The sequence below is a fragment of the Stenotrophomonas sp. Y-13 genome (genome assembly GCF_046267925.1).
GTDB classification, from domain to species: Bacteria; Pseudomonadota; Gammaproteobacteria; order Xanthomonadales; family Xanthomonadaceae; genus Stenotrophomonas; species Stenotrophomonas acidaminiphila_A.
The window spans coordinates 120172-232300 of record NZ_CP176501.1 but is presented as its reverse complement, the minus strand read 5'-3'; the positions used below and the strand labels follow the sequence as shown (position 1 = coordinate 232300).

Here is a 112129-nt window from a genome sequence, read left to right as displayed (position 1 = left end):
GGTGTTCCTGGCCGGGCTGATGACCGGGCGCACGCCCGAGCTGTTCGGCCGCAAGCTGGAAACGCCCCAGGTACGGCTGCTCGCCCTGCTGGTGCTGCTGCAGCCGATCACCCTGCTCGGCATGACCGCGCTGACCCTGGCCATTCCCGGCCTGGCCGGTATCTCCAACCCCGGCTTCCATGGCATCACCCAGGTGTTCTACGAGTTCACCTCGGCCTATGCCAACAACGGCTCGGGCTTTGAAGGGCTGGCCGACAACACGGTCTGGTGGAACCTCAGCTGCGCGCTGGTGCTGGCGCTGGGCCGGTTCCCGGTGCTGATCGTGCCGCTGGCCATCGCCGCGCAGCTGGCCGGCAAGCGGCAGGCGCCGCAGGGCGCCGGCAGCCTGCAGATAGAAACCCCGACCTTCGCCCTGACCCTGGTCTGCGTGATCGTCGTCCTCACCGTGCTGCAGTTCATGCCGGCACTGGTGCTCGGCCCGGTGGCCGACCACCTGGGCCTGGCGCTGCAGGGAGCCTGACATCCATGAGCGCTTCGATGAACTCCCCTGTTTCCCGCCCGGCCACGCGCCGCCCACCGCTGCTGGACGCCGCCGGCTGGCGCCAGGCGCTGCGCGAATCCGTGCGCAAGCTCGCGCCCGCGCACCTGCTGCACAACCCGGTGATGGCCGTGGTCATGGCCGGCACCGTGCTGGCGCTGCTGCTCACCCTCGGCGGCCAGGCGCCGCTGGGCTTCGGCCTGGCGGTCACCGCGATCCTGCTGCTGACGGTGCTGTTCGGCAACTTCGCCGAAGCCGTGGCCGAGGCGCGTGGGCGCGGCCAGGCATCGGCGCTGCGGCGCGCGCGCCAGGACCTGGTGGCACGCCGCCTGGCGGCACCGCGGTTCGGTGCGGCCGAAAGCGCGGTCGCCGCCGCGGCGCTGCGCCCGGGCGACCACGTGATCGTCGGCGCCGGCGAGTTCGTGCCGGCCGACGGCGAGATCGTGCAGGGCCTGGCCACCATCAACGAGGCCGCCGTCACCGGCGAGTCGGCACCGGTGCTGCGCGAGGCCGGCACCGACCGCTCCGGCGTGATCGGCGGCACCAAGGTGCTGTCCGACCAGATCGTGGTGCGCGTCACCGCCGAGCCCGGGCACAGCTTCCTGGACCGCATGATCGCGCTGGTGGAAGGCGCCAACCGGCAGAAGACGCCGAACGAGATCGCGCTGACCCTGCTGCTGGCGGCGATGTCGCTGACCTTCCTGGTGGTGGTGGCGACGCTGCCGGCGATCGCCGCCGCCGTCGGCGTGCGGCTCGATCCGCTGCTGCTGATCGCGCTGCTGGTGTGCCTGATCCCGACCACCATCGGCGGGCTGCTGCCGGCCATCGGCATCGCCGGCATGAACCGCGCGCTGCAGGCCAACGTGCTGGCCAAGTCGGGCAAGGCGGTGGAAGTGGCCGGCGACGTGGACGTGCTGCTGCTCGACAAGACCGGCACCATCACCTACGGCGACCGCCAGGCCAGCGCCTTCCACCCGCTGGCGGGTATCGAGGCCGGGCACCTGCGCGAGGCCGCGCTGCTGTCCTCGCTGGCCGACCCGACCCCGGAGGGCAGGTCGATCGTGCGCCTGGCGCGCGAGCAGGGCTGCACCACCGGCGAGCCGGGCCGGGCCGACTACCTGGCGTTCAGCGCGCAGACGCGCATGTCGGGCGTGGACCTGGCCGACGGACGGCGCATCCGCAAGGGCGCGGCCGACGCCATCACCGCGCACGTGTCGGCACTGGGCGGCAATGTCCCCAACGAACTGCAGGCGCGCGTGGGCCAGGTGGCGCGCGGCGGCGCCACCCCGCTGGTGGTATGCGAAGGCCGGCATGTGCTGGGCGTGGTCGAGCTGGCCGACGTGGTCAAGCAGGGCATGCGCGAGAAGTTCGCGCAGCTGCGGGCGATGGGCATCCGCACGGTGATGATCACCGGCGACAACCCGCTGACCGCCGCGGCCATCGCCGCCGAAGCCGGCGTGGACGACTACATCGCCCAGGCCCGGCCCGAGGACAAGCTGGCGCGGATCCGCAGCGAACAGGCGGGCGGGCGGCTGGTGGCGATGGTCGGCGACGGCACCAACGACGCCCCGGCGCTGGCCCAGGCCGACATCGGCCTGGCGATGAACTCCGGCACCCAGGCCGCCAAGGAGGCCGGCAACATGGTCGACCTGGACTCGGATCCGGCCAAGCTGCTGGCGGTGGTCGAGGTGGGCAAGCAGCAGCTGATCACCCGCGGCGCGCTGACCACCTTTTCGCTGGCCAACGACGTATCCAAGTACTTCGCGATCCTGCCGGCGCTGTTCGCCGCGGCGATCCCGTCGATGGCGGCGTTGAACGTGATGCAGCTGTCCAGCCCGCGCAACGCGGTGCTGGCGGCGCTGGTGTTCAACGCGCTGGTGATTCCGGCGCTGATCCCGCTGGCATTGCGCGGCGTGCGCTTCCGCCCGGCCACCGCCACCGCGCTGCTGCGCCGGAACATGCTGGTCTACGGCCTGGGCGGGGTACTGCTGCCGTTCGCGGCGATCAAGGCCATCGATCTTCTCCTCGTCCTGGTACTCGGCGCATGACCCCCAAGACCTCCATTGCCCTGTGGCGCCCGGCCATCGGCCTGACCCTGTTCGCCCTGCTCGGCACCGGCCTGGCCTATGCCACGCTCGCCACCGGCATCGCCGGCACCCTGTTCCCGGCCCAGGCCGACGGCAGCCTGGTCCGCGATGCGGAAGGCCGCGTGCGCGGTTCGCTGCTGCTGGCGCAGCCGTTCGCCGGCGACGGCTACTTCCAGGCGCGGCCATCGGCCAGCGGCTACGACCCGATGGCCGCCGCCGGCAGCAACCTGGCGCGCGGCAACCCGCAACTGGTGCAGCGCGTGGCCGCTGCCACCGCCGCGGTGGCGGCGCGCGAAGGGGTCGCGGCGGCGCAGGTGCCCGGCGACCTGGTCACCGCCTCCGCCAGCGGACTCGACCCGGAGCTGTCGCCGGCCGCCGCACGGCTGCAGGTGGCCCGCGTGGCGCGGGCGCGCGGCTGGCCGCAACAGCGCGTGCAGGCCCTGCTGGAGCGCCACGTGCAGGCGCCCGGGTGGGGCGTACTGGGGCAGCCGCGGGTGAATGTGATCGCGCTGAACCTGGCCCTGGATGCGGCCGCGCATGCGCCCTGATTCCGCCCTTGCCGGCGGCGGCGCACAATCGCGGCCATGAACGATACCCGCAGCCGCCAGGCCGATGCGCTGGCCGGAAGCCTGCAACGCGAAGCCGGCGGCAAGCTGACGGTCTTCCTCGGCGCCGCGCCCGGCGTCGGCAAGACCTTCGCCATGCTCACCCGCGCGCAGGAACAACTGCGCCGCGGCGTGGACGTGGTCGCGGCGGTGGTGGAAACCCACGGCCGCGACGACACCGCCGCGCTGCTGCACGGCCTGCCGGTGATCGCGCTGCGCGAGGTCGAGTACCGCGACCATCGCCTGCAGGAGATGGACCTGGACGCGGTGCTGGCGCGGCACCCGGCCCTGGTGCTGGTGGACGAACTGGCCCACCGCAACGCCCCCGGCAGCCGCCACGAACGGCGCTGGCAGGACGTGATGGAACTGCTCGACGCCGGCATCGACGTGTGGACGACCATCAATATCCAGCACCTGGAAAGCCTCAACGACGTGGTGATGCGCATCACCGGCGTACGCGTGGCCGAAACCGTGCCCGATGCGGTGTTCGACCGCCTGCACGACATCGTGCTGGTCGACCTGCCGCCGCGCGAACTGATCGAGCGCCTGCGCCAGGGCAAGGTGTACGTGCCCGAACAGGCGGCGCAGGCGCTGCAGGCGTTCTTCTCGCCGGCCAACCTCACCGCGCTGCGCGAGCTGGCCATGCAGGAAGCGGCCGACCGCGTCGACAGCAGCCTGCGCGAGACCCGCGCGGCGCGCGGCGAGGGCAACCTGCCGCTGCGGCGCCGGGTGCTGGTGGCGATCGACGGCGGTGGCCAGAGCGAATACCTGGTGCGCGTGGCCCGGCGCATCGCCGAGCGCCGCGACGCGCCGTGGACCGTGGTCACGGTGCAGCATGGCCGCCAGGACGAGGCGACCCGCCGCGAGATCGACGCCGCCTTCGCGCTGGCGCGCCGGCTCGGCGGCGACGCCGAACTGCTGCACGGGCCGGGCATCGCCGACGTGCTGCTGGACCATGCCGCGCACAACGCCGTCTCCACCCTGGTGCTGGGCCGCACACGCGAACGGCCGCTGGCGCGGCTGTTCAACCAGACCCTGACCCAGCAGCTGATCCAGCGCGGCGCGCACTACGAGATCACCATCATCAGCACGCCGCAGGCGCGGGCCAGCGCGCGCCGGGCGCGGTTGTCGCTGGACCCGGAGAACTGGCGCCGGGATGCCGGGCTGGCGCTGCTGGCCACCGCCGTGGCCTGCGGGGCGGCATGGCTGGGCGAACGCTGGATCGGGCTGAGCGACCTGGCGATGGTGTTCATCGTCGCGGTGGTGCTGGTGGCCGCGCGCACGCGCATGGGCGCGGCGGTGCTGGCGGCCACGCTGTGTTTCCTGGCCTACAACTTCTTCTTCATCGCGCCGCGCTTCACCTTCGCCATCAATGCGCGCCAGGGCGTGATCACCGTGTTCCTGTTCCTGGCCGCGGCGCTGGTGGCCGGGCGGCTGGCGTCGCGGCTGCGCATGCAGGTGGTGGCGCTGCGCGCGGCCAACCGCCATGCCAACGTGCGCCAGGCGCTGGGCCGGCAGCTGGCCAGCGCGGTGGACAACGCGCAGGTGGCGCATGCCGGCCGGGTCGCGCTGGAGCAGGCGCTGGACGCGCCGGCCTGGGTGCGGGTGGCGCACGACACCAGCACCGGCGGCAGCGCCGCGCCCGGCGACACAGACCTGGCCGCGGCCGACTGGGCGCTGCGCCACGGTCAGCCGTCGGGCCGCTTCACCGACACCCTGGCCGGCGCCGACTGGTGGTTCCTGCCCCTGCTCGACGGCGAAGGGCATGGCATCGGCGTGGCCGGCCTGCGCTTCGACCGCCAGCATCCGCGGCTGGCCCCGGAGCAGCGCCAGCTGGCCGAGGCGATGGTCGACGACATCGCCCAGGCGGCACTGCGCACGCGGCTGGTCGCCGACCTGGAAACCGCCCACCTGCACAACGAGACCGAACGCCTGCGTTCGGCGCTGCTGTCGTCGGTATCGCACGACCTGCGCTCGCCGCTGGCGGCGATGATCGGCTCGGCCGACAGCCTGTCCAGCTATGCCGAGGCGATGGATGCCGGCGACCGCCGCGCCCTGCTCGACACCATCGTGGTCGAGGGCGAGCGCCTGGACCGCTACATCCAGAACCTGCTTGACATGACCCGGCTGGGGCACGACGGGCTCAAGCTCAGCCGCGACTGGATCGGCGTCGACGAACTGATCGGCTCGGCGGCGCGGCGGCTGCAGCGCTACCAGCCCGAAGCGCTGCTGAAGCTGGACATCCCGCACGACCTGCCGCCGATCTGGGTGCACCCGGCGCTGGTCGAACAGGCGCTGTTCAACGTGATGGAGAACGCGGCCAAGTTCTCGCCGCCGGGGGTGGCGGTGGAAGTACGCGCGCGCGTGCGCGACGGCGAACTGTGCATCGAGGTGATCGACGAGGGACCGGGCATTCCCGACGCCGAGCGCCTGCGCATCTTCGACATGTTCTACAGCGTCGAGCGCGGCGACCGCGGCCGCCAGGGCACCGGCCTGGGCCTGACCATCTGCCAGGGCATGATCGGCGCGCATGGCGGCCATGTCGAAGCGCTGCCCGGCCGCGATGGACGCGGTACGCTGGTGCGCATGACCCTGCCCCTGCTCCAGCCCCACCCGGAAGGCCCGCGCGACGATGCCTGACACCCCGGCCATACCGCCAGCGCGGGTGCTGGTGATCGACGACGAGGTGCAGATCCGCCGCTTCCTCGATATCTCGCTGCGCGCCCAGGGCTATGCCACCGCGCAGGCCGCCAGCGGCGGCGAGGGGCTGCGTGCGCTGGCCGGCGAAGGCGCCGACCTGGTGATCCTGGACATCGGCCTGCCCGACATGGAAGGCCACGAGGTGCTGGCCGAACTGCGCCAGTGGAGCCAGGTGCCGGTGATCATGCTCAGCGTGCGCGGTGGCGAGGCGGAGAAAGTGCGGGCACTGGACAACGGCGCCAACGACTACGTGACCAAGCCGTTCGGCACGCAGGAACTGATGGCGCGGGTGCGGGCGCTGCTGCGCGGCCGCAGTACCGACGGCGACGGCCAGGTGCCGCTGTTCGACGATGGCCACCTGCGCATCGACCTGGCCCGCCGCGAGGTCCGCGTGGATGGTGCGGCGGTGGCGCTGACCCGCAAGGAATATGCATTGCTGGCGCTGCTGCTGCGCAACGCCGGGCGGGTGGTCACCCAGCCGCAGATCCTGCAGGAAGTCTGGGGCCCGAGCCATCGCCACGACACCCACTACCTGCGCATCCTGGTGGGCCGGCTGCGGCACAAGCTCGGCGACTCGGCGCTGCAGTCGCGCTACCTGTTCACCGAACCGGGCGTCGGCCTGCGCTTCCAGGCGCCCTAGGGCCACGCGCCACTGGGCGCGGGCGCGGGCCCTGTCCCTGCCTGCAACGGCGGAGCACCCCTGCGCGGCGCGGATGCGCCGGCTCAGAAATTCAGTTCGGTTCCCGCCGGCAGCACCCGCTGCAGCTGCTCGCGGAACAGGCCCTTGATCCGCTCCAGCGCCTCCGCGTCGTCCGCCTCGAACCGCAGCACCAGCACCGGGGTGGTGTTGGATGCGCGCACCAGTCCCCAGCCATCGCTGAAATCGGCGCGCAGGCCGTCGATGGTGGAGATGCGCGCGGCAGCGAACGGCGAATCCTCGGCCTGCGCGGCGGCCACCACCAGTGCCACCTGCGCATGCTGGGTGCCTTCGGCCACCGCCACTTTCAGCTCCGGCGTGGAGACCGCATCGGGCAGTTCGTCGAACACCGCCGACGGATCCTCCTCGCGCTGGGCCAGGATCTCCAGCAGGCGCGCGGCGGCATACAGGCCGTCGTCGAAGCCGTACCAGCGCTCCTTGAAGAAGAAGTGCCCGCTCATCTCGCCGGCCAGCTCGGCGTCGGTCTCGCGCATGCGCGCCTTGATCAGCGAATGCCCGGTCTTCCACATCATCGGGCTGCCGCCGTTGCGCAGGATGTAGTCGGCCAGGCGCCCGGTGCACTTGACGTCGTAGATCACCATCGCGCCGGGGTTGCGCGCCAGCACATCGGCGGCGAACAGCATCAGCAGGCGGTCGGCGAACACGATGCGGCCCTCGCGGGTGACCACCCCCAGGCGGTCGCCGTCGCCGTCGAAGGCGATGCCGAGGTCGGCGTCGAAACGCTGGACCATCTGCACCAGGTCCTCGAGGTTGTGCGGTTCGCTCGGGTCCGGGTGGTGGTTGGGGAACTGCCCGTCGACCTCGCAGTACAGCGGGATCACGTCGGCGCCGATGGCTTCCAGCAGCTGCGGCGCGACCGCGCCGGCGACGCCGTTGCCGGCGTCGGCCACCACCTTGAGCGGGCGGTCCAGCTGCACGTCGTCGGCGATGCGCTGCACGTAGTCGGCGATGACCTCGCGCTGCTGCAGGCCGCCCGGGGTGTCGGCCCGCTGCAGGCGGCCTTCGACGATGCGCCGGTACAGCTCGGTGATCGCCTCGCCGGACAGGGTTTCGCCGCCGATCACGATCTTGAAGCCGTTGTAGTCCGGCGGGTTGTGGCTGCCGGTCACCGCCACGCAGCTGCCGGCGCGCAGGTGGTACGCGGCGAAGTACACCACCGGGGTCGGCGCCATGCCGATGTCGATGACGTCGCAGCCGGCGCGGCGCAGGCCCTCGACCAGCCCGGCCACCAGCTCGGGGCCGGACAGGCGGCCGTCGCGCCCCACCACCACCTCGCGCAGACCCTGGGCCTGCATCTGGCTGCCGATGGCCTGGCCGATCAGGGTGGCCACCGCCGGCGTCAGCTCGCTGCCGACCACCCCGCGGATGTCATAGGCGCGGAAAATGCCGGCGGCCACGGTACCGATATCCGTCCCCGGCGACGGCGCATCGCCGGCCTCATCGGCCTCGCGCGCGCGCGCCGCCGCCACCGGCAGCGGTTCCTGCGCCAGCGCCTCGCTGAGGGTGACGCCATCGTCGGCATCCAGCGGCTCGCCACCGCGCCGCAGCACCGGCAGGCGCAGGCGCTTGCGGCCAACCAGCAACAGCACCGCCGTCGCCAGCATCAGCAGCGCCACCGTCGCACAGGCCAGGGCACCCAGGCCCAGCGGGCCTTCGCCCAGGTCGGGCATCTCCGCCACCACGCGCAGGCCGGCGTCGGCCACCGGCCGCGCCAGCGCATCGGCACCGCCGCCCAGCGCGGTATCGCCGCGCCGCACGATGGTGAATCCCCCCTGGCGCAGGCCGAGGAAGGCCGAATCCGGCGCGTCCAGCGCGTCGAACACGGCGGTCAGGCGGTTCAGTGGCTGGCGGACGTAGATCACCGCCGGCCGCTCCTGCAGGCGGACCGGCGCGGCCAGGCCCAGCCGCGGCGCATTGCCGTCGCGCACCACGCGCGCGACCGGCTTGCCTTCGCTCATCGCCAGTTCCAGGAGCGCCAACCGCGAGTAGCCGAACGCGGCCGGGTCGGCGTAGGCATCGGCCAGCGCGCCATCGAATACCTGCGCGTCGTCCACCCCGCTCCACTTTTCGCGCAGCGCCGCAGCGGCGGCGGCGGCGTCGCCATTGGCCAGGGCGGCCTTGACCGGCGCCAGTTCCAGCTGGCGCGCGAACTGGGTGGTCTGCGCGGCCAGGGTCGCGTGCAGCTGCTCCACCGCCTGGTCGCGCGCCTGTTCCAGCCGTGCGCCGGTACCGGCCTGCCGCCATTGCTCGAAGGCCCCCCAACCGAACCAGCCGGCCAGCAGCACCAGCAGCGCCGCCAGCAGCGGCGTCGAACGGCCGAGCGCCGGGCGCGGGCGCCGGCTTTGGTTCCCTTGGCTCATCGTGCGTTCCCCTGTCAGCGCACTCCGGTGTGGCCGAATCCACCCGTTCCACGCGCACTGTCGATGAAAGTATCCACCACCTGCAAGCTCACGCGGGCGATGGGCATGACCACCAGTTGGGCGATGCGGTCGCCCGGCTCGATGGTGAACGGCTCGCGGCCCCGGTTCCACACGCTGATCAGCAGCGGCCCTTGGTAATCGGCATCGATCAGCCCGGTGCCGTTGCCCAGCACGATGCCGTGGCGGTGGCCCAGCCCCGAGCGCGGCAGCACCACCGCGCACAGGCCCGGGTCGGCGATGTGAATGGCGATGCCGCTGGGCAGCAGCGCCGCGTCGCCGGGTTCCAGCGCCATCGGCGCCTCGATCGCGGCGCGCAGGTCCATGCCGGCGCTGGCCTCGGTGGCATAGGCCGGCAGCGGCCACGCGTCGCCGAAGCGGGGGTCCAGCAGCTTCACCTGCAGGGGGTGCGGGGTGGCGTTCGTGTTCATGCGTCCAGTCGCTCCGCGATCAGGTCCAGCAGTTGTTCGGCCAGCTGGGTCTTGGCGGTGCCCGGGAAGGCGCGCTGGCCATCGCTCCAGTAGGCGGTCGCCGCGTTCTGGTCGCTCTCGAAGCCGCCGCCGGCGATGCCGACCTGGTTGGCGATGATCAGGTCCAGGTGCTTGTCGGCGAGCTTGCCGCGCGCGTACTTCTCCACGTCGTGGGTCTCGGCGGCAAAGCCGACCACAAGCTTCAGCGCCTGCTCCTGCGTGGCCACCTCGGCCAGGATGTCGGGGGTGCGCACCAGCTCCAGGGTCAGGGTCTGGCTGCCCGCGGTCTTCTTCAGCTTCTGCTGCGCCACCTGGCGCGGGGTGTAGTCGGCCACGGCCGCGGCGCCGATGTAGATATCGGCGGGCAGGGCGGCCAGCACCGCCTCGCGCATCTGCGCGGCCGAACGCACGTCCACCCGCTGCACGCCGGGCGGCGTCGGCAGTTGCACCGGACCACTGACCAGCACCACCCGCGCGCCACGGCGTGCGGCCGCGGCCGCCAGTGCATAGCCCATCTTGCCGCTGGAGCGGTTGCCGACATAGCGCACCGGGTCCAGGTCTTCATACGTCGGCCCGGCGCTGATCAGCACCTGCATGCCCTGCAGCCGGTCCGGCGTGGCCGCCGCGGCGGGCGCGGCGTGGCCGGCGCCGGCAAGCGCGGCGACGATGGCCTCCGGTTCGCTCAGCCGCCCGGGGCCGGATTCGCCCTCGGCCAGCGGGCCGTCCTCGGGCCCGACCACCTGCGCGCCGCGCTCGCGCAGCAGCGCGATGTTGGCCTGGGTGGCCGGGTGCAGCCACATCCGGTGGTTCATCGCCGGGCACACCGTCAGTGGCGCGGTCGTGGCCAGGCACAGCGTGGTGACCAGGTCGTCGGCATGGCCATGCGCCAGCCGCGCCAGCAGGTCGGCGGTGGCCGGCGCGATGACGATGCGGTCGGCCCAGCGCGCCAGTTCGATATGGCCCATCGCCTGTTCGGCGGCACTGTCCCACAGGGTGGTACGCACCGGCTGCCCGGACAGGGCCTGGAAACTGAGCGGGGTGACGAACTGCTGGGCACCGTCGGTCATGGCCACCTGCACGCGGGCGCCGGCGTCGCGCAGCCGGCGCACCAGTTCCAGCGCTTTGTAGGCGGCGATGCCGCCGCCGACGCACAGCAGCAGCTTGTGTCCGTCCAGCGGCCGGGCGGGCGCATGGACACTGTGGGGAAAGCCGGTCACTTGAGGAAATCCTACCTACGCAAGAATCTTTAGCTTACCCGAAGGGTCCGTGACGACTTATTACCGTGCACGCCCCTGACACCCACCCTGTGGGCATGCACATCCGCCATTGGCCCGACACCGAACGCCCCCGCGAAAAGCTGCTGGCACACGGAGCCAGCATCCTGTCCGATGCGGAGCTGCTGGCCATCTTCCTGGGCTCGGGCCTGCCGGGCCAGGACGCGATACGCACCGCGCGCGAGATGCTGCAGGCGCATGGCACGCTGCGGGAGTTGATGGACCGCGGCGCGCGCGAGCTGATGCGGGTACCGGGCCTGGGCCCGGCCCGCGCCTGCCGGCTGGTGGCGGCACTGGAACTGGGCCAGCGCCACCTGGCCACGGACCTGGAGCGCGGCACCAGCCTGACCGACCCCGACTCCGCCGGCCGCTACTTCGTGCAGCGGCTGCGGCCGCGGCCGCACGAGGTCTTCGCTGCCCTGTTCCTGGACAACCGGCACCGGGCACTGGCCTTCGAGGAGCTGTTCCGCGGCAGCATCGACGGCGCCGAGGTGCACCCGCGCGAACTGGTGCGCCGGGCGCTGGCGCACAACGCCGCGGCGGTGATCGTGGGCCACAACCATCCTTCGGGCAACGCCGAACCCTCCACGGCCGACCGTGCGGTCACCCTGCGCCTGCGCGACGCGCTGGCCCTGGTACAGATACGGCTGCTGGACCACTTCGTCATCGGCGATGGCCCGCCGGTGTCGCTGGCCGCCCGCGGCTGGATGTAACCGATGGCGCGCGCCCCACCCTGGCGGCCCTGTCCGTCCCGCCGGCGCCGGCACCCCGGCGCCGGCCGCCGGACATGGCCAGGCCCGCCGCCACCCTCCGGGCCACGGCCTGCACCTGGCGTTGACGTCGCTGACCGTCCGCGCCGCCGCGGCAGCAGCGGTCCCGCCGCTCGGGTAAAATGCGCAGTTCCGCGCTCCAAGCAGACAGTCACGTGAAATCCCTACTCCGCGCCCTGATCGGCCAAGGCATCGAAGCCTTGCGCGCCAACGGTACCCTGCCTGCCGACACCCTGCCGCCGGATTTCGTGGTCGAACGACCCAAGACCCGCGAGCATGGCGATTTCGCCACCAACGCCGCCATGCTGCTGGCCAAGGCCGCGCGCAGCAACCCGCGGGCCGTGGCGCAGGCGCTGGTCGCCGCGCTGCCGCCCAGCGACGACGTCGCCAGCGTCGAGATCGCCGGCCCGGGCTTCATCAACTTCAAGCTGGCGCCGGTGGCGTTCCAGCGCGAGGTGGCGAGCGTGCTGCGCGAAGGCGCCGATTACGGGCGCAACCTGGGCGGCAACGGCCGCAACGTCGGCGTCGAGTACGTCTCGGCCAACCCGACCGGCCCGCTGCACGTCGGCCATGGCCGCGCCGGCGCCATCGGCGACTGCATCGCCCGCGTGCTGGAAGCCAACGGCTGGAACGCCAAGCGCGAGTTCTACTACAACGACGCCGGCGTGCAGATCGAGAACCTGGCCCGCTCGGTGCAGGCGCGCGCGCGCGGCTTCAAGCCGGGCGACGAACAGTGGCCGGCCGACGCGTACAACGGCGAATACATCGCCGACGTCGCCAAGGCCTACCTGCTCGGCCAGACCGTCGAACTGGAAGGCAGCCAGGTGGTCGGTGCCGGCGATGCCGAGGACATCGAAGCCATCCGCCGCTTCGCCGTGGCCTACCTGCGCAACGAACAGAACCAGGACCTGGCCGCGTTCGGGGTGGATTTCGACATCTACTTCCTGGAGAGCTCGCTGTACAAGGACGGCAAGGTCGCCGAGACGGTGGACCAGCTGGTCGCCTCCGGCCACACCTACGAGGAAGGCGGCGCGCTGTGGCTGCGCTCGACCGATTTCGGTGACGACAAGGACCGCGTGATGCGCAAGTCCGACGGCACCTACACCTACTTCCTGCCGGACGTGGCCTACCACCTGAGCAAGTGGCAGCGCGGCTACGAACGCGCCATCACCGAACTGGGCGCCGACCACCACGGCTCGCTGGCGCGCGTGCGCGCCGGCCTGCAGGCACTGGGCGTGGGCATTCCGCAGGGCTGGCCAGAGTACGTGCTGCACCAGATGGTGACGGTGATGCGCGGCGGCGAGGAAGTGAAACTGTCCAAGCGCGCCGGCAGCTACCTGACCCTGCGCGACCTGATCGACGAGGTCGGCAGCGATGCGGTGCGCTGGTTCCTGATCGCGCGCAAGCCCGACTCCCAGCTCACCTTCGACATCGACCTGGCACGCCAGCAGAGCAACGACAACCCGGTGTTCTACGTGCAGTACGCGCATGCCCGGGTCTGCTCGCTGCTGCGCCAGGCGCAGGAGAAGGGCCTGGACTACGACCAGGCGCAGGGCCTGGCCGCGCTGGCGCAGCTGGACGACGCCGCGTCGCTGGAGCTGATGAACGAAATCTCGCGTTACCCGGAAGTGGTCGAGGCCGCCGGCCTGGCGCTGGAGCCGCACCTGGTCGCGCAGTACCTGCGTGAATTGGCGCACGCCTTCCACACGTGGTATCACGGGACGCCGGTGCTGGTGGACGATGCCGCCCTCCGCAATGCCCGCCTCGCGCTCGCCGGCGCGGCGCGGCAGACGCTCGCCAACGGCCTGGGCCTGTTGGGCGTGAGCGCACCGGAAAAGATGTAAGCAAGGAGACGTTGCAGAAATGGCAGCACGACGCGGCAAGAGCCAGGCCCGGCGCAACAGCGGCAACGGGACGCCCGGCTGGGTATGGCTGGTCGCCGGCGCGGCGATCGCGGCCGTGGTGTTCCTGGCCGCCCCGAACCTGTTCAAGAAGGAAGGCGACGGCTTCCTGCGGGTGGGCCCGCAACCCAACCCGGACGCGCAGCCGGCGCCGGTCGCCGACGCCGACATCGACGCCGGCGCGGACCTGCCGCGTCCGGCCGCGCGCGATGGCGCGCAGCCGGCGGAAAAGCCGGCCGCGACCCAGTACGACTTCTACACCCTGCTGCCGGGCAAGGAAGTGCAGATGTCCGACGCCGAACTGGCAGCCAGCGCGCGCGCCGAGGAGCAGCGCCGGGCGCAGGCCGCACGCACGGCGGAGGCCAGCGAGGCCCAGCGCGCGCAGGCGGCCCTGGAAGGGCGCCCGGTACCGGCGGCCGCCGCACCGTTGCCGGCGCCGATCAGCGAGGCGCCGCGCCCGGCCGTGGCCACAGCCGGCACCGCGCCCGGCACCGCGGCCCCCACCGTGGCCGCGGCGGACAGCGCGGCGAAGCGCGCGGAACCGGCGACGCCGGCCGCGGCGGCAGGCAGCGACAACGTCCGCTACATCCTCCAGGCCGGCGCGTTCGGCGCGTCCGGCGACGCCGAGGCGACCAAGGCCAAGCTGGCGATGATGGGCCTGGCCGCCCGCGTCGAATCGGCGCAGATCAACGGCAACACGGTCTACCGCGTGCGCATGGGCCCCTATGGCAGCGCCAGTGAACTGGCCGAAGCCAAGGCCAAGCTCAACGGCAGCGGCCTGCAGGCGATGGCCATCAAGGCGCAGTGAAGTCGCCTACGGCGGCTTCACCCCAAAGTTTGTGAAGCAAACCTTGGGCCCCGTGCCCGCTTTTTCCAAAACCCCGCGCCTGTCGGCGCGCCCCCTTGACTCAAGGGGGCTGTGGCTCCGGTGGGAACGTCGTAGGTGCGGGGCTTGCCCCGCACCGAATCTGGCAGCGTGCGCCATTCGCGGCAGGCTCCGCGTCTACGGACCCCGTGTTGTGCGAGGTGCGGAAATCGCGGGCGCAGTGGCGTCGCTACGTAGGCTTCCCCCAACGTTCTTGAAACAGGGCCCAATGCGGGGCAAGCCCCGCATTTACGGGCATCCGCTTCCCAACGTGCGGGGATCGAAGGTGCAGCTGAATCGCCTGCGGCGGCTTCACCCCAATGTTCGTGAAACAAACTTTGGGCCCCGTACCCGCTTTTTCCACAACCCCGCGCCTGTCGGCGCGCCCCCTTGACTCAAGGGGGCTGTGGCTCCGGTGGGAACGTCGTAGGTGCGGGGCTTGCCCCGCACCGGATCTGGCGGCGTGCGCCATTCGCGGCAGGCTCCGCGTCTACGGGCCCCGTGTTCTGCGAGGTGCGGAAATCGCGGGCGCAGCGGCGTCGCTACGTAGGCTTCCCCCCGACGTTCTTGAAACAGGGCCCAATGCGGGGCAAGCCCCGCATCTACGGGCGTCCGCGTCCCAAGGTGCGGGGATCGAAGGTGCAGCTGAATCGCCTGCGGCGGCTTCACGCCGACGTTCTTGAAATGAATATTGGGCCCCGGGCCCGCCATCCCCACAAGCCCGTGCCTGGCGGCGCGCCCCCTTGACTCAAGGGGGCTGTGGCTCCGGTGGGAACGTCGTAGGTGCGGGGCTTGCCCCGCACCGGATCTGGCGGCGTGCGCCATTCGCGGCAGGCTCCGCGTCTACGGGCCCGTGTTACTTCATGTCTGCGCAGCGGAACATCGAGCCCCACAACGCTTTCTTCCACAGGCCCGCGCCTGGCAGCACACCCGCTCGATTCAAACGGGCTGGGTCTCCGCCGGGTGGGCGCTGTCGGCATGCGGGTTGGTGCGATCGACTGCCCGGGAGGCCGCGCCGCGCCAGCGCCGGTACGCCGCGAAGGTGCGAAAATCGAGGGCCCTTCCCCCTGGAAACCCGCCATGTCCAAGACCGTCCTGATCACCGGCGCCACGTCCGGTTTCGGTGCCGCCGCCGCCCGTCGCTTCGCCGCCGCCGGCTGGAAGGTGATCGCCACCGGCCGCCGTGCCGAGCGCCTGCAGCCGCTGGTGGACGCGTTCGGGGCGGACACGGTGCACGCGGCGGCGTTCGACATCCGCGACGCGGCGGCCATGGAGGCGGCGCTGGCGGCGTTGCCCGCGCCGTTCCGTGGCATCGACCTGCTGGTCAACAACGCCGGCCTGGCGCAGGGCACCGCCGCCGCCCAGCACGCCAGCCTGGAAGACTGGCGCACGATGATCGACACCAACGTCACCGCGCTGGTCACCCTCACCCACCACCTGCTGCCGCGGCTGATCGAACGCCGCGGGGCGATCATCAACATCAGCTCCACCGCCGCGATCTATCCGTATCCGGGCGGCAACGCCTATGGCGGCACCAAGGCGTTCGTCAGCCAGTTCTCGCTGGGCCTGCGTGCCGACCTGCACGGCACCGGCGTGCGCGTGACCGCGATCGAGCCGGGCATGGCCGAGACCGAGTTCACCCTGGTGCGCACCCATGGCAACCAGGCCGCCTCGGACCAGCTCTACAAGGGCGCCAACCCGATGACCGCGCAGGACATCGCCGAGCAGATCTTCTGGGTCGCCAGCCTGCCGCCGCACCTGAACGTCAACCGCCTGGAGCTGATGCCGGTGAGCCAGTCGTTCGCCGGTTTCCAGGTGGCGCGCGAAGGCTGACCCCGGCGCGGGCGGCGGTGACCCGCGGCGGTCGCGGTGCCACGCACGGGCCCCGCGCCCACCGCCGGTGAAGCCCCGCCGCCGGGCAGGGGCCGGGAAACGAAACGGGGGCGGACCTGGCCCGCCCCCGGTGTCACCCCGGCAATGCCGCGGGCGGGTGCCCCGCTCAGCCCAGCGGCTCGTCCGACAGGTAGGTGTAACCGGTCAGGCCCGCTTCCAGCGCGGCGTCCAGCTCGGCCGCGCGCGCGGCCGGCAGGTTGGCCGCGGCCACGCGCTGCCGGTAGGCCGCGCGCAGGTCGTCCAGGCGGTAGCCGACGTAGTCGAGCATCACGTCGGTGGTGTCGCCGCGGCGCTGCTGGGCGATGCGGTAGCCACTGCCATCGACCGTGACTTCCACCGCGTCGGTGTCGCCGAACAGGTTGTGGATGTCGCCGAGGATTTCCTGGTAGGCGCCGACCAGGAAGAAGCCGATGCGGTAGCGCTCGCCATGGCCCACCGAATGCAGCGGCAGCGAGCTGTCCAGGCTCTCGTTCTCGACGTAGGTCTTGACCATGCCGTCCGAATCGCAGGTCATGTCGGCGATCACGCCGCGGCGGTCCGGGCGCTCGTTCAGGCGCTCGATCGGCATGATCGGGAACACCTGGTCGATGGCCCAGGCATCGGGGATCGACTCGAACACGCTGAAATTGACGAAGTACTTGTCGACCAGGCGGTCGTTCAGCTCGTCCAGCGCGGGGCGATGGCTCTTCTCGTCGTAGCTCAGGCGCGCGCGCACGCCGTTGGCGATGGCGTAGAACAGATCGTCGATGCGCGCACGCTGCGGCAGGTCGATCTGGCCCAGCGCGTAGGCGCTCAGGCCTTCGGCGTGGAAGTGCTGCGCTTCCTGGAACAGTTCCACCGCCGGGCGCTGGTCCAGTTCGTCGTGGATCTCGCGCAGGTGGCGGATCGCGGCCGGCTCGTCGTCATGCGCCTCGGGAATGCGGCCATCGGCGGCCTGCTCCACTTCGGACACGTTGGCGATCAGCACCGCATGGTGCGCGGTCATCGCCCGGCCGCACTCGGTGACGATGCGCGGCGGCGGCAGCGCGTGCGCTTCGCAGGCCTCGGCCAGCGGCTGCACGATGTTGCTGGCGTAGGCGTTCAGGCCGTAGTTGATCGAGCAGTAGCTGCGCGAGCGGGTGCCTTCGTAGTCGATGCCCAGGCCGCCGCCGACGTCGACGTGGCTGATCTTCGCGCCCAGGCGCGAGAGCTCGACGAAGTAGCGGGTGGCCTCGCGCATGCCGTTGGCGATGTCGCGCACGTTGCTGATCTGGCTGCCCATGTGGAAGTGCAGCAGGTTCAGGCAGTCGGCGTACTCGGTGTCGCGCAGCGATTTCCACAGGTCCAGCAGCTGCCGCGGCGACAGCCCGAACTTGGCCTTGTCGCCGCCGCTGTTCTGCCACTTGCCGGCGCCCAGCGACGCCAGGCGCATGCGCACGCCCAGGCCCGGCTTCACCTCCAGCGCCCTGGATTCCTCCAGCACCAGCTTCAGCTCTGACGGCTTCTCGATGACGATGTAGGTCTGCAGGCCGAGCTTGCGGCCGATCAGCGCCAGGCGGATGTACTCGCGGTCCTTGTAGCCGTTGCAGACGATCAGCCCGCCCGGCCGGCTCAACGCCAGCACCGCCATCAGCTCCGGCTTGGAGCCGGCCTCCAGGCCGAAGCCCTCACCGTGGTGGCTGGCCAGGGTGCCGGCCACGCCACGGTGCTGGTTGACCTTGATCGGATACACGGCGGTGTAGCCGCCGTGGTAGTCCCAGTCGCGCTGGGCCTGGGCGAACGCCGCCTGCAGCTTGCCCAGGCGCTCGCCGAGGATGTCCGGGAAGCGCACCAGCAGCGGCAGCTTGGCGCCGGCGGCCCGTGCCGAATCGACGATTTCAGGCAGCGACACGGCCGGGCCCTGCGCGCCGGTGGGGCGCACCACGACATGCCCGGCGGCATCGACGTCGAAGTAACCGTCGGACCAGTGCGGGATCGAATAGGTCTTGCGGGCCTGGTCGAGGGACCAATCGCTCATCGGCGTAGCAACTCTCGGCTGTGGATAAAAAGGACGCGCATTCTAACGCCAGCGGGGCAGCGGTCCGTTACAATCCGCGCCCGCGCCTCCCCCCCTGCCCCCGCGGAGCCGGGTCCAGGGGCGGAAATACGGCGGAATCCCCGCCGTGCCGGGGCTCGCCGCCCCCTCATCCGCCCCTCCGGGGCCCCTTCTCCCGGCAGCGGGGGAAGGGAAATGTCCATCGCACCCAGGAATCCCCATGACCACCCACGACAACTGGTTCATCGAACACTTCCAGCCGACCGGCTCGGCCATCGGTTTCCGCGTCACCGGCAAGCTGGACGAAGTGCAGTCGCCGTTCCAGAAGATCGAGATCTACGACAGCACCGACTGGGGCAAGCTGATGGTCATCGACGGCGCCATGATGCTGACCAGCAAGGACAACTTCTTCTACCACGAGATGATCAGCCACCCGGTGCTGTTCACCCACCCGGCGCCCAAGCGCGTGGTGATCATCGGCGGTGGCGACTGCGGCACCCTGCGCGAGGTGCTCAAGCACCCGGGCGTTGAAAGTGCCACCCAGTGCGACATCGACGAGCAGGTCACGCGCATGGCCGAGAAGTACTTCCCGGAACTGTGCGAATCCAACGGCGACGCCCGTGCCGAGCTGCTGTTCGACGACGGCGTGGCCTACATGGCCAACTGCGCGCCGGGCAGCGTCGACGTGGTGATCGTGGACTCCACCGACCCGGTCGGCCCGGCCGAGGGCCTGTTCAACAAGGCGTTCTTCGAAAGCTGCTTCCGCGCGTTGAAGGACGACGGCCTGCTGGTGCAGCAGAGCGAATCGCCGCTGGCGCTGCTGGACCTGATCAAGGACATGCGCGCGGAAATGGGCAAGGCCGGCTTCCAGTCGTTCAAGACCCTGCCGTTCCCGCAGCCGTGCTACCCGACCGGCTGGTGGTCGGTGACCGTGGCCAGCAAGCAGGCCGGCTTCGGCTTCGGCTTCCGCGAGGAAGACGCCGCCGCCAAGCCGTTCGACACGCTGTACTACACCGCCCCGCTGCACACCGGCGTGCTGGTCAGCCCGCCGTTCGTGGCCAAGGCGCTGGGCGAGTAAGCCCGCGCCACACCGCAGCGACGTACCCCGACCCCGCGCCGGCCACCGGCGCGGGGTTTTCGTTGGTTCTCCAGGCGCCGCGCAGCACCCGGTCCACGCGGCTGCCGGACGCAGCCATCGCGCTGCCTGGCGCCCGAAGGGCGCTGGAACCATGCCGGACGCTCCGTTGACTACAACTGTAGTCAACCGCTAGCTTCGGGTGGATTCTCCAACGTAGGCCAATCGATGCGTCCCTTTGCCCGGGTATGTGGTTTCGTCCTGCTGATGTACAGCGCAGTCGCGTTGGCAAAGCAGCCTCCCACGGCCGATGAACTGCGCCGCCTGGTCGACAGCTACGCCGATCACCGTGGCTTCAACGGCACCGTTCTGGTGGCGCGGGGAGACCAGGTGCTGCTGCGCGCCGCTTACGGCCAGGCCAATGTTGAATGGGCAACGCCCAACCGGGTGGAAGGGCGCTATCGGGTCGGCTCGCTGAGCAAGCCGCTGGTCGCCACGCTCACCATGCAGCTGGTCCAGCAGGGCACGCTGCGGTTGGACGGGACACTGGGCGAATACCTCCCGGCGCTCTACGCCGGGACGCCTGCGGCGAAGGTGACGGTGGCCCAGCTGCTCAGCCACACCTCGGGGCTTGCCGACGTCCCCGGGCGCTACACCGACCCGTGGTGGCAGACCGCCGCGCGCCGCAGCTATGCGCCGATGGACTTCGCGCGCGAGTGGATCAAGCCGGCGCTGTTGGAGAGCCCGGGCCAGCAGTGGCGGTACAACAACAATGGCTTCTTCCTGCTTGGTCTGCTGATCGAACAGGCCACCGGGCGGCCTCTTGCGGACAACCTGCAGGAGCGGATCTTCGCCCCGGCAGGCATGGCCGCCAGTGGCGTTTTCAACGGCAGGTCGGTGCTGGAACGGCTCGCCGAAGGCTACACCCGCACCGCGGACGGCAGCCTGGTGCAGCCGCAGTGGATCGACCCGAGCGTGTCGTTCGCGGCCGCGGGCATCTACACCACGGTCGATGACCTCTACCGCTTCGACCGGGCGCTGTATGGCGAGCGCCTGCTGAGCCACGACACGCGGCGCCAGATGCTGACAGCGCAGGCGTCGCATTATGGGTTCGGGTGGAATGTGGATGACTGGACACTGCCCGATGGCGCCCGCCTGCGGGTCGTTTCCCACACCGGCAGCGTACCGGGCTACCAGAGCTATTACCTGCGGTCCGAGTCGCACGAGGACTGCGTCATCATCCTCGACAACTTCTGGCAGGGCGCGCTTGTGCTGACGATGGGCCAGGACCTCATGGAGGTGCTCAACGGCAAGCCGATGCAACCGGCAAAGCGGAGCCTGGACGACCTGCTGACCCCGATCGCCTATCACCTGGGACTCAAGGCCATGACGGCGGCCTATGAAGGGCTGGGGGTGCACCGCGACGACTACGACCACAGCGAGAGGGCGCTGAACGCGCTGGGCTACAAGTTCCTCCGCGCGGGCCGCAAGGACGAGGCGGTCAGCGTCTTTGAATGGGGCGTGGCGGCGTATCCCGGTTCGGCCAACACCCACGACAGTCTCGGGGAGGCGTATCGCGCGGCCGGGCGGCTGGATGAAGCGCGCGAAAGCTACCGCACCGCGTTGAAGCTCGATCCAGCCAGCCGCAGCGCCCGCGCGGCGCTGGACGCAATGGGGGCGGGCAAGCAACCCGGGGACAGCGGCGATTGAGGCATCGGTGCCGCCCTGTCCCCGCCAGGGCCGGGCGCTCTCCTTTCCCGCGCGGGCCCTGTCCCGCTGGATCGCCTTCGTGGCCCGGGCATCGGCGGAGCGCCCGGGGCTTCCGTCCGGAACGACCCCGCGTCGCGTCTTTCGCTTATCGCGCCCCGCGGCGCCCGCAGGCCCACCGGACCCAGTAGCTTCAGCGCCGGAGACGAGCTCGCGGATGCGCAGCGCTTGGTTCAGGACGGGGATCGGTCACCCGGTCGCCGCCTGTGAGCCCGCTGCACGGCGGTACCGACCAGTGACCGGCCTGCCCGGGCACGCATGCCACTGCTCGCGGCTCGCGCGCCGCGGTGGGCAACACCGGTTGCGGCCCGCCAGCCGCGCTCAGCCCTGGAAATCGCGCCAGAGCGGAATGCCGCGCCGGCGTGCATTCCAGCGCCCGTACAGCCCCATCGACAGGCCGAACAGCACGCCGGCCAGCACCGCGGCCAGCAGCACCATGCCCACCGGCATCTGCGAACGGCGCCACAGCATCAACCACATCAACAGGCCCCACACCGGCCCGAAGAAGCCCCCCATCAGCAAGGCATTCGGGACAAGCCCCATCATGAGCGGCGGCGGCACGCGGAAACCGAGCTTCCACAGCAGCCGGTACAGCAACGGCGCGGACGTGCCGCGCGGCAGGCCCTTGCCATCCAGCATCGCCAGCGCCCGCTGCAGGCGCTGGCCGAATTCACCGTCCAGGGTCGCCATGGTTCAGAGCGCGTCGGCGTCGAGCTCGCCGGTGCGGATGCGCACCACGCTGCCCAGGTCGTACACGAACACCTTGCCGTCGCCGATCTTGCCGGTGCCGGCGGCCTTGACGATGGCTTCCACCACCTCGTCGGCCTGGGCGTCGGTCACCGCGACCTCGATCTTCACCTTGGGCAGGAAATCGACCACGTACTCGGCGCCGCGGTACAGCTCGGTGTGGCCCTTCTGCCGGCCGAAGCCCTTGACCTCGGTGACGGTGATGCCGGCCACGCCGCGCTCGGCGAGCGCCTCGCGCACGTCGTCCAGCTTGAACGGCTTGACGATGGCCATGATCATTTTCATCGGTCGTATCCCTGTCTGTGTGCCGGGGAAAGCATAGCCTGCCCGGCGCTGACCCGGCAGGCGCGGGGCGTGCCGCACGCACGGCAAGGGATTATCCTGATGTCCCCACGCAACAGAGCCCGATGGCCGCGGTTGCCGGCGGCGCCTAACCTGCCAGCCTGCCCCGCGGAGACGCCCACATGATCGACCTCAACCACATCGATGCGCTGGCCCGTCGCCTGAGCGAGCTGGTGCCGCCGGGCCTGCGCGAATCGCGCGAGGAACTGCAGGCCACCTTCAAGAGTGCGCTGCAGGCCGGCCTGGCCAAACTGGACCTGGTCACCCGCGAGGAGTTCGAAGTGCAGCGCGCCGTGCTGCTGCGCACCCGCGAGAAGCTGGACGCCCTGGAACAGGCCGTCGCCGCACTGGAAAAGCGCCCCGCCGGCGACGCCTGAGCCACGCTCATGAGCCTGGCGCTGGTGCACAGCCGTGCCCGCGCCGGGGTGGATGCGCCGCCGGTACGGGTCGAAGTGCACCTGTCCGGCGGGCTGCCCTGCACCCAGATCGTGGGCCTGCCCGAAGCGGCGGTACGCGAATCGCGCGACCGGGTGCGCGCGGCCATTCTCTGCGCACAGTTCGAGTTCCCGGCCCGGCGCATCACCATCAACCTGGCCCCGGCCGACCTGCCCAAGGACGGCGGTCGCTTCGACCTGCCCATCGCACTGGGCATTCTCGCCGCCAGCGGCCAGATCGACCGCCAGTCGCTGGCCGCGCATGAGTTCATCGGCGAACTGGCGCTGACCGGCGAACTGCGCGGCGTGGACGGCGCGCTGCCGGCGGCCATCGCCGCGGCGCGTGAACGGCGCACGCTGGTGGTGGCGCCGGACAACGCCGACGAGGCCGCGCTGGCGCGGCAGGCGACGGTCAAGGTCGCGCGTACCCTGCTGGAGGTCTGCGCCGGCCTGGCTGGCGAGAAGACCCTGCCCGACGCGCAGGTCAGCACCTGCGACCCCGCGCCGCTGCCGGACCTGGCCGACGTGCGCGGCCATGCGCAGGCCCGCCGCGCACTGGAGATCGCCGCCGCCGGCGGCCACCATTTGCTGCTGGTCGGTTCGCCCGGCTGCGGCAAGACCCTGCTGGCCTCGCGGCTGCCTGGCATCCTGCCCGAGGCCAGCGAGGCCGAAGCGCTGGAAACGGCGGCTATCGCCTCGGCCGGGCGCCACGGCGTGGACCCGACACGCTGGCGACAACGGCCCTACCGCGCTCCGCACCACACCGCCAGCGCGGTCGCCCTGGTCGGCGGCGGCGCACTGCCGCGGCCCGGCGAGATATCGCGGGCGCACAACGGCGTGTTGTTCCTGGATGAATTGCCCGAATGGAAGCGGCAGACGCTCGAAGTGCTGCGCGAGCCGCTGGAATCGGGCGTGGTCACCATCGCGCGGGCCGCGCGCAGCACCGAGTTCCCGGCCCGCTTCCAGCTGGTGGCGGCGATGAACCCGTGCCCATGTGGCTGGGCCGGCGACCGCAGTGGCCGCTGCCGCTGCTCGGCCGACGCGATCGCCCGCTACCGCGCACGCATCTCCGGCCCGCTGCTGGACCGCATCGACCTGCAGCTGCAGGTGCCACGGCTGCCACCGACCGAACTGCGCGGCGATGCTCCGCCCGCCGAAACCAGCGCCGCCGTGCAGGCCCGCGTAGCGCAGGCACGTACCCGCCAGCTGCAACGTGCCGGCACCCCCAACGCCCGCCTCGACCCGGGACAGACCTTGCATCACTGCGTGCTGACCGCCGCCGACCAGGCCATGCTCGAACAGGCGATGGAACGCCTGCAGCTGTCCGCACGCTCGATGCACCGCATCCTGCGCGTGGCCCGCACCATCGCCGACCTGGCCGGTGGCGGCCCCATCGAACGCACGCACCTGGCCGAGGCCATCGGCTACCGCCAGCTGGATCGCGCCGCCGGCGATTGAGCGCGGCGCATTCGCGCCCGGCCCGGTACGTCGGCGCGGCCGCAGCTGCCGGCGCGCACGCCATTCAGCGACGCGATGCCCACGGGCCACGAAGCGGCGGATGCGCACCCGGCCCACGGCTGCATGCGGCAGGCCGTGCGCGCGTTCGCGTTCCAGTCGCCACCGATGCGACGACAATGGCCGACTATGGACCTTCCCTCCCGTGGAGCCGGACATGGACAGGATTGAGCGCCCTTTCTTCCCGATCATCTACGTGCGCGGCTATGCCATGACCCGCGCGGAGATCGTCGAGACCACCTCCACGCCGTTCATGGGGCTGGAGGCCGGTTCCACCAAGATCCGCCAGGCCCAGGACGGCTCGGTGGTGAAGTTCGTGTTCGAGTCGCCGCTGGTGCGGCTGATGAAGGACTACGGCTACCGCGACGTCTATGACGGCGGTGCCGAGCTGCGCAGTGGCATTTCGCCACGCAGCATCGTCATCCACCGGTATTACGATGTGGCCGACCCGGCGTTCGGCGACGGCAAGGCGCCGTCGATCACCGAGGCCGCGGCCAGTCTGGGCCGGCGCATCCTGGAGCTGCGCGACAGCGTGTGCGGCAACAACGCCAGCCAGCGTCGCGACTTCCGCGTGTACCTGGTGGCGCACTCGATGGGCGGGCTGATCTGCCGCTGCCTGCTGCAGAACCCGGAGGTGGCCAGCGCCGAGGCACGCACGCTGGTGGACAAGGTGTTCACCTACGCCACCCCGCACAACGGCATCGACATCGCCGGCATCAACGTGCCCGACCTGCTGTCGATCAACGACATGAACAACTTCAACCGCGGCAACATGGCGCGCTACCTGAAGGTGCCACGGGACAAGGTCAACACGCTGGGCGATTCCGGCTTCCCGCCCGAGCGCATGTTCTGCCTGATCGGCACCAACAGCCGCGACTACGCGGTGGCGCGCGGGCTGTCCTCGTTCGCGGTCGGCGCGCTCAGCGATGGCCTGGTGCGCATCGCCAATGCGTACGTCGAGGGCGCGCCGCGCGCCTTCGTCAACCGCAGCCACAGCGGCTACTTCGGCATCGTCAATTCCGAGGAGGGCTACCAGAACCTGTCGCGCTTCCTGTTCGGCGACATCTGCGCCACCGCGCAGCTGGACATCACCGCGCTGGCCCTGCCACCGGAGGTCGAGGCCGCGCGCCGGCGTGGCAGGCGGGTGCGTTCGTCGTATTACATCGAGGCCACGGTGGCGCCGCGCGGCGCCTATACCTACCAGCTCACCGCGCGCACCCAGGCCAACGAATCGGCGGTGCGCCGCGAGTACGACGACATCTTCGACGCCGACGGCAACGTGCGCCGCGACGCGCGCGCGCCGGTGCTGTTCTCGGTGTTCCTGGACAGCCGCCGCATCACCGCCGGCAGCGAGGTCGCCTTCTCCATCGAGCTGGCGGTGTGCAACGCCGGCTACGAGGTCGATGGCGCACTGTTCCTGAAGAACCACATTCCCGGCGAGTACCTGTTCCGCAACACGCTGGTGCTGTTCGCCCGGCCCGACGGCGACCGCTGGCGGCTGCGCTATGTCTGGGCCGACGACCACTGGGCTGGTGGCCCGAAGACCCAGGCCGAACTGGACGAAGCCAGCACGCGGGCCATCGGCATCGCCCAGCAGGCGCCGGACGTGTTCACGGTGCCGGTGGCCTCGGCCAAGGGCTTCGCCGCGGAACTGAAGATCGCGCTGTCGCAGTGGGTGTGAGGCGGTAACGGGTCGCTGGCGGCGGTGTTCTCCGGTTGCCGCAGCAACGCAGGCGGGACCCACGCCGGCGTTGCGGCGGCCTGCGCGGCACCGGCACGCATGACCACGCCGCGTCCGACCTGCAACGGTTTGAAGTGATTGCGGCGCCCTGTCGCCGATCTTCGCGCGCCAGGGCTTGGGCTTGCGCAAGCACACCCGGGCCAGCGCGGTGCGGCGCGCACGGGATCCGGGCGGCACCCGGCGCCGGCTCTGCCGGGCCCAGCGCGAAGGCGCATCCCTGCGCCGGCCTCGTCGGGGCGCGCCGTCGCGCTAGTGGAAATCCCGCGATTGGGTGCGCAGGTCGCCGAGCAGGTGGCTGAGGTCGTGCAGGTCGCGCGCGACCAGATGCTGCACGCCATCGACCTGCTCCCAGCGGCCGCGCACCGCCATCAGCCGCGCACCCAGCAGCACCTTGCGCCGGCGCGCGGCCAGGGCCTGCCAGACCACCACATTGAGCGGGCCATGCTCGTCCTCGAGGGTGACGAACACCGTGCCCTTGGCCGTGCCCGGGCGCTGCCGCTGCACCACGATGCCGGCCACATGGGCGCCGCGCCCGTGCGGCAGTTGCCGGACCTGGGCGATGTCGAGCACGCGCTCGCGCTGCAGCCGCGCGCGCAGCAGCGACAGCGGGTGTTCGCCGAGGGTGAGGCCGAGCACCCGGTAATCGGCCAGCACCTCCTCGCCGGCCGAAGGCGCCGGCAGCGACACCGCGTCCTCGTCGGGGCTGCCGGGCAGCAGCGGGCGCTGCCGCTCGATGCCGGCCACTTCCCAGCGGGCGGCGTGGCGGTGCCCGGCCAGCGCCTGCAGCGCGCCGGACTCGGCCAGCGCGCGCCGCGCCCGCTCGTCCAGGCCGGCGCGCAGGCACAGGTCGCGCACGTCGGTGAACGGGCGCCTGGCCCGCGCGGCGACGATCGCCAGCGCCGCGCCTTGCGGCAACCCGGCCACCTGGCGCAGGCCCAGGCGGATGCCTGGCTGGCCGTCGTCATCGCCCGGGCCGCGGCGCACGCGCCCGCCTTCCAGGGTGTTGTCCCAGTCGCTGCGGGTCACGTCCACCGGCAGCACCTCCACCGCGCGGCGTCCGCCGCGGCCGGCGCGGCGCGCGTCCTGGACGATCTCACTGGGCGAATAGAAGCCCATCGGCTGCGCGTTGAGCAGCGCACAGGCGAAGGCCGCCGGTTCATGCCGCTTGAGCCAGCTGCTGATGTAGACCAGCTTGGCGAACGAGGCGGCGTGGCTCTGCGGGAAGCCGTAGGAACCGAACCCTTTTATCTGCTCGAAGATCTGCTCGATGAATGCGTCCGAGTAGTGCTTCTGCTTCATCAACACGCGGATCTTCTCGCGGTGCGGCTCCATGTCGCCACCGCGGCCCCACGCCGCCATCGAGCGCCGCAGGTGGTCCGCTTCGTGCTCCTGGTAGCCGGCATGGATCACCAGCTCCATCACCTGTTCCTGGAACAGGGGAATGCCCAGCGTGGGCCTCAAAATGTTCCGGATGCCATCGGAGGGGTAGGTCACCTCCTCGCGGCCCTGCCGCCGCCGCAGGTACGGATGCACCATGTCGCCCTGGATCGGCCCCGGGCGCACGATCGCCACCTCGATCACCAGGTCGTAGAAGCACGCCGGCTTCAGCCGCGGCAGCATGCTCATCTGCGCGCGCGATTCGATCTGGAACACGCCCACGGTGTCGGCGGCCTGGATCATGGCGTAGGTCGGTTCGTCACCGGCCGGCAACCGCGCCAGGTCGATGCGCTGGCCGCGGTGCCGCTCCACCAGCTCCAGTGCCTTGCGGATGCAGGTGAGCATGCCCAGCGCCAGGCAGTCGACCTTGAGCAGCTTCATCGTCTCCAGGTCGTCCTTGTCCCACTGGATGATGGTGCGCCCGTCCATGGCCGCGTTCTCCACCGGCACCACGGTGGACAGCGGCGCATCGCTGATGACGAAACCGCCCACGTGCTGCGACAGGTGGCGCGGGTGGCCGTTCAACTGCGCGGTGATCGCCATCAGCCGCCGGATCAGCGGGTTGTCCGGGTCGAAGCCGGTCTCGCGCAGGCGCTGCGCCATCGGCACCTCGCCATTGCCCCAGCCGTGGCACCCGGCCAGCAGCGCGATCTGGTCCGGCGGCAGGCCGAAGGCGCGGGCCACGTCGCGCACCGCGCTCCTGCCGCGGTAGCGGATCACCGTGGCCGCCAGCGCGGCGCGGTGGCGGCCGTACTTGGCGTAGACGTACTGCAGCACTTCCTCGCGCCGCTCGTGCTCGAAGTCCACGTCGATGTCCGGCGGCTCGTCGCGCTCGCGCGACAGGAAGCGCGCCATCAGCAACCGGCTCTCGGCCGGGTCCACCACGGTGATGCCCAGCGCGAAGCACACCGCGGAATTGGCCGAGGAACCGCGCCCCTGGCACAGGATGCCGTTCTCCTTCGCGAAACGGACGATGTCCTGCACGGTCAGGAAGAACGCCTCGTACTGCTTGTAGGCGATCAGTTCCAGTTCGCTTTCGATCTGCCGGACCACATCGGGCGGCACGCCTTCCGGCCAGCGCTCGCGCATGCCGCGTTCGGTCAGTTCGCGCAGCCAGCTGCCGGGCGTGTGCCCGTCGGGCACCAGCTCGGTCGGGTAGCGGTACTGCAGCTGGCCCAGGTCGAAGCGGCAACGGCGCGCCAGCCGCACCGCGTTCTGCAGCAGCGCAGGCGGATGGATGTTGCCCAGCGCGCGGCGGGTGCGCAGGTGGCGCTCGCCATTGCGGAACAGGTGCGCGCCGCATTCGGCCAGCGGCAGGTTGTAGCGGATGGCGGTCATCGTGTCCTGCAGCATGCGCCGGCGGCGCACGTCCATGTGCACGTCACCGCTGGCCAGTGGCGTCATCGCCAGCGCATCGGCCAGCGCCAGCAGCTGCTGCAGGCGCGCGGCGTCGTCCTGCTCGCGGTGCAGTTCCACCGCCAGGTGCGCGCGTGCACCGAACAGCGCCCGCAGCCAGCGCCCCTGTTCCGCCTGCGGCTCGGCGCCCGGCAACCACAACGCGAACAGGCCCGAGGCCTCCGCATCGACGCCACCCAGCACCGCTTCCACGTCCGCCCGTGCCAGCCGGTACGTGCCCTTGCCGGCCGCCAGGCGGCCGCGGCTGATCAGCTCGCACAGGCGCGTGTAGCCGTCGGCGGTTTCCACCAGCAGCACGCAGCGCAGGCCGCAGGCCAGGGCGAACTCGCTGCCGACCACCAGCTTGACGCCGCTGGCGCGCGCCGCCTCCCAGGCGCGCACGATGCCGGCCAGCGAGCATTCGTCGGTGATCGCCAGCGCTTCGTAACCACAGTCGCGCGCACGCGTGAACAGTTCCTCGGCGCTGGCCGCGCCGCGCAGGAAGGAGAAATCCGACAGGCAATGCAGTTCGGCATAGGCCGGCAGGGCATCCTCGCCGGGCGCGCCGTCGTTGGCGGCCACGCGCCCCAGGCGCTGCGCCACTTCCCAGGCGCGCGGCACGCGGGTGCCGGCATGCGAATCGCGGGCTTCGCGGCGGCTCATGCGAACCACCCGTGCAGCATCCAGCCGCCCTGCTCGCCCGGCGGCGCGAACGCCCAGGCGCGCTGGCCCTGCGAGGTTTCCAGCACGTAGTAGTCGCGGCGCGCGTCGTCGCCGTCCCACCAGCCGCTTTCCAGCCGTTCCGGGCCGGACACGATGCGCAGGCGCGGATCGCGCAGCGGCACCGGCTGCGGCAGCAGCCAGCCCGGGCGCGGCGGCAGCCCCGGCGCGGCATCGCCGATGCGCGCCTCGTCGCCCTGCAGCGGCCGCCAGGCACGCTCCGGGCGCGGATCGCAGGTCGGCGTGATGCGATGCACCGCGCTGTCGCCCAGGCGCGCGCGCAGCCGCTCGCGCAGCTGCGGCCACGGTTGCTGCTGGCGCGTGCGCGGATCGAACAGGTCGCGCGCGGCCGGCACGAACGGCGGCAGTTCGCGGGCCAGCAGGCGCAGCGCCACCACCGGCCGCTCGAGCCGCACCTGCTCCAGGCGGTTGCGCACCAGTTCGAACAGCAGCGCCGGCTCGCGCTCGGCGGCCAGCAGCCCCACCGCCACGTCGCTGTGGCCTTGCTCGTGTTCCAGCCGCAGCACGAAACGCTGCACGCCGCCGTCGCGCACCGACAGGTAAGTGCACAGGTCGCCGACCAGGCGGCGCAGCGGGAACAGCAGCGCGGTGTGGCTCTCGACCTCGTAGCCCAGCTCCAGCCGCGCGTCGAAATGGTCCGGCGGCGCGTAGTACGCCAGCGGGTCGTCGGCGTGGCCATACAGGCGCTCCAGGTGTTCGAGCAGCGGCAGGCCGAAGCGGCGGCGCAGCGCATCGCGCGGCAGCGCGCGCAGCGTGCGCAGGTCGCCGATGCCCATGTGCCGCAGGCGCTCGCCGGTGTCCCCCGGCAACCGCGCGTGCGCCACCGGCACCCGGTCCAGCAGCGCCGTCATCGCCGCCGGCTGGGTGACCGCCAGGCCATCGCCCAGGCCGGCCAGCACCTGCGCCGCGCGCGGCGTCGGCGCCAGCCCGATGCGGTGGCTGAAACCCAGCAGCGCCAGTTCCTCGCGCAGCCGCGCCTCGATGCGCGGCCACGGACCGAGCAGGGCGAAGCTGGCACGCACTTCCAGCACGATGCAGCCGGGCCACTGCGCGCTGACCAGCGAACTGTGGCGGTAGGCCCAGGCGGCCAGGAAGCGCTGCCAGCGCGCCTCGGCCTGCGGATCGTGTTCGACCAGGGCCAGCCCGGGCAGCAGCGCATGCGCCGCGGTCAAGCGCATGCCGGCCTGGACCCCGGCGGCGGCCGCGGCGGCGTTGACCGCCTGCAGGGTGCGCAGCTGCGCCGGGCCGCCGACCAGCGCCAGCGGCGCCTGCGGGTCAGGACAACGGCGCAGGACGGCGTCCAGCGCCAGCTGCGGCAGCAGTACACAGGCCCAGAGCATGGCCGCGCCTCACCGCGTGGCCAGGGCGAAGGCGCGCGCCGGCGCCGGGCCGCCACGGCACTTGCGCACCTGCCAGGCGCTGCCGCCGTGCGCGTCGCGCACCGCTTCCAGGCGCAACGCGGCCGGCGAGGGATTGGCCGCATGGCGGCGGTCGCGCAGGGCGAACCCCAGGCACTGGCCGCTGTCGGCCGCCACCTGCAGCCGCCGCAGCGCCGGGGTGTCGGCCTGCCGCGGCCAGCCCAGCACCGCGGCGCAGGCGCCACTGCGCAGGCATTGCTCGAACGCCCACAGCGCATCGCGCGGGGTGGCCTGCACGATCTCCAGCCGCTCCAGCGCCACGCCCGCGGCCTGCCAGGCCGGGGCGTAGGGCACATACGGTGGCGCCACCACCGCCACCGTGGCGCCGGCCTGGCTCAGCCGCGCGAGCGTGGGCAGCAGCAGCGCCAGCTCGCCCACGCCATCGGCCGGCAACAGCAGTTCGGTCAGTGCATGCCGTGGCCAGCCGCCCTGCGGCAGCAGCGCATCGAGCGCGGCGTGGCCGGTGGGCTCGCCCAGCGCCGCGGCCGAGGCACGCCCGGCGTGCCACAGCGTCTGCGCCGCCAGCAGGCTGTCGAGGGCGACCACGGTGCCCATTCAACCCGGGCGTACCAGCCCGCAGTAGACGCCTTCGATGGCGAAATCCTGGCCCGGCCGCACCTCGATCGGCGCATGCGCGCGGTTGCGCGGCAGCAGGTGGATGCGCCGCGGCCCGCACTGCAGGCGCTTGATGGTCAGCTCGCCATCCACGCGCGCCACCACGGTCTGGCCGTCGCGCGCCTCGGGCGTGCGCTGCACCCCGACCAGGTCGCCGTCGAGGATGCCGTCGTCGATCATCGAATCACCCTGCACCCGCAGCAGGTAGTCCGGACGCAGCGCGAACAGCCGCCGGTCCAGCCAGAACTGCTGGTCCAGGCCGATGTCGGCACCGATCGGCTGGCCCGCGGCCACCCGCCCCAGTACCGGCAAGGGCAGCAGGTCGGCGTCGCCACCGGGCAGGCGCAGGCCGCGCTTGCGCCCGGGCAGCTGCTCCAGCAGGCCATCGGCCAGCAGCGCCTGCACGTGCTTCTGCGCGGCGTTGCGCGAGGCAAAGCCGAAGGCATCGGCGATTTCGGCCAGGCTGGGCGCGCGCCCGGCCGCCAGCTCCCCGCGCAGGAAGGCGAGGACGGCGGCGCGCTGCGGTGGCAGGTCGGCGGGGATCATGGGTGTACATTTGTACACCCATTGCGTGGCAGAGGCCAGTATTGGCCGCGCGACTCCTGCACCACGGAAGGCAGCGACAAAAAAGCAGGCGCCACTGCGGGCGTTCCGGCTTTTCTTCACTGCTCGGCGTATGCGGCGGGTGTCAGCCCGCCCAATGTCTTCTTTGGCCGCTCATCGTTGTATACCCTGCGCCGGTTTTCAATCTCGGTGCATGCGTGAAGCAGACTTGGGAACCAGTGTTCATTGAGGCACTCGTCGCGCAAGCGCGCCATTGAACGATTCGATGTAGGCGTTCTGGTTTGGCTTGCCCGATTCGATCAGGCGCAGTTGCACGCCACGCTCGTGGGCCCAGGTGACCACCTCCTTGCTACAGAACTCTTTGCGGTTGTCGCTACGGATCACCTTCGGAAGCCCGCGCCAGACGATCCATCACGCACATTACGCCCATGCTGGAGATCGTGCGTTCGACCTCAGTAACAAAGACCTCGTGCTTAGCGTCGTCGACGACCGTCCGGCACTTCATGACGCGGCCCTCCGCGGTGCGATCGAATACGAAGTCCATCGACCAGACCTCGTTGGGCGCCGTGCAGCGAAACAAGGGGTGCCGTTCGCCTGCCCCCTTTGCGCCTGCGGAGGCGTACCTGCAGCTTGGCGACCTGATACAACCGCTCTACACGCTTGTACTTCACGAGCATCCTTCTTGCCTAAGCTTCAGCCAGATCATTCAGACGCCATGGCACTTGTGCCGCTGCGCCAAGGCCACGATCCGCTACCGAAGTTCGCCGTTGCGGTCCCCGCGGTGCATAATGCAAAGCGCTGACGCTCATACGCAGCATCGTCAATGCACGGCGTTCGTTAATCCTTTGGCTCGTCATCTCCCGCGCCAGCAATCGTCGCACCGGTGCGATCATCACTTTGTTCGCAGTGCCTCGCGAGTAGCCTCGTTCTCCAACATCGACTCTGCCAGTAGCTTCTTCAGCTGGGCGTTCTCCGCCTCCAGCTCCTTAAGTCGCCTGGCCTCGGGCACCGTCATACCCCCGAACTTGCTGCGCCAAAGGTAGGTATGAGACTTCTCTGAAGCCATGCTTGGGCAATAGGCCCCTCACTGCCATGCCGGCTTCGGCCTCACGCAGGAAGTCGATGATCTGCTCTTCGGAAAATCGCTTCTTCACATCCATTCTCCATGAGCTGGATGATTGGACTCCTAATCGCTGTGCTACTCAAAACTGGGGGACCTCGATTTCCTGCTTGCGTTAGACTCCACGGTGATTCTATGAACGTCGACGGATCAGTGATGCGACTTAAGTTCCGGCATGGCCGTGCGGCTGAAGTGAAAATCGGGAGGCGGAGAATAAATAATCATCTCCTCAGTCCACTGCGGCGTTATGTAGATGAGAGTCTGCAGGAGAAATGAGGATCATAAGTTGTTCTGGATCTGGCTCGGGCAGGTCGCTGAGGGGCACAGCGACCACAGCGCCGACAAACTGCCAGCTGGCGTTACGCGCGACTGGTGGCCTACTGCATTAGTTGGGAGGGGGAAGATGAATTTTTTTTACCGAAAGTGGTGGATAGTCGTAGCGATTAATGTGGTCGTAGCAGGAGCTGTCGTTGGAGTTTGCTACTCCTTAGGCCCGGAGTCGAAGCTTGTCGCTCTGCTGACTGGGATCGCACGCCAATTTCCTTGGGTGACACATCTCTCCGGCAAGTCGCAAATGGGCGTGTTCGGCGAAATCTACTACATGATGACCCTGCCGGTTGTGCCCGCTTCTGCATTGGCCTTCTATAGATCAATGATCCATAGCGCGGACGGTGGTTACTCGGAATGGGCTTCTGATACGTTCAAGCCCGCTCAGCGTGTTGCCGCAGTTCCGCTGGGCCTGATTGTTGTGGCCTTCGCTATCGCGGCTTCATTTGGAATGGAAGGGCAAAATGTTAGGTACTTGAGGATTGGGGATTCCATGTTGGCTATGTCGACTCAGGGATGGATGCCCTTCTGTGCGGTCGGGTCGGCGATTGGTTTTGGAGTGGCGCTGATTAGAAAGTTCTTTCTTGACTAACTACCATCAGAAGGGGGCATGGAATGACGCGATTCATGAAGCTCAAGCCTGGGGCCAGTGTTACTGGTCGATCCGGTGACAGGAGAGGTCACCATAGAGAATCCTGATGGCACCACGCTGACACTTAGCTACGACGAATACTCCCGGATGTTCACGGCGTACGGTAACGGCAGCGTTGTCAACATAAGCCAATTCTCTCAAGGCCTACTGAGCGCGGCGCTTTTGACGTCCCAAGCTATCAACGACTATAAAGTTCCCAACTTGGTGATGTTCTACGCCGCTGTGCGGACCGGGGACCATGCCTACTCTGAACTCCTGAAGACCATTGCGGAACAATTCGATGCCGAATCATTAGCGCATAAGTCCGATGCCCTGAGGTTCGAGGGAGCGGCCGAGCAGTTCCGCAACACCGCTATCGGGATGAAGAGCTTTCTGTCCGGCCAAGCGCTTCACCTCGGCGAGACCGCACAGGCCAAGCTAAATCAGGCCATCGCATCATCAGAGAGGGCGGCAGCTCTCACAGAGAAGGCCAGTGCCGTACGAAGCACTAAGGCGATGGTCGACGCCAGGTACGCGCATGTAGGCGCTGCGATTGACATTGTGCAGCTGTTGGTGGCAATCCAGGATGGAGAGGTTAACGGGATACTCAAAACATCCAGTGGCATCCTGGGGGGCATCGTGCTGGCTGCAATCGGCACATTCTTCGGCGCACCATTGGCAGCCGGCATAGCGTTGGGGATAGGGGGAGGAATCCTTGCTGAGATATTCTATGACGCGTGGATTGCTGATGGCTTTGAAGACGCAGGGAACATATGGGACTACTTTAGCCAGAGGGCTTTCAGCCCAGAGGTTAATGAGAGCTTCGAAGATGCGAGGCGATTTGTTCCCAGGAGAGATCCACTTGTGTTGGATCTCGACGGTGATGGGATAGAAACGGTCGGTCCGGGTACTGTTCTCTTCGATCACGATGGTGATGGTGTGAAAAGTGGCAGCGGCTGGGCATCACCACATGACGGATTCCTAGTCTTGGATAGGAACGAAAACGGACTGATCGATAGCGGCAAGGAGCTTTTTGGAGCCGACACTGTGCTGAGCGACGGAACGCATGCCACGTCAGGATTCGCGGCACTCGCCGACCTAGATACGAATGGCAATGCGTTATTCGACGCCGGCGATACAGAGTTCGCCAATGTTCGCGTATGGCGCGACGTCAATCAGGATGGGGTATCACAGAGCGAAGAACTGTCATCGCTGAGCAGCCTTGGCGTTGTTTCTGTAAACTTGACACCCACTTCAAGTACAGACATCGATCTAGGAAACGGGAATTCTATAGATAATCTCGGTTACTTCACGCGCGCCAACGGATCGACGGGGGGCGCAGGCGATCTTCTGCTGGCGATTAACCACTTCTTCCGCGATTACTCGGGCGATTTGGATCCGGTTCCCGTCTCAGAAGAGGCGAGCGTCCTCACTGGGATCCGAGGTAGTGGCGTCGTGCGGGATCTGGCTGAGGCAGCTACGCTGTCACCAAGTCTAATGGCTGAGATCCAAACCCTGCAGCCGAGTGTCACGCGTAGTGAGATGCAGGGAAGCCTAGACTCTATCATCTCGCTCTGGGCGGATACGTCGCAAATGCTGAGCACGGAGGCGCTGCTGGAGGCTTCCGGTGGCGTGGCTAGGCGCGTCATCTATCACGGTCCAGTCCCCGCCAATGTGCAAGTACAGGGTCAATCAGCAGTCGAAGCATGGATGGAGACCCAACACTTAGAGCTATCGCCTCTGATTGCTGTCCTAGAGCGGTTCAATGGCTCCAGTCTCGTGAGCGTTTTTGAAGACCAAGTTTCCACGGCTGGCAGTACATTCTCGTGGATTCCTGTCAACACAGGGGCCGGCAGCGAGGAGGTGATGCGAATCGCGCTTCCGGCGGGCCAGATCGAAGTGTTGCGTAGGGCATATAGCGATCTTCGCGAGTCTGTCTACGCAGGCTTGGTCTCGGCAACGAGATTGAGGGGCTACCTCAGCGCCGTAACGGGAGAGTACATAAATGGGTCTTGGCAGTACGACTTGTCGGCGCTAAACCTGATGCTTGTTGCTAAGCATGGTGAAAATCTTACGGAGGCCCTCGAGGACCTGATAGACCTGCACAAGTATGCTGGGCAACTGCTGGAGAGAGCCGGCTGGGATGGAATGGCTTTGCTTGAGTCTTGGATTTCGGATGCAACTTCTCAGCCAGGTAATCTTGCTGCCCTGTCAGCTGCGGGGATTACTCTGGGCGTCTCCAGCGTCATGGCTGGCTCCGTCACCAATGATGTTTTGTGGGGCGGACAGGACCGGGAAACGATCCGCGGGAACATGGGGGCGGATCTGTTGGTCGGTAACGCGGGCGACGACACCCTCAACGGAGATCAGGGTGGGGATATCCTTTACGGCGGCTCCGGAAGCGATCATTTGTATGGTGGCGCGGGTATAGACAGCATGTTTGGTGGGGTAGGGGATGACAGGCTGTTTGGAGAGGCGGATGACGATATTCTCGATGGCGGTGCAGGCGACGACCAGCTGAGTGGTGGTGCAGGAAACGACACGTATGTGTTCGGGCGCGGCGATGGCCAGGACACGATCATCTATGACCATGATCTCTCGCCGTCCCGGATGAATGTCCTAGAGTTCAAGGCTGACATCCTGGTTGACGATGTGGTCGTGAAGCGTTCGAGTGACGACCTGATCCTGACCATTGCCGGAACCACCGACCAGGTGACGGTGCGGTCGTTCTTTACCAGTAACCTGGCCAACGGAGTTAACAACCCAGTCCAGATGGTGGCGTTCGCAGATGGGACGACATGGGATGCCAGTGAACTGGTACGAAGAGCATTTGTAGGTACTGCGGGTGCCGACTTTATTTACGGAACGCAGGATGCAGACGTCATCTACGGTCAGTCCGGAAACGATACGCTACGAGGCAATGGAGGTAATGATGTCCTGTATGGCGGTGATGGCATCGACACGCTGCATGGGGACGCTGGCGACGACATCCTGGAAGGCGGAGCCGGAAATGACTCGCTCATCGGTGGTCTCGGCAACGACACCTACCTCTTCGGCTTGGGAGATGGGCAGGACACAATTGTCATTGACAGTGAGATCACGCCAGGAAAGCTGAATGTCCTGCAATTCAAAGAGGGCATCTCGCCATCTGACGTGATTGCTGCACGCGTCAACTCAAACATTGTTCTGACTATCATCGGAACGAGCGACAAGGTCACCATAACCTCTTTCTTCTCCGGTGATCAGCCTGGCGGCACCAATAACCCAGTCCAAGAAGTGCGCTTCACGGATGGCACCATCTGGGATGCCGAGGCGTTGGCGGCGACAGTGGATGGAGCCTTGGTCGCTGCCATGCAGACGCACTTTGGATCTGTCTCAGGGGATCTGCTCGATCCAGTCAGTTCTATAGGATTGCCTAAGGATCATGTTGAGGAGGCTTGGCCATCTCCGCGCTACTCGGCAGAGCTTCTTCGTCTGATTGACGCGATAGCCTCCTACTCGGGGCCCGATCACAGTACCCTTCCCCTGGGAAGTGCGAATCCTTGGGACCATGCCAGATATATTGCCGGGGCTCTTGTGGCGGATCCCGGTACGCGGCAGGCCTCATTGACTCATTGAAGGAATTGGCCCGCGCATTACTTGCGCGGGCATCTTTCCCTTATCCTCGCGACGTCTCTTGAGGGGGCGCTGCGCAGCGATGCAGGACAGTTGGTTAGAGCATGGGAAAGGCTCACTCAGAGTCTTCCTTGCTTGCAAGTCGGGCGCGATCAATTCGCGCGGCCCGGGGAGCATCGTGATGTGCATTGACGTTATGTGACATCACGCCTTCAGTAGCGGGTCCGTTTGGAGTCCGGGTTCAATGTGGCCGGCTCTCGACCAGTTGTTTTGTATAAGCCGCAGGTGTCAGCCCGCCGAGGCTCTTCTTCGGTCTCTCCTCGTTGTATTCGTGATGCGAGGCACTGATCACGACGCAGGCGGGCGGCGCCCCATCGTGGATACCGCAGCATTGCTCAATGTAGGCCAGAAAAGCCAACACCTGGTCGGACGTGGACGGCCGCTTGCTCAACGTGGCCGCTTCGGTCAGTGGGTCGGCGGCTTCCAGTTCGGCGTGCTCAGCATCGTTGGCAATCGTCAACCTGATCTTGTTCAACTCCGACCAGTATTTCATGTCGAGTTTCCCGGCCAAGTGTTCCAAGGGCTCACCCAGGAACGTCCGGTAGTGCCAGTTATCTTCGTTGGCGGCGTCGATCACGTCGCGGATGGGGTACATCGTCCGGGAAGATAGCCCTGACGTGTTGTGCAGGCGGGCACGTTATTCCAACAGATCGGCCAGCACCCTCGCGTGACCCCTCGAGCTCCTGATTGATCTCCACCAATGCCTCTCGGTCGGCTCGGGCCTGGGCAATCTTCGCTGGGCTCCAGAACGCCTGAACCGACAGCAACATGCACATGAACTGCTTCACGGCATGAGCCCGGTGATGCAGTTTGTCATAGACCTCCTGACATGCCTCAGTCAGTCTTCACTTCGCTCCAGAAGGCGTTGGGCCACGGCGTTATCGCTGGGCAGGATCTCGTGTTCCAGGTTGTAACGGAGACCTTCCCAACTCCATGGTTACCTGATCTGAATTCGCGATGACGGAGGGCAGCTCCGTCGTCTTCAGGCCCAGAGATGCAGATGCAATCGACTGCCGCTGGAATGCAGGGGGAACAGCCATTCAAAGTCACAACGTCGCCTCACGGGGCGAGCCGCACGATGCGGCGCATCATGACCACCATGATCGTGCGTGGCGTTACACAGAGTACTGAAGCTGCAGAGCCACGGATGGGCGTCACGGAGGCTTCTGCTCAACCGCCCGAACGTGCCGTTCTGGAGCAGGTACTCACGTACCCATCGAGACAAATAACTCATTGATTTAATTGGCGCGCCCGGAGGGGTGAGAGGCCGCGCCTGCACGCCACTGGCGTGCGCGGCATCGAACGCCTTCGCGCGCTGCGCGAAGGCCGGCAATCGCGACGAAGCGACATCGAAAGATGGCGCGCCCGGAGGGATTCGAACCCCCGACCAATGGCTTCGGAAGCCACTACTCTATCCGGCTGAGCTACGGGCGCGTTGTGTGTCGCTGCGGGAGCCAGGTGGCTCCCCACCGTCCGGCGCTGCCGGGCGGACGCGCATTCTAACGGTAAATGCATGCGCAGGTCTGCCCCCATCACACCCACCCGGGGCAACGGACCGCCGGGCCCGGCTGGTAACCTGTGCGCATGGGTTACGAACGCTACCAACAACAGCCGGCGCCGGTGCCGTCGCGGCTGGCCAGCTACTGGAAACTGATGCGCGCCGACCGCCCGATCGGCACCCTGCTGCTGCTGTGGCCGACCTGGTGGGCGCTGTGGCTGGCGTCCGGTGGCATGCCGGCACCGTGGACGCTGTTCGTGTTCACCGCCGGCGTGTGGCTGACCCGCTCGGCCGGCTGCGTGATCAACGATTACGCCGACCGCTGGCTGGACCCGCACGTCAAGCGCACCCAGGACCGCCCGCTGGCCACCGGCGCGGTGTCCGGGCGCGAGGCGCTGGCGCTGTTCGCCGGGCTGATGCTGATCGCATTCGCGCTGGTGCTGACCCTCAACGCGTTGACCATCGGGCTGAGTTTCGTCGGCGTGTTCCTGGCCGCCACCTACCCCTACCTCAAGCGCTACACCCACCTGCCGCAGGTCTACCTGGGCATGGCCTTCGGCTGGGGCATCCCGATGGCCTTCGCCGCGGTGCAGGGCGAAGTGCCGCCGCTGGGCTGGGTGCTGTACGCGGCCAACATCCTGTGGTCCACCGCCTACGACACCTGGTATGCGATGGTCGACCGCGACGACGACCTCAAGGTCGGCTCGCACTCCACCGCCATCCTGTTCGGCGACCTGGACCTGGTGATCCAGGGCATCCTCTACGCGCTGTTCTTCGCAGCCATGGCACTGGCCGGCCAGCGTGCCGGGCTGGGCATGGCCTACTGGGCCGGCCTCGGCGTGGCGGTGGCGCTGGTGGCCTGGGAGTTCTGGATCTGCCGCACGCGCGAGCGCCAGGCCTGCTTCCGCGCGTTCCTGCACAACAACTGGGTCGGGGCGGTGCTGTTCGCCGGCATCGTCGCCAGCCAGTACCTGCACTGACCGGGCAGCGGCCCGCCACCGGACGGGCCGCTGCCGTCGCGGCGGTGCCTCAGGCCGCCGTCCTGCCCAGCCGCCGCAGGCGGAACGCCGCCACCACCTGCAGCACGCCGTAGACCAGCGCCATCGCGCCGATCCACAGCGACGTGACCATCAGCCCGCTCAGCGGGTTGAGCGCGAACAGCACGCCCAGCACCACCGCCAGCAGGCCGCTGAGGACCAGCAGCCATTCGCCACGGATGTGCTTGCGCACGCGGATGGCGAAGACGATGCGGTAGATGCCGCCGACCACCAGCCACGCCGCCAGGAACAGCAGCAGCACGCTCGCCGTGGCCAGCGGGTTGAGGATCGCCAGCACGCCGAAGGCAATGGACACCAGCGCGTAGAACACCGCCCAGCCCCGCGATACCGGCGCCGAACCGGCGATCGCCGCGGCCAGCGCCACCACGCCCTCGACGATCGCCACCACCCCCAGCCACAGCGCCAGCACCGCGGCGGTGCGTACCGGTGCCATCACCGCCAGCACGCCGAAAGCCACCGCGAACAGGCCGAACAGCAGGACCACCCACCAGTGGCGCGACATCGCGCCAAGCAGCGTGTCGGAAGGGAAATTCGGGTTGCCATTCATGTCATCGCTCCTTGCAGTCAGGGAATGCGTTGCAGGACAAGCATAGGCCGGGCGTGTCGCCCTGCCGTGTTCAGGGTACCCGCGCGCACACCCAGGCATCGACCCGCACCACCCCGGCCCGGCGCAGCGCGCGGGCGGCGGCCTGCACGGTGGTACCGGTGGTCATCACGTCGTCGACCAGCGCCACGTGCGCCGGCAGGCGCCCGCGGGCGGCGAAGGCCTGGCGCAGATTGCGCCGGCGCGCGGCCGCATCCAGCGCCGACTGCGGCGGGGTGGCGCGGGTGCGGTGCAGGCCGGCCAGCACGGGCAGCTGCAGCGCGCGGCCCAGCGGCCGCGCCAGCTCCAGCGCCTGGTCGTAGCCGCGCCGGCGCAGGCGCGACAGGTGCAGCGGCACCGGCACCAGCGCCTGCGGCCGCGCCACCGGCGCCAGCCGGGCGTGCATCAGCTGCGCCAGCAGGCGCCCGGCGGCCAGGTCGCCATGGAACTTGAAACGCCGCAGCAGCCCGTCCGCCGGCGCCGCGTACAGCAGCGCGGCATGCACCGCCGCCAGCGGCGAACGCGCGCCCTGGCAGGCGCCGCACAGCGCCCCGTCCGGTTCGGTGGCCGGCAGTGGCAGGGCGCAGCCACGGCAGGCGCGTTCCAGCCAGGGCAGCGCGGCCGCACAGGCGGCGCACAGGTCGCGGCCGGGCGTGCCCGGCTCGCCACAGACCAGGCACAGCGGCGGGAACACCAGCCCGGACAGCGCCGCGCCCACCCTGTAAACCAAAGCACTTAGCGATTTGTTGACAGCAGGCTGCATGCTCACCAGACTGCCCCGCTTCCGTTGCCCGATCTGTCAGGAAACACCGATGCCCGCCGTCATCCGCCACGACTGGAGCCGCGAGGAATTGCTGGCGCTGTTCGACCTGCCCTTCCCCGAACTGCTGTTCCGCGCCGCCAGCGTGCACCGCGAACATTTCGACCCGGCGCAGGTGCAGGTCTCCACCCTGCTGTCGGTCAAGACCGGCGGCTGCCCGGAAGACTGCGCCTACTGCCCGCAGGCGCAGCGCTACGACACCGGCGTGGACGCGCAGAAGCTGATGGACACCGACAGCGTGGTCGCCCGCGCCCGCGCCGCCAGGCAGGCCGGCGCCTCGCGCTTCTGCATGGGCGCGGCCTGGCGCTCGCCCAAGGACCGCGACATCCCCAAGGTGGCGGCGATGATCCGCGAAGTGAAGGCGCTGGGGCTGGAAACCTGCGCCACCCTGGGCATGCTCGAAGGCCACCAGGCGCAGGCGCTCAAGGACGCCGGGCTGGACTACTACAACCACAACCTCGACACCGCGCCGGACTATTACGACTCGATCATCCACACCCGCCAGTACCAGGACCGGCTGGACACGCTCGAACACGTGCGCAACGCCGGGCTGAAGACCTGCTGCGGCGGCATCGTCGGCATGGGCGAGACCCGCGAACACCGCGCCGGCCTGCTGCTGGCGCTGGCCAACCTGCCGGCGCACCCGGACTCGGTGCCGATCAACCGCCTGGTGCAGGTCGCCGGCACGCCGCTGCATGGCAGCGCCGAGCTGGATCCGTTCGAGTTCGTGCGCATGATCGCGGTGGCGCGCATCACCATGCCGCGCTCGATGGTGCGGCTGTCGGCCGGGCGCGAGAGCATGAGCGACGAACTGCAGGCGCTGTGCTTCGCCGCCGGCGCCAATTCCATCTTCTACGGCGAAAAGCTGCTGACCACCGGCAACCCGGACACCGCGCGCGACCAGGCGCTGTTCGCGCGGCTGGGCATTTCGCCGATGCAGGTCAACGTGGATGCCGACGACCACGACCACCCCGGCACCGTGCACCTGGACATCGCCCCGGCCTGCGCGGCGACCGCCTGAACCGGCCGCGGCAGGCAGCGGCGGCGGTGCCCGGCATCGCCGCGCCCCCCACGCCGCGCGGCCTGCCGCCGGGCCGCGCCGCAAGCGGCTGCAGCGGCGACCGGTTACGCTAGCCGCCCACCCGTCCATGAACTGACGCCATGGCCCGCCCCGACCTCCTCGCCCGCCTGCAGGACCAGCGCAAGCTCCGCCAAGCGCAGGGGCGCGTCCGCGTGCGCCGCAGCGTCGGCCGCCGCGACGGCGTGCGCCTGGAAGTCGGCGGCAGGTGGCTCACCGGCTTCTGCAGCAACGATTACCTGGGCCTGTCGCAGCAGTTCGAAGTGGTCGCCGCGCTGCAGGACGCCGCCGGCCGCGAAGGCGCCGGCAGCACCGCCTCGCACCTGGTCTGCGGCCACCACGCGCTGCACGAGCAGCTGGAACGGGAAATGGCCGACTGGCTCGGCTATCCGCGCGCGCTGCTGTTCGACAGCGGCTTCATGGCCAACCTCGCCGTGCAGCAGGCACTGCTGTCCGAAGAGAGCGACGTCTGCGTGCAGGACCGCCTCAACCACGCCAGCCTGCTCGACGCCACCCGCCTGGCCGGCTGCCGCCTGCGCCGCTACCCGCACCTGGACAGCGAAGGCGCCATGCGCCAGCTGAAGAACGCCGCCGACGGCGCCGCCATGCTCGCCACCGACGGCGTGTTCAGCATGGACGGCGACATCGCCCCGCTGCGCTCGTTGTCGCTGGTGGCGCGCATGCAGGAGGCGCTGTTCTACGTGGACGACGCGCACGGTATCGGCGTGGTCGGCGAACACGGCCGCGGCTGCGTGGCCGACGCCGGGCTCGGGGTCAACGAAGTACCGCTGCAGCTGGCCACCCTGGGCAAGGCGCTGGGCGGCCACGGCGCGGTGGTGCTGGGCGAGGAAAGCCTGATCCAGCACCTGGCCGAAACCGCGCGCCCGTACATCTACACCACCGCGCTGCCGCCGGCGCAGGCCGCCGCCTCGCTGGCCGCGGTGAAGCTGGCGCGGCGCGACCACTGGCGCCGCGAGAAGCTGGTCGAACTGATCGCCGCGTTCCGCGACGGCGCGCGCCGCAACGGCCTGGAACTGATGCCCTCGGAAACGCCGATCCAGCCGCTGCTGTGCGGCGACGAGGCCACGGTGATGGCGCTGGGCGCGGCATTGGAGCAGTCCGGGTTCATGGTCGGGGCGATCCGCCCGCCCACCGTGCCCGAAGGCAAGGCGCGGCTGCGCATCACCCTGTCGGCGCTGCACACCCTGGAACAGGTCAAGGCGCTGGTCGAAGCCACCGCCCGCGCCCGCGACCTGCTCGCCTACGAGCAGTCGCTGAACACCGCCAGCGCCTGAAGAACACCGTATACGCATGCATATCGACGTCACCGGCAGCGGCCCGGCACTGGTCCTGATCCACGGCTGGGCACTGCACGGCGGCATCTTCGCGCCGCTGGTGCAGCGCCTGTCGCCACACTTCCAGCTGCACGTGGTGGACCTGCCCGGCCACGGCTTCAGCCGCGACGACGACACCCCGCTGCGCCTGCCCTACCTGGTCAACGCCATTGCCGCGGCCACCCCGCCGGCGGTCTGGTGCGGCTGGTCGCTGGGCGGGCTGGTGGCGCTGCACGGCGCGGCCACCCTGCCGCAGGTGCGCGGGCTGGCGATGCTGGCCGCCACACCGCGCTTCGTGCGCGACGCCGACTGGCCCGACGCGGTGGAGCGCAGCGTGTTCGAACAGTTCGGCCAGGACCTGGAACAGGATTACCGCGGCACCCTGGAACGCTTCCTGGCGCTGGACGTGATGGGCTCGCAGCACGCGCGCAGCGAACTGCGCACCCTGCGCGAGGCGCTGGTCGCGCGCGGCGAACCGGCACCGCGCGCCCTGCACGAAGGCCTGGCCCTGCTGGACCGCAGCGACCTGCGCGGCGCCCTGCCCGGGCTGCGCGTGCCCGGCCTGTGGATCGGCGGCCAGCGCGACCGGCTGGTGCCGGCCAACGCCATGCACGGCGCCGCGGCGCTGGCCCCGGCCGGGCTGCACACCGCGCACACCATCGACGGCGGCGGCCACGCGCCGTTCCTGGGCCATGCCGACGACGTCGCCGGGCGGCTGCAACGCTTCGTTGCGGCCTGCGCGTGAGCCGCCAGCTGCGCGCATCGCCGATCATGTGCGGCCACGGGACACACCGGGAGTAACGCGATGGATCTGGGCATCGCCGGGCGCTGGGCACTGGTCTGCGGCGCCAGCAGGGGGCTGGGGCTGGGCTGCGCGCTCGCACTGGCCGGCGAAGGCGCCAACGTGGTCATCGTCGCCCGCGGCACCGACGCGCTGGAAGCGGCCGCGGCGCAACTGCGCGCGCTGCCCGGCGCCGGGCAGGTCATCGCCGTCGCCGCCGACATCACCACCGCCGCCGGCCGCGCGGCCGCGCTGTCCGCCTGCCCGCAGGTGGACATCCTGGTCACCAACGCCGGCGGCCCGCCGCCGGGCGACTTCCGCCACTGGGAGCGCGAACAGTGGCTGGCCGCGCTGGACGCCAACATGCTGACCCCGATCGAACTGATCCGCGCCACCGTCGACGGCATGGCCGCGCGCGGCTTCGGCCGCGTGGTCAACATCACCTCCAGCGCGGTAAAGGCGCCGATCGACATCCTCGGCCTGTCCAACGGCGCGCGCTCGGGGCTCACCGGCTTCGTCGCCGGCGTCGCCCGCACCCACCTGGCGCGCAACGTCACCCTCAACAACCTGCTGCCCGGCGCGTTCGACACCGACCGCCTGCGCGGCACCCTGGACGCCAGCGCGCGCCGCCAGCAGCTGCCGCTGGACGAGGTGGCCGCGCGCCGCCGCGCCGGCATTCCCGCCGGCCGCTTCGGCACGCCGGACGAGTTCGGCGCCGCCTGCGCCTTCCTGTGCAGCGTGCACGCCGGCTACATCACCGGGCAGAACCTGCTGATCGACGGCGGCGCCTACCCCGGTACCTTCTGACCCCGTAGCAACCACGTATTCCCATGCCTGCCCTGTTCGACTCCAAGCACGTCCGCCGCGCCTTCTCGCGCGCCGCCACCAGCTACCATGCCGCCGCCGTGCTGCAGCAGGAGGTCGGCAAACGCCTGCTGGAATCGCTGGATTACCTGGAAGCGCGGCAGCCGCAGGTGGTGCTGGACGTGGGCAGCGGCCCGGCGCATGCCACCGCGGCGATGAAGAAGCGCTGGCCCAAGGCGCAGGTGATCGCGCTGGACCTGGCCCTGCCGATGCTGGCCGAGGCCAGGAAGCAGGCCGGCTGGTGGCGCCCGTTCTCGCGCGTGTGCGCCGACGCGCGGGCGCTGCCACTGGCCGACAACAGCGTGGACGTGATCTTCAGCAACCTGTGCCTGCAGTGGGTGGAAGACCTGCCGTCGGTGTTCGCCGGCTTCCGCCGCGTGCTCAAGCCCGGCGGCCTGCTGGTGTGTTCCACCTTCGGCCCGGAGACGCTGGTGGAACTGCGCGAGGCGTTCGCCCAGGCCGACGACACCCCGCACGTGAGCCGCTTCGTGCAGATCGCGCAGTTCGGCGACGCGCTGATGATGGCCGGCTTCCGCGACCCGGTGCTGGACCGCGACCTGTTCACCCTCACCTACGACGACCTGCCGGCGCTGATGCGCGAGCTCAAGGCCATCGGCGCCACCAACGCGCTGAGCGGGCGCCGCCACACCCTCACCGGGCGCAGCCGCTTCAACGCCGCGCAGGCGGCCTACGAACCGCTGCGCCGTGCCGACGGCAAGCTGCCCAGCAGCTGGGAAGTCATCTACGCCCAAGCCTGGGCGCCGGAACCGGGCGCGCCGATCCGCGAACACGGCCACGACGTGGCCGCGGTGCCGCTGTCGGCCATTCCGATCCGGCGCCGGCCGCAGAACCCGTAACGGCGGGGCCTGCCGCGCACGCCGCCACGGCCGCGGCCGGGAAGGGTGCGCGGCGCATGCGCCGCGCTGCGTTCAACCGCCGACCTGGGCGATCCAGTCCTGCAGGTTGTAGTAATTGCTCACCCGCGCGATGCGCCCGCCGCGGATATCAAAGAACGCGCCGCCCGGCAGTACGTAGCGCTGGCCGTTGGCCGGCGGCAGGCCTTCATCGGTGTGGTGGTACTCGCCATGCACCACGTACTCGGCCGCGGCGCGGGTGCCGTCGGCGCTGGCCATCACCACCACCTCGCGCAGCTGCTCGCGGTAACTGGCCTCCATGCGCCGCAGAAACGCGGCAAACGCCTCGCGCCCGCTTTCGCGCGCGCCCTGGTTGAGGTCGTGCGCCACATCGTCGCTCAGCCGCTCCAGCATGCCGGCCCAGTCGCCGCGGTTGAAGGCATCGTAGTAACCGCGCACCAGGTCGATGGCCTGTTGCTGCGCGGGGGAAAGGTCGTGGCTCATGGGGTTCTCGCGGAAGGAACAGCGGCGCTCAGGCGCCGCGGGCGAACAGGTCGCGGTGGAAGAAATAGATTTCCTGCGCCAGGAAGCGCCAGCTGGTGTGGAAGCTGCGGAAGCGCGTGCTCGGCGTGGACGAGGCCAGCGCATCGATGCCCAGCTCCTGGGACAGGCGCAGCGCGCGCGCCATGTGCAGCGGGTCGCTGACCAGGATGGCGCGGCGCATGCCGTGCGCGTCCATCAGCCGCTTGGCCTCGACCAGGTTCTGGCGGGTGGTGCGCGACTGGCTTTCGATCAGGATGTCCTTGGCCGGAATCTGCTGTTTCAGCGCATAGCGGCGCGCCACCTGCGATTCGGAAAAACGCGCGCCGGCGCCACCGAAACCGCCGGTGAAGATCAGCTTCGGCGCGAACCCCTGGCGGTACAGGTCCAGGCCGTGGCGGATGCGCTCCTCGAACACCGGCGACGGCTTGGCGTCGTAGGCCGCCGCGCCCAGCACGATGATCGCGTCGGCCGGCGCGGCCTGGTCGCGGTCGCCCACCCAGATGATCCAGGCCGCCACGCCCAGCAGCCACAGCAGCAGCAGCACGCACAGGCGCCACAGCCAGTCGAACAGACGCGCGCGCCGGCGGCTCATGCGCCCATCCACGGCAGCGCGTCCAGGTCGACGTTGCCGCCGGACAGCACCAGGCCCACGTTGCGCCCGGCAAAGCGCTGCGGCTGCGCCAGCACCGCCGCCAGCACCGTGGCCGAGGACGGCTCCAGCACCTGCTTGAGCACCTGCCACAGCAGCCGCATCGCCGCCACGGTGGCGTCGTCGTCCACGGTCACGACCGTGGCGTTGCCGTGCAGCAGCGCGAAATTGGGTTCGCCCAGCGCGCCGCGCAGGCCGTCGCAGACGGTATCGGGCACGAAATCCACCTGCCGCCGGCCGGCGTCCAGCGACCGCGCGGTATCCGCCGCCCCGGCCGGCTCGGCCAGCACCAGCTCGCAGCCCGGCGCCGCCTGCTGCAGCGCCAGCAGGCTGCCGCAGGCCAGCCCGCCACCACCGACCGGCACCACCACCACGTCCAGCGCGGTGCCGGCCTGGCGCAGCAGTTCCAGCGCCGCCGTGCCCTGGCCGGCAATCACCTGCGCGTCGGCATACGGGTGCACCAGCACCGCGCCGGTGTCGCGCTGCACCCGCGCGCACTCGGCCTCGCGCGCGGCCTGGGTGGGCGCGCAGCGCCACAGGGTGGCGCCATGGCGGGCGATGTTGGCCAGCTTGGCCGCCACCGCGCCCTCGGGCACCACCACGTGGCAGGGAATGCCGCGCGAACGCGCCGCCAGCGCCAGCGCCGCGCCGTGGTTGCCGGACGAATGCGTCACCACGCCCTGCTGCGCGGTGTCCGCGTCCAGCGCCCACACCGCGTTGCAGGCGCCGCGGAACTTGAAAGCGCCGCCGCGCTGCAGGTGCTCGGCCTTGAAATGCAGGCGGGCGCCGGCCAGCGCATCCAGTTCGCGCGACCGCAGCACCGGGGTGACCGTGGCGTGGGCCGCGATGCGGGCCGCGGCGGCCAGCACGTCGGCCGGCCCTGGCAGGGTGAGTTCAACCATGGAGAAAGGTTAACGTAGGCCCCCGGTGCCGGACCATCTCATGCCATCACTGCACCTGCGTTCAGCCCTGCCGGCAGGGTTAAGGACCGATTCAATGCGCGGGCCCGAAGCTGGCCGCGCACCCAACGGGGGACTGTCATGAAAAAGCGCCTGATCCTTTCGGCCGGCCTGCTGCTCGGCCTGTCCGGCTGCGCCACCTACGACTACGTCGACGGCGGCGCGGGCGGCTATTACCGCGGCGCGACGTCGGTGCAGCGCACCTACCCGTACGGCTATCCCTACGGCGCCTATGGCTACGGCCCTTACGGCTATGGCAGCTACGGCTATTACGACTACCGCTACCCCTACCCGGTGTACCGCCCGCCGTACCGGCCGCGACCGCCGCACGGCCATGACGGTGGCCACCGCCCGCCGCCGGGGCATGGCAACGGCGATGGCGGCCACCGCCCGCCGCGGCCCGGTGACGGCGACGGACGCCCGCCGCGCCCCCGCCCGCCGGTGGACGGCGGCGGCAAGTCGCCCTGGCGCGACATGGACCGCCTGCAGCGCCCGCAACCGCGCCCGCAGGCGCAGGTGCCGCGGGCCATGCCCTCGCCCCAGGCCAACGGCGCACCCCGGCCGATGATGCACCGTCCCGCGCCACCCCGACCGCCGTCACAGTCCCGGCGCATGGAATCGGCACAGCAGCAGGAACCCTGAAACCGCTTGCATTTGTTGAAAAACCAGGCAATCTTGTCGGGCCGAGTGACCGACAGCGTCCATAACTGACGCGAACCGGCTTTCACACTCGACCGCTTCCATGTCGATGTCCGCACAGGAAATCTGGATCCCCCCTGTTCCGGCCCTGTCGGGCATCGGCGCCTACACATGACAAGCCCCGGCCATGCCGGGGCTTCGTCTTTTGTGGCTTCAGCGCATCGCGGCAGGCGCCCGCCGGCACCGCGCGGCGGCAGCCAGCGGCACCAGCGCTGGGCACCACGGCAACCTGCTGGCGGCAACGCAGGGCCGCTGCTTCGCGGCCGGGCCACCGGCCGCGGGCGCCGTGCAGGCCCTGGAAAGAACAAGGGCCGGCAGTCCCCCGACTGCCGGCCCCATGCTTCCCCGGTATGCGCTTCGGCTGGCCCCTGTTCCAATTCCAGCCACTGCGCCCATGTCGCATGCCACACCGGGTGCAATGACGTTAACTGCAGTTTGCGTGCCAACTTTAGGCCGCCGCCGGTACCCTCGGGGCATTGGCGGTAAAATCACCAGCCCGCCGCCGCGGCCGCAACCCAGCCCCGGCGATGGATTTCACATTTCAGGCACACCGCTTCCCATGACCGACTCCTTCCATCGTTACGACGTCATCGTCATCGGCGGCGGCCACGCCGGCACCGAGGCCGCACTGGCCGCGGCGCGCGGCGGCGCGCGCACCCTGCTGCTGACCCACAACGTGGAAACCGTGGGCGCGATGAGCTGCAACCCGGCCATCGGCGGCATCGGCAAGGGCCACCTGGTCAAGGAGATCGATGCGCTGGGCGGTGCCATGGCCCATGCCGCCGACCTGGCCGGCATCCAGTGGCGCACGCTCAACGCCTCCAAGGGCCCCGCGGTGCGTGCCACCCGCTGCCAGGCCGACCGCAACCTGTACCGCATGGCGATCCGCCGCATCGTCGAATCGCAGCCCAACCTGAGCGTATTCCAGGCCGCGGTGGACGACCTCATCATCGAAGGCGACGCCGTGCGCGGCGCCATCACCCAGACCGGGCTGGCCTTCCATGCGCCGGCCGTGGTGCTCACCGCCGGCACCTTCCTGGCCGGCAAGATCCACATCGGCGAAACCCAGTACACCGCCGGGCGCATGGGCGACCCGCCGGCCACCACCCTGGCCGCGCGCCTGCGCGAGCGCCCGTTCGCCATCGACCGGCTCAAGACCGGCACCCCGCCGCGCATCGACGGCCGCTCGCTCGACTACAGCGTCATGGAAGAACAACCCGGCGACGACCCGCTGCCGGTGATGTCCTACCTGGGCAACGTGGCCGAACACCCGCGGCAGGTGAGCTGCTGGATCACCCACACCAGCGAGCGCACCCACGAGGTGATCCGCAACGCGCTGCACCGCTCGCCGCTGTACAGCGGCCAGATCGAAGGCATCGGCCCGCGCTACTGCCCGTCCATCGAGGACAAGGTGGTGCGCTTCGCCGAAAAGGACAGCCACCAGATCTTCGTCGAACCCGAAGGCTTGGACGTGGTGGAGATCTACCCCAACGGCATTTCCACCTCGCTGCCGTTCGACGTGCAGCTGGAACTGGTGCGCAGCATCCGCGGCTTCGAGCACGCGCACATCACCCGCCCCGGCTACGCCATCGAATACGACTTCTTCGACCCGCGCGGGCTCAGGAACACGCTGGAAACCCGCCAGGTGGCCGGCCTGTTCTTCGCCGGCCAGATCAACGGCACCACCGGCTACGAGGAAGCCGGCGCGCAGGGCCTGCTGGCCGGCATCAACGCCGCGCGGTTCGTGCAGGGCCGCGAAGGCTGGTGCCCGCGCCGCGACGAGGCCTACATCGGCGTGCTGGTGGACGACCTGATCACCCACGGCACCAGCGAGCCCTACCGCATGTTCACCAGCCGCGCCGAATACCGGCTGCAACTGCGCGAGGACAACGCCGACGCGCGCCTGACCCCCACCGGCCGCGAGCTGGGCCTGGTCGACGACCGCCGCTGGCACGCCTTCGAAACCAAGCAGGCCGCCGTGGCCAGCGAAAGCGCGCGCCTGCGCGGCCTGTGGGCCACCCCCGCCAACGCGCTGGGCCGCGAAGTGCAGGCAACCACCGGCGTGGCGGTGAGCCGCGAAACCAACGTGCTCGACCTGATCAAGCGCCCGGAACTGGACTACGCCAAGCTGATGCAGGTGCCCTCGCTCGGCCCCGGCGTGAGTGACGCGCGCGTGGCCGAACAGGTGGAAATCAGCGTCAAGTACGCCGGCTACCTGGACCGCCAGCGCGAAGAGATCGAACGCCAGCAGCGCCACGAGAACACCGCCATTGCCGAAGGCTTCGACTTCGCCGCCGTGCGCGGCCTCTCCGCCGAAGTGCTGCAGAAGCTCGAACGCGTGCGCCCGCAGACCATCGGCCAGGCCCAGCGCATCCCCGGCATGACCCCGGCCGCGATCTCGCTGCTGCTGGTGCACCTGGAGCGGGCGCGGCGGGGGAAGGTGGCGTGAGATTACATCCGCTGCGCAGGGCAGTGGTTGAGCGGAAGGTGTTTGATCTCCTACGCAATGCCTTCGCGTCATGCACCTGACTGCGTTACCCAAGAAGAAGCCCGCGCAAGCGGGCTTCTTCTTTCATGACTGCGGAAAGCGCGCAGTGGCCACTGCTACCGACGAGCATCCAGCGTTGAACAGCCGCAGCCCGGCACCGCTCACTCGTCGTTCCGGCTGCGGCTGATCAACAACAGTCCATTGCCCACCGTCACCTGCAACGCATCGCCCACGGCAAAGCCGCAACGTTCCAGCCAACGGCCGGACAGGCGCAGCCTGGGCACGGCACGGCCCACGACCTGCTGGCCCCGGCGCTCGTCGTAATACAGGTAGCCCATCGTGCAGCGCCTGGGCATGCGCGCCCAGCCGCTGGACGCGGGTGGCGTGGAAGACGGGGGCGAGAACAGCACCTCGAGCGGCGCCGAATCGATCATCCGCGGCGCGGATGCCTCGTGCCTGGATGGGCTGCGGTTGGACGCAACGGCGGAAACGCGCGTGACTTCCTTGGAACGGCTCATGTCGGACTCCTTGTGCGATGAGGAATCCGCCGCTTCGCTGCTAACCGAAGGTGGCGGACGGCGCGCGGTTAGCAGACCGGTCACAAGGTACCGGCAGGCCTTTCGACCTCCGCGCACCGCCCGCCATGGAATCGGCATGTCCGCCCACGCCAACGGCCGGGCATGAAAAAGCGCCGGCATCGACGATGGGCGCTGGTGCGCCTTGTGCTTCGAGCTGCTAAACCCGGCTGCGGATTTTTCCGCAGCGGGTTGATGGTGCTATCCCGTCTCAGGGGAGTCAATCAGACTTTTCCGCTATCGAGCCGAAGCGGACGTCGTTGCACGGGAATAAGCGATATTGAACGAAGCAAGGCCCGCCCCGCCGGACACAACTCACGGATCTCCTCCCGGCGCTCTGACCTCGCTAGAGCGGCTGCTCTGACACGCTCCGGTGCTTGGCCTCGACTGCTTTCTCCTGCTTCCGACGGTTCTCCAAAGCCTTGATGAACTTGACGGTGCTGGCCACGTTGCTGGCGATTAGCAGTGCCTCATAATAGGAGAGGGCGGGATTATCGCGCGCGAGGGTGTGGTTATTCCGTACATGGTCGAACTTTCCGAAGATCGCCGTGGAAGAATTGAGGATGTGCTCTGCCATCTTCGAGGCGAGCAGTTCTTCCGCCTTCAATTGCTTCACATAGGCACCCATCAGGCCGCCAGCAGGGACCGATCGCTCACGCGGAATGCCATGCTCTTCGCACAGCCTGCGCAGGAACTTGATCAGGACGGTGTGGAGTCGATCCAGCCCCTACTCGGGTTCATTCTTCTCGAAGCATTCCCGCGCCGCCTTGGCGACCAGCTGGAAGTCCTCTGAGTCACCAGTAATCGCCTCGATGTCGGCCACGGGCTTAGCTTGGGCTACCCGCAGCTTCACTAGGTCGCAGTCGCAGAGCTTGGAATCTAGCGCCAAGCTGAACAGGGCGAGGTCACGGACCTTGTTGCCGAGTTGAAGCCTGATTCGGATGGCCCAGATGTCTTTCAGTTTGAGCGAGGCCTTCTGACCGATCAGCTTTCCCTTGATCCAAGGTTCGTGGACCTGTGATGTCCGAAAGATTGCCATGGCCAACTCCAGTTGAAGGGTTGGTCAGGTTTCTCCTTCGCCAAGAAGCAAGGCGTGATGCGACCCGAAGCGGACACTGTGATATTTGTAAGTGCGTACGCAACTACTTAGGATCAGGAATTCAGATGAATGCAACTCAGTGGTTGGTACCCTTCAAAGGCCGCAATGCATCCCTTTCCACGAAGCAGAATTTTCTGTGGAATTCGGGAAATGTCTACATCATGGACAACCATCGTGCTGCGATGTGGTGCTGGCTTCAGAAAGTTCCAAGCAATGAGACTTTGTCGTTGCTACATATCGACGAACACTTCGATACGCTCTACAGCAGGATGGAAGAGTGGCTCCCTCATCTGCCTGAGCTTCGCGAAATGAGCATTGATCAGTACTTGGCACTGACTTTTCCCGACGGGGATCGCACGCTCTTGCTTATCCAATGGGACAACTATCTTTCTTTGTTTCTAGAGCGTTACCACCAACAACTGCAGCGTGCCATTTTCATTACTCACAATAAAGGGGACAAACCCAAGTTCAAAGGTGCTTTGCACCCTCGACCTGAAGATGTGCCAGGGAACTTGGGCTTCTACTTGGACCACTCTGAACGAGCGATCGTCAACGTCGACCTCGACTACTTCTTCTGCGATGACGATCAAGGCCAAAGGCGACTGATGTTCTCGGACGACTACATCTCTGCCGTATTCCGATCTATCCGAGCGCACATGGATGCCGGTCGCGTGGCGTGCCTAACGCTTTGTCTGACCCCGGACGAGGGCTACACCGGCGGATGGGCCCAAGCCGAAGCACTGTGCGCACGTGCCTGCGCCATTCTTGGCATCGAATTTGTATTGCCGGGCGATGAGCCTAACGCGCGCTAGCGGCGGAGAGGTTTATCGGGTGACGCATGACCGCTTCTGGCCGAGAGCGGACATTTTAGGCAGTAATCTATTTCCTCACCACGTATCATTTTTCTTCTTCCATACCCGCACTTCCGTATGCCCTGCCTCCGCCCCTTCCTAGACAGATCCCCCACCATCGGCCAGCGCGTCTACATCGACCCCGCCTGCACCATCATCGGCGACGTGGTGCTGGGCGATGACGTGTCGGTCTGGCCGGGCACGGTGATCCGGGGCGATGTGAACCATGTGCGCATCGGCGCGCGCACCAATGTGCAGGACGGCACCATCATCCATGTCAGCCACGAGAGCCCGTACAACAAGGGCGGCTACCCCACGCTGATCGGCGAGGGGGTGACCGTGGGGCATGGCTGCATCATCCATGCGTGCCGCATTGGCGATTACTGCCTGATCGGCATGGGCGCGTGCGTGCTGGATGGCGCGGTGATCGAGGATGAGGCGTTCATCGGCGCCGGTGCGGTGGTGGGGCCGGGCAAGCGGGTGGCGCGCGGCGAGTTGTGGGTGGGCAACCCGGCGCGGCCGGTGCGCACGTTGAGCGCGAAGGACATTGAAGGGCTGCGCTATTCGGCGGACCACTACGTGCGGTTGAAGGACCAGTACCTGGGCATGGCGGGCTGAAGGAGCCTGCGGGGCAAGCCCCGCAGCTACAGGGCATCGGCGGCGCTGGCCGTTGCCCGCGGGCCGGGCTTGGCCCACACTGCCGGCCTCGGGCGTGGGGACGCCCTTTTTCCAGGGAAAGGAAATTTCATGTCGATCAGAACCATGGCGCTGGCCCTGCTGGCCGGTGCAACGCTGCTCTGCGCCGCTGCGCCGGCCGCCCACGCACAGGATGAGCAGGACGCTCCGGACCCGGCGGCGTTCGTGCAGTCGCTGCATTTCCGCTCCGGCACCATCGAAGTGCCCGCGGCCAAGGCGCGCTTCAACCTGGGCCCGGAGTTCCAGTACCTGGACCAGGCCGATGCGCGGCGCGTGCTGGAAGACCTGTGGGGCAACCCGCCCGACGCCGACGTGCTGGGGCTGGTGGTGCCGCGTTCGCCCAGCCTGGCCGATGACGACAGCTGGGCGGTGGTGGTGACCTATTCGGACGACGGCTACGTGTCCGACGAGGACGCGTCGAAGATGAATTACGCCAAGCTGCTGCGCGAAATGCAGGAGCAGACCGAAGCGGCCAACCCGGAGCGCGAGAAGGCCGGCTACGGCACGCTGCAGCTGGTGGGCTGGGCGGTGCCGCCGCGCTACGACGCCGGCAACAACAAGCTGTACTGGGCCAAGGAGCTGGCGTTCAACGGCCAGCCCAACCACGTGCTCAATTACGACATCCGCGTGCTGGGCCGCCACGGCTACCTGAGCCTCAACGCAGTGTCGGGCATGGGCGAGCTGGGGCTGGTGCGCAGCGGCATGGAGAAGCTGTTGCCGATGGCCGAGTTCGAGCCGGGCGCGCGCTATGCCGACCACAACCCCAAGACCGACAAGATCGCCGCCTACGGCGTGGCCACGCTGATCGGCGGCGGGCTGGCGGCCAAGGCCGGGCTGTTCGCCAAGCTGGGCCTGGTCTTTGCCAAGTTCTGGAAGCTGCTGCTGATCGGCGCCATCGCGCTGGGCGGGGTGGCGCGCAAGTTCTTCGGCGAGCGCAACAAGGGCACGGTGCGCTGAGCTGCGCGCACGCCGCCACGGTGCCCAGCGCAGGCTGGGCATCGGCGGCGGCGGCGGGTAAAGTCAGCCGCTGACAGGACGCCACCGAGACACGCATGCCCGCGGCAGCCGCCCGGTTCGGATACCGGGTTTGCGACAACCCACGACCCTGCGCGCGACCGGCGGCGCCCGGCCGTTGAGCACCGCGCCGCCCATGCTCGATACCTACCGCGAGGTGATCACGCCCGAAGGCGTGCCGCTGCAGTTGCCGGCGGCCGGCCCGGTGCCGCGCGCGCTGGCGTGGCTGATCGACCTGATGGTGCGGTTTGGCGTGCTGGGGTTGATGAGCCCGCTGCTGATGGCGCTGGGCGGGCTGGGCCAGGGCCTGTACCTGGGGCTGATGTTCCTGCTGTTCTGGGGCTACCCCATCGTGCTGGAGGTGTGGTTCGGGCAGACCCTGGGCAAGCGCGCGCTGGGCCTGCGGGTGGTGGCGCGCGACGGCGCGCCGCTGGGCTGGGTGCCGGCGATCGTGCGCAACCTGCTGCGCACCGTGGACATGCTGCCGTTCGGCTACGCGCTGGGCCTGCTGGCCTGCCTGTGGGATCCGCACGGGCGGCGGCTGGGCGACCTGGTGGCCGGCAGCCTGGTGGTGCACGTACCGGCGCCGGCAGCGGTGCCGCCGGCACGCATCGACAGCGTGCTGGCGCCGCCGCTGCCGCTGCAGCCGGCCGAACAGCAGGCGGTGATCGCCTTTGCCGACCGCGCACCGGCGCTGTCCGGGCCGCGCCAGAACGAGCTGGCCGACATTGCCAGCGGGCTGAGCGGGGCACGCGGGCAGACCGGCGTGCTGCGTTTGTATGCGATGGCCAACTGGTTGCTGGGGCGGCGATGAGGCAGGAACAGTTCGTCACCCGCCACGAACACGAATGGCGCCAGTTCGAGGACTGGCTGCAGCAGCGCGGCGGCAGTGCGCGCAAGGCGCGCAACACGCCGGCGCCGGACCTGCCCGGTGACGAGACCATTCCCGAGCGCTACCGGCGCCTGTGCCAGCAGCTGGCGCTGGCGCGCCGCCGCGGCTACAGCCCGCAGCTGGTCGAACGCCTGCAGCAGCTGATGCAGCGCGGCCACAACCTGCTGTACCGCGCGCCGCCGCCGCGCTGGCAGCGAGCGCTGGAATTCCTGTTCGCCGGGTTCCCACAGCTGGTGCGCAGCCAGGCCGCGGCCATGTGGGTGGCGTGCGCGCTGTTCGTGCTGCCGCTGGTGGGCGTGTTCGTGCTGCTGCAGTACAAGCCCGAACTGGTGCACCTGCTGCTGGACCCGCAGCAGATCGCGCACATGGAACAGTCGTACGACCCGTCCGCCGAGCACCTGGGCCGCACCCGCGACAGCGGCACCGACTGGGCGATGTTCGGCCACTACATCATGAACAACATCAGCATCGGCCTGCGCACCTTCGCCAGCGGGCTGCTGGCCGGCGTCGGCACGGTGCTGGTGCTGCTGTACAACGGGCTGACCATCGGCGCGGTGGCCGGCCACCTGCAGCACATGGGCTACGGCGACCCGTTCTGGCGTTTCGTCGCCGGGCACGCGCCGCTGGAGCTGACCGCCATTGTCATTGCCGGTGGCGCCGGCCTGCAGCTGGGGCTGCGGCTGATCGCGCCGGGCCGCAAGCGGCGCATCGACGCGCTGGTGGAAGGCGGCGTGATCGGCGCGCGGCTGTGCCTGGGGGTGGCGTTCATGCTGCTGCTGGCGGCGTTCGTCGAGGCGTTCTGGTCGTCCATCGCCACGGTGCCGGCGTGGGGCAAGTTCACCGTCTCCGGCGTGCTGTGGGCGCTGGTGTTCGGCTGGCTGTGGCGCGGCGGCCACGGGGGGCGCGATGCGCATTGACCAGCTCGACGTGGTGCTGCGCGCCCGCTCGCAGTGGGAGGCGATGGAGCTGGGCACCGCGCTGGTGCGGCGCCATGCCGCGGCCATCTGGACGCCGTGGCTGCTGCTCACCGCGCCGGTGTTCGTGCTGCTCAACCTGGGCGGGTGGTGGCTGGATGCCTTCTGGCTGCCGGCGCTGCTGCTGTGGTGGCTGAAGCCGGTGTTCGAGCGCATCCCGCTGTACGTCATATCGCGCGGCGCGTTCGGCGCGGTGCCCGGCACCGTCGACACGCTGCGCGCGCAGTGGCGCTGGGGGGTGCGCGCGCTGCCCGGTTACCTGCTGTGGCGGCGGCTGGGCCCGGCGCGCGCGCTGCTGATGCCGGTGGACCTGCTCGAAGGCGGCGACGCCGCGCAGCGGCGGCTGCGCCGGCGCGTGCTGGGCGGCGCAGCCTATGGCCATGCCGCGCTGCTGACGCTGGTGTGCTGGCATTTCGAAGTGATGCTGCAGGTGGCCGGCATCGCCCTGGTGTTCCTGTTCGTACCGCTGGATTCCCTGCCCGAGTCGCTGCGCGTGGCGGTATCGCTGATCGGCAGCGACACCCCGGCGTGGGTGTGGCTGGGCTTCAACCTGCTGGCGTGGGCGGCGATGACGCTGATCGGCCCGTTCTACAGCGGCGCCGGCTTCGGCCTGTACCTCAACCGCCGCACCCAGCTGGAAGCCTGGGACGTGGAAATCGCCTTCCGTCGCCTGCGCGCACGGCTGGCGCAGGCCGCGCCGCTGGTGCTGGTAATGGTGATGGGGCTGGCCATGCTGCCGCTGGCGGCGCCGGTGCATGCCCAGGATGCCGCCGCTCAGGCCCCGGCGGCACACGACAACCACAAGGCGGGTGGGTCGCAGGCCACGGCCGCCGCCACGCCCGCGGGCGTGTTCGGCGCCGCACCGGTCGATACCGCCGACTTCCGCCAGGCGGCCGCACGCGCCTATGACGACCCGCAGCTGGGCGCCCGGCATACCGTCTGCCGCTGGGAGCGCCGCGACGCGGAGGTGGAGAAGCCGGACCGCGACTGGAATTTCCCGGGGGGCTCGCTGTTCGCCGCGGCGGCCAGGCTGCTGGCGCTGCTCAGCGAAGCCGCCTTGTGGATCCTGGTCGGTGCGCTGTTGCTGGCGCTGGCGCTGACCGCGCGCTGGTGGCTGCCGTGGCTGCGGGGCAGCGGGCGCCGCCGCCGGCGCGGGGCCGGCTCGGAGGTCACCGCGCACGCGCTGCAGCTGCCCGACACCTTGCCGCCGGACATCCTCGCCAGCGCCCGCCGCCTGTGGCAGGACGGCAGGCCGCGGCATGCGCTGGCGCTGCTGTACCGCGCCAGCCTGGACGAACTGGCGCAGCGCGCCGACATCGTGCTGCCGCCAGGCAGCACCGAGGCACAGTGCCTGCGCGCATCCAGGCGCATGCCGCAGGACGCGGACCGGCGCCTGTTCGCGCGCATGGTGCGCACCTGGCAGTACGCCGCCTATGCCGGCCGGCTGCCGTCGGATGCCGAATTCCAGGCCCTGCTTGACGACCTGCGCCAGCAGTACGGGTGGGCCGCATGAGCGCACGCCTGCGCAATGCGCTGATCGCCCTGGCGGTGCTGCTGCTGGCCGCGCTGGCGGTGACGTGGTTCCTGCGCACCCACCAGCGCACATGCGAACCAGCCACGCTGCCGGCCTACGGCGAGCCCACCTTCAACCCGCTGTTCGCGCTGCGCGAAGCGCTGCGCCGCGACGGCGTGGACGCCGACACCCGGCGCACGCTCGACCTGGCCGGCATGCAGCTGCAGCCGCGCGACACCGTGCTGCTGTTGGACGACCCGCGCCAGCTCACGCCCGCGCAGGTGGCGCAGCTGGTGGACTGGGTGGAGTACGGCGGCCACCTGCTGCTGCGCATGCCCGCGGCCGACGAGGCGCTGGACGGCGAGCACACGCTGCTGGGCCGCTTCGGCATCGCACCGGGCAAGGTGGCGCCGCGCTGCCAGCCCTGGCATGTGCCGGGGCAGGAACAACACCAGGAGTTCTGCGCCGGCCCGCGCTTCACCGTGGGCGAGCACGCCCGCGTCGAACGCCGCTGGGGCGATGCCACCGACACCACCCTGGCCTACGCACGGCTGCGCTACGGCAGCGGCCGGGTGGACGTGCTGGCCGACATGGATTTCCTGCGCAACGGCCAGGGCGAACAGGACACCGGCCTGCGCGACCTGCCGCACCGCGACCTGGCGCGGCTGGTGCTGGCGCCCAACTACGGCAAGGGCCGCATGCACCTGGTCTACGCCGCCGAAGCGCCGTCGCTGTGGCGTACCGTGCTGCAACGCGGCTGGCCGATCTGGCTGCCGCTGCTGCTGGCGCTGCTGGCGTGGCTGTGGATGCGCGCCCAGCGCTTCGGCCCGCTGCAGCCGTCGCCGCGGCAGGAGCGCCGCTCGCTGCTGGAACACGTGCGCGCCAGCGGCGAACACCTGCACCGCTACGGCAAGGCGCCGCTGCTGTACGACGCGGTGCGCCAGTCGTTCCTGGCGCGCCTGCGGCGGCGCGCGCCGCTGGCCGCCGCGCTTGCCGGCGACGCCCAGCTGCAGGCCATCGCCGACCACCTGCGCTGGCCCACCGAACGGGTGCGGCTGGCGCTGCAACTGCCCCCGTCACGCGACGACACCGCGCTGCGCGAACGCATCGCCCTGCTCATCCAGATGAGAAACCAGCTATGACCGACCTGCCCGCTCCGCCCGCCCTGCCCGGCGATGCCCCGACCCCGGCGCCCGCCCCCGGCAACGTCGAACTGATCGAACGCGTCGAACGCCTGCGCGACGCCGTCGGCCAGGCTTTCATCGGCCAGGCCGAGGTGCTGGACCAGATTCTGGTGGCGCTGCTGGCCGGCGGCCACGTGCTGATCGAAGGCGTGCCCGGCCTCGGCAAGACCCTGCTGGTGCGCGCGCTGGCGCAGGCGCTGGAGCTGGATTACGCGCGCGTGCAGTTCACCCCCGACCTGATGCCCAGCGACGTCAGTGGCCACGCGGTGTACGACCCCAAGACCGAGAGCTTCAAGATCCGCCGCGGCCCGGTGTTCACCCACCTGCTGCTGGCCGACGAGATCAACCGCGCCCCGGCCAAGACCCAGTCGGCGCTGCTGGAGGTGATGCAGGAAGGCCAGGTCACCATCGAGGGCCGCGCATTCCCGCTCACCCCGCCGTTCCTGACCCTGGCCACGCAGAACCCGGTGGAGCAGGAAGGCACCTACCCGCTGCCGGAAGCGCAGCTGGACCGGTTCCTGCTCAAGGTGCTGATCGACTACCCGCAGCTGGAAGACGAGAAGCGCATGGTCGCGGCGATCACCGCCGGCCGCAGCGCCAGCGATTTCGACCTGTCGCAGGTGCCGCGGGTGATGAACGGCGCCGACGTGGTGGCCCTGCAGCAGGCGGTGGCGGCGATCACCGTGGACCCGCAGGTGATCGACTACGCGGTGCGGATCGTCGCCGCCACCCGCAAATGGCCGGGCATCGCGCTGGGCGCCGGCCCGCGTGGCAGCCTGGCGCTGGTACGCGCGGCGCGCGCGCAGGCGGTACTGGCCGGGCGCGATTTCGTCACTCCCGACGACGTGCGCGAGATCGCCAGGCCGGCGCTGCGGCACCGTATCGCGCTGGCGCCTGAGCTGCAGATCGAAGGCCAGTCGGCGGACGATGCGCTGACCGCGTTGCTGGCCAAGGTGGAGGCACCGCGCAAATGAGCCCGCGTGGCGGCCAGGCGGCTTCGGTTCGCGCTTCTTCGTACGTGGTGCGGGGGGTGGGGCCGGGGTGGGCTGCTATTGCCGTCATTGCCATGTATGCATTCACTGAGGTAACCGCACAGGCAGGAATTGCTGTTGCTGTTGCTGTTGCTGTTGCTGTTGCGGTTGCGGTTGCGGTTGCGGTTGCGGTTGCGGTTGCCCGTGATTTTGCTTTCCGGCTTTTGACCCACACCGCCGTAGAGCGAGCCGAGCACCGCAGCGGGCCGAGGGGTGAAGAGGCGCACGTGTCTGAGCGAAGCGAGTTGTGCGCCGTCCCCTCGGCACGCGAGGAGCGCAGGGGACCGATGCGGCTTCATCGCATCGGCTCGCGTCCGGCGCGTGTTTCTTTTGGCTATCTTTTCTTTGCACGAGCAAAGAAAAGTAGCTCGCACCCCGAAGGGGAGCGAAAGCCTTTGCTCTTGCCTGTGCCGTTGCCTGGGCTTTCCAGAAAGCAACAGCCAAAGCAGCCGCTTGAAAGCAGAGCTTTCACTCCTGCTTCGCAGGAGCGAGCCACCTTTCTTTGCTCGTGCAAAGAAACGTGGCCCAAAGAAAGCACGCCCTGCCTGCGCGCCCGACGCGCTGCGCGCGCCGGGTCCACTCCGCCGGCGGGATTTTTCTACGCGACATCCCTGTCGCGTAGAAAAACGACGCACATCCATGTGCGTCGCCCTTCGGGTTCTTCCCGTCGGCTCCGTCGCTGCGGAAGGGGACCCGAAAGTCCAAAGCAGGCGGCAACAGCCAGATCACAGGCAACCGCAACCGCAACCGCAACCGCAACCGCAACCGCAACCGCAAAGGATTTTGTGCTTTCGCGCTCGTCCGCAGGCATCGCATCCGACATGAGGCCCACCGCATGAGGCCTTCACCACTGTTGATTGCACTGCTGTCTGCATGGGGCCTGTTCGGCATTCCTGTTGCCCTGCACCTGCTGCCGGTCGAGATCTGGACGGCAACCGCCTGCGCGATCGCCCTGCCCGCCCTGGTCGACGCGCTGCGGCTGTGGCGCCGGCCCACGCCCACGGTGCGGCGCGAGCTGCCCGAAACCCTGGCGCTGGGCGTGGAGCGCGAGACCTGGCTGCAGCTGGACGCTGCCGTCCGGCAGCGGGTGGACGTGTTCGACCTGGTGCCCGGCGGCTGGGCGCTGCATGGCCTGCCACGCACGCTGCGCCTGGCGCGCGCCAGCGAGTCGCGCTTCAGTTACCACTTCACGCCCGGCGCGCGCGGTGCTTTCGTCTTTGACGGCGTGCAGCTGCGCCTGCACTCGCCGCTGCGGCTGTGGCGGCAATCGCGCGTCGCCGGGCCGGTGCAGGACGTGCGGGTCTACCCGAATTTCGTGCCGCTCACGCGGCTGGCGCTGCTCAGCGCGGAGATGGCCTCGCGCCTGGTCGGTGCGCACCTGAAGCGGCGCCGTGGCGAAGGCACGGATTTCCACCAGATGCGCGAGTACCGGGTCGGCGACAGCCTGCGCCAGATCGACTGGAAGGCCACGTCGCGCGCGCGCAAGCTGATCTCGCGCGAGTACCAGGACGAGAAGAACCAGCAGCTGGTGATGATGATCGATACCGGCCGGCGGATGCTGGCCGACGAGGGCGGGCTGTCGCATTTCGACCACGTGCTCAATGCGTCGCTGGTGGTGTCCTACCTGGCCCTGCGCCAGGGCGACGGCGTGGGCCTGTTCGCCAGTGGCGGCGAAAGCCGCTGGGTGGTGCCGCAGCGCGGGCTCGGCGCGATCGACACGCTGCTGCGCGCCAGTTTCGACCTGCAGCCGCAGCCGGTGGCCACCGACTACCTGGCCGCCGCCACCGGGCTGTCGCTGCGGCAGTCGCGGCGCTGCCTGGTGATGCTGGTGACCAACGTGCGCGACGAGGACATCGAGGACCTGCTGGCCGCCGTGCGCCTGCTGCAGAAGCGCCACCTGGTGTGCGTGGCCAGCCTGCGCGAGCGCGAGCTGGACGATGCCCTGGCGCGCGGCGCCGATACCCTGCCCGACGCGGTGCAGGCCGGCGCCATCGCCCGCTACCTGCAGCAGCGCGCCGCCGCGCACGAGGCGCTGCGCAGCCACCGGGTGATGGTGCTGGACGTCACCGCCGAGGAGCTGCCCGGCGCGCTGGTGGAACGCTACCTGGCGGTCAAGCGCGACGGCCTGCTGTAAGCGCGCGCGGGGCAGCGCTGGCAGGTCCTGGTGGACCCGCCAGCCGCGGCAATCACTCGTGGATCGTGTAGGAACCGAGCTTGCACAGGTCCTGGGTGTCTTCGGTGATGTCCAGCCCCGAATCCTCGTCGAACTCGAAACGCATGTCGTACACGCACTGGCTGCGGCCATCGGCAATGGTGATCTGCACGGACTCGCCCGGTCCCAGCACATCGGAGCCGAGCACGTCTTCTTCCCAGTCGTCCACCCCGGCCGGCGAGGTATGGAAGTAGGTCATCACCGCCGAGGTGCCGTTCTTCAGGGTGAAGACCAGGTCCTGGGCGTGGGCCGCCGGCGCAAACGCGAGGGCCGCCAGCAGCGCGCCGGCGAAAAGCTTCTTGTCGAACATCAGGGTTCCTTCATGCACAGAGGGGATGGGTGCCCTGGCACGCGGCGCCGTTCTCCCCAACGGCGCCGGTGTATTCATGAATTGGCAGCGGGATTTGAGCTTCGCGGGGGCGCGAAGTCAATCAATATATTTTTCGCGGATCCGCGTTTTTCATGAGGTTTTCCGCAGCTGGAATACGGTTGTACGCCACCCTGCCCGCGGCACCGCGCAGGGCACCGCGGCGCGCACGCGCGACACCCGGCCCCGCGCGGGCGGGACCGGGCCAGGCACTGGCTTTGGGCTCAGACGTAGATGCGGGTGCTGCCGGCCGGGGCGTCGTCGATGATGGCGTGCGGCAGGAAACGCGCGCTGTCGCGGGTGATGCGGCTGCCGTCCTCGCGCACGCCGATGCCGCAGGCACGGTCGCCCACCACCCAGCTGCCGACCAGCGGGTAGTTGCCGTCGAATGCCGGCAGCGGATGGAATGCCTGCACGATGCACGGCCCCGTATACGGGCCTTCGCTCTCCTGCCAGCGGCCATCGCTCATGTGCATGGCGATGTTGGCGCCTTCGCGCGAGTGCAGCGGCTTGCGCACCCAGCCCGCCGGCAGCGCGCTGCCGTCGTCGAAGTGCGCTTCCAGCAGGTTGGGGTGGCCGCGGTGGCGCTGCCACAGCAGCGGCAGGATGCCCTTGTTGCTCAGTACCGCCTTCCACGCCGGTTCCAGCAGGCGCACGCCGGAGCCGGGCAACGCCGCGCCGAATTCCTCGCGCATCAGGTCTTCCAGTGGATACAGCTTGAACAGGCTGCCGATCACCACGTCGTCCAGGTCGGTGAAGCGGCCGTCGGCCGACAGGCCGATGTCCTCGATGGCGATGGCCGCGCCGTGCAGGCCGGCCTGCGCCGCGCAGTCGCGCAGTCGCGCAGGTAGGCTACCGTGCCCTGGTCCTCCTCCGAGGCGCCCACCGCGCTGAAATACAGCGGCGGTGGCAGCTGCGCCGACAGCTCGGCGAAGCGCTCGACCAGAGCCTCGTGCAGCGAGTTGAACTGGTCGGCCTGCTGCGGCAGCGCGCCGCGGTTGCGCTGGTCTTCCAGCCATTGCCACTGGAAGAACGACGCCTCGTACAGCGAGGTCGGGGTGTCATAGTTCAGCTCGTACAGCCTGGCCGGGCCATTGCCGTCGTAGGCGAAGTCCAGGCGGCCGTACAGGTGCGGGTCGCGGCGCCGCCAGCTCTCGGCGACCCAGTCGTGGAACGGCGCCGGGATCGCCAGCCGCTCCATCAGTTCCTCGCTGGCGACCACGTCGCCGACCAGGTCCAGCGCCATCGCGTGCAGCTCGGCGCTGGGGTCTTCCAGGTCGTTCTCGATCTGGCGCAGGGTGAAGGCGTAGTACGCGGTTTCGTCCCAGTACGGCGCGCCGTCGATGGTGTGGAAACGGAACCCCGCCTCGGCCGCGCGCGCGCGCCAGTTGGAGCGTTCGGCAATGGCAACCCGCTTCACTGCATCAACCGCCGACGGTGGTGCGGCTGCCGCTGCGCGCGCCGAAGCCACCGCGGCTGGCGGTGACGGCACGGTTGGGCTCGCTGCTGACCGGCGCCAGCCCGGCCTTGCCGGCGCCGATGCCGCTGGCGGTGTTCATGCCGCCGGTGCCGGCCGGCTTGGCCCAGCCATTGGCGTTGTCCTTGAACGCCGGCTGCGCGGCCGGCGGCGCGGCCACCGCCCCGGCGCGGCCGCCGTTGAGCATCTGCGACATGAAGAAGCCCATCATCATCGGCCCGATGAACGAGGTGCCGGCGCTGGTGTGCTGCTGCACGCACTGCTCGGCCGGGTACTCCTTGGCGCACTCTTCCTTGCTGGCGTACTTGGGTGCGGCGTCGGCGGCCTGCTGCTGCGCGGCGGCGAACGCGGTGCGGCAGGCGGACGGATCACCGGTGGCTTCGCTGCAGGCTTCCACCGAGGTGTACAGCCCTTCCTGCACCTGCACGGATTGCTCCTTCTGGCAGGCGGTGAACAGCAGCGGCGCGGTGCTCATCAGCAGCAGCGCGGTGGTCCTGGATCGCTTCATCGTCGTAGCCCCATGAAAGTCGTCCCCGAATGATGCCCGATCCGCGCGCGCGGGCGGAAATCGGCCGCGCCACCAACCTGAACGTCGTTTCAGGTAACCCCCGGTCCCGCGACCCCTGCGCCGGGCATCGGCCAGGCAGCCGCGGCCCCGGTGGACGGCTTTTTCGCCGCGGCGTGGCGAGCGCGATGGTTGCAACAGCAACCGGGTTCTTCATGCAGAATCGATGGCACTGCGTTCCGTTGCCTTCCCCATGCCCGACTACCGCTCGAAAACCTCCACCGCCGGCCGCAACATGGCCGGCGCCCGCGCCCTGTGGCGCGCCACCGGCATGACCGATGGCGACTTCCACAAGCCGATCATCGCCGTGGCCAATTCCTTCACCCAGTTCGTGCCCGGGCACGTGCACCTGAAGGACCTTGGCCAGCTGGTGGCGCGCGAGATCGAAGCGGCCGGCGGCGTGGCCAAGGAGTTCGACACCATCGCCGTGGACGACGGCATCGCGATGGGCCACGACGGCATGCTGTACTCGCTGCCCAGCCGCGAGATCATCGCCGACTCGGTCGAGTACATGGTCAACGCGCACTGCGCCGACGCGCTGGTGTGCATCTCCAACTGCGACAAGATCACCCCCGGCATGCTGATGGCCGCGCTGCGGCTGAACATCCCGGTGGTGTTCGTCTCCGGCGGGCCGATGGAAGCCGGCAAGACCAAGCTGGCCGAGCACAAACTGGACCTGATCGACGCGATGGTCGCCGCCGGCAACGAGGCGGTAAGCGATGAACAGGTGGCTGCCATCGAGCGCAGCGCCTGCCCGACCTGCGGCTCGTGCAGCGGCATGTTCACCGCCAATTCGATGAACTGCCTGACCGAAGCGCTGGGCCTGTCGCTGCCGGGCAACGGCACCGTGGTGGCCACCCACAGCGACCGCGAGGCGCTGTTCAAGCGCGCCGGGCGGCTGGTGGTGGAGCTGTGCCACCGCTGGTACGGCGGCGAGGACCCCAGCGCGCTGCCGCGCGGCATCGCCACGTTCGAGGCGTTCGAGAACGCGATGACCCTGGACATCGCCATGGGTGGCTCGACCAACACCATCCTGCACCTGCTCGCCGCCGCGCAGGAAGCGGAGGTGGCGTTCGACCTGCGCGACATCGACCGCCTGTCGCGGCGCGTGCCGCAGCTGTGCAAGGTGGCGCCGAACACGCAGAAGTACCACATCGAGGACGTGCACCGCGCCGGCGGCATCATGGCCATCCTCGGCGAACTCGCGCGCGGCGGGCTGCTGCACACCGACGTGCCGACCGTGCACAGCCGCACCCTGGGCGACGCCATCGCGCGCTGGGACGTGACCCAGGTGCAGGACGCGGCGGTCCACCAGTTCTACAAGGCCGGACCGGCGGGCATTCCCACCCAGGTGGCCTTCAGCCAGAGCACGCGCTGGCCGTCGCTGGACACCGACCGTGCCGACGGCTGCATCCGCGACGTCGCCCATGCCTTCTCCAGCGAAGGCGGGCTGGCGGTGCTGTACGGCAACCTCGCCGCCGATGGCTGCGTGGTCAAGACCGCCGGCGTGGACGAATCCATCCACGTGTTCGAAGGCAGCGCCCGCGTCTACGAAAGCCAGGACGCCGCGGTGAAGGGCATCCTCGGCAACGAGGTGCAGGCCGGCGACGTGGTGGTGATCCGTTACGAAGGCCCCAAGGGCGGCCCCGGCATGCAGGAAATGCTCTACCCCACCAGCTACCTGAAGTCCAAGGGCCTGGGCAAGGCCTGCGCGCTGCTCACCGACGGCCGCTTCTCCGGCGGCACCTCGGGCCTGAGCATCGGCCACTGCTCGCCGGAAGCCGCCGCCGGCGGCACCATCGGCCTGGTCCGCGACGGCGACCGCATCCGTATCGACATTCCGCAGCGTGGCATCCACCTGCTGGTGGACGACGCCGAACTCGCCCGCCGCCGCGACGAGCAGGCCGCGCGCGGCTGGAAGCCGGCACAGCCACGCCCGCGCAAGGTCAGCACCGCGTTGAAGGCGTACGCGCTGCTGGCGACCAGCGCGGACAAGGGCGCCGTGCGCGACAAGGCATTGCTGGACGGCTGAACGCCCACAGGGGCCGCCCCTCCGCGGCTCGCACACGTCCTGTAGGTGCCGGGCCCGCCCGGCACATGCCATCAAACCGAACCCGACCCTGCCCCCGGCAAACGCGCCAGCGGACTCGGCAGACCGCCGGCGCCAGGGCCCGGCACATGCGTGTGGCTGTGCGTGATCACCATTTCCCTATTGCCCAGCCGCGACCGCACCGCGCACATGTCTTGGCCGGCCCCAGCAGGTGCATGGCGAACGGATGCCGCAATGCGGGGCAGGTGGCGGGCTTGGCGATGCCTGCCCGCACGCGCAACCTTTATGGCCCACTGCAGGGTTTGATCACGAACATGCTGGCGCCCGACACGGCATCGGAAACGCGGTCACATCCATCGCGTTCCTGCTTGTGGCAGTCGGGTTGGTGGCGGCAATCGCAAGTTGGCGGAGCCACAACAGCGGGTTCATCGGCGCGGATCGCATGCAGCTCACTGCCTCGCAATGGTCGGGTATAGCGCAGAGTGAGTCCGTCAACCGGGCGAGCCCCGGCGGATGGGGCCTCCTTCGCAAGAACGGCAGCGAGGCTGCTGCGGTTCTGGCATCACGCTTTCAGCACTCGACTTGCACCTGGCTTCGGTGGTTCAACGTGCACAGACTCGGCGGGCAAGCTCCGGGGATGTGGCTGTGGCATCATCGGTTCTGTTGGGTTGTTCACAGCAGCGGCATTGGCTTGGGCAAGCTCGTCGGCCAGGCCCGCATGACAGTTCATTCAAGCCAACGGCGCATCGCAGGCCGGCTTGACTCACGCGTCAGGCAGCAGGAGACAGGAATGGAGCTCTTCAAGAGAAGACCTGGTCATTCGAACGGCGCTTTGGCCAGGGGTGTGGGTGCCGGTCTTGGCTTTGGCGCCGTGATCGGCTTGATGGCCGGCACCGTGGCGCTTGGCATGATGGTTGGCGTCGTACTTGGCGCCGCAATCGGTGCTCATCGCCCCGGCAAGTAGGGCTTTGTGAGCCTGCCGCCCAACGGCTCCTTCAGGTCGAAGCCGCTTTGTGGATCGGCTTGATCCCGGTGTTTGGTGAGATGGAGGCGATACATCTCCGGTCAGCTGCATTCTTCATTGGCGCTCTTTCCTTTTACGTACTGTCTTCCGCAACGGCGACTTGAACTCTTGGCGGATTCGCCGTCGGGCTGGCGGTTACGGCCTGATTGATTGCGTTGTAATCGAAGCCATCGATCCTCGAGCAAAGAGAGAGAATTCAGCCTTGCCTTCACCGGCCGTACCGGTTTTCGCGCACGGCTCGGCAGCCAACCATTTCCTGGTTCTTACCCGCTTCGCGGGAGCAAAGCAGGCGCGACGGTTGCGGTGTGCATGGAGCGGCAAACCCCGGCTTCCTGTGCGGCCATGCCTTTACGGAGCGGGAGAAGGCGCCCGCGGTGCAGGGGGCGTTCGATACCCCGGATGATTCAAGGCTGCAGGGCCGGCGCATGACGTGCGAGGATGGGGCGCAGCAAGGCGGTGGCGGGAGCGCCGACCGATGCGGGCACAGTTATCCGGGCCGTGTGCGGATTCTGCTCCGCGAAGGTCCGCCGCATCCGGCGCATCACCACCTGGCAATCCACTGAATCTGGCGTCGCCTGGCACCGCAGCGCGGCCCAGGTGCCAGGGATATCGACAGGAGCGTGCCGCATGCCCACCAGAACCCCGCCGACCATGTTTTCCAGCCCGGTTTTCGTTGCCGCGGGCCGGGCGTTCTCGTTCGCCCGGGTTCCGCCCGAAGTGAGCAGGTCCCATCTCCGGCGCGGCAGGATGACGGCCCGCGTGTCCGTCGGCAAAAGTCATTTCGATGCGCTGATGGAGCCCGATGGCAAGCTCGGGCATTGGTTCGTTGTTCCGCCCGGCGTCATCGGCACGGAAGCGCTGGCGGCCGAGGGGAATGTGCTGTTCACCCTGGCCAGCCTAGATGAGCAGCCCGATCCGGCGCTTCCCGATTACTTCCAGACGCTCCTGGCCGGAAGTCCATCGGCACGGGCGACCTGGGCGGATACGACCACGCTGGCCAGGATCGACTGGGTTCATTGGATGGAGTCCGCCAAGCAGGAAGCGACCCGGCGCGAGCGGGCCGCCAATGCGATCGACATGCTGGAGAAGGGAAAGAAGCGCGTGTGCTGCTTTGATCCATCGGGCTTCTACAGCAAGGCGCTGGCCTGCCCTGCGGAAGAGAAGCGGTAGGCGGCCGCGCCGAGGCCGGCAGGTCGGCCCACGCGCGCGCCGCGTGCCATGGGCCGCCGCAGGCACTACGCGGAGCAGGAAAGCCATGCGGGGTGCCGGCCATCGCCCGGGCAGGCGTTTCTCGTGCTGTCTGTGCCCGGCAGCCCGATCGCATACGCGGTGCGTGCCCGTGAGCGGCCGTGCGCGGTGCCCGGTATCAGCGCAGCGCTGCTGCTCGTCGGCCTGCATCGCGTTGCCAGGCCAGGCTGTCCTTCCTCCGCCGCTGCGCGTGGCCGCCACCGTGGTGGGGTTACCATGCGCGGCCGTGGCATGGCATGCGCACCTGGGTTGCCCAGCATCCATGACGCGGCCTCACGCCGGCCGTCGCCCGCGTTCCATCCAGGCCGGTTTCCGGACGGCGACCGGCACAGGCGCCCGCAGGCCGGGCAAGACGTGCATTACAGGCAGTCCTTCATGACCAATTACTTCGACAGCCCGTTCAAGGGCAAGCTGCTCTCCGAGCAGGTGACGAACCCGAACATCAAGGTCGGGCGATACAGCTACTACTCCGGCTACTACCACGGCCATTCGTTCGACGATTGCGCGCGCTATCTCCTGCCGGACCGGGAGGATGTCGACCAGCTGGTCATCGGCAGCTTCTGCTCCATTGGCTCGGGGGCCAGCTTCATCATGGCCGGCAACCAGGGCCACCGGCACGACTGGGTGTCTTCCTTTCCGTTTTTCTACATGCAGGAAGAGCCCGCTTTCGCCAGCGCGCAGGATGCGTTCCAGCGCGCCGGCGACACGGTGCTGGGCAGCGACGTATGGGTCGGGTCCGAGGCGATGATCATGCCTGGCGTGCGGATCGGGCATGGCGCGGTGATCGGCAGCCGCGCCCTGGTCACGCGGGATGTGGAGCCGTATGCGATCGTGGGCGGCAACCCCGGCAGACCAATCAGGAAGCGCTTCTCCGATGCGCAGATCGCGTTGCTGCTGGAGATGGCGTGGTGGGATTGGCCGATCGACTGGATCGAGGCCGCCATGCCGCTGTTGTGCACGTCCGACATTGCCGGCCTGCACGCGTACTGGCGCGGGCGTGCCGTCTGAATTCCAGGCCGGTGCGGGTTGGTTGAGGCCCGGGTAACCGGACGACTGCGAACGTGCCGCGGGCTGCGCATCCGCCGCACCCCGGTGCAGGGTGATCCGGGCGGCCCCCCCGGGGTCCGGGGTCCGGGGTCCGGGGTCCGGGGTCCGGGCAGCCTGGCTCGATGTCCGGGGTGGCGCACCACCCGGTGGATGAGCGGGTGCGGCAACGCCATGCAGCACAGCCGCGGGCGCTGGGTTTTCCCGATTCGCAAGGCGTTTGCCAGCGGCCATACTCGCCCGATTGCCGCGGGCCCGCGGCGCGACACCCGTTGCACACCCGAGGATCGACATGGCCAGACCCGAGAACCGCTCGCAGCTGATGGACCGGCTGGGTGCCGTGCAGTTGAACACCGTGTGGAGCTGGTGCGCGGTCAATGATTCCGAGCGCAGGGTGTATTTCAGCATCTGGACCGACAACAGCTGCACGCACGATGGCGCGAAGGCGTACATCGTCCAGGGGCCGGAGTGGGGCATCAACGAGAACGGCAGCAAGTCGCCGGCCAGGAACGACCAGGATGCGAAGCTGGCGCTGGTGTTCGAGCAGGGCTACGAGCCGTGGTGCTACTTCATCGAGGCCAAGGACCGCACGGCGCACCCGCGCGAGATCGGCAGCACGCTGACTTCGTTCGTGCTGCTGCTCAAGCTGGACCGGCGTGCGGACGGAAGCATCGTCGGCACCCCGCTCAAGCGGGTCGAAATCCGCTAGCGCACAGCACGCCTGCATGCGGCGCGCCTTTCCGCGCCTGCTACCCAAGGAGAAACACGCAATGGCAGAAACCGCCGCAATCCTGGCATGGACCCTGGTGTCCGAATGCCCGGTTCCGAATGACGTGCATGAGCTGTTGGTCGCCGGCGAAACCGCAATCGCCGCATACAAGACCTTCCGCGACGCGGCCATCTTCACCAACAAGCGCCTGATCGTCAGGGATGCCCAGGGCTTCACCGGCAAGAAGGTGGAGATCTATTCGCTGCCGTACTCGTCCATCTACATGTGGTCGTCCGAGAACGGGCACGGCATCTTCAACTTCAACTCGGAGATCGAGCTGTGGACCAAGGCCGGCCACATCAAGGTCAACCTCAACAAGGGCATCGACGTGCGCCGGCTCGACCGGCTGATCGCCGAGGCCGTGCTCCTGGCCTGACAGCGCTGATGCGCCATGCTGGCCGGTGCCGTTGTCCACGCCACCGGCGCCGCCATCCGACCCTACGGACTGCCCGCCATGTCGCTCCTCGTCCGCCCCGATGACCTGTCCTCGCCGCAGGTCCAGGCGCTGGTCGGCGAGCACCTTGCCGGCATGCACGGCAATACCCCCGCAGGCCATGTCCATGCGCTGGCGCTTGATGACCTGCGCGCACCGGGGGTCAGCTTCTGGTCGGCGTGGCTGGACGGCCAGCTGTGTGGCTGCGGTGCGCTGAAGGCGCTGGGCGACGGTGCCGGCGAGATCAAATCCATGCGCACGCGGCCGCCGTTCCTGCGCCGCGGCGTCGGCCAGGCGGTGCTGGACGAGATCGTGCGCGCAGCGCTCGACAACGGCTACACCCGGCTGTATCTGGAGACCGGAACCGGGGCGCCGTTCGCCGCCGCGCACGCGCTGTACCTGCGCAATGGCTTTGCCTGGTGTGGGCCGTTCGGCGGGTACACGGCCACGGCGTTCAATGTCTTCATGACCAAGCGCCTGCCGGCGCGGGACAACGCCGGCTGACGCTGCGCCGGCCACGCCACGGCGGCCTTCGTTGCATCCACCGGCAATGTCGATGCGCACGGCCCGCAATCGATCAACCGGCAACCAACGCCATCCTGCGCGGGCAGGACGCGGGCGGCACGGCAGTGCGCGAGGGCCGCAGATCGTCCGCACGCACGGCTCACCTGCGGATCACCGGACCCGCGGCGCGCCGCGGCGCACCGGCAACGGCATCCACTGGCTCCACGGCGCCCCCCGTGCCGGAACGGCGTCACGCCGCCGTGCGATGCCGATATCATGCAGGTGCACCCGGCCACCACGACCCCCACAGGAGACACGCATGAGCGTATCGAAAGCGTTTTCCCTGTTCATGCGCGAGGCGCCCGCCGTCGCCGGCGCCTGGGGCCAGGTGGCGGATGCACTGGGGCGTGGCGCGCTGGACGGGAAGACCGCCGAGCTGGCCTATATCGCGGTGCTGGCCGCCACCGGCAACAATGCCGGCATCCCGTTCCACGTGCTGTCGGCAAAGGCGCACGGTGCGTCGCGCGAGGAAGTGCTCGGCGCCGTGCTTGTCGGCCTGCCCGCCGCCGGCGCGGTCGTGATCGGCGCGCTTCCGGCCGCCCTGGAGGCATACGATGGGAACGACCAACAAAGCCTGGCATGAGCACAACCGCATGCCGCGCAATCCCACGTTCCAGCAGCGCGTGGCCTGGCACGTGGCGCACGCCGCGGCCTGCGGCTGCCGCCCGATGCCACCGGCAATCGTCGAGTTCCTGAAGCAGCACGGGCCACGCGACGGCGCCTGACCCACCGCCCCGGCCCTGTGGCAGCGGCGGCGGCCACCGGCGCGGGTGCCCGTGGATTGGAACATCGCCGCCGGGTCGGTGAAAATGGGCCTTCAGCCCGCCGCCACGCCGTCGCCGGCCCCAGCCAAGAGTCCCCGCATGAATATTGAAGCCTCCTCCGCCCTCCCGCCGCGCGAAGCGATGGAATTCGACGTGGTGATCGTCGGCGCCGGCCCCGCCGGGCTGGCCACGGCCATCCGCCTGCGCCAGCTGGCGGTGGAAAAGGGCCAGGAGCTGTCGGTGTGCGTGCTGGAGAAGGGCTCCGAGCCGGGCGCGCACATCCTGTCCGGCGCGGTGATGGACCCGCGTGCGCTGAGCGAGCTGTTCCCGGACTGGAAGGACATGGGCGCGCCGCTGAAGCAGGCGGTGACCCGCGACGAGTTCCTGTTCCTGGATGCCACCGGCGCCAAGGCCACGCCCAACTGGCTGCTGCCGGAGTGCTTCCAGAACCACGGCAACTACATCGTCAGCCTGGGCGAGGTGACCCGCTGGCTGGCGCAGCAGGCCGAGGCGCTGGAAGTGGCGATCTTCCCGGGCTTCGCCGCCGCCGAGGTGCTGTACGACGACAACGGCGCGGTGATGGGCGTGGCCACCGGCGACATGGGCATCCACAAGGACGGCACCCCGGGCCCGAACTTCGAGCGCGGCATGGAGCTGCATGCGCGCTACACGATCTTCGCCGAAGGCGCGCGCGGCCACCTTGGCCGCCAGCTGATCAGCCGCTTCAAGCTCGATGCGGGCAAGGACCCGCAGAGCTATGGCATCGGCATCAAGGAGCTGTGGCAGATCGACCCGGCCAGGCACGAGCCCGGCCTGGTGGTGCATGCGGCCGGCTGGCCGCTGGACGACGACACCTACGGCGGCGCGTTCCTGTACCACGCCGACGGCGGCAAGGTCTCGATCGGCTACGTGGTCGGGCTGGACTACCGCAACCCGTGGCTGAGCCCGTTCGAGGAATTCCAGCGCTTCAAGACCCACCCGGCGATCCGCAAGCACCTGGAAGGCGGCAAGCGCATCGCCTACGGCGCGCGCGCGATCACCGCCGGCGGCATCCTGTCGCTGCCGAAGACGGTGTTCCCGGGCGGTGCGCTGGTCGGCTGCGAGGCCGGCTATCTCAACGTCAGCCGCATCAAGGGCAGCCACGCCGCGATCAAGACCGGCATGCTGGCCGCCGAGGCGGCGTTCGAGGCGCTGGCGGCCGGGCGTTCGCGCGACGAGCTGGCCGCCTACCCGGAGGCGTTCGAGAACAGCTGGCTCAAGACCGAGCTGCTGCAGTCCAAGAACTTCAAGCAGTGGTTCAAGAAGGGCCGCACCCTGGCCACGCTGATGACCGGCATCGAGCAGTGGCTGCTGCCCAAGCTGGGCGTGCGCAACGCGCCGTGGACGATCCACCGCACCAAGGCCGACCACGAATGCCTGGAGCCGGCGGCCAGGCACACGAAGATCGAGTACCCGAAGCCGGACAACGTGCTGACCTTCGACCGCCTGAGCTCGGTGTTCCTGTCCTCGACCAACCACGAGGAAGACCAGCCCAGCCACCTGACCCTGAAGGACCCGACGGTGCCGGTGCGCATCAACCTGGCCGAGTACGCCGGGCCGGAAGCGCGCTACTGCCCGGCGGGCGTGTACGAGTTCGTCGGCGAAGGCGCCGACACGCGCCTGCAGATAAACGCGCAGAACTGCGTGCACTGCAAGACCTGCGACATCAAGGACCCGACCCAGAACATCGTGTGGGTGACCCCGCAGGGCGGCGGCGGGCCCAACTACCCGGCGATGTGATGGCCCGACCGCGCGTGTTTGCCGGCAAGGGAATGGAAACCGCGCCGCTTTCCGCCGGGCAGGCCCGGCCGCTGCGGAAGCAGTGCCGGGGGAACGCCGTGCGGCGCTGCCTGTTGCTGCTCGGGATGGCGGCAGTGCTGTGCGCCTGCGGCCAGCGCGACGTGTTCAACCATGCCAGCGACGCCACCCCGCACCAGCGCGAGCTGGAGCGGGCGTTCGCCATCTGCGCCGGCTGCCACGACACCCGCGCCGACCTGGGTCACCGCGTCGGCCCCAACCTGCACGGCGTGATCGGCCGCCGGGCCGGCACCGCGCCGGGCTATGCCTATTCCGAGGCGATGCGCGACAGCGGCATCGTCTAGGACGCGCGGACCCTGGACGCGTTCCTGGCCTCGCCGCAGAAGCAGGTGCCCGGCACCCGCATGCCCAACGCGACGTCCGACCCGCAGCGCCGCAGGGCGGTGATCGAGTACCTGTCGGCACCCCCGCGCTAGCCGGGCCGGCGCGGCCACGCCGGAGGCGGACGGCCGCGGTCGCGACCGCGCTCAGCTCCCGATGTGCTCGCGCAGGAACGCTTCCAGCGCGCGGTAGAACGCGATGCTGTTGTCGTCGTTGTAGAAGCCGTGGCCCTCGCCCGCGACTGCCATCCAGCGTGGCGCGTTGCCCGCCGCGACCAGCGCGGCGCGCATGGCGTTGGCCTGCGCGATCGGCGTGCGCTCATCGCGTTCGCCATGTACCAGCAGCACCGGCGCCTTGATGCGGGCCGCCAGGTTCGCCGGCGAGTTCGCCAGCAGCTCGTCGTCGCTGCGGCCGATCACCCGCTCCAGGTAGTTGCGCCCGTAGGCGCTGTCCTTGATGTCGCCCTTCCTGTACATCATCTTCAGGTCGTAGACGCCGGCCAGGCCCACCGCGCAACGGATCCGCTCCGGCGCGCGCGCGGCCAGCATCATCGCCGAGTAGGCGCCGAAGCTCGCGCCGTACGCGCAGACTCGCTGCGGATCGGCCAGCCCGGCGGCCACCGCGTGGTCCAGCCCGTCCAGCAGGTCCTGCTGGATGCGCGTGCCCCACTGCAGGTAACCCAGGCGCTCGAACGCGCGCCCGCGTCCACCGCTGCCGCGGTAGTTGACCTGGACCACCAGGTAGCCACGGTTGGCCAGGAACTGCGCATCGGTGTCGTAGAACCAGTCGTCGCTGACCCCGTGCGGGCCGCCATGCGGCAGCACCACGACCGGATGACGGCGCCCGTCGCCGTCGCGCGGGATCGTGAGCACCGCTTCCAGTTCGACCCCGTCGCTGGCCTTGAAGCGCAGCGGGCGCCGCTCGGCCATCAGCGCCGGGTCGATCCCCTCGCGCGCGACGAGTACTTTCTCCAGCTTGTTGGTCGAGCGCTTCAACACATACCAGCTGCCGGGGTCGCGATCGCTGGCAATGTGCACCAGCACCACCTGGCCGTTGCGGCTGACATCGACGAAGCTGACGTGCTGCTGCGGCAGCAGGCCCGCCAGCGTCCGGTGCAGCTCGGCCTCCGGGCGGCCCGGGTCGAAGTAGACCAGCTGCGGGCGGCCGCCCTGCGGCGCCGCCGCGAACGGCACCGAGGGGTAGCCGGTCCACTGCGTCAGGCCGACGCTCGAAAAGCCGTCGCCGACCAGCACTTCGGCATTGCCGCCATCCAGGTCGCTCAACACCAGCTGCGATGGGCCTTCGGCCCGGCTGAGCGCGCCGTACACGTGGGTGTTGTCGGCCGAGAACGACAGCGGCGTCCACACGCTCCCGGCCTGCGGCGGCGGCAGTGGCTGCCAGCGCCTGCCGTCATCGGACCGGTACAGCAGATGGGCGTCGGCCTCGTCGCGCCCCCATGCGTAGCGCGCGACGCCGTTGCGGTCGATCACGAACTCCAGCTGCGGGACGTTGATGTCGGCGATGAGCTTGAACGTCGGTCGCTGCGTGTCGACCACGTAGAGCATGGACGAGGTCGGATCGCGCTTGAGCTGGCGCATGTAGAAGCGGCCATCGTTGCTCTCGGCCACGCCTTCGATGTAGCCGAAGCCACGATCCAGGCCGGCCGAGGCGTTCTGCTGCTCGTAGCCGTAGATGTAGCGCTGGTTCTGGCCATCGAAATCGCTGGCGATGATCTCGCCGGTGGGCAGCGGCTTCTCCAGCGAGCCGTACTTGCGGCCCTTGGCCACGACCAGGCGCCCGTCGCCCACCCACACGATCTGGAACGGGCTCTCGTAACGCGGCAGGCGCAGTACCGCCATCCGCTTCATGTCCGACAGGCGCAGCACCTGCACGGCGTGGTTGCCCTGGCCGAAGTCGGTGGAAAGCGCCAGGTAGTCGCCGCCCGGCGACAGCCGCGGCATCGAGAACGGGCTGGCCTTGGCGAACGCCTCCACCGGCAATGCCTGGGCCTGTGCCGACGGCACCGCCGCCATGCCTGCCAACGTCCCTGCCAACAGCAACACGAGCCCGCGCCATCCCCTTCCCATGACAACACTCCAGAAGCCACGTAGTGCGCGCAGCGTAGGGCATTGACCGGTTCCCGGGAAGGGCACGCCGCCGCTCAGGGCGGCGGCATGTCGCCGGTGCCGTAGGTGGCCTGGCAACGGGCGCAGAAGAACGTGCGGCGCCGCGTCCTGCCCAGGTAGAGCTTGCTGACCGGTCCACCACAGGCCGGGCAGGTGCGGCGCGTATGTACCTGCCAGTGCTTCTTGAGCACGAACGCACGCTTCCAGGCCAGGAACTCGAAGCTGTACCCGCGTGCCTGCGCGATCAGCTGGCCCAGCTTGCGGGGCGGCAGGTCGCCGACGCGGGTGGCCGGATGCACGCGGATGCGGAACAGCACCTCGTTCTTGATGATGTTGCCCACGCCCGCGAAGATCTGCTGGTCCAGCAACGCATCGCAGGCCAGCATGCCGGGCGAGGCCTTGAGCTTGCGGCGCGCCAGGGCCGGATCCCAGCAATCGCTCATCACGTCCGCGCGCCAGTCGTACACCTGGTCCAGCGGCTGCTCGATGAACATCACCGAGCAGGCGTAGAAGTTGAGCTCGCCGTTGTCGAAGCGCAACGCCACTCTCGGGGTGGCCGGCTTGCGCTGGTCGATCAGCCAGCTGCCGAACATCATCAGGTGGATGCGCAGGCTGAAGTCGTCGAATTCCAACAGGAAGTGCTTGCCCCAGCTGCGCACCGCCCGCACCTGGCGACCGTGCATGCGCGCCAGCGGCTGGCGCGAGTTGCCGCCGACCTCGCGCACGCTGCGGCCGGCGAAGCGCCCGGCCGCCTCGCGCAGCAGCACGATCGACGGCCCCTCAGGCATGGCGCCCAGCGCGTGCGCCGGCCGCGGCGCCGGGTGCGGACGCGAAGCACCCACGACGGTGGGACAGCAACAGACGGCGGAAAGTGCGTGGCGACATGGGCGCTCCCGATGCGGAGCGGCCACCGTCCCATCGCGTTCGTCATGCGCCGGTGAACCGGCGTAGGTGCGGGCGTGAAGCCGGTCCCTCCGACCGCGGCCAGCAGCGCCGGGGGCGTGGGCAACGGATGCCGGCCGCGGACCGCCGCGCGCCGCGGCGTGGGACTCAGCTGTGCTTGACCAGCCGGCGCCGGCCGGTGGCCGCCTGCGCCTTGGGGGTCAGCCGGGCCACGCCCGGGATCAGGAAGTCGGCCACGCTGCGGCCATGCTTCGTCTTCGCCGCAAGCCAGCGCGGCATGCGGCCACGACCGGTCCAGGTGTTGCGGCGGTTCTCCGGGTCGCGGTACTTCGGCTCGACCTTGCCACGCTTGCGCTTGGCGCGCCCCTTGGGTTCCGGGGGCACCATGGCGGCGTCGGTCCCGAAGATTTCCTCGATCGTATAACCGGCAGTGCGTGCCTGGGCCGCCAGCAGGCGCCTGACCTGGGCCGCGGGCGGGCGCTCGGTGAGGGTAGTGTGCCGCGCGCGGGCAGCACGGATCAGCGCGTCCAGCTCGCGGACGCTCAGCGGGGTCAGGTCGATAGGCATGGCGTTAGCGTCAGTTCGCGCCATCGCGCTGTCAAGGAATGATTCCAGCGGCATGCAGGACTCCGCCGGGTTCGCGCACGCGGTGCCCCCGGCCGGGCCAGCATCGGCCCGGGCGGCGCCTCCCCGTGAGGCGACGCCCGGCAGCGGCGCCGTGTGCGGCGCGCGCCGCGGATGCCTTGCCGCAATCCCTTCCGCCAGGCAGCGGACGCCCCCCGGATGGCCAACGCCCGGCGGCGCGCGGCGGCAGGGGCGCGATCCACTCCCCGTGACCGCTGCCGGGGGCGATCCGCGCCGGCAGTCGCGCGGCTTCAATCCAGGGTCTGCACGCCGCCGCCGTTGACGAACAGGATCTGCCCGCTGACCCAGCTGGAGATCGGCGCGGCGAAGTACAGCACCGCCCCGGCGATGTCGTCCGGCTCGCCCAGGCGCCTGATAGGCGTGTGCGAGAGCATCCGCTGCTCGATCTCCGGGGTCAGCACCGTGGCCAGCGCGGCGGTGCGCACCGCACCGGGGCCCACGGCGTTGATGCGGATGTTGTCCGGGCCGTAGTCATGGGCCAGATTGGCGGTCATGTGGTTGATCGCGGCCTTGGACGCCGCATACGCGCTGATGGCCGGGCTCTTGTTGATCGAACTCATCGAGGACATGTTGATGATCGAGCCGTAGCCGCCCTTCTTCATGTGCGGGGCGCACAGCTGGGCCAGCCGCCACGCACTGAACACATTGATCTGGAACGGCCGCTCGAACTGCTGCACGGTGATCTCGAACGGGCTCTCGCGCCCGGCGCCACCGCCGCCGGCGTTGTTGACCAGGATGTGGATGCCGCCCAGCTCGGTGGCGGTGCGCTCCACGGTGCGCACCAGGTGCTCGTCCTTGAGTACGTTGCATTCCAGCGCCAGCGCCCGGCCACCGTTGGCGGTGATCTCCGCGGCCACGGCGTCGGCATCGGCCAGCTTCAGGTCGGCGATCGCCACCGCCGCGCCGTGGGCGGCCAGCATCAACGCACTCGCGCGGCCGATGCCGTTGCCGCCGCCGGTGACGATGGCGACCTTTCCACTGAGATCGAAAAGCGGGTTCGGGTTCATGGGCGTCTCCTTCCGGGTGAGGGCACGCGCCCGGTCATGCCGGGCACGCCCCGGTCGGCCGACGCGATGCCCGGCCCGGGACGGTTGCCGGGCGTGAAGCCGCACTGTGCCGGTGGCGGAGGAAATCCGGGGTGAAAGCACCCCGACAAGTGTGGGCGGGTCCATTGCCACCCGCCCGCGCCGCGCGCGGACGGCCCCTCTGGCCCAGGGGAGTCGGCAGGGTGACGCTCCGGCAGTCCGTTGCGGCTGCCGCGGCAGTGCCCGTCGGCAGCCAACGCGGAAGTTCCCGTGGACGCCACCTAATTTATGTACTGGTCAGTTTGATATTCAGGGGCGATTCCGCTGGCTAACGGATAATTCACACCTGTCGACCGGCAAGCCGCATCCGCCGGATCGATCAAACCAAAATAAAAAAGGTAATCCGTAATGAAGACTTCCCTGATCGCTCTGGGCCTGCTGGCCGCCCTGCCGTTCGCTGCATCGGCGACCGATGGCCTGTCCTACAACTACGTGGAAGGTGGTTACGTGAACACCGATGCCAAGGGCGGCGACGCCGATGGCTGGAAGGTGAAGGGTTCGGTGGCGGTGCACCCGAACTTCCATGTCTTCGGCGACTACAGCGCCCAGGAGACCGACAAGAACAAGTTCGACGTCGACCAGTGGCGCGTCGGCGTGGGCTACAACTACGGCGTGGCACCGAACACCGACCTGCTGGCCCGCGTGGCCTACCAGCGCTTCGACCGCCAGCACCTGCCGACCTACAACGGCTACAGCGCCGAAGTCGGCGTGCGTACCGCCTTCACCCCGATGATCGAGGGCTATGCCCTGGCCGGTTACGAGGACTACAGCAAGAAGGCCGGCTACAACCCGGACGGCGAGTTCTACGGCCGCGTCGGCGCCGCTGCCAAGTTCAACGCCAACTGGGGCGTGAGCGGCGAAGTGAAGCTGGGCAAGGGCGGCGACAAGGAGTGGTTCGTCGGCCCGCGCTTCACCTGGTAAGCGCTCGCTACCTCGTTTCAAAGGCGCGCGCTCTCTCTCCCCCGCGCCTCCGGAGCCCGGTCTTCCCCGACCGGGCTCTTTCTTTTGCGCCCCCGCCAGCCGGCGCGCCAACCCGGCGAGGCCCACGGCAACGCGGCCCGCGGCCGCCGCCGGGCCAGCGGAGCGTCCGGTGCAGGGCAACAAAAAGCCCGGCATCGCCGGGCTTTTTGTCTCATCTTCGCCGATTACTACTTGAACAGCGTTTCCGGATACTCCGGCTTCTGTTCGCGTGCCAGCAGCTGCTTGAGGCCCTCGGAAGGACTCAGTTCACCGTGCAGCACCGACTGCACCGCCTTGGAAATCGGCAGGTCGATGCCGTGGCGGCCCGCCTGGCGCATGACCTCGTCGGCGGTCTGCACCGACTCGACCACCTGGCCGATCTCCTTCACCGCCTCGGCCAGGCTCTGCCCACGGCCCAGCGCCAGCCCCAGCCGCCGGTTGCGCGACAGATCGCCGGTGCTGGTCAGCACCAGGTCGCCCAGCCCGGCCAGGCCCATCAGGGTCTCGGGCTTGCCGCCGATGGCCGCGGCCAGCCGCAGCATCTCGTTCAGGCCACGGGTGATCAGGCCGGCGCGGGCATTCAGGCCCAGCTGCATGCCGTCGGCCACGCCGGTGGCCACCGCCAGCACGTTCTTCATGGCCCCGCCCAGTTCGGCGCCGACCATGTCCTCGCCGGTGTAGGCACGGAACGCCGGGCCGTGCATGGCATCGGCCACCTGCTGGGTGAACCCGGCATCGTCGCCATGGACGGTGATCGCCGTGGGCAGGCCCAGGGTCACTTCCTTGGCGAAGGACGGGCCGGTGACCACCGCCAGCGGCACGTCCGGGCCCAGCACCTCGCGCGCGACCTCGTGCAGGAAACGGCCGGAACCGGGCTCGAAGCCCTTGGTCGCCCAGGCCACGCCGGCACCGGCGGGCAGCAGCGGCGCCAGCGCGCGCACGGTTTCGCCGAAGGCGTGCGACGGCACCACCACCAGGATCCAGCGGGCACCGGCGACGCTACCGGCCAGGTCGGTGCTGGCACGCAGGGAATCAGGCAGCGGAATCCCCGGCAGGTACCGGGGATTCTCGTGACAACGGTCGATCGCCTCGACCACGTTCGCGTCGCGTCCCCACAGCACGGTCGGGTGACCATGCCGTGCCAGCAGGCTGGCCAGCGCGGTGCCCCAGGAGCCCGCGCCGAGGACGGCGATCTTTTCCGCGTCGTTGGTACTCATCCGCAGGGATGGGCGCCGGTCAGGCGTTGCCGGCCGGCTCGGAGTCGGCCAGCGACGCGCCGTCGGCCTGCTGCTGGCGCTGGCGCAGGGTTTCGGCGTACAGGCCTTCGAAGTTGATCGGCTGCAGGTAGAACGGCGGGAAGCCGCCGGCCTGGATCAGGTCCGACACCATCGAGCGCACGTACGGGAACAGGATGTTCGGGCACTGGGTGCCGAGCAGCACGTCGATCGCCTGCGGCTCCAGGCCGATCAGGCCGAACACGCCGGCCTGCTCCACTTCGGCCACGTAGGCGGTCTTGTCGCCGGCCTTGCAGGTCAGGGTCACGCCCAGCACCACCTCGAAGGCGTTCTCGGACAGGCGCTGCACCTTCTGGTTCAGGTTCAGCTGCAGGTCCGGCTGCACGTTCTCGTTGAAGATGGTCGGCGAATTCGGGGATTCGAAGGAAACGTCCTTGACGTAGATCTTCTCGACGGTGAACGCCGGGCCGTTGTTGGCTTCGGCGGCGACGGCGTTGTTGTGCTCTTCGGACATTTCTCTAGGACTCCAGAACGGTTCGTTCGTTGAATGGGATTGTTACCAGACCTGCGATGGGGGCGCTGCGGCCCCCACACAAGGGCTTAACCTCAAATGAAGGCTCAGCCGCGGCCCTTGACCAGCGGCAGGTCCGCCGCCTGCCAGGCCGGCAGGCCGCCGTCGAGCACGAATACCTGCTCGAACCCGGCCTTCTTCAGCACCTTGGCGGCATTGGACGAGGCGTTGCCGGTGCGGCACACCAGCACCACCGGCGACTGCCTGGCCGCGGCCAGCAGCTTGTGCGCGGGGGTCAGCTGGGCCGGCTGCACGTTGCGGCTGCCGGTGATGTGGCCCTTCTCGAAGTCGCTGCCCGCCGACAGATCAATGACCACCGCGTTGCCGGCGTTGATCAGGCGGGTCAGTTCGGCCGGCTTGATCGATTTGAAGCCGCGGAACAGCCGTGCGATCTCGGTGACGATGATGGCGATGGTCAGGCCGGCGAAGGCCAGCGACAGCATCGGGTTTCGGCCAGCGAAGGCCAGCAGCTCTTCGTAATTCACTCGGGTCACGGGTAGACAAGCGGGCGGCGATTGTCGCACAAGCCGGCCGCCGGACGGCCAGCCCCTATTGGCCCTGCCACAGGTCCGGCAGCCCCTGGACCTGCCACCAGCGCTTGGCTTCCGGGTCCCAGCGCCAGCGCTCGGTGACCATCAGCGTGCGTTCGGCCAGGGTGTTGCGGTTGATCACGCCCATCTCCACCCGGCGCTCGATGGCGCCGTCCGCGGCCACGCTGGTGGAGCGCTCCCGGTAATTGGAGACCTGCACCTGGCGGTAACGCTCGCGCTGCAGGTCGGTCAGCGGGTGCGCCTGCCAGTAGGCCGGGTCGATGAACCGCTCGGCGCCTTCGAAATCGCTCCAGCGCACCGCCGCGACATAGGCTTCCTGGGTCTGGGTGAGCTTGTTGCGCTGGCTGCGGCCGGGGCCGGCGGCCTGGGCGGTCACGGCCATGCCCAGCAGCGCGGCGATGGCGGTCAGGATCAGTCGTCGTTGCATGGCACCTCCCCGGGACCGGACCATCCTACCCTTTGGCCAGGGCCACGAAGCGCCCCTCCAGCGCGGCCGCGCCGTCCTCGACCTGCGCGCAGACCGTGATGCGCGCCCGGCCGCGCTTGCCGAACAGGGCCAGGAAGCCGTCCCAGTCCTGGTCCGGGGCCGCGCATGCACTGGCGTCCAGGTCGGCGTACACCGGCGCGCGGTAGCGGATGCTGCTGTCGGCCACGTACACCTCGGCGTCGTGGCCGGCCTGCGACAGGCGCAGGCTCACCAGCGCCCAGCCGGCCAGGGTCATCACCGAGGCCAGGCTGCCGCCGAAGGCGTTGCCCTTGTCGTTGACGTTGGCGGCCAGTGGCGCGCGCAGGCGCAGGGTGCCATCGGCATAGCCGGCGATGCGGATGCCCATGGCCGCGACCGGCGGCATTGCATCGAGGGTGGCCTGCAGGCGGAGCAGCAGGGCGTCGCGGTCGGGGGTATCGGGCATGGGGCGTGCGGGAACGGGAAACGGAAAGCGCCCGCATAATGCATGGAATGAACAGCCGCGCCTATGTGCCGGCCGACACGGCCTGGTACCTGATCTCCCTGCGTCCTTCCGGGCAGCACGATGGGCTGCGCCGCGCCGCCGCGCGCCACGGCGCACGCACCGTGGCGGTATCGCCGTGGCGGCTGCAGCCGCGCCGCGACGCCAGCACCCGCGACCAGCTGCGGCAGGCGCAGGCCTGCGACCTACTGGTGTTCACCAGCCCGGCCGCGGCCGCAGCCGCGGCGCGGTTGCTGCCGCTGGGGCAATTGAAGGCCGGCAGCCTGGTCGCGGTCGGCCAGGGCACCGCCCGCGCGCTGCGCCGCCATGGCGCCGGCGTCGTGGCGGCGCCCACGCGCATGGACAGCGAAGGCCTGCTGGCGCTGCCGGCCATGGCCGACCTGCATGGCAAGCGGGTGGCGCTGGTCACCGCCCCCGGCGGCCGCGGCATGATCGCCGCGCAGGTGCAGGCACGCGGCGCACAGCTGCTGCGCGTGGATGTGTACGAACGCGTACCGCTGCAGGTCCCGGCCGCGCAGTGGGCGCGCCTGCAGGCGCTCGATGCCCCCGCGGTGCTGGTGGTCAGCAGCGGTGAGGCGCTGGAACGGGTGCTGCCGCAGGTGCCGCCGGGCTTGCGCCGCCGCTGGCAGCAACAGCCGCTGGTCGCCGCCAGCGCGCGGCTGGCGGCGCTGGCGACGACGCTCGGTTTCGCCCATGCAGGCGTGGCCGCGGGCCCGCTGCCGGGCCAGCTCGCCGCCGCCGCGCGCGACGCCCTGTTCCCGCCCGGCGCGCCCTGAACGCCTGCGCGGCTTGCAGCCGCGCTGCATCGCGGGTGATGCTTGAAGCGCACCGCCGCTGCCCACTGGGCGGCCTGCCAAGGATGCCGTACCCCCATGAACGACGATTCCTCACCTTCTTCGCGGCGCCGGCTGGCGCGCTGGATCATCGCCCTCCTGCTGTTGCTCGCGCTGGCCGCGGCCGCCGGGTTCGGCTGGCGCAGCTGGCAGGCCGGCCAGCGCGCGGCCGCGCACGCACGGGCCGCCGCCAGCCAGCAGGTGGAGGCGCTGCAGCAGATGGTGGACGCACTGCGCCGCGACCAGCGCGCCAATGCGCGCGGCCTGCAGGACGTGGCCGCCACCAACCGCGTCCTGCGTGACGAAGTGCTCGGCCTGGGCCAGCGCAACGCGCTGCTGGAAGAGAACGTGGCACGCCTGGCCGACCATTCGCACCAGGGCGCGCAGGCCGCGCGCCGCGAGGACGCCGAACTGCTGCTCAGCCAGGCGCAGCAGCGGCTGGTGTACGCCGGCGACCTGGACGGCGCCCGCCGCCTGTATGCGCTGGCCGCCGGCGTGCTGGAAAGCATGGACAGCCCGGGCTACCTGAACCTGCGCCAGGCATTGGTGCAGGAACGCGCTGCGGTCGATGCGCTCGGCCCCGGCGTGCGGGTGCGCGCCGCCCGCCAGCTCGCGCAGTGGACCACGGCCCTGGACGCGCTGCCGGAGCAGAACGCGGAGGTGGCCGACGCCGAACCCGCATGGTGGCAGCAGATGCTCTCGCCGCTGGTGCAGATCCGCCCGGCCGACCCGCAGGTACTGATGGCACGCTCCGAGCGTGTGGCCGCCACCGACGCACTGCAGATCGAACTGAGCCTGGCGCGCGCGGCGCTGGAGCGCGGCGACACCCAGGGCTGGCAGCTGGCGCTGCAGCGGGTTGACGGCTGGCTGCTGCGGCTGTGGCCGGATTCACCGCAACGGCGCAGCCAGCGCCACGCACTGGCCGAACTGCGCGGCATCGACCTGCGCATCGCGCTGCCCGAACTGGGCAGCACCCTGCAACAACTGCGCGCCATGCGCGAGGGGAAGGTGGCGCCATGAATGCATTCCGTTCGTTGTTGGTCCTGCTGCTGGTGGCCGCCATCGGCATCCTCGGCGCGCAATGGCTGGGGCAGGAATCGGTACGCGGGATCGGCGAAGTGATCGTGCGCGCCGGCGGCAACGATTACATCGCCACGCTGCCGCAGGCGCTGCTGGCGCTGCTGATCGCCGGCCTGCTGCTGTGGCTGCTGTGGACGCTGCTCAGTGCGCCGTTCCGCAGCTGGGCGCGCTACCGCCGCCGGCAGGGACGCGCACGCCTGATCGACGGCCTGCAGGCGCTGGACGGCGGCCAGTGGCAGCGCGCCGAGAAGCTGCTGGCCAGCGCCGCCAGCGAGAAGGAAGTGCGCGCGGTCGCGCTGGCGGCGGCGATGCGCGCGGCCGAGGCGCGCGGCGACAGCGCCAGCGCCGGCCAGTACCTGCAGCAGTTGGGCATGCAGGACGCCACCCTGCACGCGTTGCACAGCGCCGAGCGTTGGCTGCAGCGCGACAACCCGCAGCAGGCCATCGAAGCGCTGGACCTGGCGGCGATCCAGCCGCTGCCGCCGCGCGGGCTGTGGCTGCGCACCGATGCGCTGGCGCGCGCCGGCCGTGCCGAGGAGGCCTACGGCCAGCTTGGCGCGCTGCGCCAGCAGCAGGCGCTGCCCGCCGACGCGCTGGCCGCGCTGGAAACCCGCCTGGCCCTGCAGATGCTCGACGAAGCCGACAACGTCAACGCACTGGCCGCCCGCTGGGAAGTGCTGCCCAAGGCGCTGCGCGCCACCCCCGAGGCGGTGGCGCGCTACGCCCGGCGTGCGGTGGCGCTGAACTGGAACGACACCGCCCTGCACAGCATCGAACAGGCCCTGGACAACCACTGGGACGACGGCCTGATCCTGCTCTACGGCGAACTGCCGGTGGACAAGCTCGACTCGCGCCGCGCCAGTGCGCAGCGCTGGCTGCAGTCGCATGCGGCCAGCCCGGCGCTGCTGCTGACCCTGGGGCGGCTGGCGCGCGGCCAGGGGCAATGGACCCAGGCCGAGGAGTTCCTGCACCGCGCCATCGCCCAGGGCGCCGGCGCCGACGCCTGGGAGGAACTGGGCGAAGGCTTCGCCGCCGCCGGCGATGACGTGCTGGCGCGGCAGTGCCTGCTCAATGCGGTGCACCACCGCCACGGCCGCGCGGCGCAGCCGCTGCAGCGGCGCGACCTGCGCCAGCGGATCCAGGACCAGGCCGTGGCCGAGGCCCGCGACGCGCATGGCTTCCCGCGGCTGCCGGACTGACACGGGTAGAATCCGCCGCCCGCCCCGCGCCGCCCGCTTGCAATGAACATTCCTGCCGATATCCACGCCCGCGTCGTGGAACTGACCGACCGCATCATCGACGCCGGCCAGTCCGGCGCGACCGACGCCGCCGAACTCGCCTACGCCGAACTGCGCGGTTACTGCGAATCGCTGGCCGCCGCCGGCCGCGACCATCCGTTCCTGTGGGAAACCCTGGGCGATTTCACCGGCGATGACCGCCTGGCCATCGCCCTGTACCTGCGCGCGCTGCCACTGGCCACCGCCGCCGGGGCCGCCGGCTACGCCGCCTCGATCTGCCTGGCGCTGGCCGAACGCCATTCCAACCTGGACCAAGCGGATGCGGCGCGCGACCACGCGCTCCAGGCCGACGCCTTCGCCCGCACCACCGACGACCTGCCGCTGCGGCGGCAGATCAGCCAGTTCCTGCTCGACCACTCGCCGGCGGCGGACACGCCCTGAGCGGCCGCGACGGGTGCGTTCAGTCGCGCCGGTACGGGTAGCGCGGCAGCCGTGCCAGCAGCCGCGGCGAGACGCCGCCATAGACCGCCAGCTCGCGGGTGATCCGCCGCGGCTTGAGGAGGCGCATTCCGATCAGGCCCCAGAACAGCATCACGAAGAACGCCAGGCTGCCCAGCAGCACCGTGGTGGCGGTTTCCAGCACGAAGCCGGCGATCAGCGGCAGCGGCGACAGCCAGGCCATCAGCATGAAATGCCGGCGCTGGCGCTGGTGCGCGGCGCACAGCCCGACCTGGTGCTGGCCCTGCCTGCGCACGATCAACGCGACGATCAGGTAAATGATCATCTGCAGCAGGATCAGCAGGTACAGCCAGGGCGAATGCCAGTAGAAGCTGCGCTTGCGGTAATCCACGGCCGGCTCGCCGCATTTGACGCAGTAGCGTGGCAGGTCGGCCTGCGGCCGCGCCAGCAGGTCGGGTCCGTCACGCCAGCAGTTTTCCGTGCCGCCGCTGCGCCCCAGTGCTGGCGGCAGCACCGCGCTTTGCGGTGCCGCGTACGGATTGAACGCGTTCGTTTCAGGCATATCCCCTCTCTCCATGATGGATCAGGGCGCAGGCACGCCCCGCCCGAGCGCTCAGCGATCGCCTTCCCCGGCGCGCGCATCGGCATCGGCATCGCGGGCCGCTTCGGCAGCCGCGGCGGCCGCCATCGCCGCCACATCCGCAGTGGTTGCGGCCGCCATTGCCACCGGCGCTGCGGAAGCATCGGCCGCCGAGGCCGCGTCTTCCACGGAGCCGGGCGCCGGGCCGGCCGCGGCAGCCGCAGCCGCAGCCGCATTGGCGTCCACCGCCATCGTCGACCGGCTGTCGCCGGCGTCGATGAGCTGCAGCTGTTGCGCGATCTCGGCGGCGAACTGCCTGGCCACCCGCTCGCGGTCCGGCCCGGTCACCAGGGCTTGCACCTGCGGCAGCAGGCCGTTGAAGCGCGCCCGCGCCGGTTCGAACCGTGACAAGCGCCGCTCCCATTCGCCCAGCAGCATCTGGCAGTACAGCCACTGGCCATCGCGCGCGGCCTGGCCATCCGGGCATTGCCGGGCGAACGCGGCCGACGCGGCGGCCACGTAGCGCGGGTACTGCGCCGGTGAGGCCTGCCAGCTCGCCCGCTGCAGCGCACCGGCCTGCTCGGCGGCCGGCGCACCGATCACCCGCAGCAGCTGCGCCAGCCGCCAATAACTGGTTTCCGTGCCGCGCAGGCGTTGGTAGTCGGCGCTCTGCACGTAGGCGCCCAGCGCCTCAAGCTCGGTCTTGTCGAAGGCCTCGCGGAACAGCAGGAAGCCGTTGCCCGGGCACTCCACCAGCGGCCACGGCGACTGGATGGCGCCATGCGCGCGCCCGTCCAGGAAATGGCCGAACGAGGTGCCCGAGCCCATGGTGCTGGCGCTGAAGCGCTCGCCACCAATCGGGCAGACATAGTCCACCGTCATGAACGTCATCGCCGCCGCCGGCGCGGCCAGCGCCGCCAACAGCACGCCCAGCCCCATCGTGATGCGTTTCATGTCCCGTCCCTGGTCTCCGCCGAAGCGCCGACGATAGCAGTCCCGGCAGGGGGCAGTGGGCGCGGATCAGCGGCGCGCGGCGGCGCGGCCGGACACGCCGGTGCGTCCCCGGCGAGGCGCGCCTGGCCACCAGTTCCGGTCACGCGCTGGAATGGCGGCGCCCCGCTGCCCGGGAGTTGCCTGGCTCCCCGCGCACCCGGGCGACGACAACGCCACCGGCCGGCCGTGGCGGCCGGCGTGGAACGGATTGGTACAGGCCATGGCCGCGGCACGCAGCGCGCGGAAACCGGAGCGGTCGCCAGCGCGGCACGGGGGCTTCCCGGGCGAGCAGCGCTTCGGCCGCGTCGCCGTGGAGCGCCGGCGGCGGATCAGCGCTCGATGATCGCCACCACGCCCATGCCGCCGGCGGTGCAGATCGACACCAGCGCGCGGCCGCCGCCGCGTTGGGCCAGCTCCTTGGACACGGTGGCGACGATGCGCGCGCCGGTGGCGGCGAACGGGTGGCCGGTGGCCAGCGACGAACCCAGCGGATTGATCTTCTCCGGGTCGATGCGGCCCAGCGGCGCGTCCAGGCCCAGGCGGTTGCGGCAGTAGTCCTCGCTCTCCCACGCACGCAGCGTGCACAGCACCTGCGCGGCGAAGGCCTCGTGGATTTCGTAGATGTCGAAGTCCTGCAGGGTCAGGCCGTTGCGGCGGAGCATCTCCGGCACGGCGATGGTCGGCGCCATCAGCAGGCCCTCGCCATGCACGAAATCCACCGCCGCCACCTGCGCGTCGCGCAGGTACGCCAGCGGTTCGTGGCCGTGGGCGCGCGCCCATTCCTCGCTGGCCAGCAGCACCGCGGCGGCGCCGTCGGTCAGCGGCGTGGAGTTGGCGGCGGTCAGGGTGCCGCGGCCGGAAGTCTTGTCGAACGCCGGCTTCAGCGTGGCCAGTTTCTCCAGCGAGGTGTCCGGGCGCAGGATGTTGTCGCGCTCGACCCCACGGAACGGGGCGATCAGGTCGCCGAAGAAGCCGCGCTCGTAGGCGGCGGCGAGCTTGCGGTGCGAAGCCACCGCCCACTCGTCCTGCGAATCGCGCGAGATGTTCCACTCCTTGGCCATGTCCTCGCAGTGGTCGCCCATGCTCTTGCCGGTGCGCGGCTCGGCCACGCCGGGGAACTCGGGCTTGAGCTCGGACAGGCGGAACCCGGACAGCAGCGCCTTGACCTTGTCGCCGGTGGTCTTGGCGCGGTTGGCGGCCAGCAGGCGCCCGCGCAGCTTCTTGCCGTAGACGATCGGCACGTCGGAGGTGGTGTCCGAGCCGCCGCCGATGCCGGAGTCGATCTGGCCCAGGGCGATCTTGTTGGCCACGGTGATGATGCTGTCCAGCGAGGTGCCGCAGGCGCGCTGCAGGGTGATGCCCGGGGTCAGCGGCGACAGTCCGGAGGACAGCGCGGCCTCGCGGCCGAGGTTCCAGTCGCTGGGATGCTTGATCACCGCGCCCATCGCCACTTCGCCCAACTGCTGCCCGTGCAGGCCGAAGCGCTCGACCAGCGCGCCGAGGGTGCGCACCGACATGCCGAGATTGCCGACGTCCGCGTAGGCGGTGTTCTGGCGGCAGAACGGGATGCGGACACCACCGAGAATGGCGACGGGACGGGCGCTGGACATGCGGTTACCTGGGCTGGTGGGGGAAGGCGACGCGGACCTGCCTGCGGCAGCAGGCATAATGGACATTGAGTGTAGCTTCGAGCCTGTGACGGGCCAACCGCGAACCATGAGCAATCCCAACCCCGACATGAACGCACTGGGCGTGATGGCGCTGGAGCTGGCCGGTGGCCAGCAGCCGCGGCTCGCCGCGCTGCCCTCCAGCCAGGCCGGCGAACTGGCCGCGCTGGTCGGCCGCGACCTGCAGAAGCTGGTGCCGCAGGCCAGCGGGCTGGACCTGGTGCTGGCCGCGGCGCATTTCGATCCGGCCGAGGTGCTGCGCCCGGGCTGGCCGGTGCACCGGCGCCTGGAGGAACTGCAGATGCGCGCGCCCGGGCGCAACCAGGGGCCGCGCCTGCTGGCGTTCGGCGCCGATGCGTCCGGCGACGTGCCGCTGCCGCTGCAGGCCGACCCGGCGCTGACCGGTGGTGGCCTGCGGGTACTGCCGTTCGTGCTGACCGGCAGCGACGCCACCCTGCTGGCCGAGACCCGCGATGCGCTGGAAGACGTGCTGCTGGCCAACGGCATGGCCCAGGCCGATACCGCCCTGCTGGCGCAGGACGCCTTCGGCGCGCAGATCGAGCACGCGCGCTATTTCACCGTCAACGACCTGGCCGCGATGATGGCCATGCAGTACGACAACCAGGGCCTGGCCGGATTGTGGCCGCTGCTGGAGACGGCGATGTTCTCGCCGCAGCGCGAGCAGTGGCTGGACGCCGCGCCCGAGCCGCTGCTGCGTTATACCGGCAGCGAGGTACGCATGGCGCTGTTCGACCCGGCCGGCTGGTGCGCGCACTATGCGCAGGACAAGAACGACTGCGACCGCCTGCAGCGCATCTACGAGCAGTACCTGATGCGCCAGCGGCAGATGGCCGCGGTGCTCGAGGCGCACGGGCTGGACGTGCTGTACGTGCACGTCGAAGCCGGCCAGGACGCACGCGCGGTGATGGCGCACTGACGCCGGCAACCCATGGCCTGCAACGCAGAACGCCGGCATCCGCCGGCGTTCTGCATTCGTGCGGCCGGGGACGTTACTGGGCCTTGGCGATCACCGCGCAGGCCAGGCGCGCGCCGGCGTTGCCGGTGGGCTGGCTGTGGTAGTCGTCCGGGTCGGCATGGACGATCAGGCCGCGGCCGATGATGTCGAAGCCGTCGCCCTTGCCGGCGTTGACGTTGCTCGACACCGGGCCATCGACATGCGCATTGCCCTGCGCGTCGGCGACGATGTTGGGCATGTCGCCGCCATGGTGCGCCGGCGCGTCGATGCTGCCGTGTTCGGCATTGCCCGGGTTGAAGTGGCCGCCGGCGCTGCTGCCGTCCGGCGCACTGCAGTCGCCCTTCTCGTGGATGTGGAAGCCGTGCTCGCTGCCCGGCTTGAGCCCGCTGATGTCGCCACTGGCGTGCAGCCTGCCGTCGACCACGGTGAAGCGGATGCTGCCCTTGACCGTGCTGTCCTTGGTCGGCTGCAGCTCGGCGGTGGCGACGGCCGCGGCGGCGGGCGCCATCGGCGGCGGCGCGGCCGGATCGGCGGCGGGCGCCGGCGCCGGGGTTGCGGTATCGGCCGGCGTGGCGACCGGCTCGGCGTCCTGCTTGCAGGCGCTCAGCACCAGGGCGCTGGCAAGGAACAGGCTGGTGTGGATCAAACGCATCGTCGTACTCCCTTGATTGAACTGGATCGGCCGGACCACCGCATTCAGCGGGTGACGCGGATCACGCCGCAGGCGACCCGGGCGCCGGCGTTGCCCGCCGGCTGGCTGTGGTAGTCGTCGGCGTTGGCATGGACCACCAGGGCACGGCCGGCGATGTCGTTGGCCGCGCCGCCACCAAGGGTAACCCCGCGCAGGCGTACGTCCACGTGTACGACGCCTTCGGCATTGGCCTGCAGGTTGTCCATGTCGCCGGCATGGTGCGCACCGCCCCCGGCACGCCCGTGCGGCTGTGCCGCGGGATTGAAGTGGCCGCCGGCGCTGCTGGCATCGACCGCGCTGCAGTCGCCCTTTTCGTGCACGTGGAACCCGGCCTGGCCGCCACGCGGCAGGCCGCCGATCACGCCGCTGATGTGCACGCCACCGGGCTCGGGGACCAGCGCGACGCGGCCGCTGACCAGGCTGGCCGATGCCGGCGCGAGGTTGGCCTCGGCCAGCTGCGCGGTGCCCATGGCCGGCGGGGCCGGTGGCGCTTCCGGGCGCGCCGGCGGGCGCGTGCCGCAGGCGGCGAGCAGGGCGGTGGCGGTGATGGCGGGAAGACGAAGACGCATGTGTCACTCCTTGCAGGGTGCGGGCCGGGCGGCCTGCGCAGGCATGCCGGCGTGGCCCGGGGTATGCAACGGGGCAAAGATGCCCGTTCGCCACGCCCGGGTCGAGCGGGGCCGGCGCGGGCGGCGGTCACCGCGCGCCCGCTTCCGCCAGCGCGGCCGCCTCCACCTTGGCCAGGGTGTCGCGCACGTCGCGCAGCACCGCCTGGTTCTGGTCGCCGTAGACCTTGCGCATGGCCCGCAGCGACTCGTTGGCATGGACGCGGGCGGCCTGGGTCCGGCCCTGCGCCAGCTCCGCTTCGGCCAGCCCGCGCAGGATTTCCGCGGTGACGTGGTTGTCGCGCCCCAGGGTACGCCCGGCGATCTCCAGCAGCGCGCGCTGTTCCCGTTCCGACGCCTCCGCCTGGCCGTCGGCCAGCAGCCAGTTGGCGTGGTTGTGGCGGGTGATCACCGCGGAAAAGGAATCGGTACCGTAGCGCGCGGCATTCCACTCCATGGTCGCGCGGTAGTAGGGGCCGGCCTCCCTCACCTTGCCCTGCTCGCGCAGGGCGCTGCCGAGCATGCCCAGGGTGCTGACGGTAAAGCCGTTGTCGGCGCCGTACAGGCGCTCGTAGATGGCGGCCAGCTGCCGCAGTTCCGGCTCGGCGCCGGCGAAATCGCGCTGCTGCAGGCGCGCGACCGCCAGGTCACGGCGTGCCGCCAGGGTCTGGGGGTGTTCGCGGCCATGGACCCGGGTCCGCTGCCGGATCACCTCATCCAGCAGCGCCATCGCGCGCGCGTAGTCACCGCTGGTGGACAGGATCTCGGCATAGCGCTTGGCGGCGTCGAGCCGCTGCGGGTCATCGGCCGGCCGCTGCCGCGAGAGCCCGTCGAACGCCTCGCGCGCCAGCCGCGTCGCCGCGTCCGCCTGGCCCTGCACGAACAGCACCCAGGCCCGGCGCGACTGCATGTCCAGCGCCAGCCATCGATGCGCGGCGGGGCCACGCTGGGCCCGGGCGATGCCCTCGACGAATGTCGCGTCCGCCTGCTTGAGCCGGTCCGACAACAGGTAGGCCTGGCCCAGCACCTGCATCGCGCGCAGGTCCTGGAACTGCAGCCGGCCGGGGTGGGCCGCGGCCAGCGAGCGGATCGACTGCAGGTGCGCGATGGCGCGGTTGTACTCTTCCAGGCCGACCTGGTTGACCGCGATGATCAGTTCCACGTCGGCCAGGATGTCCGGATAGGCCGCCAGCTCCCGCACCGCACGCTGCGAGGCGTCGTCGAGCACCCGCAGCATCAGCGTCTTGTCCATGTCCTGCGAGACCGCCGGATCGACGCTGTCCAGCACCGACGCCAGGAACTCGGACGTCACCCTGGCCCGCGCCGCCTCCTGGCGCGCCTCGCGCAGCGACCAGGTGGTCGCGGCCAGGCCCGCGACCAGCGCCACCGCCACCGCGGCCGCGGCCGCCACCGCCAGCCGGTTGCGGCGCACGAAGGTACGCACGCCCAGCCATCGCGCCGGTCCTGCCGCATGTGGCGGATAGTGCGCCAGCCAGCGCCGCAGGTCGTCCAGCAGCGACGACACCGAGGCGTAGCGCGCGGCGCGCTCGGGCTGCAGGGCCTTGAGCGCGATCGCGTCGAGGCCGTCGCGCAGGGCGCGCCGCAGCCGGGCCGGGGTGCTGCCGCGCTGGGCCGCCAGCTCGGCGCGCCGGGCCGGCGGCTGCTCGCGCAGATACCGCGACGGCGGCACGGGGGACGCTTCCGGCGGCGCGCCGCAGGCCAGCTCGTACAGCAGCGCCCCCAGCGAGTAAACGTCGCTGCGGGCATCGGTGTCGTTGCCGGGGCGGGCCTGCTCCGGGCTCATGTAGCCGGGGGTGCCGCCCCCCGGGGCGTCGTCGGCAGCGGCGGCATCCATGGCGATGCCGAAATCGATGATCTTGGGCAGCGGCTGGCCGTCGACCGCGGCGACCAGGATGTTGCCCGGCTTCAGGTCGCGATGGATGACGCCCTTCTGGTGCGCGTGCTGCACGCCTTCGGCGGCCTTGGCCAGCAGCTCGACGCGCTGGCGCAGGTCGACCCGGTGCTGGTCGCACCAGGCGGAGATCGGCTGCCCGTGGATGTACTCCATCACCAGCCAGGCGCGGCCGTCGGCATCGATGCCGGCGTCGTGGATCTGCGCGATGGCCGGGTGCTGCATCTGCGCCAGCAGGCGGCACTCGTATTCGAAATGCCGGTGGCGGCGCTCGTCCAGCGCGGTGGCACGCACCAGCTTGAGCGCAACCTGGCGCTCGTAGGCGCCATCGGCGCGCCGCGCCAGGTACACCCGGCCCATGCCACCGGCGCCGATCATCCGTTCCACCGCCCATGGCCCGAACCGCGTGCCCGGCATCACCTCGGCCTCGCTGGCCTGGGCCGCCACCTTGACCGCCTCGCGCAGCGGCGCGTGCAGGCGCGTGGGATCGGTATCGGCGGCCAGCAGCGCCAGCAGTTCGCGCTGCAGCTCCGGATCGTCACCGGTCTGCGCGTGGATGAAAGTGATCCGTTCGGCCTCGGGCAGTTCGGTGGCGCGGTGGAACAGATCGGTAAGGCGCTGCCAGGCGTCGGTGTTCAACAGCGCCTCGCATGCCGGCGGCGGGCTGCCGTCGCTATCGCGGACGGCGCGCGGCCCGGGCGTCGTGCCTGGGTGGCCGTGTCCTGACGTGGCGCCCGCATCTCCATGGGGGGCCGATGATACACGCCCACCCGGCGCCGATCCGCCGGGTCGCGGCGGGCGCGCCGCACGGGTTCTTCAGCGCTTGCGGCCCGGCCCCAGCTTGCGCGTCAGCGTGTTGCGGCCGACGCCGAGCCGCGCCGCGGCATCGCCGCGGTGGCCGTCGGTGGCGGCCAACGCCGCGTCGAGCAGCACCGCCTCCATGCGCTCGCGCACTTCGGCGTGCAGGCCGCTGGCGCCCTCGGCCAGGCGTTGCCGCGCCCACTGCGCCAGCGCCTGGTCCCATTGCCCGGGCGCCGCCGCGGCCGCGCCGGGGCGGGCACGGCCACCACGGGCCAGCGCCGCCTGCACGTCGGCCGCGGAAATGGTGTCGGCCACCGCCAGTGCCGCCAGCCGCCAGCACACGTTTTCCAGTTCGCGCACGTTGCCGGGCCAGTCGTGCTGGCGCAGGGCCTGCAGGGCGGCGGCGGACAGGCGCTTGGGCGGCATGTCCAGCCGCCGCGCGGCGTTGCCCAGGAACGTCGCGGTGAGCGTGACCACGTCGTCCAGGCGTTCGCGCAGCGGCGGCAGCCACAGCCGCACCATGTCCAGCCGGTGCAGCAGGTCGGCGCGGAAGCGGCCCTGCTCGACCAGTGCCTCCAGGTCCTGGTGGGTGGCGGCGACCACGCGCACGTCGACATGGATCAGTTCGCGCCCGCCGACGCGGAAGAACTCGCCTTCGGCCAGTACCCGCAGCAGCCGCGTCTGCAGCGGCAGCGGCATGTCGCCGATCTCGTCCAGGAACAGGGTGCCGCCATGCGCCTGCTCGAAGCGGCCGATGTGGCGCCTGGCCGCGCCGGTGAAGGCACCGGCCTCGTGGCCGAACAGTTCGCTCTCCAGCAGCTCGGCGGGAATGGCGGCGGTGTTGAGCGCGACGAACGGGCCGCGCGCGCGCGGCGATTCACGGTGCAGCGCGTTGGCCACCAGCTCCTTGCCGGTGCCGGTCTCGCCGTTGATCAGCACCGACAGTGGCGCCTGCGCCAGTCGCCCGATGGCGCGGAACAGCGCGCGCATGGCCGGGGTGTCGCCGATCAGCTGCGGCGCGTCGTCGCCCGCCGCCGGCGCCGGCACCGGTGCCGCGTCCACGCGCGGCTCCGGTTCGGGCAGCGCGCGCCGCGCCAGCTCCACCGCGTCATCCAGGTCGAACGGCTTGGACAGGAACTCATGCGCGCCGCCACGGAACGCACCGGCGGTGCTGGCCACGTCGGTGTAGGCCGACATCACGATCACCGGCAGCTGCGGGTGCGCGGCCTTGAGCTTTTCCAGCAGCACCAGCCCGTCGTCGCCGGGCATGCGCACGTCGGTGAACAGCAGGTCGGGCGCCGGCTGCCGCGCCAGCGCGGCCAGTGCCGTGGCGGCGCTGTCGAAGCCCTCCACCGCGTAGCCGGCGTCGCGCAATGCGGTACTCAGGACGAAGCGCACCGCGCGGTCGTCGTCGACCACCCAGATCGTCGCCGCCGGGGGGGACACGTCAGCCATCGGCCACCTCCTTTTCCTCGCTGGCGACCGGCAACGGCAGCAGCAGGGTGAACACGGTGTGCCCGGGACGCGAGCGGAAGCTCAGGGTGCCGCGGTGCTCGCGCGCCACCTGCTGGGCCAGTGCCAGGCCGAGCCCGGTGCCTTCGGCGCGGCCGCTGACCAGCGGCAGGAACAGGTGTTCGGCCAGGTCCTCGGGCACGCCGCGCCCGTCGTCGGCCACTTCCAGCCGCAGCGCCAGCGGCGAGGCGTGTTCGGCGGTGCGCACGCCGTGTTCGACCCGGGTACGCAGCACGATGCGGGTGGCGCCGGCCTGGATCGCATTGCGCACCAGGTTGAGCAGGGCCTGGGTCAGGCGGTCGGCGTCGCCGGCGAACTCGGGAATGCTGGGGTCGTAATCGCGCTGCAGCTGCAGGGTCCAGCCGGCCTCGTTCTCGGCCAGGCGCAGCACCCGCTCGAGCGCGGCATGGATGTTGAGCGGCGCGTGCGGCCGCTGCGGTGCCGGTGACAGCAATTGTTCGAGCAGGGTGTTGAGGCGTTCGATCTCCGCGCCGATCAGTTCGATCAGCTCGCCCTCCGCCGCATCGCGGTTGCCGGCACGGCGCGCCAGCAGCTGCGCCGCGCCCTTGAGCCCGGCCAGTGGGTTGCGCAGCTCGTGGGCCAGGCCCTTGAGCGCCGCGCTGAAGGCGCCGGGCAGCACCTGCGCCGGATCGGGCGCGGCGAACTCGTCCACCGGGTGCGCTTCCAGCAGCCAGCCGCCGGCGTCCAGCGCGGTCAGCCAGCCCTCGGCGAACCGCGAGCGCTCGCCCGGCAGGGCCAGTGCCAGCCGCGGCAGGCGCATGGCATCGACGCCGTCCCAGCCCTGTGCCAGGCGCTCGGCGAGGTCGTCGCCCTGGCTCTCCAGCGATGCCAGCGGCTGCCCCAGCAGGCGCCGCACGCTGACCCCCAGCCAGCGGCAGAACGCCGGGTTCGCGCCGGCGATGCGGCCGTCCGCCGCGGTCCACACCAGCGGCGTGGCCAACAGCTCGGCGGGGGGCGGGAGGGCGGTGTCGTGCATTGCACCAATGTAGTGCAAAGGCGCCTGCCGTGCCGACTGCGACGGGGCCGGCGGCGTGCAGCCGTCCGGCCCGTCGCGCTCAGGCCTCGTAGGCCGATTCGCCATGGGTACTGATGTCCAGGCCGGTGCGCTCGGCTTCCTCGCTCACGCGCAGGCCGACCAGCGCGCGCACCACCAGCAGGACCGCCGCGGTGACCGCCGCGCTCCACAGCACGGTGAAGCCGACACTGACCGCCTGCACCCACAACTGATGGGCAATATCCAGGCCCGCCTTGGTGCCGCCCAGCGACTGCGCACTGAACACGCCGGTCAGCAGCGCGCCGACGATGCCGCCGACACCGTGCACGCCGAAGACGTCGGCGGTGTCGTCCGCCCGCAGCAGGCGCTTCAGGCCTGTGACGCCCCATACGCAGAGCATGCCGGTGACCAGGCCGATCACGATCGCGCCCAGCGGCCCCACCGTGCCGCAGGCCGGCGTCACCCCGACCAGGCCGGCGACCGCGCCCGAGGCCGCGCCCAGTGCCGAGGGGTGGCCCTTGGTCACCGCCTCCACCAGCGTCCAGCCCAGTACCGCGGCGGCGGTGGCCAGCAGGGTGTTGATGAACGCCAGCGACGCCACGCTGTCGGCCGCCGCCGCCGAGCCGGCGTTGAAGCCGAACCAGCCCACCCACAGCAGCATCGCGCCGAGCCAGGTCAGCGGCAGGTTGTGCGGCTTCAACGCCACGTGCCCATAACCCAGGCGCTTGCCGACGAACCACGCCGCCACCAGCCCGGCGACGCCGGCATTGATGTGGACCACGGTGCCGCCGGCGAAGTCGATGGCGCCCATCGCCCCCAGCCAGCCGCCCCCCCAGACGCTGTGCGCCATCGGCAGGTAGCCCAGGGTGAACCACAGCGCCGAGAACAGCAGCACCGCGCGGAAGCGGATGCGTTCGGCGAAGGCGCCGACGATCAGCGCGGTGGTGATGCCGGCGAAGGTGGACTGGAATGCCACGAACAGGTAATCCGGCAGGCCGGCGATGGGGGTGCCCCCCACCGAGTCCGGGGTGAAGCCGTGCAGGAAGGCGAACCGGGTGAACGAGCCGAACAGCGCGTTGCCCTCGCTGAACACCGCGCTGTAGCCGTAGCCGACCCACAGCAGCAGTACCAGCGAGAACACCACCAGCACCTGGCTCAGCACCGACAGCACGTTCTTGGCGCGCACCAGGCCGCCGTAGAACAGCGCCAGCCCGGGCACCACCATCATCAGCACCAGCAGCGTGGAGGTGAGCATCCAGGCCACGTCGCCGCGGTCGAACGCCGGCGCGGCCGGCTGCGCGCTGGCTGCGAGCGGAAGCAGCGCCAGCGCCAGGCCGGCGAGCGTGGGCGACGGGCACAGACCACCGAGCCGGGCCCTGGGCCCGGTGAAAAATTGCGTTCGCATTGTCGACTCCGGTTGTGGGGGAAGCAGCCGGCGACCGGGCCCGTGCTGGCGGCTGGCCGCCACGGAGCCGGGCGTCAGCGGGTCTTCAGAGCGCGTCGGCGCCTGTCTCGCCGGTGCGGATGCGCACCACCTGCTCGAGCGGGGTGACGAAGATCTTGCCGTCGCCGATCTTGCCGGTGCCGGCGGCCGCCTGCAGGGTTTCGATCACCGCCTCGACGTTGTCGTCGGTGACCGCGGTTTCGATGCGGATCTTGGGCAGGAAATCGACCACGTACTCGGCACCGCGGTACAGCTCGGTGTGGCCCTTCTGGCGGCCGAAGCCCTTGACCTCGGTGACGGTGATGCCGGACACGCCGGCCGCGCCGAGGGCCTCGCGGACCTCGTCGAGCTTGAACGGGCGGATGATGGCGGAGATCAGTTTCATGCGCAGGTCCCGATGTGGAGGAGACCGGCCGCCGCGGGCCGGCATCGTGTCATCCAGCGGCCATGCAACGGCCGCTGGCGGTGCGCCGGATGCGCCGCGCGGCGGTGAGGCCTGGCCCACGCGACGCGTTTCCGGGTTCTCTTGCCACTGCCTGATAGTGCCGGGTTTGCCGCCGGGGGCGGCGATGGCGAAAGCGGGAGGGGAGGGACTTTGCCATCGCCGCCGTTGCCGGCGGCAAGGGGGTGCGGCGGCCGCGCGCAGGCGGCCGCCCGGCATCAGCTGGCGTAGTACAGCTGGTATTCCAGCGGATGGGTGGCGGCGCGGAACGCGGTCACTTCCTTCATCTTCAGCGCGATGTAGGCGTCGATGAAGTCGTCGCTCATCACCCCGCCGGCCTTGAGGAACTCGCGGTCCTTGTCCAGCGCTTCCAGTGCCTGGTCCAGCGAGGAGCAGACCTGCGGGATCAGCTTCTCTTCCTCCGGCGGCAGGTCGTACAGGTCCTTGTCCGAAGGAGCACCGGGGTCGATCTGGTTACGGATGCCGTCCAGGCCGGCCATCATCAGCGCGGTGAAGGTCAGGTAGCCGGACTGGATCGGGTCGGGGAAACGCATCTCGATGCGCCGCGCCTTCGGGTTGGACACCCACGGGATGCGGCACGATGCCGAGCGGTTGCGCGCCGAGTAGGCCAGCATCACCGGTGCCTCGAAGCCGGGCACCAGGCGCTTGTAGCTGTTGGTGCCCGAGTTGCTGAAGGCGTTGATGGCGCGGGCGTGCTTGAAGATGCCGCCGATGTACCACAGCGCCATCTGCGACAGGCCGCCGTAGCCGTCGCCGGAGAACAGGTTCTTGCCCTCCTTGGCCAGCGACTGGTGCACGTGCATGCCGCTGCCGTTGTCGCCGACCAGCGGCTTGGGCATGAAGGTCACGGTCTTGCCGTTGCGGTGCGCCACGTTCTTGATGACGTGCTTCATCCGCTGCAGTTCGTCGGCCTTGGTCACCAGGGTGTTGAACTTGGCACCGATCTCGCACTGGCCGGCGTTGGCCACTTCGTGGTGGTGCACCTCGACCTCGATGCCGACCTGCGTCAGCACCTTGCACATCTCGGCGCGGATGTCGTGCAGCGAATCGGTCGGCGGCACCGGGAAGTAGCCGCCCTTGACGGTCGGACGGTAGCCGCTGTTGGCGCCGTCATAGTGCTTGCCGGTGTTCCAGGCGCCTTCCTCGGAGTTGATCTTGAAGAAGGTGTGGCCCATGTCGTTGGCGAACTGGACCGAGTCGAAGATGAAGAATTCCGGTTCCGGGCCGAAGAACGCCAGGTCGGCGATGCCCGAGGACTTCAGGTAGGCCTCGGCGCGCTTGGCGATGCCGCGCGGGCAACGGCCATAGCCCTGCATGGTGGCCGGGTCGAGCACGTCGCAGGTCAGCACCAGGGTCGGGTCGGCGTAGAACGGGTCGACGTAGGCGCTGGCCGGGTCCGGCATCAGCACCATGTCCGATTCGGCGATGCCCTTCCAGCCGGCGATCGAGCTGCCGTCGAACATCTTGCCTTCCTCGAACAGCGACGGCTCGACGATGGAGACCGGGAAGGTCACGTGCTGCTCGATGCCGCGCATGTCGACGAAACGCAGATCGACGAACTCGATCTGGTTGTCCTTGATGAGCTTCTCGATATTTTCCAGGGACATCGGGCAAAACCTCGGTGGAAGTGGCGTGCGCTGTCTACAGCAACTCGCGTGCCAACTTCCGCAGGCAGGCAACTCCTTGTTTTCAAAGCGTTGCGTTGGCCTGCGCCTGGTCGTGATGCACCAACATGGTGCATTTCAGCCAGTCACGCACCAGACAAGTGCATGGCCGGCGATGCTCTATCCTTTGCCGGTCATTCGCCCGTCCACGCTCATGTCCGACCCGATTTCCGCTCTGCTGCTTGGCATCCTCGAAGGCCTCACCGAATTCCTCCCCGTTTCCAGTACCGGCCACCTGCTGATCGCCGAACGCTGGCTGGGCGCCCGCTCGGACTTCTTCAACATCGTCATCCAGGCCGGCGCCATCCTCTCCGTCGCCCTGGTGTTCCGGCAGCGGCTGTGGTCGCTGGCCACCGGCCTGGGCGACCCCGGCAACCGCGATTACGTGCTGAAGCTGGCCACCGCGTTCCTGGTGACCGCGCTGGTCGGCCTGCCGGTACGGCTGGCCGGCTGGCAGTTGCCGGAGACCGTCACCCCGGTGGCCTGGGCGCTGGTGTTCGGCGGCGTGTGGATGCTGCTGGCCGAAGGCTTCGCCGCGCGCCTGCCCGACCGCGACAGCGTCACCTGGAAGGTCGCCGTCGGCGTCGGCCTGGCGCAGGTGGTGGCCGGTGTATTCCCCGGCACCTCGCGCTCGGCCGCGGCGATCTTCCTGGCCATGCTGCTGGGCCTGAGCCGGCGCGCTGCCGCCGCCGAGTTCGTGTTCCTGGTCGGGATCCCGACCATGTTCGCCGCCAGCGGCTACGCGTTCTTCGAGCTGGCCCGCCATGGCCAGCTCGCGCACGAGGCGTGGAGCGACGTTGGCATCGCCTTCGCCGCCGCGGTGGTGACCGGTTTCGTCGTGGTGAAGTGGCTGCTGGGCTACATCAAGCACCATCGCTTCACGGGCTTCGCGGTATACAGGTTGGCCTTGGGCGCCGCATTGCTGCTGTTCCTGCCTGCTGGACACTGAATGCGGATAGCCGCCGATAACCCCGGCGGCCAGCGTCATGCGTTCTGCCCTCCGTCCTTTCCACCTGCTTCCCGAAGGAGTTCCCGATGAAGCGCATCCTGCTGCTGGCCCTGCCCGTCGCCCTGATGGCCGCCTGCAACAAACCCGCCTCCAGCGACGCCCCGGCCGCTGCCAACCCGCCCGCGGCCAGCACCGCAGCGGCCGCTGCCCCTGCCCCGGTGGACGGCAAGCAGCTGGGCGCCAACCACTGGGTGCTCGACACCGCCACTGACAGCGCCGGCAAGCGCATCGATGCCTTGTTCGCGCGCGCCGACAAGCCGGTCACCCTGGACTTCGCCGATGGCCGCCTGGCGGTGGACAACACCTGCAACCGCATGGGCGGGGGCTACACCCTGGCCGGCGACCAGCTCAGCGTCGCGCGCCTGGCGTCGACGATGATGGCCTGCGCCGACCCGGCACTGATGGCGCTGGACCAGGCCGTGGGCAGCCGCCTGGAAGGCACGCTGAAGATCGGCCAGCCCGACGCCTCCACGCTGGTGCTGACCAACGCCGCCGGCGACGTGCTGCGCTTCCGCGGCGAACCGACCGCCGAGACCCGTTACGGCGGCCCCGGTGAAACCGTGTTCCTCGAGGTGGACGCGCATACCCAGCCGTGCCCGCACCCGTTGATCCGCGACAAGCAGTGCCTGCAGGTGCGCGAGGTGCAGTACGACGACAAGGGCCTGGAGCAGGGCAAGCGCGGCGCGTTCGCCAACTTCTACGACGGCATCGAGGGCTACAGCCACCAGGAGGGCGTGCGCAACGTGCTGCGGGTCAAGCGCTATGCGGTGAAGAACCCGCCGGCCGACGCGTCTTCGCAGGCCTACGTGCTGGACATGGTGGTCAGCTCGGAAACGGTGAAGAAGTAACCGCGCTGCGCCACACCCCGGAAACGACGAAGGGCGCCGCGCGGCGCCCTTCTTCCTGGTCCCGTGGGGTCACGCCAAGGCCGGGTTGAGCGTGTAGGTGCCATGCAGCGCCGCTTCGGCCAGCACGTGGCCGTGCATGGCGCGGTACACGTCAGCGGCGCTGAAATCGCCTTGCACCGGCAGCCGTTCCACGTCCAGCGCGAACAGGCGGAAGAAATAACGGTGCACGCGCTCGTCGTTGAACGGCGGGTACGGGCCGTCGTAGCCACGGTAGACCCCGGCCAGCTCCGGATTGCCGGCGAACCAGGCGGTGTAGTCGTTCACGCCCTGGCGCGCGCCTTCCGGCCCCGGTGGTGGCTGCTTGCCTCGCGCGCTGAAACCATCGCTGCAGCTGCCCGCCGCGATCTCGCGCAGCGACGCGGGAATGTCCACCATCACCCAGTGGATGAAGTCGCCGCGCGGCTGCGCCAGCGGAATGCTCACGTCGTCGCGGCCGACCAGTTCCGGCACGGTCGGGACATCCGGGTCCACACATACAAGCGCGAACGAGCGCGTGCCTGCCGGCACCTCGCTCCACGCCAGCTGTGGGTTGCGGTTGCCGGCGAAGCCGCTGGCGTCGCCGGCGGCGAATGCGGCCGGGATCGGCCGACCATTGTCGAAACTCTGGCTGCTCAGTTTCATTGTCTTCTCCTCTGGGGTGGGGCGCCGGCCATGCCGGCGCCTGCCGCTACGGGGGAACCGGATGCTCAGGCCTCGGGGTAGCCCAGGCGCGCGGCGACCGGCGCCAGGTGCGCGAACTCGGCCGCCAGCACCTGCGCGTAGCGGCGCCAGTGGCCGGCCTCGATGGTGGCCGGGCCAAGGCTGCGCACCGGCGGGAAGCGCAGCCCGAAGGCCTGCTCCAGCAGCGCGCCCATCGCCGCCGGGTCGTTGACCGCGGCGTCGATGCGCAGGATCAGATGGGTATACAGGTCCTGTTCGTTGAGGTCGGCCACCTGTTCCAGCACCCGCGCCAGCCAGCGCGCGGCCTCGTCGGCCGAGGTCAGCGCGAGCGGCGCCGGCGCGCCCAGCGCCAGCCATTCGACCAGCATGTCGCGCGGGTCGCGCACCGCAACCACCAGGCGGCCCTCCGGCAGCTGCGGGCGCAGCGCCCACAGCAGGGCGTTGTCCCACCACAGCAGCCAGTCGATCACGTTGCCATCGGCAATGCCGCGCGCCGGCAGGGCGTCGCGCCACTGCTGCACGAACTGCGCCGGGCTCAGGGTGTCGTCGGCCAGGTGCTGCAGGGTATGGAAGTTCTGGAAGGCATCGTCCGGCGGGTTCGGGCCGAAGCGGTCGCCACGCAGCACCTGGCTGCCGGCGGCCATCACCGACACCACGCGCTCCACGCCCGAGCCCGGGGCGCCCCACACGAACAGCGGGCGCAGCGGGTTGTCCTGGGCGACTTCGCCCAGCGCCGGCCATTGCGCCGGGGCCTTGGCCTGCGGCGGCAGCGGCAGGCGCGACGGCGCCAGTTCAGCGTGCAGGCGCAGCCAGGTGGCCAGCGCCGCGGCCGGCTCGTTGGCCCGGTCCTGCACCGCGCCCAGCCAGACCCGCAGTTCCGGACGCGCGGCTTCCGGGGCGTTGTCGATCAACGCCTGGACGTGGGCGATGGCCGCGGCCGGCTCGCGCGCCAGCAACGCCTCGACGATGCGCTGTTCGCCGCTGACGCGGCCCGGCTCCAGCGCGACGATGCGCCGCGCCACGGCCTCGGCGGCGTCCGCTTCCCCGTTCATGTCGTGCAGGCGCATGCGCGCTTCCAGCGCCGGCAGGTGGTCGGGCATCGCCGCCAGCCAGCGTTCGACCACCTCCACCGCTTCCGGGCTGCCGACCGGTGCCACCGCCAGCCGCGCCAGCCACAGGTCGTGCAGCTGCGGGTGCACGTCCAGCGTCGCGTCCAGGTCGGCGCGCGCCTCGTCCTCGCGGCCAAGCCGCTGCCAGGCCACAAGCAGCATCTGCAACGTGGCGCGGTCGCCGGGCAGTTCCGCCAGCAGCGGGCGCAGGTACTCCAGCGCCTGCAGCGGCTGGCCCGAGGCCAGTTCCAGCTCGCCGGCCAGGCGGCGCATGCCCGGGCTGTCGCCTTCCGCGGTGGCCAGCACCTGGCGCATCACCTCGGCGGCACGGTCGGCATGGCCCTGGCGCAGCGCCAGCTGCACCAGCAGGCCGCGCAGGGCGTGGTTGGACGGGTTCAGCTCCAGCACGCGCCGGAACGCCTGCTCGGCGAAGGCCAGCAGGTCCTTGGCCAGATAGGCGAAGCCCAACGCGTAGAGCACGCGCGGGTCGTCGGGCAGGCGCTGGCTGGCGGCCGACAGGACCGCCAGCGCGCGGTCGGCGTCACCGCGGCGCAGCGCGACCATGCCTTCGATCGCGCCCAGCTCCGGGCTGTCCGGCTCGACCCGCGCGGCCATGCGGCCCAGGCGCTCGGCCTCGTCGATGTCCTCGCGCGCCAGCGCCAGGTGCGCCTGCATCAGGTAGGCGGAAAATTCGTTGGGGTTGAGCGCGGTGGTGCGCTCCAGCGCCTGCCCGGCGTCATCGATGCGGCGCTGGGCCAGCAACAGGCCGGCATGCTGCAGGTGCAGGTCGGCATCGTCCGGCGCCAGGGCCAGGGCCTGCTCCAGGCTGGCCTGGGCGGCGTCGGCATCGCCGCGCTGCTGGAGGGCCAGCGCCAGCCAGCGGTGGGCCTGCGGTTGCTGCGGTTCGGCGGCGACCCATTCGCGGGCCGTGGCCACGGCTTCGTCGGTGGCGTTGCGGCGCAGGGCGTTGATGATCGTGTCTTGCATGGCGGTCCGGCGTAAGCGCAAAACGCCATTGTAGCCGGGCCGTGGCGCGCCCCCGCCGGCAGCGCCAGCGGCGGCTCAGGCGCCAAGCGCGGGCACCGCCCCCTGCGCTGCCGGGCGCACGCCCACCGCGGCGGCCAGCCGTTGCGCCACCCAGCGCTCGGAAAAGCCATCGCCACGCAGGTTCTCTATGAAGCCGCAGTGGCCACCCCAGCGCGCGATCTCCAGCCGTGCGTGCGCCGGCAGGCGCCAGTGGCGGAAGGAGGTGAACGGAATCACCGGATCATCGCGCGCCATCAGGATGTCGGCCGGCACCTCCAGCGCGGACAGGCGCGGGCCGGCGATGGAGTAGCCGTCGAAATAGTCCTGCAGCGTGGCGAAGCCGGTATGCCGCTCCACCAGCCAGCCGGTCAGCGCGCGGATCCCCAGCTTCAGCACCGCGTCGTCGCAGTCGGCCAGCTCCGGGAACAGAGCGCGCTTGCGCCGCAGCGAGCCGGTCCACTTGCGGCGGAAGTACCAGTCGTACATCGCCGGGCCGCGTTCGATGCTGTCCATGGTCTGCGCCGGTTCCAGCACCGGGCACACCGAGGCCACGTGGCGCAGCGGCACGCCGGCGGCGGGCGCGTGCAGGGCCAGGCGCAATGCGAAGTTGCCGCCCAGCGAATACCCCGCCGCGACCAGCGGCAGGCCGGGAAAGCGGCGGGCCACGTCGCCGGTGGCATGCACCACCTCGCCGATGCGGCAGGAATGGAAGATCCCCGGGTTGAGGTGGTGGGTGTTGCCGTGGTCGCGGAAGTTCAGCCGCACCACCTCGAAGCCCTGCTCGAGCATCCGCGCGGCGGTCATGCGCATGTAGCTGGACTCGGCGCTGCCCTCCCAGCCGTGCAGCAGCAGCGCCAGGCCGACCGGCGCCGCCCTGCCCGGCAGGCGGCTGTGCCAGGCCTGCAGGCGCACGCCGTCGCCGCCGTCGAGGATCAGTTCGCGGGTGAGCGCGCCACTGGCCGCCAGCAGCTGCTGGCCGCGGCGCAGGCGCACCCCGCTGGATGCCAGCATCGACTGCAGGTGCGGATTGCGCAGCCACGGCGGCGGTTGGTAGTGGGCGACGCTCAACATGGCGGCCATGCTGCGCCCGTGCGCCGGTAGAGCGCGTGAACCCGCGCCGGCGGCCGGCCGCCGCTCACGGCTGTCCGGCGCTGCGGGAGGCGTGCCACCGCAACACGTCGTTACGGGCCTTCCATCGCCGCGATGATGCGCGCGCGCGAGGTCTCGGCGATGCGCCGGCGCCCTTCCAGGTCATGGCTGGCGACCGGCTCCAGGAAGTGCACTTCGGCGCGGCGCGCCGGTTCGCCGAGCAGGCGCAGGAAGTTGCCGAAGAAACTCTCGCCCGGCGCGAACGCGACCCGGGTCTGGGCATCGCCGCGCACGCCGTAGCGCAGGGCCACCGGCTGCACCGGCACGCCGGTTTCCACCGCCGCCTGGAAGATGCGCGCATGGAACGGGCCGACCTCGTGGCCGCCGCGGGTGCGCCCTTCCGGGAACACCGCCACCGGCCGGCCCTCGCGCAGCCGCTTGGCCATTTCCTCCATCACCCCGCCCAGCGACTCGGTGTTGCCGCGCTGGTGGTAGATGGTGTGGCCGCGGCTGGCGAGCCAGCCCACCAGCGGCCAGCCGGCGATCTCGCGCTTGGCCACGAAACCGACCATTTTCTGGCTGTGGATCATGCTGATGTCGACCCAGCCGACATGGTTGGCGACGAACAGCACCGCCCCCGGCAACGGCTGGCCGGTGCGCTGCAGGCGGAAGCCGAAGATCCACATCAGGCCGCCCGACCACCAGCGCACCACCTTGTGTTCCAGCGGATCGGTGGCCGCGCCGAGGCGGCCGAACGGCGGCGCCATCAGCAGCAGGATCAGCGGCAGGAAGATCACGACGTGGACCAGCAGCAACGGCACGCGGTACAGATAGCGGAACGCACGCGCCACGCTGCCCGGGCGGGCGGGACGGGGGGAAGTCATCCGCGCAAGATACCGGATGCGGTCCGGCTTCCGCCAGCACATGGCGACCGCCTGCCCGGCTCCTCACCCCGGGGCCCGGGCAACGCGGTATAAATCCGCTCACGCCTACAGGGGAGCGTGGACATGGAGCGGTTATCGCGGTCGCTGGCCGGGGACATGCTGCCGCTGTTGTCGGCGGCGCTGGAGCAGGTCGACAGCGGCGTGATCGTGTTCGATGGCCAGAACCGCATCGTGTACTTCAACAAGGCCATGGAAGCCCTGTCCGGCTGGTCGCGCGACGAAGTGGCGGGGCGCAACCTGGGCTTCCTGGCGCCGGCCGCCATGCGCGAGCGCTACGACAGCGATCTGCATCCGGGCGCGGCCAACCGCGTGCGCGAACTGGCCAGCCAGCCGCGCGACGTGCAGATGGTGCGCAAGGACGGCCAGACCCGCTGGATCAGCGTGTCGGTGGCCAGCACCCCCGCGACCGAGGGCCGGCTGCACATGGCATTCGTCCGCGACGTGACCACGCGGCGCCAGCGCCAGGAGCGCGAGCGGCTGCTGTCGCTGGGGTTCGACGAGACCCAGAGCGCGGTGCTGATCACCGACGCCCGCGGCCGCGTGGTGCATCTGAACAAGGGCTTCTGCCGGCTGTTCGGGTTCGATGCCAGCCAGGTCCTGCGCCGCCACGTCGCCACGCTGCTGGTGCCCGACCGCGCCCGGCGCCGCACCACCCTGGCCCAGGCCGCGCGCCTGCTGGCCGGCGAGCCGGTGTGCTGCGACGAACGCGTGGCCTGCCACGACGGCCGTCCGCTGTGGTGCGCGATCAGCATCAACCCGATCTTCGACGACTACGGCACCCTGGCCAACCTGGTCATCGTGCTGATGGACATCACCCACACCAAGGTGCACGAGGTGCTGCAGCACCGGATGCTGGACGCGCTGGTGCGCGAGGTTCCCACCAGCGAGGTGATGCAGATGATGTGCCGCGACGTCGAGCAGATCGCACCGCAGGTGCTGTGCTCGGTGCTGCGGGTGGAGGACGGGCGCCTGCGCACGCTGGCCGCGCCGAGCCTGCCCGAGGCCTACACCCGGCAGGTGGACGGCATCCCGGTCGGTCCGGGGGTCGGCTGCTGCGGTACCGCCGCGCATACCGGGCAGATGGTGGTGGCGCGCGACATCGCGCTGGACCCCAACTGGCAGGGCATCAGCCACATGGCGCTGGAGCACGGGCTGGCGGCCTGCTGGTCCACCCCGATCAAGGCCAGCGACGGCCGCGTGCTGGGTACGTTCGCCTTCTACTACCGCCGCCCGCACGACCCGGATGCCTTCCACCGGCGGCTGGTGGACGTCATCGTGCACCTGTGCGCGCTGGCGCTGGAGCGCGAGGAGGCGCGCAACCGCATCCGCCGGCTGGCGTTCTACGACGATCTCACCGGCCTGCCCAACCGCAACCTGCTGCATGCCCAGGCCGACCAGGCGATCGCCGCGGCGGCCGCCGCCGAGCAGGCGCTGGCGGTGCTGTTCATCGACCTGGACCGCTTCAAGCAGATCAACGACTCGTTCGGCCACCCCGGCGGCGACCAGCTGTTGCGCGTGGTCTCGCGCCGGCTGCAGGAAGAGGCCGGGCCGGGGGACATCGTCGGCCGCCTGTCCGGCGACGAGTTCGTGATGGTGCTCACCCTGTGCGATGCGCACTCCGCCGGCGAGCGCACCGAACGCATCCTGCGCCGGCTGTCGCTGCCGCTGCCGCTGGACGACGTGCAGATCCGGCCGTCGGCCAGCGTCGGCATCAGCATGTTCCCGCACGACGGCCACGACACCGAAACCCTGCTGCACCATGCCGACGTGGCCATGTACCAGGCCAAGAACAGCGGCCGCAACGGCGCGCGGTTCTACTCGCGCGAGATGGACCACAACGCGCAGGAGCGGCTGGCGCTGGAGACCGCGCTGCGCGAAG

98 protein-coding genes, 1 tRNA gene and 2 pseudogenes (2 of these 101 running past the window's edge) are annotated in these 112129 nt (G+C 70.0%); 53 read left to right on the top strand and 48 right to left on the bottom strand.

What is annotated here, in order from left to right; translation table 11 throughout:
* The 5 genes in view from kdpA to ACJ7VY_RS00965 are tightly spaced (at most 36 nt apart) and all read left to right on the top strand, a layout consistent with a single transcriptional unit that may run on beyond the window.
* Window positions 1-520, top strand: the end of a protein-coding gene (gene kdpA, locus ACJ7VY_RS00985; protein WP_287145506.1) for a potassium-transporting ATPase subunit KdpA. Its footprint begins 1193 nt before the window's first position; 520 of the gene's 1713 nt are visible here — the last part of the coding sequence; the start codon falls outside the window, past its left edge; it ends in the stop codon at window positions 518-520.
* Between the two features lie 17 nt (window positions 521-537).
* Window positions 538-2586: a potassium-transporting ATPase subunit KdpB gene (gene kdpB, locus ACJ7VY_RS00980; RefSeq protein WP_409476777.1), complete on the top strand. Its 2049-nt coding sequence runs from the start codon at window positions 538-540 to the stop codon at window positions 2584-2586.
* Entirely contained in the window at window positions 2583-3173 is a 591-nt protein-coding gene (gene kdpC / locus ACJ7VY_RS00975) for a potassium-transporting ATPase subunit KdpC (RefSeq protein WP_409476176.1), read from the top strand. Before kdpB ends, kdpC begins: the two co-directional genes overlap by 4 nt.
* A gap of 36 nt (window positions 3174-3209) precedes the next feature.
* The gene (locus ACJ7VY_RS00970) at window positions 3210-5870 is read left to right on the top strand and encodes an ATP-binding protein (RefSeq protein ID WP_409476175.1); all 2661 of its coding nucleotides are present in this window, start codon (window positions 3210-3212) and stop codon (window positions 5868-5870) included.
* Window positions 5863-6570, top strand: a complete 708-nt coding sequence (locus ACJ7VY_RS00965) for a response regulator transcription factor (protein ID WP_104937751.1) — start codon at window positions 5863-5865, stop codon at window positions 6568-6570. Before ACJ7VY_RS00970 ends, ACJ7VY_RS00965 begins: the two co-directional genes overlap by 8 nt.
* 83 nt (window positions 6571-6653) lie before the next feature.
* Here ACJ7VY_RS00965 and ACJ7VY_RS00960 read toward each other — a convergent pair whose 3' ends face one another.
* The 3 genes from ACJ7VY_RS00960 to coaBC are packed head-to-tail and all read right to left on the bottom strand — an operon-like array spanning window position 6654 to window position 10752.
* Window positions 6654-9008, bottom strand: coding sequence for a phosphomannomutase/phosphoglucomutase (locus ACJ7VY_RS00960; protein WP_409476174.1), 2355 nt, complete (start codon window positions 9006-9008; stop codon window positions 6654-6656).
* A gap of 14 nt (window positions 9009-9022) precedes the next feature.
* Complete coding sequence (gene dut / locus ACJ7VY_RS00955; RefSeq protein WP_161615423.1) at window positions 9023-9496, bottom strand: dUTP diphosphatase; 474 nt, start codon at window positions 9494-9496, stop codon at window positions 9023-9025.
* Window positions 9493-10752, bottom strand: a complete 1260-nt coding sequence (coaBC, locus tag ACJ7VY_RS00950) for a bifunctional phosphopantothenoylcysteine decarboxylase/phosphopantothenate--cysteine ligase CoaBC (RefSeq protein ID WP_240213122.1) — start codon at window positions 10750-10752, stop codon at window positions 9493-9495. Before coaBC ends, dut begins: the two co-directional genes overlap by 4 nt.
* Before the next feature lie 95 nt (window positions 10753-10847).
* Here coaBC and radC point away from each other — a divergent pair, with 95 nt between their 5' ends.
* The 4 genes from radC (at window position 10848) to ACJ7VY_RS00930 (ending at window position 16178) form a co-directional block, all read left to right on the top strand.
* Entirely contained in the window at window positions 10848-11522 is a 675-nt protein-coding gene (gene radC / locus ACJ7VY_RS00945) for a RadC family protein (protein ID WP_104937748.1), read from the top strand.
* A gap of 212 nt (window positions 11523-11734) precedes the next feature.
* The gene (gene argS, locus ACJ7VY_RS00940) at window positions 11735-13423 is read left to right on the top strand and encodes an arginine--tRNA ligase (protein ID WP_240213123.1); all 1689 of its coding nucleotides are present in this window, start codon (window positions 11735-11737) and stop codon (window positions 13421-13423) included.
* 19 nt (window positions 13424-13442) lie between these two features.
* Window positions 13443-14288: an SPOR domain-containing protein gene (locus ACJ7VY_RS00935; RefSeq protein WP_104937746.1), complete on the top strand. Its 846-nt coding sequence runs from the start codon at window positions 13443-13445 to the stop codon at window positions 14286-14288.
* A gap of 1137 nt (window positions 14289-15425) precedes the next feature.
* Entirely contained in the window at window positions 15426-16178 is a 753-nt protein-coding gene (locus ACJ7VY_RS00930; protein WP_104937745.1) for an SDR family NAD(P)-dependent oxidoreductase, read from the top strand.
* 166 nt (window positions 16179-16344) lie between these two features.
* Here the strand turns inward: ACJ7VY_RS00930 and speA are convergent, their stop codons facing one another.
* Window positions 16345-18234, bottom strand: a complete 1890-nt coding sequence (gene speA, locus ACJ7VY_RS00925; RefSeq protein WP_313256215.1) for an arginine decarboxylase — start codon at window positions 18232-18234, stop codon at window positions 16345-16347.
* A 238-nt stretch (window positions 18235-18472) separates the two neighbouring features.
* Here speA and speE point away from each other — a divergent pair, with 238 nt between their 5' ends.
* Together speE and ACJ7VY_RS00915 are read left to right on the top strand one after the other, a co-directional pair.
* A complete protein-coding gene (gene speE, locus ACJ7VY_RS00920; protein WP_161615326.1) occupies window positions 18473-19330 on the top strand; it encodes a polyamine aminopropyltransferase in 858 nt (285 codons plus the stop codon).
* Between the two features lie 225 nt (window positions 19331-19555).
* Window positions 19556-21037: a serine hydrolase gene (locus tag ACJ7VY_RS00915; protein ID WP_409476173.1), complete on the top strand. Its 1482-nt coding sequence runs from the start codon at window positions 19556-19558 to the stop codon at window positions 21035-21037.
* A 378-nt stretch (window positions 21038-21415) separates the two neighbouring features.
* Here ACJ7VY_RS00915 and ACJ7VY_RS00910 read toward each other — a convergent pair whose 3' ends face one another.
* A complete protein-coding gene (locus tag ACJ7VY_RS00910) occupies window positions 21416-21784 on the bottom strand; it encodes a DUF6404 family protein (RefSeq protein WP_409476172.1) in 369 nt (122 codons plus the stop codon).
* A 3-nt stretch (window positions 21785-21787) separates the two neighbouring features.
* Entirely contained in the window at window positions 21788-22126 is a 339-nt protein-coding gene (locus ACJ7VY_RS00905; protein ID WP_054662546.1) for a P-II family nitrogen regulator, read from the bottom strand.
* A gap of 179 nt (window positions 22127-22305) precedes the next feature.
* Here ACJ7VY_RS00905 and ubiK point away from each other — a divergent pair, with 179 nt between their 5' ends.
* The 3 genes from ubiK to ACJ7VY_RS00890 all read left to right on the top strand — a co-directional run bounded on the left by ubiK (window position 22306) and on the right by ACJ7VY_RS00890 (window position 25813).
* Complete coding sequence (gene ubiK / locus ACJ7VY_RS00900) at window positions 22306-22560, top strand: ubiquinone biosynthesis accessory factor UbiK (RefSeq protein ID WP_161615329.1); 255 nt, start codon at window positions 22306-22308, stop codon at window positions 22558-22560.
* 9 nt (window positions 22561-22569) lie between these two features.
* Window positions 22570-24075 (top strand): YifB family Mg chelatase-like AAA ATPase, encoded by a 1506-nt coding sequence (locus tag ACJ7VY_RS00895; RefSeq protein WP_409476171.1) that lies wholly within the window; start codon window positions 22570-22572, stop codon window positions 24073-24075.
* 214 nt (window positions 24076-24289) lie between these two features.
* Window positions 24290-25813 carry a lipase family alpha/beta hydrolase gene (locus ACJ7VY_RS00890; RefSeq protein ID WP_409476170.1) on the top strand — a complete coding sequence of 508 codons (1524 nt, stop codon included), beginning with the start codon at window positions 24290-24292 and terminating at the stop codon, window positions 25811-25813.
* Window positions 25814-26122: 309 nt separating this feature from the next.
* On the opposite strand, the gene ACJ7VY_RS00885 is transcribed toward ACJ7VY_RS00890, so the two are convergent.
* From ACJ7VY_RS00885 to ACJ7VY_RS00865, 5 genes and pseudogenes are all read right to left on the bottom strand, one after another.
* A complete protein-coding gene (locus ACJ7VY_RS00885; RefSeq protein ID WP_409476169.1) occupies window positions 26123-29368 on the bottom strand; it encodes an error-prone DNA polymerase in 3246 nt (1081 codons plus the stop codon).
* The gene (locus tag ACJ7VY_RS00880) at window positions 29365-30786 is read right to left on the bottom strand and encodes a Y-family DNA polymerase (RefSeq protein WP_409476168.1); all 1422 of its coding nucleotides are present in this window, start codon (window positions 30784-30786) and stop codon (window positions 29365-29367) included. Before ACJ7VY_RS00880 ends, ACJ7VY_RS00885 begins: the two co-directional genes overlap by 4 nt.
* Before the next feature lie 9 nt (window positions 30787-30795).
* Window positions 30796-31419 (bottom strand): translesion DNA synthesis-associated protein ImuA, encoded by a 624-nt coding sequence (imuA, locus tag ACJ7VY_RS00875; RefSeq protein ID WP_313233327.1) that lies wholly within the window; start codon window positions 31417-31419, stop codon window positions 30796-30798.
* The gene (lexA, locus tag ACJ7VY_RS00870) at window positions 31420-32025 is read right to left on the bottom strand and encodes a transcriptional repressor LexA (protein ID WP_321989772.1); all 606 of its coding nucleotides are present in this window, start codon (window positions 32023-32025) and stop codon (window positions 31420-31422) included. It lies immediately after the preceding gene.
* A gap of 116 nt (window positions 32026-32141) precedes the next feature.
* A pseudogene (locus ACJ7VY_RS00865) lies at window positions 32142-33203 on the bottom strand (IS3 family transposase).
* Window positions 33204-33566: 363 nt separating this feature from the next.
* Here ACJ7VY_RS00865 and ACJ7VY_RS00860 point away from each other — a divergent pair.
* Both ACJ7VY_RS00860 and ACJ7VY_RS00855 read left to right on the top strand, forming a co-directional pair.
* Window positions 33567-34082: a hypothetical protein gene (locus ACJ7VY_RS00860; RefSeq protein WP_409476167.1), complete on the top strand. Its 516-nt coding sequence runs from the start codon at window positions 33567-33569 to the stop codon at window positions 34080-34082.
* Between the two features lie 57 nt (window positions 34083-34139).
* Entirely contained in the window at window positions 34140-37739 is a 3600-nt protein-coding gene (locus ACJ7VY_RS00855; protein ID WP_409476166.1) for a calcium-binding protein, read from the top strand.
* Window positions 37740-37977: 238 nt separating this feature from the next.
* Here ACJ7VY_RS00855 and ACJ7VY_RS00850 read toward each other — a convergent pair whose 3' ends face one another.
* Together ACJ7VY_RS00850 and ACJ7VY_RS00845 are read right to left on the bottom strand one after the other, a co-directional pair.
* Window positions 37978-38373: a hypothetical protein gene (locus ACJ7VY_RS00850; RefSeq protein ID WP_409476165.1), complete on the bottom strand. Its 396-nt coding sequence runs from the start codon at window positions 38371-38373 to the stop codon at window positions 37978-37980.
* Window positions 38374-39153: 780 nt separating this feature from the next.
* Window positions 39154-39230 (bottom strand) — tRNA-Arg (locus ACJ7VY_RS00845).
* A 150-nt stretch (window positions 39231-39380) separates the two neighbouring features.
* Here ACJ7VY_RS00845 and ubiA point away from each other — a divergent pair.
* On the top strand, window positions 39381-40274 hold the full coding sequence (ubiA, locus tag ACJ7VY_RS00840) for a 4-hydroxybenzoate octaprenyltransferase (RefSeq protein ID WP_409476164.1): 894 nt from the start codon (window positions 39381-39383) through the stop codon (window positions 40272-40274).
* A gap of 49 nt (window positions 40275-40323) precedes the next feature.
* Here ubiA and ACJ7VY_RS00835 read toward each other — a convergent pair whose 3' ends face one another.
* Both ACJ7VY_RS00835 and ACJ7VY_RS00830 read right to left on the bottom strand, forming a co-directional pair.
* On the bottom strand, window positions 40324-40899 hold the full coding sequence (locus tag ACJ7VY_RS00835) for an HdeD family acid-resistance protein (RefSeq protein ID WP_409476163.1): 576 nt from the start codon (window positions 40897-40899) through the stop codon (window positions 40324-40326).
* Between the two features lie 70 nt (window positions 40900-40969).
* Entirely contained in the window at window positions 40970-41698 is a 729-nt protein-coding gene (locus tag ACJ7VY_RS00830) for a ComF family protein (RefSeq protein WP_409476162.1), read from the bottom strand.
* 49 nt (window positions 41699-41747) lie between these two features.
* Here ACJ7VY_RS00830 and bioB point away from each other — a divergent pair, with 49 nt between their 5' ends.
* From bioB to bioC, 5 genes are all read left to right on the top strand, one after another.
* Window positions 41748-42776 carry a biotin synthase BioB gene (bioB, locus tag ACJ7VY_RS00825; protein ID WP_104937730.1) on the top strand — a complete coding sequence of 343 codons (1029 nt, stop codon included), beginning with the start codon at window positions 41748-41750 and terminating at the stop codon, window positions 42774-42776.
* A 140-nt stretch (window positions 42777-42916) separates the two neighbouring features.
* Window positions 42917-44128 (top strand): 8-amino-7-oxononanoate synthase, encoded by a 1212-nt coding sequence (bioF, locus tag ACJ7VY_RS00820; RefSeq protein ID WP_409476161.1) that lies wholly within the window; start codon window positions 42917-42919, stop codon window positions 44126-44128.
* 16 nt (window positions 44129-44144) lie between these two features.
* Window positions 44145-44912: a pimeloyl-ACP methyl ester esterase BioH gene (gene bioH, locus ACJ7VY_RS00815; protein ID WP_161615630.1), complete on the top strand. Its 768-nt coding sequence runs from the start codon at window positions 44145-44147 to the stop codon at window positions 44910-44912.
* Window positions 44913-44972: 60 nt separating this feature from the next.
* The gene (locus tag ACJ7VY_RS00810; RefSeq protein ID WP_409476160.1) at window positions 44973-45755 is read left to right on the top strand and encodes an SDR family oxidoreductase; all 783 of its coding nucleotides are present in this window, start codon (window positions 44973-44975) and stop codon (window positions 45753-45755) included.
* A gap of 23 nt (window positions 45756-45778) precedes the next feature.
* On the top strand, window positions 45779-46669 hold the full coding sequence (bioC, locus tag ACJ7VY_RS00805) for a malonyl-ACP O-methyltransferase BioC (RefSeq protein ID WP_409476159.1): 891 nt from the start codon (window positions 45779-45781) through the stop codon (window positions 46667-46669).
* Between the two features lie 72 nt (window positions 46670-46741).
* On the opposite strand, the gene ACJ7VY_RS00800 is transcribed toward bioC, so the two are convergent.
* Genes ACJ7VY_RS00800 through ACJ7VY_RS00790 form a run of 3 tightly spaced genes read right to left on the bottom strand, consistent with a single transcriptional unit; the run spans window position 46742 to window position 48760 of the window.
* On the bottom strand, window positions 46742-47170 hold the full coding sequence (locus ACJ7VY_RS00800; RefSeq protein ID WP_293761240.1) for a ketosteroid isomerase-related protein: 429 nt from the start codon (window positions 47168-47170) through the stop codon (window positions 46742-46744).
* Window positions 47171-47198: 28 nt separating this feature from the next.
* Complete coding sequence (locus tag ACJ7VY_RS00795) at window positions 47199-47801, bottom strand: YdcF family protein (protein ID WP_104937725.1); 603 nt, start codon at window positions 47799-47801, stop codon at window positions 47199-47201.
* The gene (locus ACJ7VY_RS00790) at window positions 47798-48760 is read right to left on the bottom strand and encodes a pyridoxal-phosphate dependent enzyme (protein ID WP_409476158.1); all 963 of its coding nucleotides are present in this window, start codon (window positions 48758-48760) and stop codon (window positions 47798-47800) included. Before ACJ7VY_RS00790 ends, ACJ7VY_RS00795 begins: the two co-directional genes overlap by 4 nt.
* A gap of 138 nt (window positions 48761-48898) precedes the next feature.
* Here ACJ7VY_RS00790 and ACJ7VY_RS00785 point away from each other — a divergent pair, with 138 nt between their 5' ends.
* On the top strand, window positions 48899-49459 hold the full coding sequence (locus ACJ7VY_RS00785) for a hypothetical protein (RefSeq protein WP_240213140.1): 561 nt from the start codon (window positions 48899-48901) through the stop codon (window positions 49457-49459).
* 616 nt (window positions 49460-50075) lie between these two features.
* A complete protein-coding gene (gene mnmG / locus ACJ7VY_RS00780) occupies window positions 50076-51965 on the top strand; it encodes a tRNA uridine-5-carboxymethylaminomethyl(34) synthesis enzyme MnmG (protein ID WP_409476157.1) in 1890 nt (629 codons plus the stop codon).
* Window positions 51966-52165: 200 nt separating this feature from the next.
* Here mnmG and ACJ7VY_RS00775 read toward each other — a convergent pair whose 3' ends face one another.
* The 3 genes from ACJ7VY_RS00775 to ACJ7VY_RS00765 form a co-directional block, all read right to left on the bottom strand.
* Entirely contained in the window at window positions 52166-52522 is a 357-nt protein-coding gene (locus tag ACJ7VY_RS00775; protein ID WP_409476156.1) for a SymE family type I addiction module toxin, read from the bottom strand.
* A 403-nt stretch (window positions 52523-52925) separates the two neighbouring features.
* Window positions 52926-53207 (bottom strand): abortive infection family protein, encoded by a 282-nt coding sequence (locus tag ACJ7VY_RS00770; protein ID WP_409476155.1) that lies wholly within the window; start codon window positions 53205-53207, stop codon window positions 52926-52928.
* Between the two features lie 99 nt (window positions 53208-53306).
* The gene (locus ACJ7VY_RS00765; RefSeq protein WP_409476154.1) at window positions 53307-53618 is read right to left on the bottom strand and encodes a hypothetical protein; all 312 of its coding nucleotides are present in this window, start codon (window positions 53616-53618) and stop codon (window positions 53307-53309) included.
* A gap of 125 nt (window positions 53619-53743) precedes the next feature.
* Here ACJ7VY_RS00765 and ACJ7VY_RS00760 point away from each other — a divergent pair, with 125 nt between their 5' ends.
* From ACJ7VY_RS00760 to ACJ7VY_RS00720, 9 genes are all read left to right on the top strand, one after another.
* A complete protein-coding gene (locus tag ACJ7VY_RS00760; RefSeq protein ID WP_409476153.1) occupies window positions 53744-54490 on the top strand; it encodes a UPF0489 family protein in 747 nt (248 codons plus the stop codon).
* Between the two features lie 117 nt (window positions 54491-54607).
* Window positions 54608-55147, top strand: a complete 540-nt coding sequence (locus ACJ7VY_RS00755; RefSeq protein WP_409476152.1) for a gamma carbonic anhydrase family protein — start codon at window positions 54608-54610, stop codon at window positions 55145-55147.
* Between the two features lie 129 nt (window positions 55148-55276).
* Window positions 55277-56182, top strand: coding sequence for a DUF2167 domain-containing protein (locus ACJ7VY_RS00750; RefSeq protein WP_409476151.1), 906 nt, complete (start codon window positions 55277-55279; stop codon window positions 56180-56182).
* A gap of 193 nt (window positions 56183-56375) precedes the next feature.
* Window positions 56376-57053: an RDD family protein gene (locus tag ACJ7VY_RS00745; protein ID WP_293761353.1), complete on the top strand. Its 678-nt coding sequence runs from the start codon at window positions 56376-56378 to the stop codon at window positions 57051-57053.
* Entirely contained in the window at window positions 57050-58048 is a 999-nt protein-coding gene (locus ACJ7VY_RS00740; protein ID WP_409476150.1) for a stage II sporulation protein M, read from the top strand. The genes ACJ7VY_RS00745 and ACJ7VY_RS00740 overlap by 4 nt, the downstream gene beginning before the upstream one ends.
* On the top strand, window positions 58038-59618 hold the full coding sequence (locus tag ACJ7VY_RS00735; protein ID WP_409476149.1) for a DUF4129 domain-containing protein: 1581 nt from the start codon (window positions 58038-58040) through the stop codon (window positions 59616-59618). The genes ACJ7VY_RS00740 and ACJ7VY_RS00735 overlap by 11 nt, the downstream gene beginning before the upstream one ends.
* Window positions 59615-60760 (top strand): DUF4350 domain-containing protein, encoded by a 1146-nt coding sequence (locus ACJ7VY_RS00730; protein ID WP_409476148.1) that lies wholly within the window; start codon window positions 59615-59617, stop codon window positions 60758-60760. Before ACJ7VY_RS00735 ends, ACJ7VY_RS00730 begins: the two co-directional genes overlap by 4 nt.
* Complete coding sequence (locus tag ACJ7VY_RS00725; protein ID WP_313233231.1) at window positions 60757-61776, top strand: MoxR family ATPase; 1020 nt, start codon at window positions 60757-60759, stop codon at window positions 61774-61776. Before ACJ7VY_RS00730 ends, ACJ7VY_RS00725 begins: the two co-directional genes overlap by 4 nt.
* 892 nt (window positions 61777-62668) lie before the next feature.
* Entirely contained in the window at window positions 62669-63967 is a 1299-nt protein-coding gene (locus tag ACJ7VY_RS00720; protein WP_409476147.1) for a DUF58 domain-containing protein, read from the top strand.
* A gap of 52 nt (window positions 63968-64019) precedes the next feature.
* On the opposite strand, the gene ACJ7VY_RS00715 is transcribed toward ACJ7VY_RS00720, so the two are convergent.
* From ACJ7VY_RS00715 to ACJ7VY_RS00705, 3 genes and pseudogenes are all read right to left on the bottom strand, one after another.
* The gene (locus ACJ7VY_RS00715) at window positions 64020-64355 is read right to left on the bottom strand and encodes a hypothetical protein (protein WP_240213152.1); all 336 of its coding nucleotides are present in this window, start codon (window positions 64353-64355) and stop codon (window positions 64020-64022) included.
* A gap of 281 nt (window positions 64356-64636) precedes the next feature.
* Window positions 64637-65832: pseudogene (locus ACJ7VY_RS00710) on the bottom strand (glutathionylspermidine synthase family protein).
* Between the two features lie 4 nt (window positions 65833-65836).
* Window positions 65837-66397, bottom strand: a complete 561-nt coding sequence (locus ACJ7VY_RS00705; protein ID WP_161614890.1) for a DUF1190 domain-containing protein — start codon at window positions 66395-66397, stop codon at window positions 65837-65839.
* Between the two features lie 250 nt (window positions 66398-66647).
* On the opposite strand from ACJ7VY_RS00705, the gene ilvD reads away from it, so the two are divergent.
* From ilvD to ACJ7VY_RS00650, 11 genes are all read left to right on the top strand, one after another.
* Window positions 66648-68486: a dihydroxy-acid dehydratase gene (gene ilvD, locus ACJ7VY_RS00700; RefSeq protein WP_409476776.1), complete on the top strand. Its 1839-nt coding sequence runs from the start codon at window positions 66648-66650 to the stop codon at window positions 68484-68486.
* Window positions 68487-69294: 808 nt separating this feature from the next.
* Window positions 69295-69468, top strand: a complete 174-nt coding sequence (locus ACJ7VY_RS00695; protein ID WP_312348562.1) for a hypothetical protein — start codon at window positions 69295-69297, stop codon at window positions 69466-69468.
* 687 nt (window positions 69469-70155) lie between these two features.
* Window positions 70156-70698 carry a YdeI/OmpD-associated family protein gene (locus ACJ7VY_RS00690; protein ID WP_312348563.1) on the top strand — a complete coding sequence of 181 codons (543 nt, stop codon included), beginning with the start codon at window positions 70156-70158 and terminating at the stop codon, window positions 70696-70698.
* A gap of 453 nt (window positions 70699-71151) precedes the next feature.
* Window positions 71152-71784 (top strand): type B chloramphenicol O-acetyltransferase, encoded by a 633-nt coding sequence (catB, locus tag ACJ7VY_RS00685; RefSeq protein WP_240213204.1) that lies wholly within the window; start codon window positions 71152-71154, stop codon window positions 71782-71784.
* A gap of 328 nt (window positions 71785-72112) precedes the next feature.
* Window positions 72113-72529 carry a hypothetical protein gene (locus tag ACJ7VY_RS00680; protein WP_104937708.1) on the top strand — a complete coding sequence of 139 codons (417 nt, stop codon included), beginning with the start codon at window positions 72113-72115 and terminating at the stop codon, window positions 72527-72529.
* A gap of 61 nt (window positions 72530-72590) precedes the next feature.
* Window positions 72591-72965, top strand: a complete 375-nt coding sequence (locus tag ACJ7VY_RS00675) for a PH domain-containing protein (protein ID WP_054662284.1) — start codon at window positions 72591-72593, stop codon at window positions 72963-72965.
* Window positions 72966-73043: 78 nt separating this feature from the next.
* Complete coding sequence (locus tag ACJ7VY_RS00670) at window positions 73044-73526, top strand: GNAT family N-acetyltransferase (protein WP_409476146.1); 483 nt, start codon at window positions 73044-73046, stop codon at window positions 73524-73526.
* A gap of 319 nt (window positions 73527-73845) precedes the next feature.
* Window positions 73846-74169, top strand: coding sequence for a carboxymuconolactone decarboxylase family protein (locus ACJ7VY_RS00665; RefSeq protein ID WP_312348570.1), 324 nt, complete (start codon window positions 73846-73848; stop codon window positions 74167-74169).
* A complete protein-coding gene (locus tag ACJ7VY_RS00660; RefSeq protein ID WP_293761170.1) occupies window positions 74141-74311 on the top strand; it encodes a hypothetical protein in 171 nt (56 codons plus the stop codon). Before ACJ7VY_RS00665 ends, ACJ7VY_RS00660 begins: the two co-directional genes overlap by 29 nt.
* Before the next feature lie 138 nt (window positions 74312-74449).
* Window positions 74450-76129, top strand: coding sequence for an electron transfer flavoprotein-ubiquinone oxidoreductase (locus tag ACJ7VY_RS00655; RefSeq protein ID WP_312348574.1), 1680 nt, complete (start codon window positions 74450-74452; stop codon window positions 76127-76129).
* A gap of 98 nt (window positions 76130-76227) precedes the next feature.
* Entirely contained in the window at window positions 76228-76491 is a 264-nt protein-coding gene (locus ACJ7VY_RS00650) for a c-type cytochrome (RefSeq protein ID WP_409476145.1), read from the top strand.
* A 183-nt stretch (window positions 76492-76674) separates the two neighbouring features.
* On the opposite strand, the gene ACJ7VY_RS00645 is transcribed toward ACJ7VY_RS00650, so the two are convergent.
* The 4 genes from ACJ7VY_RS00645 to ACJ7VY_RS00630 all read right to left on the bottom strand — a co-directional run bounded on the left by ACJ7VY_RS00645 (window position 76675) and on the right by ACJ7VY_RS00630 (window position 81209).
* Window positions 76675-78561: an alpha/beta hydrolase family protein gene (locus tag ACJ7VY_RS00645; RefSeq protein WP_409476144.1), complete on the bottom strand. Its 1887-nt coding sequence runs from the start codon at window positions 78559-78561 to the stop codon at window positions 76675-76677.
* Between the two features lie 128 nt (window positions 78562-78689).
* Entirely contained in the window at window positions 78690-79442 is a 753-nt protein-coding gene (locus ACJ7VY_RS00640) for a DNA-formamidopyrimidine glycosylase family protein (RefSeq protein ID WP_409476143.1), read from the bottom strand.
* 262 nt (window positions 79443-79704) lie between these two features.
* A complete protein-coding gene (locus ACJ7VY_RS00635) occupies window positions 79705-80124 on the bottom strand; it encodes an H-NS family nucleoid-associated regulatory protein (RefSeq protein WP_409476142.1) in 420 nt (139 codons plus the stop codon).
* 308 nt (window positions 80125-80432) lie between these two features.
* Complete coding sequence (locus ACJ7VY_RS00630; RefSeq protein WP_293761155.1) at window positions 80433-81209, bottom strand: glucose 1-dehydrogenase; 777 nt, start codon at window positions 81207-81209, stop codon at window positions 80433-80435.
* Window positions 81210-81635: 426 nt separating this feature from the next.
* On the opposite strand from ACJ7VY_RS00630, the gene ACJ7VY_RS00625 reads away from it, so the two are divergent.
* The gene (locus ACJ7VY_RS00625; protein ID WP_161614883.1) at window positions 81636-82208 is read left to right on the top strand and encodes an Ax21 family protein; all 573 of its coding nucleotides are present in this window, start codon (window positions 81636-81638) and stop codon (window positions 82206-82208) included.
* Between the two features lie 227 nt (window positions 82209-82435).
* Here ACJ7VY_RS00625 and ACJ7VY_RS00620 read toward each other — a convergent pair whose 3' ends face one another.
* The 5 genes from ACJ7VY_RS00620 to ACJ7VY_RS00600 form a co-directional block, all read right to left on the bottom strand.
* Entirely contained in the window at window positions 82436-83464 is a 1029-nt protein-coding gene (locus tag ACJ7VY_RS00620) for an NAD(P)H-dependent glycerol-3-phosphate dehydrogenase (RefSeq protein WP_409476141.1), read from the bottom strand.
* A 19-nt stretch (window positions 83465-83483) separates the two neighbouring features.
* Window positions 83484-83996 (bottom strand): protein-export chaperone SecB, encoded by a 513-nt coding sequence (gene secB / locus ACJ7VY_RS00615; protein ID WP_104937701.1) that lies wholly within the window; start codon window positions 83994-83996, stop codon window positions 83484-83486.
* A gap of 104 nt (window positions 83997-84100) precedes the next feature.
* Window positions 84101-84538 carry a rhodanese-like domain-containing protein gene (locus ACJ7VY_RS00610; protein ID WP_104937700.1) on the bottom strand — a complete coding sequence of 146 codons (438 nt, stop codon included), beginning with the start codon at window positions 84536-84538 and terminating at the stop codon, window positions 84101-84103.
* A 64-nt stretch (window positions 84539-84602) separates the two neighbouring features.
* Window positions 84603-85031 carry a hypothetical protein gene (locus ACJ7VY_RS00605; protein WP_104937699.1) on the bottom strand — a complete coding sequence of 143 codons (429 nt, stop codon included), beginning with the start codon at window positions 85029-85031 and terminating at the stop codon, window positions 84603-84605.
* Window positions 85032-85056: 25 nt separating this feature from the next.
* A complete protein-coding gene (locus ACJ7VY_RS00600) occupies window positions 85057-85515 on the bottom strand; it encodes a YiiD C-terminal domain-containing protein (RefSeq protein WP_240213163.1) in 459 nt (152 codons plus the stop codon).
* Window positions 85516-85562: 47 nt separating this feature from the next.
* On the opposite strand from ACJ7VY_RS00600, the gene ACJ7VY_RS00595 reads away from it, so the two are divergent.
* The 4 genes from ACJ7VY_RS00595 (at window position 85563) to ACJ7VY_RS00580 (ending at window position 89164) form a co-directional block, all read left to right on the top strand.
* Complete coding sequence (locus ACJ7VY_RS00595; protein WP_409476140.1) at window positions 85563-86348, top strand: uroporphyrinogen-III synthase; 786 nt, start codon at window positions 85563-85565, stop codon at window positions 86346-86348.
* 96 nt (window positions 86349-86444) lie between these two features.
* The gene (locus ACJ7VY_RS00590) at window positions 86445-87425 is read left to right on the top strand and encodes a uroporphyrinogen-III C-methyltransferase (protein ID WP_409476139.1); all 981 of its coding nucleotides are present in this window, start codon (window positions 86445-86447) and stop codon (window positions 87423-87425) included.
* Entirely contained in the window at window positions 87422-88684 is a 1263-nt protein-coding gene (locus tag ACJ7VY_RS00585; protein ID WP_409476138.1) for a heme biosynthesis protein HemY, read from the top strand. Before ACJ7VY_RS00590 ends, ACJ7VY_RS00585 begins: the two co-directional genes overlap by 4 nt.
* A 42-nt stretch (window positions 88685-88726) precedes the next feature.
* Window positions 88727-89164, top strand: coding sequence for a hypothetical protein (locus ACJ7VY_RS00580; protein WP_293761141.1), 438 nt, complete (start codon window positions 88727-88729; stop codon window positions 89162-89164).
* A gap of 19 nt (window positions 89165-89183) precedes the next feature.
* Here the strand turns inward: ACJ7VY_RS00580 and ACJ7VY_RS00575 are convergent, their stop codons facing one another.
* The 3 genes from ACJ7VY_RS00575 to ACJ7VY_RS00565 form a co-directional block, all read right to left on the bottom strand.
* Window positions 89184-89744 carry a hypothetical protein gene (locus tag ACJ7VY_RS00575; protein ID WP_409476137.1) on the bottom strand — a complete coding sequence of 187 codons (561 nt, stop codon included), beginning with the start codon at window positions 89742-89744 and terminating at the stop codon, window positions 89184-89186.
* A 51-nt stretch (window positions 89745-89795) separates the two neighbouring features.
* The gene (locus ACJ7VY_RS00570; protein ID WP_409476136.1) at window positions 89796-90716 is read right to left on the bottom strand and encodes a hypothetical protein; all 921 of its coding nucleotides are present in this window, start codon (window positions 90714-90716) and stop codon (window positions 89796-89798) included.
* Window positions 90717-91084: 368 nt separating this feature from the next.
* Window positions 91085-92365 (bottom strand): acetyl-CoA C-acetyltransferase, encoded by a 1281-nt coding sequence (locus ACJ7VY_RS00565; protein WP_409476135.1) that lies wholly within the window; start codon window positions 92363-92365, stop codon window positions 91085-91087.
* A gap of 106 nt (window positions 92366-92471) precedes the next feature.
* Here ACJ7VY_RS00565 and ACJ7VY_RS00560 point away from each other — a divergent pair, with 106 nt between their 5' ends.
* Complete coding sequence (locus ACJ7VY_RS00560) at window positions 92472-93359, top strand: hypothetical protein (RefSeq protein WP_161614874.1); 888 nt, start codon at window positions 92472-92474, stop codon at window positions 93357-93359.
* 73 nt (window positions 93360-93432) lie between these two features.
* Here the strand turns inward: ACJ7VY_RS00560 and ACJ7VY_RS00555 are convergent, their stop codons facing one another.
* From ACJ7VY_RS00555 to glnA, 8 genes are all read right to left on the bottom strand, one after another.
* The gene (locus ACJ7VY_RS00555) at window positions 93433-94050 is read right to left on the bottom strand and encodes a superoxide dismutase family protein (protein WP_409476134.1); all 618 of its coding nucleotides are present in this window, start codon (window positions 94048-94050) and stop codon (window positions 93433-93435) included.
* 44 nt (window positions 94051-94094) lie between these two features.
* Window positions 94095-94658: a superoxide dismutase family protein gene (locus ACJ7VY_RS00550; RefSeq protein WP_293761123.1), complete on the bottom strand. Its 564-nt coding sequence runs from the start codon at window positions 94656-94658 to the stop codon at window positions 94095-94097.
* 127 nt (window positions 94659-94785) lie between these two features.
* Window positions 94786-97245 carry a protein kinase domain-containing protein gene (locus tag ACJ7VY_RS00545; RefSeq protein WP_409476133.1) on the bottom strand — a complete coding sequence of 820 codons (2460 nt, stop codon included), beginning with the start codon at window positions 97243-97245 and terminating at the stop codon, window positions 94786-94788.
* Window positions 97246-97422: 177 nt separating this feature from the next.
* On the bottom strand, window positions 97423-98862 hold the full coding sequence (gene ntrC, locus ACJ7VY_RS00540; RefSeq protein ID WP_409476132.1) for a nitrogen regulation protein NR(I): 1440 nt from the start codon (window positions 98860-98862) through the stop codon (window positions 97423-97425).
* Window positions 98855-99916, bottom strand: coding sequence for a two-component system sensor histidine kinase NtrB (locus ACJ7VY_RS00535; protein ID WP_409476131.1), 1062 nt, complete (start codon window positions 99914-99916; stop codon window positions 98855-98857). Before ACJ7VY_RS00535 ends, ntrC begins: the two co-directional genes overlap by 8 nt.
* Before the next feature lie 79 nt (window positions 99917-99995).
* The gene (locus ACJ7VY_RS00530) at window positions 99996-101339 is read right to left on the bottom strand and encodes an ammonium transporter (protein WP_161615011.1); all 1344 of its coding nucleotides are present in this window, start codon (window positions 101337-101339) and stop codon (window positions 99996-99998) included.
* A gap of 85 nt (window positions 101340-101424) precedes the next feature.
* Entirely contained in the window at window positions 101425-101763 is a 339-nt protein-coding gene (locus tag ACJ7VY_RS00525; RefSeq protein WP_056932548.1) for a P-II family nitrogen regulator, read from the bottom strand.
* A gap of 275 nt (window positions 101764-102038) precedes the next feature.
* A complete protein-coding gene (gene glnA / locus ACJ7VY_RS00520; protein WP_104937687.1) occupies window positions 102039-103448 on the bottom strand; it encodes a type I glutamate--ammonia ligase in 1410 nt (469 codons plus the stop codon).
* A 211-nt stretch (window positions 103449-103659) separates the two neighbouring features.
* Here glnA and ACJ7VY_RS00515 point away from each other — a divergent pair, with 211 nt between their 5' ends.
* The gene (locus ACJ7VY_RS00515) at window positions 103660-104454 is read left to right on the top strand and encodes an undecaprenyl-diphosphate phosphatase (RefSeq protein ID WP_104937686.1); all 795 of its coding nucleotides are present in this window, start codon (window positions 103660-103662) and stop codon (window positions 104452-104454) included.
* Between the two features lie 86 nt (window positions 104455-104540).
* Window positions 104541-105362: an META and DUF4377 domain-containing protein gene (locus ACJ7VY_RS00510; protein WP_313249695.1), complete on the top strand. Its 822-nt coding sequence runs from the start codon at window positions 104541-104543 to the stop codon at window positions 105360-105362.
* 69 nt (window positions 105363-105431) lie between these two features.
* On the opposite strand, the gene ACJ7VY_RS00505 is transcribed toward ACJ7VY_RS00510, so the two are convergent.
* The 4 genes from ACJ7VY_RS00505 to ACJ7VY_RS00490 form a co-directional block, all read right to left on the bottom strand.
* Entirely contained in the window at window positions 105432-106043 is a 612-nt protein-coding gene (locus tag ACJ7VY_RS00505; RefSeq protein ID WP_104937684.1) for a YbhB/YbcL family Raf kinase inhibitor-like protein, read from the bottom strand.
* A 65-nt stretch (window positions 106044-106108) separates the two neighbouring features.
* Window positions 106109-108178, bottom strand: coding sequence for a tetratricopeptide repeat protein (locus ACJ7VY_RS00500; RefSeq protein ID WP_409476130.1), 2070 nt, complete (start codon window positions 108176-108178; stop codon window positions 106109-106111).
* A 75-nt stretch (window positions 108179-108253) separates the two neighbouring features.
* The gene (locus ACJ7VY_RS00495; protein WP_409476775.1) at window positions 108254-109285 is read right to left on the bottom strand and encodes a YheT family hydrolase; all 1032 of its coding nucleotides are present in this window, start codon (window positions 109283-109285) and stop codon (window positions 108254-108256) included.
* A gap of 113 nt (window positions 109286-109398) precedes the next feature.
* Window positions 109399-110190: a 1-acyl-sn-glycerol-3-phosphate acyltransferase gene (locus ACJ7VY_RS00490; RefSeq protein WP_161615006.1), complete on the bottom strand. Its 792-nt coding sequence runs from the start codon at window positions 110188-110190 to the stop codon at window positions 109399-109401.
* A 123-nt stretch (window positions 110191-110313) separates the two neighbouring features.
* On the opposite strand from ACJ7VY_RS00490, the gene ACJ7VY_RS00485 reads away from it, so the two are divergent.
* Window positions 110314-112129: the 5' portion of an EAL domain-containing protein gene (locus tag ACJ7VY_RS00485; protein WP_409476129.1), read on the top strand. Its footprint extends 761 nt past the window's final position; the window shows 1816 of its 2577 coding nt (coding positions 1-1816); it begins with the start codon at window positions 110314-110316; the stop codon falls past the right edge of the window.

Bases quoted from the DNA above. Each gene is read 5' to 3' on its own strand.
- ACJ7VY_RS00620 (WP_409476141.1), bottom strand. From the start codon at position 83,464: ATGAGTACCAACGACGCGGAAAAGATCGCCGTCCTCGGCGCGGGCTCC.
- bioC (WP_409476159.1), top strand. From the start codon at position 45,779: ATGCCTGCCCTGTTCGACTCCAAGCACGTCCGCCGCGCCTTCTCGCGC.
- ACJ7VY_RS00905 (WP_054662546.1), bottom strand. From the start codon at position 22,126: ATGAAAATGATCATGGCCATCGTCAAGCCGTTCAAGCTGGACGACGTG.
- ACJ7VY_RS00665 (WP_312348570.1), top strand. From the start codon at position 73,846: ATGAGCGTATCGAAAGCGTTTTCCCTGTTCATGCGCGAGGCGCCCGCC.
- bioF (WP_409476161.1), top strand. From the start codon at position 42,917: ATGGCCCGCCCCGACCTCCTCGCCCGCCTGCAGGACCAGCGCAAGCTC.
- kdpB (WP_409476777.1), top strand. From the start codon at position 538: ATGAACTCCCCTGTTTCCCGCCCGGCCACGCGCCGCCCACCGCTGCTG.
- bioH (WP_161615630.1), top strand. From the start codon at position 44,145: ATGCATATCGACGTCACCGGCAGCGGCCCGGCACTGGTCCTGATCCAC.
- ACJ7VY_RS00930 (WP_104937745.1), top strand. From the start codon at position 15,426: ATGTCCAAGACCGTCCTGATCACCGGCGCCACGTCCGGTTTCGGTGCC.
- speE (WP_161615326.1), top strand. From the start codon at position 18,473: ATGACCACCCACGACAACTGGTTCATCGAACACTTCCAGCCGACCGGC.
- ACJ7VY_RS00720 (WP_409476147.1), top strand. From the start codon at position 62,669: ATGAGGCCTTCACCACTGTTGATTGCACTGCTGTCTGCATGGGGCCTG.
- ACJ7VY_RS00810 (WP_409476160.1), top strand. From the start codon at position 44,973: ATGGATCTGGGCATCGCCGGGCGCTGGGCACTGGTCTGCGGCGCCAGC.
- ACJ7VY_RS00910 (WP_409476172.1), bottom strand. From the start codon at position 21,784: ATGGCGACCCTGGACGGTGAATTCGGCCAGCGCCTGCAGCGGGCGCTG.
- ACJ7VY_RS00785 (WP_240213140.1), top strand. From the start codon at position 48,899: ATGAAAAAGCGCCTGATCCTTTCGGCCGGCCTGCTGCTCGGCCTGTCC.
- ACJ7VY_RS00800 (WP_293761240.1), bottom strand. From the start codon at position 47,170: ATGAGCCACGACCTTTCCCCCGCGCAGCAACAGGCCATCGACCTGGTG.
- ACJ7VY_RS00755 (WP_409476152.1), top strand. From the start codon at position 54,608: ATGCCCTGCCTCCGCCCCTTCCTAGACAGATCCCCCACCATCGGCCAG.
- ACJ7VY_RS00640 (WP_409476143.1), bottom strand. From the start codon at position 79,442: ATGCCTGAGGGGCCGTCGATCGTGCTGCTGCGCGAGGCGGCCGGGCGC.
- ACJ7VY_RS00885 (WP_409476169.1), bottom strand. From the start codon at position 29,368: ATGAGCCGCCGCGAAGCCCGCGATTCGCATGCCGGCACCCGCGTGCCG.
- ACJ7VY_RS00735 (WP_409476149.1), top strand. From the start codon at position 58,038: ATGCGCATTGACCAGCTCGACGTGGTGCTGCGCGCCCGCTCGCAGTGG.
- ACJ7VY_RS00630 (WP_293761155.1), bottom strand. From the start codon at position 81,209: ATGAACCCGAACCCGCTTTTCGATCTCAGTGGAAAGGTCGCCATCGTC.
- ACJ7VY_RS00530 (WP_161615011.1), bottom strand. From the start codon at position 101,339: ATGCGAACGCAATTTTTCACCGGGCCCAGGGCCCGGCTCGGTGGTCTG.
- radC (WP_104937748.1), top strand. From the start codon at position 10,848: ATGCACATCCGCCATTGGCCCGACACCGAACGCCCCCGCGAAAAGCTG.
- ACJ7VY_RS00490 (WP_161615006.1), bottom strand. From the start codon at position 110,190: ATGACTTCCCCCCGTCCCGCCCGCCCGGGCAGCGTGGCGCGTGCGTTC.
- ACJ7VY_RS00565 (WP_409476135.1), bottom strand. From the start codon at position 92,365: ATGTCCAGCGCCCGTCCCGTCGCCATTCTCGGTGGTGTCCGCATCCCG.
- ACJ7VY_RS00880 (WP_409476168.1), bottom strand. From the start codon at position 30,786: ATGCTCTGGGCCTGTGTACTGCTGCCGCAGCTGGCGCTGGACGCCGTC.
- ACJ7VY_RS00570 (WP_409476136.1), bottom strand. From the start codon at position 90,716: ATGAAACGCATCACGATGGGGCTGGGCGTGCTGTTGGCGGCGCTGGCC.
- ACJ7VY_RS00705 (WP_161614890.1), bottom strand. From the start codon at position 66,397: ATGAAGCGATCCAGGACCACCGCGCTGCTGCTGATGAGCACCGCGCCG.
- ACJ7VY_RS00730 (WP_409476148.1), top strand. From the start codon at position 59,615: ATGAGCGCACGCCTGCGCAATGCGCTGATCGCCCTGGCGGTGCTGCTG.
- ACJ7VY_RS00750 (WP_409476151.1), top strand. From the start codon at position 55,277: ATGTCGATCAGAACCATGGCGCTGGCCCTGCTGGCCGGTGCAACGCTG.
- ACJ7VY_RS00500 (WP_409476130.1), bottom strand. From the start codon at position 108,178: ATGCAAGACACGATCATCAACGCCCTGCGCCGCAACGCCACCGACGAA.
- ACJ7VY_RS00605 (WP_104937699.1), bottom strand. From the start codon at position 85,031: ATGCAACGACGACTGATCCTGACCGCCATCGCCGCGCTGCTGGGCATG.
- ACJ7VY_RS00600 (WP_240213163.1), bottom strand. From the start codon at position 85,515: ATGCCCGATACCCCCGACCGCGACGCCCTGCTGCTCCGCCTGCAGGCC.
- imuA (WP_313233327.1), bottom strand. From the start codon at position 31,419: ATGGGCACCGTGGTCGCCCTCGACAGCCTGCTGGCGGCGCAGACGCTG.
- ACJ7VY_RS00745 (WP_293761353.1), top strand. From the start codon at position 56,376: ATGCTCGATACCTACCGCGAGGTGATCACGCCCGAAGGCGTGCCGCTG.
- ACJ7VY_RS00890 (WP_409476170.1), top strand. From the start codon at position 24,290: ATGGACAGGATTGAGCGCCCTTTCTTCCCGATCATCTACGTGCGCGGC.
- ACJ7VY_RS00960 (WP_409476174.1), bottom strand. From the start codon at position 9,008: ATGAGCCAAGGGAACCAAAGCCGGCGCCCGCGCCCGGCGCTCGGCCGT.
- ACJ7VY_RS00625 (WP_161614883.1), top strand. From the start codon at position 81,636: ATGAAGACTTCCCTGATCGCTCTGGGCCTGCTGGCCGCCCTGCCGTTC.
- ACJ7VY_RS00860 (WP_409476167.1), top strand. From the start codon at position 33,567: ATGAATTTTTTTTACCGAAAGTGGTGGATAGTCGTAGCGATTAATGTG.
- ACJ7VY_RS00670 (WP_409476146.1), top strand. From the start codon at position 73,044: ATGTCGCTCCTCGTCCGCCCCGATGACCTGTCCTCGCCGCAGGTCCAG.
- ACJ7VY_RS00835 (WP_409476163.1), bottom strand. From the start codon at position 40,899: ATGAATGGCAACCCGAATTTCCCTTCCGACACGCTGCTTGGCGCGATG.
- ACJ7VY_RS00790 (WP_409476158.1), bottom strand. From the start codon at position 48,760: ATGGTTGAACTCACCCTGCCAGGGCCGGCCGACGTGCTGGCCGCCGCG.
- ACJ7VY_RS00830 (WP_409476162.1), bottom strand. From the start codon at position 41,698: ATGCAGCCTGCTGTCAACAAATCGCTAAGTGCTTTGGTTTACAGGGTG.
- ubiA (WP_409476164.1), top strand. From the start codon at position 39,381: ATGGGTTACGAACGCTACCAACAACAGCCGGCGCCGGTGCCGTCGCGG.
- ACJ7VY_RS00715 (WP_240213152.1), bottom strand. From the start codon at position 64,355: ATGTTCGACAAGAAGCTTTTCGCCGGCGCGCTGCTGGCGGCCCTCGCG.
- ACJ7VY_RS00535 (WP_409476131.1), bottom strand. From the start codon at position 99,916: ATGCACGACACCGCCCTCCCGCCCCCCGCCGAGCTGTTGGCCACGCCG.
- ACJ7VY_RS00740 (WP_409476150.1), top strand. From the start codon at position 57,050: ATGAGGCAGGAACAGTTCGTCACCCGCCACGAACACGAATGGCGCCAG.
- ACJ7VY_RS00585 (WP_409476138.1), top strand. From the start codon at position 87,422: ATGAATGCATTCCGTTCGTTGTTGGTCCTGCTGCTGGTGGCCGCCATC.
- ACJ7VY_RS00575 (WP_409476137.1), bottom strand. From the start codon at position 89,744: ATGCCTGAAACGAACGCGTTCAATCCGTACGCGGCACCGCAAAGCGCG.
- ACJ7VY_RS00775 (WP_409476156.1), bottom strand. From the start codon at position 52,522: ATGAGCCGTTCCAAGGAAGTCACGCGCGTTTCCGCCGTTGCGTCCAAC.
- ACJ7VY_RS00560 (WP_161614874.1), top strand. From the start codon at position 92,472: ATGAGCAATCCCAACCCCGACATGAACGCACTGGGCGTGATGGCGCTG.
- ACJ7VY_RS00505 (WP_104937684.1), bottom strand. From the start codon at position 106,043: ATGAAACTGAGCAGCCAGAGTTTCGACAATGGTCGGCCGATCCCGGCC.
- ACJ7VY_RS00680 (WP_104937708.1), top strand. From the start codon at position 72,113: ATGGCCAGACCCGAGAACCGCTCGCAGCTGATGGACCGGCTGGGTGCC.
- ubiK (WP_161615329.1), top strand. From the start codon at position 22,306: ATGATCGACCTCAACCACATCGATGCGCTGGCCCGTCGCCTGAGCGAG.
- ACJ7VY_RS00695 (WP_312348562.1), top strand. From the start codon at position 69,295: ATGGAGCTCTTCAAGAGAAGACCTGGTCATTCGAACGGCGCTTTGGCC.
- lexA (WP_321989772.1), bottom strand. From the start codon at position 32,025: ATGATCCCCGCCGACCTGCCACCGCAGCGCGCCGCCGTCCTCGCCTTC.
- ACJ7VY_RS00645 (WP_409476144.1), bottom strand. From the start codon at position 78,561: ATGGCGGCGGTGCCGTCGGCACAGGCCCAGGCATTGCCGGTGGAGGCG.
- ACJ7VY_RS00760 (WP_409476153.1), top strand. From the start codon at position 53,744: ATGAATGCAACTCAGTGGTTGGTACCCTTCAAAGGCCGCAATGCATCC.
- ACJ7VY_RS00675 (WP_054662284.1), top strand. From the start codon at position 72,591: ATGGCAGAAACCGCCGCAATCCTGGCATGGACCCTGGTGTCCGAATGC.
- glnA (WP_104937687.1), bottom strand. From the start codon at position 103,448: ATGTCCCTGGAAAATATCGAGAAGCTCATCAAGGACAACCAGATCGAG.
- kdpC (WP_409476176.1), top strand. From the start codon at position 2,583: ATGACCCCCAAGACCTCCATTGCCCTGTGGCGCCCGGCCATCGGCCTG.
- ACJ7VY_RS00915 (WP_409476173.1), top strand. From the start codon at position 19,556: ATGCGTCCCTTTGCCCGGGTATGTGGTTTCGTCCTGCTGATGTACAGC.
- ACJ7VY_RS00550 (WP_293761123.1), bottom strand. From the start codon at position 94,658: ATGCGTCTTCGTCTTCCCGCCATCACCGCCACCGCCCTGCTCGCCGCC.
- ACJ7VY_RS00635 (WP_409476142.1), bottom strand. From the start codon at position 80,124: ATGCCTATCGACCTGACCCCGCTGAGCGTCCGCGAGCTGGACGCGCTG.
- ACJ7VY_RS00795 (WP_104937725.1), bottom strand. From the start codon at position 47,801: ATGAGCCGCCGGCGCGCGCGTCTGTTCGACTGGCTGTGGCGCCTGTGC.
- mnmG (WP_409476157.1), top strand. From the start codon at position 50,076: ATGACCGACTCCTTCCATCGTTACGACGTCATCGTCATCGGCGGCGGC.
- ilvD (WP_409476776.1), top strand. From the start codon at position 66,648: ATGCCCGACTACCGCTCGAAAACCTCCACCGCCGGCCGCAACATGGCC.
- ACJ7VY_RS00660 (WP_293761170.1), top strand. From the start codon at position 74,141: ATGGGAACGACCAACAAAGCCTGGCATGAGCACAACCGCATGCCGCGC.
- secB (WP_104937701.1), bottom strand. From the start codon at position 83,996: ATGTCCGAAGAGCACAACAACGCCGTCGCCGCCGAAGCCAACAACGGC.
- ACJ7VY_RS00895 (WP_409476171.1), top strand. From the start codon at position 22,570: ATGAGCCTGGCGCTGGTGCACAGCCGTGCCCGCGCCGGGGTGGATGCG.
- ACJ7VY_RS00690 (WP_312348563.1), top strand. From the start codon at position 70,156: ATGCCCACCAGAACCCCGCCGACCATGTTTTCCAGCCCGGTTTTCGTT.
- ACJ7VY_RS00590 (WP_409476139.1), top strand. From the start codon at position 86,445: ATGAACGACGATTCCTCACCTTCTTCGCGGCGCCGGCTGGCGCGCTGG.
- ACJ7VY_RS00935 (WP_104937746.1), top strand. From the start codon at position 13,443: ATGGCAGCACGACGCGGCAAGAGCCAGGCCCGGCGCAACAGCGGCAAC.
- ACJ7VY_RS00655 (WP_312348574.1), top strand. From the start codon at position 74,450: ATGAATATTGAAGCCTCCTCCGCCCTCCCGCCGCGCGAAGCGATGGAA.
- speA (WP_313256215.1), bottom strand. From the start codon at position 18,234: ATGAGCGATTGGTCCCTCGACCAGGCCCGCAAGACCTATTCGATCCCG.
- ACJ7VY_RS00965 (WP_104937751.1), top strand. From the start codon at position 5,863: ATGCCTGACACCCCGGCCATACCGCCAGCGCGGGTGCTGGTGATCGAC.
- ACJ7VY_RS00770 (WP_409476155.1), bottom strand. From the start codon at position 53,207: ATGGGTGCCTATGTGAAGCAATTGAAGGCGGAAGAACTGCTCGCCTCG.
- ACJ7VY_RS00725 (WP_313233231.1), top strand. From the start codon at position 60,757: ATGACCGACCTGCCCGCTCCGCCCGCCCTGCCCGGCGATGCCCCGACC.
- ACJ7VY_RS00555 (WP_409476134.1), bottom strand. From the start codon at position 94,050: ATGCGTTTGATCCACACCAGCCTGTTCCTTGCCAGCGCCCTGGTGCTG.
- ACJ7VY_RS00970 (WP_409476175.1), top strand. From the start codon at position 3,210: ATGAACGATACCCGCAGCCGCCAGGCCGATGCGCTGGCCGGAAGCCTG.
- ACJ7VY_RS00510 (WP_313249695.1), top strand. From the start codon at position 104,541: ATGAAGCGCATCCTGCTGCTGGCCCTGCCCGTCGCCCTGATGGCCGCC.
- ACJ7VY_RS00580 (WP_293761141.1), top strand. From the start codon at position 88,727: ATGAACATTCCTGCCGATATCCACGCCCGCGTCGTGGAACTGACCGAC.
- ACJ7VY_RS00515 (WP_104937686.1), top strand. From the start codon at position 103,660: ATGTCCGACCCGATTTCCGCTCTGCTGCTTGGCATCCTCGAAGGCCTC.
- bioB (WP_104937730.1), top strand. From the start codon at position 41,748: ATGCCCGCCGTCATCCGCCACGACTGGAGCCGCGAGGAATTGCTGGCG.
- ACJ7VY_RS00765 (WP_409476154.1), bottom strand. From the start codon at position 53,618: ATGGCAATCTTTCGGACATCACAGGTCCACGAACCTTGGATCAAGGGA.
- ACJ7VY_RS00525 (WP_056932548.1), bottom strand. From the start codon at position 101,763: ATGAAACTGATCTCCGCCATCATCCGCCCGTTCAAGCTCGACGAGGTC.
- ntrC (WP_409476132.1), bottom strand. From the start codon at position 98,862: ATGGCTGACGTGTCCCCCCCGGCGGCGACGATCTGGGTGGTCGACGAC.
- catB (WP_240213204.1), top strand. From the start codon at position 71,152: ATGACCAATTACTTCGACAGCCCGTTCAAGGGCAAGCTGCTCTCCGAG.
- dut (WP_161615423.1), bottom strand. From the start codon at position 9,496: ATGAACACGAACGCCACCCCGCACCCCCTGCAGGTGAAGCTGCTGGAC.
- ACJ7VY_RS00595 (WP_409476140.1), top strand. From the start codon at position 85,563: ATGAACAGCCGCGCCTATGTGCCGGCCGACACGGCCTGGTACCTGATC.